The 115343-nt window shown below is 56.4% G+C and carries 93 protein-coding genes, 2 pseudogenes and 1 riboswitch (1 of these 96 running past the window's edge); of the genes and pseudogenes, 46 read left to right on the top strand and 49 right to left on the bottom strand.

What is annotated here, in order from left to right:
* Positions 1-22: 22 nt before the first annotated feature.
* From wzc to ADJ24_RS01380, 3 genes are read right to left on the bottom strand one after another with little or no spacing between them, the layout of a single operon-like run.
* Positions 23-2185, bottom strand: coding sequence for a tyrosine-protein kinase Wzc (gene wzc, locus ADJ24_RS01370; protein ID WP_023312404.1), 2163 nt, complete (start codon positions 2183-2185; stop codon positions 23-25).
* 2 nt (positions 2186-2187) lie between these two features.
* A complete protein-coding gene (gene wzb / locus ADJ24_RS01375; RefSeq protein WP_023312405.1) occupies positions 2188-2631 on the bottom strand; it encodes a low molecular weight protein-tyrosine-phosphatase Wzb in 444 nt (147 codons plus the stop codon).
* Between the two features lie 6 nt (positions 2632-2637).
* Entirely contained in the window at positions 2638-3777 is a 1140-nt protein-coding gene (locus ADJ24_RS01380) for a polysaccharide export protein (RefSeq protein ID WP_014170829.1), read from the bottom strand.
* Positions 3778-4469: 692 nt separating this feature from the next.
* Between ADJ24_RS01380 and ADJ24_RS01385 the strand changes: the two genes are divergently transcribed.
* Positions 4470-6053 (top strand): TerC family protein, encoded by a 1584-nt coding sequence (locus tag ADJ24_RS01385; RefSeq protein WP_023312406.1) that lies wholly within the window; start codon positions 4470-4472, stop codon positions 6051-6053.
* 109 nt (positions 6054-6162) lie between these two features.
* Here the strand turns inward: ADJ24_RS01385 and asmA are convergent, their stop codons facing one another.
* The 3 genes from asmA to udk form a co-directional block, all read right to left on the bottom strand.
* The gene (asmA, locus tag ADJ24_RS01390; RefSeq protein WP_023312407.1) at positions 6163-8013 is read right to left on the bottom strand and encodes an outer membrane assembly protein AsmA; all 1851 of its coding nucleotides are present in this window, start codon (positions 8011-8013) and stop codon (positions 6163-6165) included.
* 22 nt (positions 8014-8035) lie between these two features.
* The gene (gene dcd, locus ADJ24_RS01395; RefSeq protein ID WP_023312408.1) at positions 8036-8617 is read right to left on the bottom strand and encodes a dCTP deaminase; all 582 of its coding nucleotides are present in this window, start codon (positions 8615-8617) and stop codon (positions 8036-8038) included.
* A 91-nt stretch (positions 8618-8708) separates the two neighbouring features.
* The gene (udk, locus tag ADJ24_RS01400) at positions 8709-9350 is read right to left on the bottom strand and encodes a uridine kinase (protein WP_008500855.1); all 642 of its coding nucleotides are present in this window, start codon (positions 9348-9350) and stop codon (positions 8709-8711) included.
* Positions 9351-9693: 343 nt separating this feature from the next.
* Here udk and ADJ24_RS01405 point away from each other — a divergent pair, with 343 nt between their 5' ends.
* Positions 9694-13023: a diguanylate cyclase gene (locus ADJ24_RS01405; protein ID WP_023312410.1), complete on the top strand. Its 3330-nt coding sequence runs from the start codon at positions 9694-9696 to the stop codon at positions 13021-13023.
* Here ADJ24_RS01405 and alkA read toward each other — a convergent pair.
* Complete coding sequence (gene alkA, locus ADJ24_RS01410; protein ID WP_048701908.1) at positions 12988-13860, bottom strand: DNA-3-methyladenine glycosylase 2; 873 nt, start codon at positions 13858-13860, stop codon at positions 12988-12990. The genes ADJ24_RS01405 and alkA overlap by 36 nt on opposite strands.
* Positions 13861-13990: 130 nt before the next feature.
* Between alkA and yegD the strand changes: the two genes are divergently transcribed.
* The 10 genes from yegD to yegQ all read left to right on the top strand — a co-directional run bounded on the left by yegD (position 13991) and on the right by yegQ (position 29303).
* Positions 13991-15343, top strand: a complete 1353-nt coding sequence (gene yegD / locus ADJ24_RS01415) for a molecular chaperone (RefSeq protein WP_023312412.1) — start codon at positions 13991-13993, stop codon at positions 15341-15343.
* A 212-nt stretch (positions 15344-15555) separates the two neighbouring features.
* A complete protein-coding gene (locus tag ADJ24_RS01420; RefSeq protein ID WP_023312413.1) occupies positions 15556-16758 on the top strand; it encodes an MdtA/MuxA family multidrug efflux RND transporter periplasmic adaptor subunit in 1203 nt (400 codons plus the stop codon).
* Entirely contained in the window at positions 16758-19880 is a 3123-nt protein-coding gene (locus ADJ24_RS01425; RefSeq protein WP_023312414.1) for an MdtB/MuxB family multidrug efflux RND transporter permease subunit, read from the top strand. The genes ADJ24_RS01420 and ADJ24_RS01425 overlap by 1 nt, the downstream gene beginning before the upstream one ends.
* On the top strand, positions 19881-22958 hold the full coding sequence (mdtC, locus tag ADJ24_RS01430; protein WP_023312415.1) for a multidrug efflux RND transporter permease subunit MdtC: 3078 nt from the start codon (positions 19881-19883) through the stop codon (positions 22956-22958).
* On the top strand, positions 22959-24374 hold the full coding sequence (locus ADJ24_RS01435; RefSeq protein WP_023312416.1) for an MFS transporter: 1416 nt from the start codon (positions 22959-22961) through the stop codon (positions 24372-24374).
* The gene (gene baeS, locus ADJ24_RS01440) at positions 24371-25774 is read left to right on the top strand and encodes a two-component system sensor histidine kinase BaeS (protein WP_023312417.1); all 1404 of its coding nucleotides are present in this window, start codon (positions 24371-24373) and stop codon (positions 25772-25774) included. The genes ADJ24_RS01435 and baeS overlap by 4 nt, the downstream gene beginning before the upstream one ends.
* On the top strand, positions 25771-26493 hold the full coding sequence (baeR, locus tag ADJ24_RS01445) for a two-component system response regulator BaeR (protein ID WP_023312418.1): 723 nt from the start codon (positions 25771-25773) through the stop codon (positions 26491-26493). The genes baeS and baeR overlap by 4 nt, the downstream gene beginning before the upstream one ends.
* A 94-nt stretch (positions 26494-26587) precedes the next feature.
* Complete coding sequence (locus tag ADJ24_RS01450) at positions 26588-27028, top strand: RusA family crossover junction endodeoxyribonuclease (RefSeq protein WP_023312419.1); 441 nt, start codon at positions 26588-26590, stop codon at positions 27026-27028.
* A complete protein-coding gene (locus tag ADJ24_RS01455; protein ID WP_023312420.1) occupies positions 27022-27774 on the top strand; it encodes a hypothetical protein in 753 nt (250 codons plus the stop codon). The genes ADJ24_RS01450 and ADJ24_RS01455 overlap by 7 nt, the downstream gene beginning before the upstream one ends.
* A 167-nt stretch (positions 27775-27941) precedes the next feature.
* Positions 27942-29303: a tRNA 5-hydroxyuridine modification protein YegQ gene (gene yegQ, locus ADJ24_RS01460; RefSeq protein ID WP_023312421.1), complete on the top strand. Its 1362-nt coding sequence runs from the start codon at positions 27942-27944 to the stop codon at positions 29301-29303.
* Positions 29304-29464: 161 nt separating this feature from the next.
* Here the strand turns inward: yegQ and ADJ24_RS01465 are convergent, their stop codons facing one another.
* Positions 29465-29965: a DUF523 domain-containing protein gene (locus ADJ24_RS01465; protein ID WP_023312422.1), complete on the bottom strand. Its 501-nt coding sequence runs from the start codon at positions 29963-29965 to the stop codon at positions 29465-29467.
* 141 nt (positions 29966-30106) lie between these two features.
* Here ADJ24_RS01465 and yegS point away from each other — a divergent pair, with 141 nt between their 5' ends.
* Positions 30107-31006, top strand: a complete 900-nt coding sequence (gene yegS / locus ADJ24_RS01470) for a lipid kinase YegS (protein ID WP_023312423.1) — start codon at positions 30107-30109, stop codon at positions 31004-31006.
* A 56-nt stretch (positions 31007-31062) separates the two neighbouring features.
* Here the strand turns inward: yegS and fbaB are convergent, their stop codons facing one another.
* On the bottom strand, positions 31063-32115 hold the full coding sequence (fbaB, locus tag ADJ24_RS01475; RefSeq protein WP_023312424.1) for a class I fructose-bisphosphate aldolase: 1053 nt from the start codon (positions 32113-32115) through the stop codon (positions 31063-31065).
* 250 nt (positions 32116-32365) lie between these two features.
* Here fbaB and ADJ24_RS01480 point away from each other — a divergent pair, with 250 nt between their 5' ends.
* Genes ADJ24_RS01480 through ADJ24_RS01490 form a run of 3 tightly spaced genes read left to right on the top strand, consistent with a single transcriptional unit; the run spans position 32366 to position 35594 of the window.
* Positions 32366-33643 carry a nucleoside permease gene (locus ADJ24_RS01480; RefSeq protein WP_023312425.1) on the top strand — a complete coding sequence of 426 codons (1278 nt, stop codon included), beginning with the start codon at positions 32366-32368 and terminating at the stop codon, positions 33641-33643.
* Positions 33640-34644 carry an ADP-ribosylglycohydrolase family protein gene (locus tag ADJ24_RS01485; RefSeq protein ID WP_023312426.1) on the top strand — a complete coding sequence of 335 codons (1005 nt, stop codon included), beginning with the start codon at positions 33640-33642 and terminating at the stop codon, positions 34642-34644. Before ADJ24_RS01480 ends, ADJ24_RS01485 begins: the two co-directional genes overlap by 4 nt.
* Positions 34641-35594, top strand: coding sequence for a PfkB family carbohydrate kinase (locus ADJ24_RS01490; protein WP_023312427.1), 954 nt, complete (start codon positions 34641-34643; stop codon positions 35592-35594). The genes ADJ24_RS01485 and ADJ24_RS01490 overlap by 4 nt, the downstream gene beginning before the upstream one ends.
* Here ADJ24_RS01490 and ADJ24_RS01495 read toward each other — a convergent pair.
* The 3 genes from ADJ24_RS01495 to thiM are packed head-to-tail and all read right to left on the bottom strand — an operon-like array spanning position 35568 to position 37924.
* Positions 35568-36314 (bottom strand): GntR family transcriptional regulator, encoded by a 747-nt coding sequence (locus ADJ24_RS01495; RefSeq protein WP_023312428.1) that lies wholly within the window; start codon positions 36312-36314, stop codon positions 35568-35570. The two genes, ADJ24_RS01490 and ADJ24_RS01495, sit on opposite strands and share 27 nt — an antisense overlap.
* Positions 36315-36356: 42 nt before the next feature.
* A complete protein-coding gene (gene thiD, locus ADJ24_RS01500; RefSeq protein ID WP_023312429.1) occupies positions 36357-37157 on the bottom strand; it encodes a bifunctional hydroxymethylpyrimidine kinase/phosphomethylpyrimidine kinase in 801 nt (266 codons plus the stop codon).
* On the bottom strand, positions 37154-37924 hold the full coding sequence (gene thiM, locus ADJ24_RS01505; RefSeq protein ID WP_023312430.1) for a hydroxyethylthiazole kinase: 771 nt from the start codon (positions 37922-37924) through the stop codon (positions 37154-37156). Before thiM ends, thiD begins: the two co-directional genes overlap by 4 nt.
* Positions 37925-37959: 35 nt before the next feature.
* Positions 37960-38056: riboswitch (TPP riboswitch) on the bottom strand.
* Between the two features lie 626 nt (positions 38057-38682).
* On the opposite strand from thiM, the gene ADJ24_RS25440 reads away from it, so the two are divergent.
* The 4 genes from ADJ24_RS25440 to ADJ24_RS01530 all read left to right on the top strand — a co-directional run bounded on the left by ADJ24_RS25440 (position 38683) and on the right by ADJ24_RS01530 (position 43387).
* Positions 38683-39567 (top strand): YadA C-terminal domain-containing protein, encoded by an 885-nt coding sequence (locus tag ADJ24_RS25440; protein ID WP_023312431.1) that lies wholly within the window; start codon positions 38683-38685, stop codon positions 39565-39567.
* A 210-nt stretch (positions 39568-39777) separates the two neighbouring features.
* Positions 39778-40212 carry a hypothetical protein gene (locus tag ADJ24_RS01520; RefSeq protein WP_048701914.1) on the top strand — a complete coding sequence of 145 codons (435 nt, stop codon included), beginning with the start codon at positions 39778-39780 and terminating at the stop codon, positions 40210-40212.
* Between the two features lie 313 nt (positions 40213-40525).
* Complete coding sequence (locus ADJ24_RS01525; RefSeq protein WP_014884533.1) at positions 40526-41902, top strand: diaminobutyrate--2-oxoglutarate transaminase; 1377 nt, start codon at positions 40526-40528, stop codon at positions 41900-41902.
* 18 nt (positions 41903-41920) lie between these two features.
* Positions 41921-43387 (top strand): pyridoxal phosphate-dependent decarboxylase family protein, encoded by a 1467-nt coding sequence (locus ADJ24_RS01530; protein WP_023312433.1) that lies wholly within the window; start codon positions 41921-41923, stop codon positions 43385-43387.
* Positions 43388-43423: 36 nt separating this feature from the next.
* On the opposite strand, the gene ADJ24_RS01535 is transcribed toward ADJ24_RS01530, so the two are convergent.
* The 4 genes from ADJ24_RS01535 to ADJ24_RS01550 all read right to left on the bottom strand — a co-directional run bounded on the left by ADJ24_RS01535 (position 43424) and on the right by ADJ24_RS01550 (position 47784).
* Positions 43424-43939: a protein disulfide oxidoreductase gene (locus ADJ24_RS01535; RefSeq protein ID WP_023312434.1), complete on the bottom strand. Its 516-nt coding sequence runs from the start codon at positions 43937-43939 to the stop codon at positions 43424-43426.
* 76 nt (positions 43940-44015) lie between these two features.
* The gene (locus ADJ24_RS01540; protein ID WP_023312435.1) at positions 44016-46196 is read right to left on the bottom strand and encodes a polysaccharide biosynthesis tyrosine autokinase; all 2181 of its coding nucleotides are present in this window, start codon (positions 46194-46196) and stop codon (positions 44016-44018) included.
* Positions 46196-46645, bottom strand: coding sequence for a phosphotyrosine protein phosphatase (locus ADJ24_RS01545; protein WP_023312436.1), 450 nt, complete (start codon positions 46643-46645; stop codon positions 46196-46198). The genes ADJ24_RS01540 and ADJ24_RS01545 overlap by 1 nt, the downstream gene beginning before the upstream one ends.
* Positions 46645-47784 (bottom strand): polysaccharide export protein, encoded by a 1140-nt coding sequence (locus ADJ24_RS01550; protein WP_023312437.1) that lies wholly within the window; start codon positions 47782-47784, stop codon positions 46645-46647. Before ADJ24_RS01550 ends, ADJ24_RS01545 begins: the two co-directional genes overlap by 1 nt.
* Positions 47785-48271: 487 nt before the next feature.
* Here ADJ24_RS01550 and ADJ24_RS01555 point away from each other — a divergent pair, with 487 nt between their 5' ends.
* Entirely contained in the window at positions 48272-48604 is a 333-nt protein-coding gene (locus ADJ24_RS01555; RefSeq protein WP_023336316.1) for an RcnB family protein, read from the top strand.
* Positions 48579-49034: a GNAT family N-acetyltransferase gene (locus tag ADJ24_RS01560; protein ID WP_023312439.1), complete on the top strand. Its 456-nt coding sequence runs from the start codon at positions 48579-48581 to the stop codon at positions 49032-49034. Before ADJ24_RS01555 ends, ADJ24_RS01560 begins: the two co-directional genes overlap by 26 nt.
* A gap of 95 nt (positions 49035-49129) precedes the next feature.
* On the opposite strand, the gene apbC is transcribed toward ADJ24_RS01560, so the two are convergent.
* On the bottom strand, positions 49130-50239 hold the full coding sequence (apbC, locus tag ADJ24_RS01565) for an iron-sulfur cluster carrier protein ApbC (protein ID WP_023312440.1): 1110 nt from the start codon (positions 50237-50239) through the stop codon (positions 49130-49132).
* Between the two features lie 166 nt (positions 50240-50405).
* Between apbC and metG the strand changes: the two genes are divergently transcribed.
* A complete protein-coding gene (metG, locus tag ADJ24_RS01570; protein WP_023312441.1) occupies positions 50406-52439 on the top strand; it encodes a methionine--tRNA ligase in 2034 nt (677 codons plus the stop codon).
* A gap of 107 nt (positions 52440-52546) precedes the next feature.
* Here the strand turns inward: metG and ADJ24_RS01575 are convergent, their stop codons facing one another.
* From ADJ24_RS01575 to ADJ24_RS01585, 3 genes are read right to left on the bottom strand one after another with little or no spacing between them, the layout of a single operon-like run.
* Positions 52547-53017, bottom strand: a complete 471-nt coding sequence (locus ADJ24_RS01575; protein ID WP_023312442.1) for a DUF1456 family protein — start codon at positions 53015-53017, stop codon at positions 52547-52549.
* A 46-nt stretch (positions 53018-53063) separates the two neighbouring features.
* A complete protein-coding gene (gene btsR / locus ADJ24_RS01580) occupies positions 53064-53783 on the bottom strand; it encodes a two-component system response regulator BtsR (protein ID WP_023312443.1) in 720 nt (239 codons plus the stop codon).
* Positions 53777-55462 (bottom strand): sensor histidine kinase, encoded by a 1686-nt coding sequence (locus tag ADJ24_RS01585; protein WP_023312444.1) that lies wholly within the window; start codon positions 55460-55462, stop codon positions 53777-53779. Before ADJ24_RS01585 ends, btsR begins: the two co-directional genes overlap by 7 nt.
* A 217-nt stretch (positions 55463-55679) precedes the next feature.
* On the opposite strand from ADJ24_RS01585, the gene mlrA reads away from it, so the two are divergent.
* The gene (gene mlrA, locus ADJ24_RS01590; protein ID WP_023312445.1) at positions 55680-56420 is read left to right on the top strand and encodes an HTH-type transcriptional regulator MlrA; all 741 of its coding nucleotides are present in this window, start codon (positions 55680-55682) and stop codon (positions 56418-56420) included.
* A 69-nt stretch (positions 56421-56489) separates the two neighbouring features.
* Complete coding sequence (locus ADJ24_RS23800; RefSeq protein ID WP_008500895.1) at positions 56490-56603, top strand: protein YohO; 114 nt, start codon at positions 56490-56492, stop codon at positions 56601-56603.
* Here ADJ24_RS23800 and ADJ24_RS01595 read toward each other — a convergent pair.
* The 5 genes from ADJ24_RS01595 to bglX all read right to left on the bottom strand — a co-directional run bounded on the left by ADJ24_RS01595 (position 56578) and on the right by bglX (position 62772).
* Positions 56578-57315 (bottom strand): ABC transporter permease, encoded by a 738-nt coding sequence (locus ADJ24_RS01595; protein WP_023312446.1) that lies wholly within the window; start codon positions 57313-57315, stop codon positions 56578-56580. The genes ADJ24_RS23800 and ADJ24_RS01595 overlap by 26 nt on opposite strands.
* On the bottom strand, positions 57299-58249 hold the full coding sequence (locus tag ADJ24_RS01600; RefSeq protein WP_048701923.1) for an ABC transporter ATP-binding protein: 951 nt from the start codon (positions 58247-58249) through the stop codon (positions 57299-57301). The genes ADJ24_RS01595 and ADJ24_RS01600 overlap by 17 nt, the downstream gene beginning before the upstream one ends.
* Positions 58242-59399 (bottom strand): ABC transporter permease, encoded by a 1158-nt coding sequence (locus ADJ24_RS01605; protein WP_023312448.1) that lies wholly within the window; start codon positions 59397-59399, stop codon positions 58242-58244. Before ADJ24_RS01605 ends, ADJ24_RS01600 begins: the two co-directional genes overlap by 8 nt.
* Before the next feature lie 12 nt (positions 59400-59411).
* On the bottom strand, positions 59412-60329 hold the full coding sequence (gene osmF / locus ADJ24_RS01610) for a glycine betaine ABC transporter substrate-binding protein OsmF (protein ID WP_023312449.1): 918 nt from the start codon (positions 60327-60329) through the stop codon (positions 59412-59414).
* Between the two features lie 145 nt (positions 60330-60474).
* The gene (bglX, locus tag ADJ24_RS01615) at positions 60475-62772 is read right to left on the bottom strand and encodes a beta-glucosidase BglX (RefSeq protein WP_023312450.1); all 2298 of its coding nucleotides are present in this window, start codon (positions 62770-62772) and stop codon (positions 60475-60477) included.
* Between the two features lie 189 nt (positions 62773-62961).
* On the opposite strand from bglX, the gene dld reads away from it, so the two are divergent.
* Positions 62962-64710, top strand: coding sequence for a D-lactate dehydrogenase (gene dld, locus ADJ24_RS01620; protein ID WP_023312451.1), 1749 nt, complete (start codon positions 62962-62964; stop codon positions 64708-64710).
* A 112-nt stretch (positions 64711-64822) separates the two neighbouring features.
* Positions 64823-65377 (top strand): GNAT family N-acetyltransferase, encoded by a 555-nt coding sequence (locus tag ADJ24_RS01625; protein ID WP_023312452.1) that lies wholly within the window; start codon positions 64823-64825, stop codon positions 65375-65377.
* Positions 65378-65518: 141 nt separating this feature from the next.
* Here the strand turns inward: ADJ24_RS01625 and pbpG are convergent, their stop codons facing one another.
* The gene (gene pbpG, locus ADJ24_RS01630) at positions 65519-66442 is read right to left on the bottom strand and encodes a D-alanyl-D-alanine endopeptidase (RefSeq protein WP_023312453.1); all 924 of its coding nucleotides are present in this window, start codon (positions 66440-66442) and stop codon (positions 65519-65521) included.
* Positions 66443-66612: 170 nt separating this feature from the next.
* Positions 66613-67197: pseudogene (locus ADJ24_RS01635) on the bottom strand (Yip1 family protein); the annotation flags it as partial.
* A gap of 157 nt (positions 67198-67354) precedes the next feature.
* On the opposite strand from ADJ24_RS01635, the gene ADJ24_RS01640 reads away from it, so the two are divergent.
* Entirely contained in the window at positions 67355-67927 is a 573-nt protein-coding gene (locus tag ADJ24_RS01640) for a DedA family protein (RefSeq protein WP_023312455.1), read from the top strand.
* A 74-nt stretch (positions 67928-68001) separates the two neighbouring features.
* Here the strand turns inward: ADJ24_RS01640 and ADJ24_RS01645 are convergent, their stop codons facing one another.
* The 7 genes and pseudogenes from ADJ24_RS01645 to dusC form a co-directional block, all read right to left on the bottom strand.
* Positions 68002-68766 carry an SDR family oxidoreductase gene (locus ADJ24_RS01645; protein WP_023312456.1) on the bottom strand — a complete coding sequence of 255 codons (765 nt, stop codon included), beginning with the start codon at positions 68764-68766 and terminating at the stop codon, positions 68002-68004.
* A gap of 50 nt (positions 68767-68816) precedes the next feature.
* Positions 68817-70235 (bottom strand): multidrug resistance outer membrane protein MdtQ, encoded by a 1419-nt coding sequence (gene mdtQ, locus ADJ24_RS01650; RefSeq protein WP_023312457.1) that lies wholly within the window; start codon positions 70233-70235, stop codon positions 68817-68819.
* A gap of 326 nt (positions 70236-70561) precedes the next feature.
* Positions 70562-71956 (bottom strand): glycoside hydrolase family 1 protein, encoded by a 1395-nt coding sequence (locus ADJ24_RS01655; protein ID WP_023312458.1) that lies wholly within the window; start codon positions 71954-71956, stop codon positions 70562-70564.
* A gap of 12 nt (positions 71957-71968) precedes the next feature.
* Positions 71969-73935 (bottom strand): annotated as a pseudogene (bglF, locus tag ADJ24_RS01660) (PTS beta-glucoside transporter subunit IIABC).
* 24 nt (positions 73936-73959) lie between these two features.
* The gene (licT, locus tag ADJ24_RS01665) at positions 73960-74793 is read right to left on the bottom strand and encodes a BglG family transcription antiterminator LicT (RefSeq protein WP_023312460.1); all 834 of its coding nucleotides are present in this window, start codon (positions 74791-74793) and stop codon (positions 73960-73962) included.
* A 155-nt stretch (positions 74794-74948) separates the two neighbouring features.
* Positions 74949-76295 (bottom strand): carbohydrate porin, encoded by a 1347-nt coding sequence (locus ADJ24_RS01670; RefSeq protein ID WP_023312461.1) that lies wholly within the window; start codon positions 76293-76295, stop codon positions 74949-74951.
* Between the two features lie 300 nt (positions 76296-76595).
* Positions 76596-77528, bottom strand: a complete 933-nt coding sequence (gene dusC, locus ADJ24_RS01675; protein WP_023312462.1) for a tRNA dihydrouridine(16) synthase DusC — start codon at positions 77526-77528, stop codon at positions 76596-76598.
* Between the two features lie 167 nt (positions 77529-77695).
* On the opposite strand from dusC, the gene ADJ24_RS01680 reads away from it, so the two are divergent.
* The 5 genes from ADJ24_RS01680 (at position 77696) to ADJ24_RS01700 (ending at position 82153) form a co-directional block, all read left to right on the top strand.
* The gene (locus ADJ24_RS01680; protein WP_023312463.1) at positions 77696-78091 is read left to right on the top strand and encodes a CidA/LrgA family protein; all 396 of its coding nucleotides are present in this window, start codon (positions 77696-77698) and stop codon (positions 78089-78091) included.
* The gene (locus ADJ24_RS01685) at positions 78088-78783 is read left to right on the top strand and encodes a CidB/LrgB family autolysis modulator (RefSeq protein ID WP_023312464.1); all 696 of its coding nucleotides are present in this window, start codon (positions 78088-78090) and stop codon (positions 78781-78783) included. The genes ADJ24_RS01680 and ADJ24_RS01685 overlap by 4 nt, the downstream gene beginning before the upstream one ends.
* Before the next feature lie 129 nt (positions 78784-78912).
* On the top strand, positions 78913-79797 hold the full coding sequence (cdd, locus tag ADJ24_RS01690) for a cytidine deaminase (RefSeq protein WP_023312465.1): 885 nt from the start codon (positions 78913-78915) through the stop codon (positions 79795-79797).
* Between the two features lie 126 nt (positions 79798-79923).
* Positions 79924-80640: an outer membrane permeability protein SanA gene (gene sanA, locus ADJ24_RS01695; RefSeq protein ID WP_008500918.1), complete on the top strand. Its 717-nt coding sequence runs from the start codon at positions 79924-79926 to the stop codon at positions 80638-80640.
* 124 nt (positions 80641-80764) lie between these two features.
* Positions 80765-82153, top strand: coding sequence for a glutamine synthetase family protein (locus ADJ24_RS01700; RefSeq protein WP_023312466.1), 1389 nt, complete (start codon positions 80765-80767; stop codon positions 82151-82153).
* Between the two features lie 49 nt (positions 82154-82202).
* Here the strand turns inward: ADJ24_RS01700 and mglC are convergent, their stop codons facing one another.
* The 7 genes from mglC to ADJ24_RS01735 all read right to left on the bottom strand — a co-directional run bounded on the left by mglC (position 82203) and on the right by ADJ24_RS01735 (position 90396).
* Positions 82203-83213, bottom strand: coding sequence for a galactose/methyl galactoside ABC transporter permease MglC (gene mglC, locus ADJ24_RS01705; RefSeq protein WP_008500921.1), 1011 nt, complete (start codon positions 83211-83213; stop codon positions 82203-82205).
* Positions 83214-83228: 15 nt separating this feature from the next.
* Entirely contained in the window at positions 83229-84749 is a 1521-nt protein-coding gene (gene mglA, locus ADJ24_RS01710) for a galactose/methyl galactoside ABC transporter ATP-binding protein MglA (protein ID WP_023312467.1), read from the bottom strand.
* 79 nt (positions 84750-84828) lie between these two features.
* Positions 84829-85827, bottom strand: a complete 999-nt coding sequence (gene mglB / locus ADJ24_RS01715) for a galactose/glucose ABC transporter substrate-binding protein MglB (protein WP_023312468.1) — start codon at positions 85825-85827, stop codon at positions 84829-84831.
* 294 nt (positions 85828-86121) lie between these two features.
* Positions 86122-87144, bottom strand: a complete 1023-nt coding sequence (gene galS / locus ADJ24_RS01720; RefSeq protein WP_023312469.1) for an HTH-type transcriptional regulator GalS — start codon at positions 87142-87144, stop codon at positions 86122-86124.
* A gap of 155 nt (positions 87145-87299) precedes the next feature.
* On the bottom strand, positions 87300-88457 hold the full coding sequence (gene yeiB, locus ADJ24_RS01725; RefSeq protein WP_023312470.1) for a DUF418 domain-containing protein YeiB: 1158 nt from the start codon (positions 88455-88457) through the stop codon (positions 87300-87302).
* Between the two features lie 19 nt (positions 88458-88476).
* The gene (gene folE, locus ADJ24_RS01730; RefSeq protein WP_023312471.1) at positions 88477-89145 is read right to left on the bottom strand and encodes a GTP cyclohydrolase I FolE; all 669 of its coding nucleotides are present in this window, start codon (positions 89143-89145) and stop codon (positions 88477-88479) included.
* A 102-nt stretch (positions 89146-89247) separates the two neighbouring features.
* Positions 89248-90396 (bottom strand): YbfB/YjiJ family MFS transporter, encoded by a 1149-nt coding sequence (locus ADJ24_RS01735; protein WP_023312472.1) that lies wholly within the window; start codon positions 90394-90396, stop codon positions 89248-89250.
* A gap of 138 nt (positions 90397-90534) precedes the next feature.
* Here ADJ24_RS01735 and fghA point away from each other — a divergent pair, with 138 nt between their 5' ends.
* The gene (gene fghA / locus ADJ24_RS01740) at positions 90535-91362 is read left to right on the top strand and encodes an S-formylglutathione hydrolase (protein WP_023312473.1); all 828 of its coding nucleotides are present in this window, start codon (positions 90535-90537) and stop codon (positions 91360-91362) included.
* A 111-nt stretch (positions 91363-91473) separates the two neighbouring features.
* Here fghA and cirA read toward each other — a convergent pair whose 3' ends face one another.
* The 3 genes from cirA to yieE form a co-directional block, all read right to left on the bottom strand.
* Positions 91474-93444 carry a catecholate siderophore receptor CirA gene (gene cirA / locus ADJ24_RS01745; RefSeq protein ID WP_023312474.1) on the bottom strand — a complete coding sequence of 657 codons (1971 nt, stop codon included), beginning with the start codon at positions 93442-93444 and terminating at the stop codon, positions 91474-91476.
* Positions 93445-93668: 224 nt separating this feature from the next.
* The gene (locus ADJ24_RS01750) at positions 93669-95138 is read right to left on the bottom strand and encodes an amino acid permease (RefSeq protein ID WP_023312475.1); all 1470 of its coding nucleotides are present in this window, start codon (positions 95136-95138) and stop codon (positions 93669-93671) included.
* Positions 95139-95318: 180 nt separating this feature from the next.
* A complete protein-coding gene (gene yieE, locus ADJ24_RS01755; RefSeq protein WP_023312476.1) occupies positions 95319-96185 on the bottom strand; it encodes a DNA-binding transcriptional regulator YeiE in 867 nt (288 codons plus the stop codon).
* 97 nt (positions 96186-96282) lie between these two features.
* Between yieE and ADJ24_RS01760 the strand changes: the two genes are divergently transcribed.
* Both ADJ24_RS01760 and nfo read left to right on the top strand, forming a co-directional pair.
* On the top strand, positions 96283-97329 hold the full coding sequence (locus ADJ24_RS01760; protein ID WP_023312477.1) for a YeiH family protein: 1047 nt from the start codon (positions 96283-96285) through the stop codon (positions 97327-97329).
* Positions 97330-97393: 64 nt separating this feature from the next.
* Positions 97394-98251: a deoxyribonuclease IV gene (nfo, locus tag ADJ24_RS01765; protein WP_023312478.1), complete on the top strand. Its 858-nt coding sequence runs from the start codon at positions 97394-97396 to the stop codon at positions 98249-98251.
* A 74-nt stretch (positions 98252-98325) separates the two neighbouring features.
* Here nfo and fruA read toward each other — a convergent pair whose 3' ends face one another.
* The 3 genes from fruA to fruB are packed head-to-tail and all read right to left on the bottom strand — an operon-like array spanning position 98326 to position 102096.
* Positions 98326-100011, bottom strand: coding sequence for a PTS fructose transporter subunit IIBC (fruA, locus tag ADJ24_RS01770; RefSeq protein WP_023312479.1), 1686 nt, complete (start codon positions 100009-100011; stop codon positions 98326-98328).
* A gap of 16 nt (positions 100012-100027) precedes the next feature.
* Positions 100028-100966 carry a 1-phosphofructokinase gene (fruK, locus tag ADJ24_RS01775; protein WP_023312480.1) on the bottom strand — a complete coding sequence of 313 codons (939 nt, stop codon included), beginning with the start codon at positions 100964-100966 and terminating at the stop codon, positions 100028-100030.
* The gene (fruB, locus tag ADJ24_RS01780; protein ID WP_023312481.1) at positions 100966-102096 is read right to left on the bottom strand and encodes a fused PTS fructose transporter subunit IIA/HPr protein; all 1131 of its coding nucleotides are present in this window, start codon (positions 102094-102096) and stop codon (positions 100966-100968) included. Before fruB ends, fruK begins: the two co-directional genes overlap by 1 nt.
* A gap of 361 nt (positions 102097-102457) precedes the next feature.
* Between fruB and setB the strand changes: the two genes are divergently transcribed.
* Positions 102458-103639, top strand: coding sequence for a sugar efflux transporter SetB (setB, locus tag ADJ24_RS01785; protein ID WP_023312482.1), 1182 nt, complete (start codon positions 102458-102460; stop codon positions 103637-103639).
* Here the strand turns inward: setB and ADJ24_RS01790 are convergent.
* Complete coding sequence (locus ADJ24_RS01790) at positions 103636-103890, bottom strand: YkgJ family cysteine cluster protein (RefSeq protein WP_023312483.1); 255 nt, start codon at positions 103888-103890, stop codon at positions 103636-103638. The genes setB and ADJ24_RS01790 overlap by 4 nt on opposite strands.
* Positions 103891-104054: 164 nt before the next feature.
* On the opposite strand from ADJ24_RS01790, the gene yeiP reads away from it, so the two are divergent.
* Complete coding sequence (gene yeiP / locus ADJ24_RS01795; RefSeq protein ID WP_008500940.1) at positions 104055-104627, top strand: elongation factor P-like protein YeiP; 573 nt, start codon at positions 104055-104057, stop codon at positions 104625-104627.
* A 118-nt stretch (positions 104628-104745) separates the two neighbouring features.
* On the opposite strand, the gene uxuA is transcribed toward yeiP, so the two are convergent.
* The gene (uxuA, locus tag ADJ24_RS01800) at positions 104746-105936 is read right to left on the bottom strand and encodes a mannonate dehydratase (RefSeq protein ID WP_023312484.1); all 1191 of its coding nucleotides are present in this window, start codon (positions 105934-105936) and stop codon (positions 104746-104748) included.
* A gap of 205 nt (positions 105937-106141) precedes the next feature.
* On the opposite strand from uxuA, the gene ADJ24_RS01805 reads away from it, so the two are divergent.
* The 8 genes from ADJ24_RS01805 to ADJ24_RS01840 all read left to right on the top strand — a co-directional run.
* The gene (locus ADJ24_RS01805; protein WP_023312485.1) at positions 106142-107608 is read left to right on the top strand and encodes a mannitol dehydrogenase family protein; all 1467 of its coding nucleotides are present in this window, start codon (positions 106142-106144) and stop codon (positions 107606-107608) included.
* A gap of 124 nt (positions 107609-107732) precedes the next feature.
* On the top strand, positions 107733-108719 hold the full coding sequence (locus ADJ24_RS01810; protein ID WP_023312486.1) for a CobW family GTP-binding protein: 987 nt from the start codon (positions 107733-107735) through the stop codon (positions 108717-108719).
* A 33-nt stretch (positions 108720-108752) separates the two neighbouring features.
* Positions 108753-109454, top strand: coding sequence for a phosphatase PAP2 family protein (locus ADJ24_RS01815; RefSeq protein WP_169815238.1), 702 nt, complete (start codon positions 108753-108755; stop codon positions 109452-109454).
* 427 nt (positions 109455-109881) lie between these two features.
* Complete coding sequence (gene mepS / locus ADJ24_RS01820; RefSeq protein ID WP_008500946.1) at positions 109882-110451, top strand: bifunctional murein DD-endopeptidase/murein LD-carboxypeptidase; 570 nt, start codon at positions 109882-109884, stop codon at positions 110449-110451.
* 127 nt (positions 110452-110578) lie between these two features.
* Positions 110579-112135, top strand: coding sequence for a cyclic di-GMP phosphodiesterase (locus ADJ24_RS01825; RefSeq protein WP_023312489.1), 1557 nt, complete (start codon positions 110579-110581; stop codon positions 112133-112135).
* Positions 112136-112209: 74 nt separating this feature from the next.
* Positions 112210-114015 carry an extracellular solute-binding protein gene (locus tag ADJ24_RS01830; RefSeq protein WP_023312490.1) on the top strand — a complete coding sequence of 602 codons (1806 nt, stop codon included), beginning with the start codon at positions 112210-112212 and terminating at the stop codon, positions 114013-114015.
* Between the two features lie 9 nt (positions 114016-114024).
* The gene (locus ADJ24_RS01835) at positions 114025-115119 is read left to right on the top strand and encodes a microcin C ABC transporter permease YejB (RefSeq protein WP_023312491.1); all 1095 of its coding nucleotides are present in this window, start codon (positions 114025-114027) and stop codon (positions 115117-115119) included.
* Positions 115119-115343, top strand: the start of a protein-coding gene (locus ADJ24_RS01840) for an ABC transporter permease (protein WP_023312492.1). Its footprint extends 801 nt past the window's final position; only the first 225 of its 1026 coding nucleotides appear in the window; its start codon is at positions 115119-115121; the stop codon falls past the right edge of the window. The genes ADJ24_RS01835 and ADJ24_RS01840 overlap by 1 nt, the downstream gene beginning before the upstream one ends.

The raw sequence follows: 115343 nt of genomic DNA on the forward strand, positions 1-115343 counted from the left end.
GAGGGGGGTGGGGTGTGTTTTGTTATTTACTGTCAGATTTATATTCGTACTCGTAATAGCCGTAATCCTGGTACCCGGTCGCGCGGCGGAAGATGGAGTTCAGGATCACCCCTTTCACCTCAATCCCGTTCTGCTCGAAGCGGCTCAGGCTGGTTTCCACCTCTTTCAGGGTGTTCACCGCGTAACGCGCTACCATCAGCGTGGTGCCCGCGTGGCGGCCAACGACGGCCGCGTCGGTCACCGCCAGAATTGGCGGCGTATCGATCAGCACCAGGTCGTAATTTTTGCTCGCCCACTCAATCAACTGGGTGAAACGTTCGCTCATCAGCAGCTCGGACGGGTTAGGCGGCACCTGACCGCGAGGGATCAGGTCAAATTTCGGCACCGTTGTAGGTTTCGCGCTCTGGCTGATTTCACCTTTACCGAGCAGAATTTCCGACAGACCGTTAACGTTGTTGGTGCCCAGCAGCTCGTGGGTGTAGCCCTTACGCATATCGCAGTCGATCAGCAGCACGCGCTTGTTGGTCTGGCTGACCACCGCCGCCAGGTTGGCGCAGACGAAGGTTTTACCAATCGACGGGCTGACGCCGGTTAACATCAGGACGTTGTTTTTGGCCTGCATCATGGCGAAGTGCAGGCTGGTACGCAGGCTACGGATCGCTTCGATGGCGAGGTCGGTCGGGTTACCCACCGCCAGAAGCTGGCTCTGTTTGTAACGCTTGACGCCCTTGATGGTTTTGACGCTGTCGCGGGATTTTTGCCACTCGGACAGCGGAATGCTGGCATAGACGTTGATACCGCTCTCTTCCAGCACCTGCGGGCTTTCGATACCGCGGTTGAACAGCGAACGCAGCAGCACGCCCACGATGGAGAGCATCAGGCCGAGAATAATGCTGCCGAGAATAATCAGCGCTTTCTTCGGCTTCAGCACGCCAGGCTGGGTAATGGCCGGGTCGACGATGCGCACGTCACCGACGGTACTGGCTTCGGTGATTTTCAGCTCCTGCTGCTTGTTCAGCAGCTGCATGTAAACCTGCTGTCCGGACTCAACGTCGCGGGTCAGACGCACGATCTCCTGCTGCGTTTTCGGCATCGCGGTCACGCGGTCATTGAGCTTCGCCTTCTCCTCTTCCAGCGTGCGGCGTTTCTCCAGCAGCGTGCGGTAGGCCGGGTGACGTTTGGTATAAAGCTTGGAAATCTCCGCCTCTTTGAAGGTCAGCTCGTTGAGCTGCGCATCAATGTTGACCATCGAATCAAGAACCGATTTCGCCTCCAGCGGCAGGTCAACGGAGTCTTTATCCTGACGATAGGCGTTCAGCTTGTTCTCGGCATCATCCAGATGGGCGCGCACTTCCGGGAGCTGTTTCGCGAGGAAGGCCAGGCTTTTCGCCGCTTCCGCTGACTTACGCTCAACGTTCTGCTCAAGATAGTTGCGGGTAATGCTGTTCAGGATGTCGCGGATTTGATCCTTATCTTCACCGGTAAAGGTCATGCTCAGCACGCCCGTGTCCTTACCGTTTTCGGTGACGGTCAGGTTGTTTTGCAGATTGTTGATCATCCCCAGGGTGGAGAATTTGGTGACGGTGAATTCGCCGCCCTCCTGGGCGTTGATGGCGCTAACCATCATGCTGACGCCGTCTTTGGTCAGCATCTGCCCCACTTCGCCGCGCGCGCTAAAACCTGCGTCGCTGGTTAGCTGGTACTGTTTCGGGCCAAGCACCTTCAGGGTAAACGTCTGATCGCCTGCCCCTTTCGGCAGCACGAAGTCAGTGACTTTCACCGTGTCGTTGTTTCGCCCCATCAGACGATCCCAGCCGGCACCAAAGACCGGGAAGGTATTTTTGGTGACGGAGATATCGAGCCCGAGGTCGTGAACCGTTTTACCCAGCACCAGGCGTGACTGGATGAGCTGAATTTCGGCGTCGGATGCCGGCGGCTTGTTCGCCAGCGCGGAACCAATGTCCTGCACCAGCGAGTTGCCGGTATTCTGCTCGATCTGTACCAGCGCGTCGGCGCTGTAGATAGGGGTGGCGAACAGCGTATAGACGACGGCCGCCGCGGCGAACACGGCGGTAATGCCCAGCACCCACCACTTTGCCTCTACAACAGTGCCGACCAGGCGCCCAATATCAATTTCATCACTGCCCGAAGTCGGGGCGGCAGAAGGTCTCGTTTTTTCTGTCATTGTTATCCCTGCTGAACTTTCAGTGCCTGCGCCCACTGTTGGGCAGACTGGTCAAGTAAGGTGTAAACCGCCTCAAAGGCCTCATGGCTTTTGCGATACGGATCGGGGATTTCACGTTCATTGTCCCAGTGACCAAACAGCATCACCTTGCCGCGCATCTCCGGAGCGATATCGCAAAGCGCATGAATATGGCGTTTTTCCATCGTCAGGATCAGGTCATACTCCCGGCACATGCGGCCAGTGACCTGGCGTGCCACGTGGCCGTCGAGAGAGAGGTGATGATCCCGCGCCACGCTCGTTGCGCGCTCATCGGCACCTTTACCGACCAGTGCACCCAGCCCTGCCGAATCAACGGTCAGTTCGGGCTGGTAGTGTTTCAACAACCGTTCAGCCGTAGGGGAACGGCAAATGTTCCCCACGCATACCACCAGAATTTTGTTAAACATCGCGGATTACCAGGTATGAATGTCGCGCGCCGTATCCGTCATGTAGCGAACGCCACTGATGGTTGGCAGCAACTGGTTGATCAGACGGTTCCAGCGGGCAACCGGCGCGGTGGTGACATACACCACATCGTATGGCTGGAGACGGAACTCCGTTGCCATCACCAGAGAGGTCGCATCGGACATATCCAGCTGGTAGATGTTGGCAATCTTGCCTTTCGCACTGCCCTCACCTTTCAGCGGACGGATAACGAAGATACCGGTCGCGTTAGAGGTCGTCAGATCGATACCCTCAGCATTGCCCAGCGCTTCGGTCAGCGTCATACCGCTGAAGTCCATTTTGAGGGTGCTCTGTTTCTTCACTTCACCCATCACGAAGACTTTCAGATCGTCATTGCGCGGCACGTAGAGAATGTCGCCCGGATAGAGCAGGCGGTTCTGGGTCAGATCGCCGTTTTGCATCAGCGCCTGCAGCGAAATGCGCTGCTCCTTCCCGTTGTGGGTGAGCACGACGTTGCGCCAGTCGGCGCCGTCGGTTAACCCGCCCGCGGCGTTGATGGCATCCAGTACGGTCAGAGGAACGTTGGTGATGGCCTGCTGGCCGGATTTGTTCACCTGGCCGGAGATATAGGCTTTTTGCGAGCGGAATGCGGCGATATTAACGTCCACCTGCGGATCGGCGATGTACTGCGCTAAGCGGCCGGTAATATCACTACGTATCTCGGCAAGCGTTTTCCCTGCAACATGGACTTTACCAATGTAGGGATAGAACATGGTGCCATCTGACTGCACCCAGTTACCGGTGTCGCTTGAGCTACGGTACTGGCCCGCTGGCGTGGTCAGTTCAGGGTGGTCCCAGACGGTCACGTTGATCACGTCACCCGGCCCCACGCGGTACTGGTAGGACGCAATTTCCTGGTCCAGCGACATATTCGGCTGGGCAACATTCGGACGTGGACGTAATTGTTCCACCAGACGAGGCGTAAGTGGATAAACATTCACCATTTTGTCGAGATCAAAATCGGCATCCTGTTGCTTGATCACATCCTTACCCATTGTTGACATATTGCTGCCGGGAAAGACCGTGCAACCACTCATCAAGGTCACAGACACCAATAATGGCATCAATTTCATTTTGGATTTCATCATTGATTATTTATCACTTTGGCAGAGTAATTATCCTGTGCAATTTAAATAAGCTCGAGTCGTATTGGGTTTCAGCATGCAGTTAATCAAATAGAAATATAACTGGCATCAGTCCTAAAAAAAGCTTATTCATCCATTGGCTATTGACAGAATAATCGAGGCTGATTCACACGCTTTCAGGCACGCTACCGCCCTTGGCTTTCAGTTACCAATCCACTGACTAAACAATGCGTTATGGATAGACACCCTCTTGAGCAAGGTCTTCTGGAAATATATCAGTCGCTTGAGAAATCCGACGGATAATGAATAACCACCCCTGAAGACCGAACATTAATAGCAACACCGAGATTTAACATTTGATGCTGGGAGAATTGTTGCAGCTAACCTAATAGCAGGCAAGGAGACAACTGTCCTAATATTGGTTTTTAAGATTAATATTAAGAGCAAATTTTTGAACTTTTAGGATTTTCTTTATATTGACAAAATAAGAGTAAAAAACATTCCCTGCGATATATCCTAAAATGCATTCTTTGTAATTAAATATACGTATTTCGCTTATTTACACCCTATTGAGAATGCTCTCTTTTTTACCCGTCGTATTAAGAGAAATCTCAGCCCGGCATTGCAATTTCCCCCAGCTTTATCCATGATCGAAGTGTGACATTCGTCATATAACAGAAGGTATTGCTATTACTATGGAATGGATTGCCGATCCCTCAATCTGGGCCGGGCTGGTTACGCTGGTCGTCATCGAGCTCGTGCTCGGGATTGATAATCTGGTCTTTATCGCCATCCTCGCTGAAAAACTGCCCCCTTCCCAGCGAGACCGCGCGCGCGTGACGGGCCTGCTGCTGGCGATGGTGATGCGGTTACTGCTGCTGGCCTCTATCTCCTGGCTGGTAACGCTCACACAGCCTCTGTTCTCCATCCACGGTCTGAGTTTTAGCGCCCGCGATCTGATCATGCTCTTCGGCGGGTTGTTCCTGCTGTTCAAAGCCACGGTGGAGCTCAACGAGCGGCTGGAGGGCAAAGACAGCGAGAATCCAACCCAGCGCCGCGGGGCGAAATTCTGGCCGGTAGTGGCGCAAATCGTGGTGCTGGATGCGGTCTTTTCTCTCGACTCGGTGATCACCGCCGTCGGGATGGTGGACCACCTTGCGGTGATGATGGCGGCGGTGATTATTGCCATCACGCTGATGGTCATGGCCAGCAAGGCGCTGACCCGCTTTGTGAACAGTCACCCGACCATCGTGATCCTCTGCCTGAGCTTCCTGCTGATGATTGGCTTTAGCCTGGTGGCCGACGGTTTTGGCTTCCATATTCCGAAAGGCTACCTGTACGCCGCCATCGGCTTCTCCGTCATGATTGAAGCGCTCAACCAGCTGGCGATATTTAACCGCCGCCGCTTCCTGTCCGCGAATCAGACCCTGCGTCAGCGTACTGCCGACACGGTTATGCGCCTGCTAAGCGGTAAGAAAGAGGATGCGGAGCTGGATGCCGAATCCTCCGCCATGCTGGCCGATCACAGCGACGGGCTGATCTTCGACCCGCAGGAACGACGGATGATTGAGCGGGTGCTTAATCTGAATCAGCGGACGGTCAGCAGCATCATGACCTCGCGGCATGATATTGAGCATATCGACCTGACGGCACCGGAAGAGCACATTCGCGCCCTGCTGGATAAAAACCAACACACCCGCGTGGTGGTGACCGGCGGTGAAGAGGAAGAGGAGCTGCTGGGCGTGGTGCACGTGATTGACCTGCTCCAGCAGCAGCTTCACGGCGAGGCGCTCAACCTGCGCGTACTGGTACGCCAGCCGCTGGTCTTCCCTGAGGGGCTACCGCTGCTTTCCGCCCTTGAGCAATTCCGTAACGCGCGCACGCACTTTGCCTTTGTGGTGGATGAGTTTGGTTCGGTGGAAGGGCTGGTCACGCTCAGCGACGTAATGGAAACCATCGCCGGTAATTTGCCTAACGAGGTGGATGAGATTGACGCCCGCCATGATATTCAGAAAAACGCAGACGGTTCGTGGACGGCAAACGGCCATATGCCGCTGGAAGACCTGGTGCAATACGTGCCGCTGCCGCTGGATGAAAAACGGGAGTATCACACTATTGCCGGCCTGCTGATGGAATATTTGCAGCGTATCCCGCAGCCGGGGGAAGAAGTTCAGGTGGGCGACTATCTGCTCAAAACGCTGCAGATTGAAAACCATCGCGTGCAAAAGGTTCAGCTCATTCCGCTGCGGGATGAGGAAGAACTGGATTTTGAGGTTTAGGTAAAACAAAACGGCAACCCGGTTGCCGTTTTTAGTGTTTGCTCCCTCTCCCGTGGGAGAGGGCCGGGGTGAGGGCATCAGGCCGCAACGCCACCCGGCGCAACGGACATCAAAGCTTATCCAGCAGCTTCTTAACGTCCTTACCGTCCTGTGAATCTTTATTGCGTTCCGCCCAGCCGCTAAGCCGACGTTTCGCTTCATCCTGCAGATGCTTACGCAGGATCTGATCCACCTCCAGACGGTAATTCAGGGCCTGCCATTTGCCGTATACGGTCAGCGGGACCGGCGTCTCTTTCAGGAAGTCGATGAGCTTGCTTTCACCCTGCCAGCCGGAAAGTACGCGCACGTTAAAGCGCGTGTCCGCGGTTTCTTTCACCAGATCCAGCTTACCTTCACCGGTCATTGATAAGAGTGAAGAAGTACCCTGCATTCCGTCGAGAGTAAGTTGTCCGTTGTCCAGCGTCAGGTCCGTGGTGAAGCTGTCGAGGCGCGTGGCGCTGTCGTAGTTATCCTGGGCCTTCACATCGCTGCTGCGCTCGACCGCCTGCTGCACCAGCTGCTGGAAGTTAAGCCCTTCCATACGGGAATTTTTCAGATCAAGATGCGCCTGCCCCTGCCACTCGCGGCGGAAAGCATCGGCATCAATTTTCGTGCCTGAGAAGTCACCCGCGAGCGTCAACTGCCCCGTCAGGGATATCGGATAGTTAAACGCGTTCAGGATGGTGCCTATCTCAACGTTGTCGAGACGCGGCTGGAATTCGGCGCTGGCTTCGTCTTTACGGACGTCCAGCGTGCCGGGCAGCGAGAGGCTCCCTGCGCCCATCTTTCCGCTCAGCTCGGAGATCACCAGCAAACCGTTATGGTTAAACATCTGGCTGCTCACGTCGCTAAAATCAATGCCGCGCCAGCGCAGGCTATTGGCTTTCAGCAGAATATCCGCCGTGAACCCGCGCAGGGCGTTATAGTCAGGCTGATCGAGATTAGACGAGATTACCGGACGTGATACCGGTGCCTGGCTTTGCCCCGTCTGCGTGGCATCGCTGTCCGTGGCGCTGGCGGGCAGTGGCGGCAGCAGATTTTCCAGGTTGAGCTTGTCAAACTGCAGATTCAGCACCCACTTCGGCTTCTCTTCGAGCGTGACGCTCGCCTGCCCCTTCAGGCTACTGTCATTTGCCTGCAGGTTGAGATTATCCAGCTCCAGCTGCTTTTGCTCTTCGCGCCACACGGCCTGCAGCGTTCCCTGCCCGGTGACCCCCTGGGTGGGAAGATCGGCACCCGTCAGCTGCCAGTTCAGCTGCTGGATGTCTGCCGTAAGCTGGTGCGGATAGTCTGAGGCGTTCACATTAGCATTCAGCGACAGGGTCAAATCACGCTGATCGCGGTTTACGCGCCCGCTAAATTCCAGCGACGCAAGATGATGAGCATCCTGTTCCATCTGCAGATTAATGTTGCGAATGGTCACCTGCTCCTGGTGCTCATGCTGGAAAACCAACACGCTATCGGCAACTTTCAGCTTGCCGATATCAAAGGACCAGCCGGTATCGGACGGATCATCAGGCAGAGTATTTTCGCGCGGCGCAACAGGCGCACTGGCATCACGCACGGCTTCGGTTTGCGGAGTGAGCTGGATCACCGCGCCTTTCAGCATCACCTGCTTAACCTGCAGCTGATGGGAAATGAGCGGGAACAGCGCCACATCAAGGCGCATGTTGTCTGCGGACACCAGCGGCTGGGCCGCCCCCGGCGCCGTGAGCGACATGCGGCCAGAGAGAATGCTGAGCTGCGGCCAGACGTGCCAGCGCAGCGGCCCGTCAAGCTTCAGTTGATAACCACTGCGTGCCTCGACCTGCCGCACCATATAAGCGCGGAAATCGTTGGGGTTAACCAGCAGAACCAACGCCGAAAGGCCAGCCACCAGCACCACCAGCAAAATCATCAGCGTTGTCAGAACTCTTCTCATGGCATCCTCAATGGGCTAACGATCAGTCTTTATCAATACGGCTGGCAACCGCGCCCTGCTGGTCGCGATATTTTGCGTCCTGCCGACGGTTGTAAGGACGATCTGCCGGGCCTGACAGAGGTTCAAAGCTCAACGCGCCGATCATCATGCCCGGGCGCAGCGCCAGCGGCAATTTACCGGCATTGAAGAATTCCAGCACGATACGCCCCGACCAGCCAGGATCGATACGGTGCGCGGTCACGTGAACCATCAGCCCCAGTCGCGCCAGCGAAGAACGGCCATCAAGCCAGCCAACCAGATCCGGAGGCAGGGTGACGGATTCAAACGTCACCGCCAGGGCCAGTTCACCTGGATGCAGATAAAAAGCTTCGCCTTCATCGATTACGATTTCGTCACTCATCACGCGATCGAGCGCGGCGCTGACTTCGTCCTTCGGCCCGCTAAGGTCAATGAACGGTGCGGTATGGCCGCTAAAGGTGCGGAATTTATTGCCTAACCGCACATCAACGGTCACGCCATTGATACGCTCAACGGGTGGACGTGGTGTAATAGACAAACGGCCTTCATCCAGCCAGGCTTCTATATCGCGATCACAAAGACGCATGGCACTTTCTCCTTTCATGCATCGTACCCTGAGGCGTTAAGCGCTCAGGGTAAAACCAGGTTATCTCTGAACGGTACACAATTCGCGCGGCTTATTCAAAAAACTGGCTGATTTTCGCTTTTAAGATATCAATAGCAATGCGGTTTTTACCCCCGCGCGGCACGATGATATCGGCGTATTGTTTGGATGGCTCAATAAACTGCAGGAACATCGGGCGGACCGTTTTCTGGTATTGCGCCATGACGGAGTCCATCGAACGGCCGCGTTCATTCACGTCACGCTTGATGCGGCGCATCAGGCAGATATCCAGCGGGGTATCAACGAAAATCGAGAAGTTCATGGATTCGCGCAGGCGGGCGTCGGTCAGCAGCAGAATGCCTTCAAGGATAATGACCTTTTTCGGCTCGATGCGGATGGTTTCCTGGGTGCGGGTGTGTTCTACGTAACTGTAAACGGGCAGCTCAATCGCCTGGCCGCTCTTGAGCGCTTCTAAATGCTGGAACAGCAAGCTGTGATCCATTGCATTTGGGTGGTCATAGTTGGTTTTGACGCGCTCTTCCATCGACAGATGGGATTGATCTTTGTAATAGCTGTCTTCGGGAATGACGCCGATATGCTCATCACCTACTTGTTCACGCAGTTCGCGATAAAGCGTACTGGCAATTAGACTTTTACCTGAAGCCGATGCGCCGGCGATGCCTATAATGACGCACTGATGAGACTTATCAGTCATAAATTTAGCGACCTGATTAACCTGGATGTTAAGGAAGGACGACGCCGGAGCGTCAAACGCGGCAATTATAGGGATTTCGCGGGCGTGATACCAGTCGAAAGCACAGGTTCTGCGAGACTGGCCGAAAAGTGGCGCTTTATTCCCTGAGTGAAATTTAAATGAACGTTTTTTCAGCGTTTAACCGTTTTTTTTCACGGAGCCTCTATTTAATAAGTCTGTGGTGTCAAATTCTGAGCGGTCACCATATGAATTGTAAATTGTTTGTACTAGCATAAACCAAATTATCTAATTCACGCGTTCGGACATCTTCCCTGACGGCATGGCGTCTCTGGATAAAGCGGTAATGAATAAACAATACCAGCGGGTTTTGGTTACCACCCCACATCCTTTAATACGACTTGTCTGTCTGGGCCTGGTCACCTTTATCTTTACCTTATTTTCCCTGGAGCTAACCCGGTTCGGCACCCTGCTGGCCCCGCTCTGGTTCCCCACCGCCATTATGATGGTGGCGTTTTACCGCCATGCAGGAAAAATGTGGCCGGGAATCGCCCTGGCCTGTTCGTTTGGCAATATTCTGGCCACCTGGATGCTGTTTTCGTGGGGATCGATAAGCCTCACCTACACCTCAATTAACGTGGTTGAAGCCTTTACCGGTGCGCTATTACTTCGCAAATTGCTCCCGTGGTACAACCCGCTGCAGAATCTGAATGACTGGATCCGCGTGGCCATCGGCAGCGCCGTGATACCGCCGCTGGTGGGCGGCGTCCTGGTGTCTCTGCTGGCGCCCGGCCCTGAACCCCTGCGTAATTTCTTCGTCTGGGTGTTGTCCGAAGCGATTGGTGCACTGGCGCTGGTACCGTTGGGGCTGTTATTTAAACCGCATTATCTGCTGCGCCACCGTGACCCGAGACTGCTGCTGGAAACCCTGACCACGCTGGCCGTAACGCTGGCCCTCAGCTGGGCAGCCATCACCTGGCTGCCGTGGCCTTTCACCTGCGTTATCGTTTTGCTTATGTGGAGCGCCGTGCGCCTGCCGCGAATGGAAGCGTTCCTGGTGTTTCTGGTCACCGTGATGGTTGTGTCGCTGATGATTGCCCAAAACCCGGTGGCGCTGACAACCCAGCACGTCGGGGCGATGCTGAACGCCCCCTGGCTGCCGTTCCTGATGCTGCTCCTGCCTGCCAACGTGATGACCATGGTGATGTACGCCTTCCGCGCAGAGCGCAAGCACATCACCGAAAGTGAGGAGCGCTTCCGCAATGCGATGGAGTATTCCGCCATCGGTATGGCGCTGGTCAGCATTGAGGGCAAATGGCTGCAGGCTAACAAGGCGCTGTGCAATTTCCTCGGTTACAGCCAGACGGAGCTCCAGTCGCTGACCTTCCAGCAGCTCACATGGCCGGAAGATCTGCACACCGACCTTGAACAGCTCGAACAGCTGGTCAACGGGGATATCAATACCTATACCCTCGAGAAGCGCTATTACACCCGCAACGGGGAAGTAGTCTGGGCGCTTCTTGCCGTCTCCGTCGTGCGCCATGCCGACGGCTCGCCGCTCTATTTTATCGCCCAGATTGAAGACATTAACGACCTGAAGCAGACCGAGTGGGTCAACAAACGCCTGATGGAGCGCATTACGCTAGCTAACGAAGCGGGCGGCATCGGCATCTGGGAGTGGGATCTGGAGCCAGACATTATCAGCTGGGACAAGCGGATGTTTGAGCTATATGAAATCCCGCCGCACATCAAGCCTACCTGGCAGCTCTGGCACGACACGATGCTGCCGGAAGATCGTGCCCACGCCGAGCAGGTGCTGCGGGACTCGCTGATTTCCCGCCTGCCGTTTAAGCTGGAATTCCGCATCCGCGTGAAGGAAGGCGTGCGCCATATTCGCTCCCTGGCAAACCGGGTGCTCAATAAGCAGGGTGAAGTCGAACGGCTGCTCGGGATCAACATGGATATGACCGAGGTGAAGCAGCTCAACGAGGCCCTCTTCCAGGAAAAAGAGCGTCTGCACATCACCCTCGACTCCATCGGTGAAGCGGTACTGTGTACCGATATCAACATGAACGTCACCTTTATGAACCCGGTGGCCGAGAAAATGAGCGGCTGGCTGCAGACCGAGGCTATCGGCCAGCCGATCCTGAAGGTGTTGCACATCACCTTTGGTGAAAAAGGGCCGCTGATGGAGAATATTCACAGCGGCGATATGTCCCGCTCCGATATCGATCAGGACGTGGTGCTGAACTGCCGTACCGGCGGTAATTTTGATATTCACTACAGCATTACGCCGCTCAGCACGCTGGACGGGCAGAATATTGGCTCGGTTATCGTGATTCAGGATGTGACCGAGTCGCGCAAAATGCTGCGTCAGCTGAGCTACAGCGCCTCCCACGACGCCCTGACCCATCTGGCAAACCGGGTCAGCTTCGAAAATCATCTCAAACGCCTCCTGCAGACCGTTCGCGAAACGCGCCAGCGTCATGCCCTGGTCTTTATCGATCTCGATCGCTTCAAAGCCGTCAACGATACGGCAGGCCATGCTGCGGGCGATGCCCTGCTGCGGGAACTCTCTTCCGTGATGTTGACCATGCTTCGCTCCAGCGACGTGCTGGCGCGTCTGGGTGGCGATGAGTTCGGATTACTGCTGCCGGACTGCAATATTGAAAGCGCGCGCTATATCGCCGGGCGCCTGATCCACACGATCAATGACTATCACTTTATGTGGGAAGGCCGCCTGCATCGGATCGGCGCCAGCGCAGGCATCACGCTGATTGATGAAAATAACCATCAGGCGTCGGAGGTGATGTCGCAGGCGGATATAGCCTGTTATGCCTCGAAAAACAGCGGGCGCGGCATGGTGACGGTTTACGAACCCCAGCAGGAGCGGGATCACAACACGCGCAGCATGATGTCGCTTGATGAACAGTGGCACATGATTAAAGACAATCACCTGATGATGATTGCCCGCAGCGTCGCCTCCCCGCGCATCCCGGAAAGCAGTAATTTCTGGCTGCTGTCGTTACGCCTGTGGACCAGCCAGGGCGAAGTCCAGGAGGAGCATGCCTTCCGCTCGGGCCTGGCAGAGCCTGAGCTTTTACATGCCCTCGACAGACGGATCTTTAGCGAGTTTTTCCGCACCTCTGCCGCCCAGATCGCCAGTAAAGGCATGGGGGTAGCGCTGCCGCTCTCTGAGGCCGGTTTAGCCAGCGTAACGCTGGTCGATGAACTTCTCGACCTGCTGGATAAAAGCCCGATGCCGGGCCGTCTCCTGCATCTGGTTATCTCTGCCGACGTGGTGTGCAGCCCGGATAAAAACCTGCAGCGGAGTCTGCAAAAGCTTCGCCAGGCGGGCTGCCGCGTGATCTTCAGTCAGGTGGGTCGCGACATGAACGTCTTCACCCACCTGACCGCCAATATGGCCGACTATCTGATGCTGGACGCGGAGGTGGTAAGCAACGTGTATGGCAACCTGATGGACGAGATGATGGTGACCATTGTGCAGGGCCACGCCCAGCGTCTGGGGATGAAAACCATCGCGGGCCCGTGCAACCAGCCCATCATGATGGATACGCTCTCCGGCATCGGCATTGATTTTATCTATGGCGATACCATCGCCGAGCCGCAGCCGCTGGATCTACTGCTCAACACCAGCTATTTCGCCATCAACTGACGGTGCCCAGCCGTCGGTGTACCAGATGTGCAGCAGCGCGTAAGAGCGCCACGGCTGCCAGCGTTCGGCATAACGACGAATTTGCGCGGGCGTCATCCCGGCAAAGCGTTGCTTAATCAGATAATCATCAGGCAGAAAGACATCTTTCGCCTGCCAGCCGCGCAGGGCCAGGTAGTTTGCCGTCCAGCGCCCTATCCCCGGCCGCTGCTGTAGCGCCTTCATCCCGGCCTCAATATTCTCGGGCGGGAAAAGCGGAAACGTCCCGTCGATGACCGACTGCGCCAGATGAATTAACGACTCCGCGCGTTTTACCGGCATGCCCAACGCCTTCAGCGCCAGCGGGTCCTCTGCCGCCAGCGCGTCCGGCGTGGGGAAACAGAGATACCCCGGACAATCCGCGATCGGCTCACCGCACAGCGCCACCACGCGCGACGTCAGTTTCGCCGCCATCGCCACGCTCACCAGCTGCCCGAGGATCGCCCGTACGCCCTGCTCGTACGCGTCCATCGCCCCCGGCAAACGCAAGCCCGGCCGGGCAGCACCGAGATCGCCCAGCGTATCCGCGATGTGCTGCGGGTTGCAGGCGAGATCGAACAGGCACTCGATGCGTTCAAGGCACGTCTGCGCAACCGGAACTAACCCCGGACTGAGCGTCACGGTCAGCGTATGGGTGGCGATATCCGGCGTTACGCGAAATATCCCCTGATGCCCTTCACAGGCAAAACTGCGCTCGTAGTAGTCGCGTGTGACGGTTTCAATGCCCGTCACAGCACGCGCGCCGAGAAAGCCAAACATCCACTGCCAGTCGTAAGGGGGTTGCCAGTTCAGGGTGTACATCGTCTCTCCTTTTGGGTTCTCCACAGCATAAACGGAAAGGTCCTGTTTCGCCTTGCTTTCATATTCCTGTTGTCGCCATGAAGACATTTCGTTAAAGTCTCGCCCCTTCTCACTGGCATGGGGATTCATCGTGTTTATTGGATTCGACTACGGTACGGCAAACTGCTCGGTTGCGATTATGCAAAACGGACAGCCACAGCTTCTGAAAATGGAAAAAGAGAGCACGCTGCTGCCGTCAATGCTCTGCGCGCCGACGCGTGAAGCGGTAAGCGAATGGCTGTTCCGCCACCATCAGGTTCCGGCCACGGCGGCGGAGACCCAGGAGCTGCTGCGCCGGGCGGTCAGCTTTAACCGTGAGGAAGACATCGACGTTTCACCGTCCAGCGTGCAGTTCGGCCTCTCTTCGCTCGGGCACTACATTGAAGATCCTGAAGAGGTTTACTTCGTTAAGTCGCCAAAATCCTTCCTCGGTGCCAGCGGACTGAAGCCGCAGCAGGTGGCGATGTTCGAAGACCTGGTGTGCGCGATGATGCTGCATATTCGCAATCAGGCGCAGACGCAGGTTTCCGATGCGATTACCCAGGCGGTCATTGGCCGCCCGATCAACTTCCAGGGGCTGGGCGGCGACGAGGCCAACCAGCAGGCGCAGGGGATCCTTGAACGCGCGGCGCACCGGGCAGGCTTTCGCGACGTGGTGTTCCAGTACGAGCCGGTTGCCGCGGGGCTGGATTTTGAAGCCACGCTGACGGAAGAGAAGCGCGTATTAGTCGTGGATATCGGCGGGGGCACAACGGACTGCTCGCTGCTGCTGATGGGACCGCAGTGGCATAACCGACGCGATCGCGAAAATAGCCTGCTCGGGCACAGCGGCTGTCGCGTAGGCGGTAACGATCTCGATATCGCGCTGGCATTCAAGAGCCTGATGCCGCTGCTCGGCATGGGCGGGCAAACCGAAAAAGGCATCGCCCTGCCGATCCTGCCGTGGTGGAACGCGATTGCCATTAACGACGTGCCTGCGCAGAGTGATTTTTACAGCACCGCCAACGGCCGCTTCCTTAACGATCTGGTGCGCGACGCGCAGGACGCCGAAAAAGTCGCCCTGCTGTATAAAGTGTGGCGTCAGCGCCTGAGCTACCGCGTGGTGCGCACTGCCGAAGAGAGCAAAATAGCCCTTTCCGACCGTGCTGAGCATGCGGTCTCCTTGCCGTTTATCAGCGACGATCTGGCCACCGCGATTTCGCAGGACGGGCTGGAGACGGCGCTCGCGCAGCCGCTACAGCGTATTCTTGAGCAGGTACAGCTGGCGCTGGAGAACGGCAAAGAGAAGCCGGACGTGATTTACCTGACCGGGGGAAGCGCCCGCTCGCCGCTGATCAAGAAAGCGCTGGCGGAACAGCTGCCTGGCATTCCGATTGCCGGTGGGGATGACTTTGGCTCCGTCACCGCAGGTCTGGCACGCTGGGCGCAGGTGATGTTTAGCTAGCATTGTTGCGGTGCGGTCTGGTGCCCTCACCCCGGCCCTCTCCCACAGGGAGAGGGAGTAAACACCAAAAACGGCAACGGATGTTGCCGTTTTGCGTTTACCTCCATTCAGACCATTCCTGACAGTCTTCCATATTTCCTCCATTTTTCCGCTGTGTTAGCTGACTAAACTAGTATCATTCCCCGAAGTCTTCAGGATGAGAACGTATAACGATGAAAGGCAGTAACAAATCCCGCTGGGCAATCGCCGCTGGCATCATTGTGGTGGTCCTTGCCGCCGCCTGGTACTGGCACAGTCAATCCGCGAACTCCGCAGCCCCCGCGGGTGCAAATAGTCAGGCACAGCGCCCGGCAGGCGGAGGGCGTCACGGCATGCGCGGCGGCGCGCTGGCGCCGGTACAGGCGGCGACGGCAGTGAATAAAGCCGTTCCTCGCTATCTTACTGGCCTTGGGACCATTACCGCCGCCAACACCGTGACGGTGCGCAGCCGCGTCGACGGCCAGCTGATGGCCATTCACTTCCAGGAAGGTCAGCAGGTTAAAGCGGGCGATCTGCTGGCCGAAATAGACCCGAGCCAGTTTAAGGTCGCCCTCGCCCAGGCGCAGGGGCAGCTCGCGAAAGACAAAGCCACTCTCGCCAACGCCCGCCGCGATCTGGCCCGCTACCAGCAGCTTGTGAAAACCAACCTCGTATCTCGTCAGGAGCTGGACACCCAGCAGTCGCTGGTCAGCGAAACGCAGGGCACCATCAAAGCCGACGAGGCCGCCGTGGCCAGCGCCCAGCTGCAGCTGGACTGGAGCCGCATCACCGCCCCGATTGATGGACGCGTGGGTCTGAAGCAGGTCGATATCGGCAACCAGATCTCCAGCGGCGACACCACGGGCATCGTGGTCATCACCCAGACCCACCCGATTGATTTAGTCTTTACCCTACCGGAAAGCGACATTGCGACCGTGGTGCAGGCGCAAAAATCCGGGAAGGGGCTGGTGGTGGAAGCCTGGGACCGCAGCAACAAGCAGAAGCTGAGCGAAGGTTCCCTGCTCAGCCTGGATAACCAGATCGACACCACCACCGGCACCATCAAGCTGAAGGCGCGCTTTAACAATCAGGACGATGCCCTCTTCCCGAACCAGTTCGTCAACGCGCGTATGCTGGTCGCGACCGAAGAGAACGCGGTAGTGATCCCCACCGCTGCGCTGCAGATGGGTAACGAAGGTAATTTCGTCTGGGTACTTAACAGCGACAATAAGGTCAGCAAGCACCTGGTGAAAACCGGTATCCAGGACAGCCAGACGGTGGTCATCGCCGCCGGCCTTTCCGCAGGCGACCGCGTGGTCACCGACGGCATTGACCGTCTGACCGAAGGGGCCAAAGTGGAAGTGGTTGAACCTGCGAAACAGGGAGAGAAATCCTGATGCAGGTGATGCCCCCAGGCTCTACAGGCGGGCCGTCACGCCTGTTTATCCTTCGTCCTGTCGCCACCACGCTGCTGATGGTGGCGATCCTGCTCGCCGGGATTATCGGCTATCGCTTCCTGCCCGTGTCGGCGCTGCCGGAGGTGGATTACCCAACGATTCAGGTTGTCACTCTCTATCCCGGAGCCAGCCCGGACGTGGTGACGTCCGCCATTACCGCTCCGCTGGAGCGCCAGTTCGGCCAGATGTCCGGGCTAAAACAGATGTCCTCCCAGAGTTCCGGCGGGGCATCCGTCGTGACGCTGCAGTTCCAGCTGACGCTGTCGCTGGACGTCGCCGAGCAGGAGGTGCAGGCCGCCATCAACGCCGCCACCAACCTGCTGCCGTCAGACCTGCCCAACCCGCCGGTCTACAGCAAGGTGAACCCGGCCGATCCGCCAATCATGACGCTTGCCGTCACCTCCTCCGCCATGCCGATGACCCAGGTCGAAGACATGGTCGAAACGCGCGTGGCGCAGAAAATTTCACAGGTCTCCGGCGTCGGCCTCGTCACCCTGGCGGGCGGCCAGCGCCCGGCGGTGCGCGTCAAGCTGAACGCGCAGGCCATCGCCGCGCTGGGCCTCACCAGCGAAACCATCCGCACCGCCATCAGCAGCGCCAACGTTAACTCGGCAAAAGGCTCGCTGGACGGTCCAACCCGCGCCGTGACGCTCTCTGCCAACGATCAGATGCAGTCCGCCGATGAATACCGTCAGCTGATTATTGCTTACCAGAACGGTGCGCCGGTGCGTCTGGGCGACGTGGCGACCGTCGAACAAGGGGCGGAAAACAGCTGGCTCGGCGCCTGGGCCAACAAACAGCAGGCGATCGTGATGAACGTCCAGCGCCAGCCGGGCGCAAACATCATTGAAACCGCCGACAGTATTCGCACCATGCTGCCACAGCTGATCGAAAGCCTGCCGAAATCGGTCAACGTAAAAGTGCTTTCCGACCGCACCACGAATATTCGCGCGTCGGTCACAGACACCCAGTTCGAGCTGATGCTGGCGATTGCGCTGGTGGTGATGATCATTTATCTGTTCCTGCGCAACGTTCCGGCAACCATTATTCCCGCCGTCGCCGTACCGCTCTCGCTGGTCGGCACCTTTGCGGTGATGGTGTTCCTCGATTTTTCGATTAACAACCTGACGCTGATGGCGCTCACCATCGCCACCGGGTTCGTGGTGGATGACGCTATAGTCGTCATCGAGAACATCTCGCGCTATATCGAGAAAGGCGAAAAACCGCTGGCCGCCGCGCTGAAGGGCGCAGGGGAAATCGGCTTTACCATTATCTCGCTGACCTTCTCATTGATTGCGGTGCTGATCCCGCTGCTGTTTATGGGCGATATTGTCGGGCGGCTGTTCCGCGAGTTTGCCGTGACGCTGGCGGTCGCCATTTTGATCTCCGCCGTGGTGTCGCTGACTCTGACGCCGATGATGTGCGCCCGCATGCTGAGCCACGAGTCCCTGCGCAAGCAAAACCGCTTTTCGCGCGCCTCCGAGCGCATGTTCGAGCGCATTATTGCCGCCTACGGACGCGTGCTGGCGAAAGTCCTTAACCATCCGTGGGCCACGCTCGGCGTGGCGCTGGGAACCCTGGCGCTCAGCGTGATGCTGTGGATTTTCATTCCGAAAGGCTTCTTCCCGATCCAGGACAACGGCATTATTCAGGGCACGCTTCAGGCCCCGCAGTCGGTCTCCTTCGCCAGTATGGCCCAACGCCAGCAGCAGGTGTCCGAAATCATCATGAAGGATCCGGCGGTCGAGAGTCTGACCTCCTACGTGGGCGTCGACGGCACCAACCCGTCGCTCAACAGCGCGCGTCTGCAGATCAACCTTAAGCCACTGGATGAACGCGACGATCGCGTCAACGCCGTCATTGAGCGTCTGCAAAACGCCGTCGCGCGAGTGCCGGGCGTTGAGCTTTACCTGCAGCCGATTCAGGATTTGACCATTGATACTCAGGTCAGCCGCACGCAGTACCAGTTCACGCTGCAGGCCACCTCGCTGGACGCGCTCAGCACCTGGGTGCCGCAGCTGGTGAACAAGCTTAACACCCTGCCGCAGCTCGCCGACGTCAGCAGCGACTGGCAGGACAAAGGGCTGGCGGCGTACGTGAACGTCAACCGCGATACCGCCAGCCGTCTGGGCATTACCATGTCAGACGTGGACAACGCCCTGTACAACGCCTTCGGTCAGCGCCTGATCTCCACCATCTACACCCAGGCCAACCAGTATCGCGTGGTGCTGGAGCACAACACGGACAACACGCCCGGCCTGGCGGGGCTGGACTCGGTGCGCCTGACCAGCAAAGACGGCGGCATTGTGCCGCTGAGCGCTATCGCCACGGTGGAAGAACGCTACACCCCGCTGTCGATCAACCATCTGGATCAGTTCCCGTCCACCACCATTTCCTTCAACGTGCCGGACAATTATTCTCTCGGCGAAGCGGTGGAGGCCATTCAGGCTGCTGAAAAAGAGCTCAGCTTCCCGTCCGATATTCAGACCCAGTTCCAGGGCAGCACGCTGGCGTTTCAGGCCGCGCTGGGTAACACCATCTGGCTTATCGTCGCGGCGGTCGTGGCGATGTACATCGTGCTCGGGGTGCTGTACGAAAGCTTTATCCACCCGATCACCATCCTCTCTACCCTGCCGACGGCGGGCGTGGGGGCGCTGCTGGCACTGATGCTGGCGGGCAGCGAGCTGGACGTCATTGCCATCATCGGCATTATCCTGCTTATCGGGATCGTGAAGAAAAACGCCATCATGATGATCGACTTCGCCCTGGCCGCCGAGCGCGAGCAGGGCATGTCGCCGCGCGACGCCATCTTCCAGGCCTGTCTGCTGCGTTTCCGTCCGATCCTGATGACCACGCTGGCCGCCCTGCTGGGCGCGCTGCCGCTGATGCTCAGCACCGGCGTCGGCGCGGAGCTGCGCCGTCCGCTGGGTATCGGCATGGTCGGCGGTCTACTGGTGAGCCAGGTGCTGACCCTCTTCACTACGCCGGTGATATACCTGCTGTTTGACCGTCTGGCGCTGTGGACCAAAAGCCGTTTCCCGAAACGTGAAGAGGAGGCATAAGTGAAGTTTTTCGCCCTCTTCATTTATCGCCCGGTGGCGACGATATTAATCTCGCTCGCCATTACCCTCTGCGGCGTGCTGGGCTTCCGGCTGCTGCCGGTAGCGCCCCTGCCGCAGGTGGATTTCCCGGTGATCATGGTCAGCGCCTCGCTGCCGGGCGCGTCACCGGAGACCATGGCCTCGTCGGTTGCCACGCCGCTGGAGCGTTCGCTCGGGCGGATTGCGGGGGTCAACGAGATGACCTCCAGCAGCTCGCTGGGCAGCACGCGCATCATTCTGGAGTTCAGCTTCGACCGGGATATTAACGGTGCGGCGCGCGACGTGCAGGCGGCCATCAACGCCGCACAAAGCCTGCTGCCGAGCGGGATGCCGAGCCGCCCAACCTACCGCAAGGCCAACCCGTCCGATGCGCCGATCATGATCCTGACGCTGACCTCGGATACGTACTCGCAGGGGCAGCTTTACGACTTTGCGTCTACCCAGCTGGCGCAGACCATCTCACAAATTAACGGCGTCGGTGACGTGAGCGTCGGCGGGAGCTCCCTGCCCGCCGTGCGCGTCGGCCTAAACCCGCAGGCGCTGTTCAACCAGGGCGTGTCGCTGGATGACGTGCGCTCCGCCATCAGCACGGCCAACGTCCGCAAGCCGCAGGGGGCGATTGAGGACGGCAGCCACCGCTGGCAGATCCACACTAACGACGAGCTGAAAACCGCCGCGGAATATCAGCCGCTCATTATTCACTACAAAAACGGCGCGGCGGTGCGCTTGAGCGACGTTGCCAGCGTTACCGACTCGGTGCAGGACGTGCGCAACGCCGGGATGACCAACGCGAAACCGGCCATTCTGCTGATGATCCGCAAGCTGCCGGAAGCGAATATTATTGAGACGGTGAACAGCATTCGCGCCCGTCTTCCGGACCTGCAGGAGACCATCCCGGCAGCAATCGATCTGCAAATTGCCCAGGATCGCTCCCCGACCATTCGCGCTTCGCTTGAAGAGGTGGAGCAAACGCTGATTATCTCCGTCGCGCTGGTGATCCTGGTGGTCTTCCTGTTCCTGCGATCCGGCCGCGCGACGCTTATTCCGGCGGTGGCCGTGCCGGTCTCGCTGATCGGTACCTTTGCCGCCATGTACCTGTGCGGGTTTAGCCTCAACAACCTGTCGCTGATGGCCCTGACGATAGCGACGGGCTTCGTGGTGGATGACGCCATCGTGGTGCTGGAAAACATTTCCCGCCACCTGGAAGCGGGCGTGAAGCCGCTTCAGGCCGCGCTGCAGGGCACGCGCGAGGTGGGCTTTACGGTGCTCTCCATGAGCCTGTCGCTGGTGGCGGTATTCCTGCCGCTGCTGCTGATGGGCGGGCTGCCGGGCAGGCTGCTGCGCGAGTTTGCCGTCACCCTCTCCGTCGCCATCGGGATTTCGCTGGCGATCTCCCTAACGCTGACGCCGATGATGTGCGGCTGGATGCTCAAGCGCAGCAAGCCCCATTCGCAGCCGCGCCGCAAAGGCTTTGGTCGCTTCCTGATGGCCATGCAGGAAGGCTACGGCAAATCGCTGAAGTGGGTGCTGAACCATACCCGGCTGGTCGGCCTGGTGCTGATCGGTACCATCGTGCTCAACGTCTGGATGTACATCACCATCCCGAAAACGTTCTTCCCGGAGCAGGACACCGGCGTGCTGATGGGGGGGATTCAGGCGGACCAGAGCATTTCGTTCCAGGCGATGCGCGGCAAGCTGCAGGACTTCATGAAGATCATTCGTGAAGACAAAGCCGTGGATAACGTCACCGGCTTTACCGGCGGGTCACGCGTCAACAGCGGGATGATGTTTATTACCCTGAAACCGCGCGGCGAGCGCAACGAAACCGCCCAGCAGGTGATTGACCGCCTGCGGGTGAAGCTCGCCAAAGAGCCGGGGGCAAACCTGTTTTTGATGGCCGTTCAGGATATCCGCGTCGGCGGCCGTCAGGCGAACGCCAGCTATCAGTACACGTTGCTCTCGGACGATTTAGCCGCCCTGCGCGAGTGGGAGCCGAAGATCCGCAAGGTGCTGGCCGCCCTGCCGCAGCTGGCGGACGTCAACTCCGATCAGCAGGATAACGGCGCCGAGATGGCCCTGACCTACGACCGCGAAACCATGTCGCGGCTGGGCATTAACGTTGAAGCCGCCAACAGCCTGCTGAACAACGCCTTCGGCCAGCGCGAGATCTCCACCATCTACCAGCCGATGAACCAGTATAAGGTGGTGATGGAGGTCGATCCGCGCTACACCCAGGACATCAGCGCCCTGGACAAAATGTTTGTGATTAACAACGACGGCAAGGCGATTCCGCTCTCCTACTTTGCCAGCTGGCAGCCGGCCAACGCGCCGCTGTCGGTGAACCACCAGGGGCTATCGGCGGCGTCGACTATCTCCTTTAACCTGCCCGCCGGTTCGTCGCTTTCTGAAGCCAGCGACGCAATTAACCGCGCGATGACGCAGCTTGGCGTGCCGTCCACCGTGCGCGGCAGCTTTGCCGGCACCGCGCAGGTGTTCCAGGAGACGATGAATTCGCAGGTGATTTTGATTCTGGCCGCCATCGCCACGGTTTATATTGTGCTGGGCGTGCTGTACGAGAGCTACGTTCACCCGCTGACCATTCTCTCGACGCTGCCGTCGGCGGGCGTTGGGGCGCTGCTGGCGCTGGAGCTGTTCGGCGCGCCGTTCAGCCTGATCGCGCTCATCGGAATCATGCTATTAATTGGTATTGTGAAGAAAAACGCGATCATGATGGTCGACTTCGCGCTGGACGCCCAGCGCAACGGCAATCTATCGCCGGAAGAGGCCATCTTCCAGGCCTGCCTGCTGCGTTTTCGTCCGATCATGATGACCACCCTGGCGGCACTGTTTGGCGCGCTGCCGCTGGTTATCTCGGGCGGCGACGGCTCCGAGCTGCGCCAGCCGCTGGGGATCACCATTGTCGGCGGCCTGGTGATGAGCCAGCTGCTGACGCTGTACACCACGCCGGTGGTCTATCTGTTCTTCGACCGCCTGCGGCTGCGCTTCTCGCGTAAAAACAGAACCACGGTGACCGAGTAAATGACCGATCTCCCCGCTAACGTTCGCTGGCAGCTATGGATAGTCGCTTTCGGCTTCTTTATGCAGTCGCTGGATACGACCATCGTCAACACCGCCCTCCCCTCCATGGCGAAAAGCCTGGGGGAGAGCCCGCTGCATATGCATATGGTGATTGTCTCCTACGTGCTGACGGTGGCCGTGATGCTGCCCGCCAGCGGCTGGCTGGCGGATAAAGTGGGCGTGCGGAATATCTTCTTTACCGCCATCGTGCTGTTTACCACCGGCTCGCTGTTTTGCGCCCAGGCCAACACCCTCGACCAGCTGGTGATGGCGCGCGTGCTGCAGGGCGTCGGCGGGGCGATGATGGTCCCTGTCGGGCGGCTAACGGTGATGAAGATCGTGCCGCGCGAGCAGTACATGGCGGCGATGACCTTTGTGACCCTACCCGGTCAGGTGGGGCCGCTGCTGGGCCCGGCGCTCGGCGGCATTCTGGTGGAGTACGCCTCCTGGCACTGGATCTTCTTAATCAATCTTCCTGTTGGCATCATCGGCGCCATCGCCACCCTGACGCTGATGCCGAACTACAAAATGCAGACGCGGCGCTTTGATTTCTTTGGCTTTATCCTGCTGGCGGCGGGCATGGCCACGCTTACCCTGGCGCTCGACGGGCAAAAAGGGCTGGGGATTTCGCCCCTGACGCTGGGGATGCTGGTCGTTATCGGCATCACCGCCATTCTGTGGTATCTGCGGCATGCCAGAGGTAACGATAAGGCGCTGTTCAGCCTGAGCTTGTTTAAAAACCCTACCTATCGCCTTGGCCTGTTCGGCAGCTTCGCCGGGCGCGTCGGCAGCGGCATGCTGCCGTTTATGACGCCCGTTTTCCTGCAAATCGGAATGGGATTTTCGCCGTTCCACGCGGGCCTGATGATGATCCCGATGGTGCTCGGCAGCATGGGAATGAAGCGCATCGTGGTACAGGTGGTGAACCGCTTTGGCTATCGTCGCGTGCTGGTGACCGCCACGCTGGGGCTGTCGCTGGTGAGTCTGCTGTTTATGGCCGTGGCGCTGATGGGCTGGTACTACGTTCTGCCGCTGGTGCTGTTCTGCCAGGGGATCGTCAACTCCATGCGCTTCTCGTCGATGAATACCCTGACGCTGAAGGACCTGCCGGACGATCTGGCGAGCAGCGGCAACAGCCTGCTGTCGATGATCATGCAGCTCTCGATGAGCGTCGGGGTGACCATCGCGGGTTTACTGCTCGGCATGTACGGCCAGCACCACCTCAGCGTCGACACGCCGGTGGCGCATCAGGTCTTTTTGTATACCTATCTCAGCATGGCGGTCATCATCGCCCTGCCCGCTTTCATCTTCGCCAGAGTGCCGGATGATACCAGCAAGAACGTCGTGATTAGGCGCGGCAAAAGGAGTGGTTCATGAAATTCTGGCGTCCGGGCATTACCGGCAAGCTCTTCGTGGCGATATTTGCCACCTGTATCGTCCTGCTGATCACCATGCACTGGGCGGTGCGGATCAGCTTTGAGCGCGGTTTTATTGATTACATCAAGCATGGCAATGAACAGCGTTTACAGGGCTTAAGCGATGCGCTGAGTGAACAGTACGCCCAGCACGGCAACTGGCGTTTTCTGCGCAATAACGATCGCTTTATTTTCCAGATCCTGCGCTCGCTGGAGCACGATACCGGTGACGATCGCCCGGGGCCGGGCATGCCGCCGCACGGCTGGCGCACCCAGTTCTGGGTGATTGATCAGGACATGCGCACTCTGGTGGGTCCGCGTGCGCCGATACCGCCGGACGGCACCCGTCGTGCGATTAAAGTCAACAATGCGACAGTCGGCTGGGTTATCGCCTCTCCGGTGGAGCGCCTGACGCGCAACACCGACATCAACTTTGACCGCCAGCAGCGCCGGACAAGCTGGCTGATTGTCGCCCTCTCCACCCTGCTCGCCGCGCTCGCTACCTTCCCGCTGGCGCGCGGCCTGCTCGCCCCGGTGAAACGGCTGGTGGAAGGCACGCACAAGCTGGCCGCCGGGGATTTTACCACCCGCGTCGATACCCGCAGCCAGGACGAACTGGGCAAGCTGGCGCAGGATTTTAACCAGCTCGCCAGCACGCTGGAGAAGAACCAGCAGATGCGCCGCGACTTTATGGCCGATATCTCCCACGAGCTGCGCACGCCGCTGGCGGTGCTGCGCGGCGAGCTGGAGGCCATACAGGACGGCGTGCGCCAGTTTACGCCCGAATCGGTGGCCTCTCTGCAGGCGGAGGTGGGCACGCTCACCAAGCTGGTGGACGATCTCCACCAGCTCTCCATGTCCGACGAAGGCGCGCTGGCCTACCAGAAGGCGCCGGTAGACGTGATTAACATTCTGGAAGTGATCAGCGGCGCGTTCCGCGAGCGGTTTGCCAGCCGCAACCTGAAAATCGACCTCTCCCTGCCGGACAGCGCGGTGGTGTTTGGCGACAAGGACCGGCTGATGCAGCTATTCAATAACCTGCTGGAAAACAGCCTGCGCTACACCGACAGCGGCGGCGGGCTACATATCTCCGGCAGGCAGGAAAACGGGCGCTTTGCCCTTACCTTCGCGGATTCCGCCCCCGGCGTGCAGGACGCGCAGCTGGAAAAATTGTTTGAACGTTTTTACCGTACCGAAGGCTCCCGCAACCGCGCCAGCGGCGGTTCCGGCCTGGGGCTGGCGATTTGCGTTAACATCGTTGAGGCGCATAATGGCACGATCCGCGCCGCCCATTCGCCTTTTGGCGGGGTTAGCATTACAGTAGAGTTACCTCTGGAACGGGATTTATCGAGAGAAGTATGACCGAGTTACCGATTGACGAAAACACGCCGCGCATTTTGATTGTCGAAGACGAGCCCAAGCTGGGACAGCTGCTGATAGACTATTTACGTGCGGCCAGCTACGCTCCATCGCTAATCAGCCACGGCGACCAGGTGCTGCCATACGTGCGCCAGACCCCGCCGGATCTGATCCTGCTTGATTTAATGCTGCCGGGTGTTGACGGGCTGACCCTGTGCCGGGAAATTCGTCGCTTCTCCGACGTGCCGATCGTCATGGTCACCGCCAAAATTGAAGAGATTGACCGCCTGCTGGGCCTCGAAATTGGCGCGGACGATTACATCTGCAAACCCTACAGCCCGCGTGAAGTGGTCGCCCGCGTGAAAACCATTCTCCGCCGCTGCAGGCCGCAGCGCGAGCTTCAGGTGCTGGATGCCGAAAGCCCGCTGATTGTCGACGAAAGCCGCTTCCAGGCGAGCTGGCGCAGCAAGCTGCTGGACCTGACGCCTGCGGAGTTCCGCCTGCTGAAAACCCTCTCCCACGAGCCGGGGAAAGTCTTCTCCCGCGAGCAGCTGCTGAACCACCTGTATGACGATTACCGCGTCGTGACCGACCGCACCATCGACAGCCATATCAAAAACCTGCGCCGCAAGCTGGAGGCGCTGGACGCCGAGCAGTCGTTTATCCGCGCGGTGTATGGCGTGGGGTATCGCTGGGAAGCGGATGCATGCAGGATAATGTGATTAACGATGATTTACAGCTATGTATAGTACAGTCACACATTTTTAAACAATATAGAAAAGAAGTCTGGTTCTATTTTTTCTTTAAGGAAATATCATGGCAGATAATCTTTTGGAAATGATCGTAATTGGCCGACCAGCCACGGTTAACAGGAAAGGTCCTAAATCTTTGAAGGCAATCTGGCAATCGAAAGTTTTTAATTCTGCAAAAGCAGAATATACTGGCATGCAGGTTAAGTATAAGACAACTTTTAAAATATTTTATTTCCCACATAACAACTCTTATTCAGATGTAGACAACGGACTTAAATTTACCATTGATGCACTGGCTCCGGTAGTCATGGAGAATGACAGGCAAATAACGCGCATTATTGCTGAGCGATTCGTGAAGGAGCCTGGAAAATCCCTTGTCGTTCCATTATCCCTAGCTCCCTCAATTGCTAAAATATTAGAAATGAGAGAAAACAACTCGCCTGCAGAATATATGACCTTAATTAAAATTGAAAAATATAAATGCAACGGAGGCAAACTATGGTAAACTATTACGATTATTACCATTACCAAGTTGAATTAATTAAAACAGAATATACTTTAAAAGAGTATGCTGTTTATGAAGACTCACCAAGAACACCTTCATATAAAAATTTTCTATTTGATTTAGTTGCAATTAGCAAAGACAAAAAAGAGATTATAATCATAGAAATAGTTAATAAACGTCACGGTAACCATTACCGTAAGCGTATAAGCATGATGGAAGAATTAACCACCCATCCTTTTTTACATCACTATTTTAATGTTGATAAAGATGCTCAAATATTGGTTGATTTTAGATATATTGATAATCGAGAGAGCGAGCAATCGGAAATAAATGCTAAGATCCAAGAAAAATTTTCTGATGATAATATAGCTATTATTCTTTCCGAAAGAATACCACCACTTTATCTTAATAACGAAATCACTGCAACCAATTCATTTATTAGAGACTGGATTTATATAGCAAGAATGATTCGTTCCATGATCTCTTTTCACAGAACACAAAATAATCATCATCGAAACAAGAATTCAACCCTTGATTATTTCAACCTGATACTTTACGAATTTGACATACATCCTCTGGAACAAATTAATGCAGAAGTGAGAGACCTTTACACACTATATTCAATTGTGCTAAGTGTTATCGAAGGAAATAAAGTATCAGAACTTGAAGCCAGAGAAATGAGATGGCATCTAAAATACCTACAGCAGCAATTCAAAATAAAAACCACATCAGAAAGAAATAAATAACAATGCAAATTTAGCCGTAATTAACTTTACGGCTAAAATAAGTAATAATTCAATCTTTACCTCCCTGCCCCATAGCGCTACAATGCCCGCCCTTAAAGTGGGGGATCTCCCCTTACCGCTGCACCTGGTGCACGCGGATCTGACCTGTCATCAGAACGAGAACAAACATGTTTAAACCGGAACTCCTTTCCCCGGCGGGAACGCTGCAAAATATGCGTTACGCTTTCGCCTATGGTGCCGACGCCGTTTATGCGGGCCAGCCGCGCTACTCGCTGCGCGTGCGTAACAACGAATTCAACCACGAGAACCTGCAGCTCGGCATCAACGAAGCGCATGCCCTGGGCAAGAAATTCTACGTGGTCGTGAACATCGCGCCGCACAACGCTAAGCTGAAAACGTTCATCCGCGACCTGAAGCCGGTGGTGGATATGGGGCCGGACGCGCTGATCATGTCGGACCCGGGTTTAATCATGCTGGTTCGGGAGAACTTCCCGGAGATGGATATTCACCTCTCCGTCCAGGCTAACGCCGTTAACTGGGCGACGGTGAAGTTCTGGAAGCAGATGGGACTGACCCGCGTCATTCTGTCCCGAGAGCTTTCGCTGGAAGAGATCGAAGAAATCCGCACCCAGGTGCCGGATATGGAAATCGAAATCTTCGTTCACGGCGCGCTGTGCATGGCCTACTCTGGCCGCTGCCTGCTCTCCGGCTATATCAACAAGCGCGACCCGAACCAGGGCACCTGCACCAACGCCTGCCGCTGGGAATATAACGTCCAGGAAGGCAAAGAGGATGACGTCGGCAACATCGTCCACAAGCACGAGCCGATCCCGGTGACCAACGTCGAGCCGACGCTGGGCATCGGCGCGCCAACCGACAGCGTGTTTATGATTGAAGAAGCCAAACGTCCGGGCGAGTACATGACCGCCTTTGAAGACGAGCACGGCACCTACATCATGAACTCGAAAGATCTGCGCGCCATCGCCCACGTTGAGCGTCTGACCCAGATGGGCGTGCACTCTCTGAAGATCGAAGGCCGCACCAAATCCTATTACTACTGCGCGCGCACCGCGCAGGTGTACCGCAAAGCCATCGACGATGCGGCGGCCGGTAAACCGTTCGATACCAGCCTGCTGGAAACTCTGGAAGGCCTGGCGCACCGCGGCTATACCGAAGGCTTCCTGCGTCGTCATACCCATGACGACTACCAGAACTACGAGCACGGCTACTCCGTTTCCGAGCGCCAGCAGTTTGTCGGCGACTTCACCGGCGAGCGCAAAGGCGCGCTGGCGGCCGTGGCGGTGAAAAACAAATTCACCAAAGGCGACAGCCTGGAGCTGATGACCCCACAGGGCAACATGAACTTTACGCTGGAGCATCTGGAAAACGGCAAAGGCGAAGCGATTGACGTGGCGCCGGGTGACGGTCATACCGTCTGGCTGCCGGTTCCGGAAGAGGTGGAGCTGAAGTTCGCGCTGCTGATGCGTAACTTTAACGGTGAAAGCACCCGAAACCCACACGGCAAATAGTTAATCAGGGAAATTTTTTCGCGCTGGGATAATTCTTAGAATCGGATCACATACCGCTTCGTTCAATACGGGTATTATCCCCCCGCTGAAAAACATAACCCATAAATGCTAGCTGTACCAGGAACCACCTCCTTAGCCTGCGTAATCTCCCTTACGCGGGCTTATTTTTTGCCTTCTCTCTCCTCAACCCAGGCAATCAGTTCGTCGATTTGCCCCTCCGAGAACACGGCTATCCCATGCTCTGCGAGCAACGATGCAGCAACACCCCTCCCCGCTTTATGTATCCCGCGAAAAGATCCGTCATAAATAAACTGACTGCCGCACGTTGGGCTGCCATCGGTTAATAGTGCTGCGCTACACCCCGACTCCTGAGCAGCGCGTAGCGCGAGCCAGGCTGCAAGCTGATACTGCTCAGTCACATCCTGCCCTGTATTTTCACTAATTCTGGCTTGCCCGCGCATTACGTCTTTGCCATCAGCGGACATAATCTCTGCCGGAGGACGAGGTACAGTCAGCCCGGCCGCAAGTTCAGGGCAGTGGATAACCAGACGCTGTTCCTGCTGCCAGCGAGCGAGCAGCTCGTTCATTCGCGCTTTTTCACTTCCGTTGTAACGAACCTTTAAGCCCATCAGGCACGCGCTTACCAAAATTTTATTCATCATCACTTTCCTGTGATTACGTTACTACCATCGCTGGAGTGTAACGCGCTTTCGGGCATATTTTGTTCCTTTCATCCTGTTCTTACCCGCTTTTTTCCTCTCTGCTATACACTCTTACTAACGCTAAAAAAGGGAGCAGCGCGGATGGCAACCTATCCAGACAGTTTATTGATTCTCAATGGCAAAAGTGCGGGCAACGATCTGCTGCGTCAGGCAATTCAGGGTTTGCGTGACGACGGCGCGCGCATTCACGTCAGGGTGACGTGGGAAAAAGGCGACGCGGCACGCTATATCAATGAAGCCCTCGGGCTTGGCGTCAGCACCATCATTTCCGGCGGCGGCGATGGCACCATCAATGAGATTGCGTCAGCGCTTATCGACCTGCCCCCGGCAAGCCGGCCGGTGATGGGCATTTTACCGCTCGGCACCGCCAATGATTTTGCCACCAGCGCAGGGATCCCGGAAGAGCTGGAGAAGGCGCTTCAGCTGGCGATCCTCGGCAAAGCCACCGCTGTGGATATTGCGCAGGTGAATGATAAAACCTGCTTTATCAATATGGCGACGGGCGGGTTTGGCACGCGTATCACCAGCGAAACGCCGGAAAAGCTGAAGGCGGCGCTGGGCGGCGTGTCGTACCTGATCCACGGCCTGATGCGCATGGACACCCTCAAGCCTGACCGCTGCGAAATTCGCGGCGAGGATTTTCAGTGGCAGGGTGACGCGCTGGTAATTGGGATTGGCAACGGACGTCAGGCGGGCGGCGGACAGCAGCTGTGCCCGGAGGCGCTGATTAATGACGGACAGCTTCAGCTGCGTATTTTCACGGGCGACGGCCTGCTGCCCGCGCTGTTTACCACGCTGACGCAGCCGGAAGAGAGTCCAAATATCATCGCCGGGAAATCAGCGTGGTTTGAAGTGAATGCTCCCCACGGGATGACCTTTAACCTCGACGGAGAGCCGCTGAGCGGGACGCAGTTCCGCATTGAGGTGTTGCCCGGCGCGCTACAGTGTCGGCTGCCGCCGGACTGCGTGCTTTTGCGCTGATGTTTCGCACGGTGCGCGATGATGCCCTCTCCCACCGGGAGAGGGAGATGGAGCCGTCAGGCAATCGTGACTTTGCTGTCGAGATAGACGTCCTGAACCGCATTGATCAGCTTCACGCCGTCGGCCATCGATTTCTTAAACGCCTTGCGGCCAAGGATCAACCCCATGCCGCCCGCACGTTTGTTGATCACCGCCGTACGCACCGCGTCTGACAGGTCGGTATCACCACCCGCCGCGCCGCCTGAGTTAATCAGCCCCGCGCGGCCCATGTAGCAGTTCGCCAGCTGGTAGCGCACCAGGTCGATCGGGTTATCGCTGGTCAGCTTGCTGTAAACGCGATCGTCGGTGTAGCCAAAGTTCACCGCTTTATAGCCGCCGTTATTCTCGGCCATTTTCTGCTTCACAATATCCGCGCCGATGGTCGCCGCCAGGTGGTTCGCCTGCCCGGTCAGGTCGGCGGATACATGGTAATCCACGCCGTCTTTCTTGAACGCGTTGTTGCGCAGATATGCCCACAGTACGGTGACCATGCCCAGCTCGTGCGCACGCTCAAACGCCGCGGAGATCTCTTCAATCTGACGACGGGACTGTTCGGAGCCGAAGTAAATCGTCGCCCCTACCGCCACCGCGCCCATGTTGAACGCCTGCTCGACGCTGGCGTAAAGGGTCTGGTCATATTCGGTTGGGTAGCTAAGGGTTTCGTTGTGGTTCAGCTTCACGAGGAATGGAATGCGGTGGGCATAGCGACGCGAAACCGAGGCCAGCACGCCGTAGGTCGACGCCACGCAGTTACAGCCCGCCTCAATCGCCAGCTCAACAATGTTCTTCGGATCGAAGTAGAGAGGATTCGCCGCAAAAGAGGCGCCCGCAGAGTGCTCAACGCCCTGGTCCACCGGCAGGATTGAGAGATACCCGGTGCCGCCGAGCCGCCCGGTGTTGTAGAGCGTCTGCATATTTCGCAGGACCGCAGGCGGACGGTTGTTATCGATCATCACGCGGTCAACGTAGTCGTGACCAGGCAGATACAGCTGGTCGGCTGGAATGGTCATACAACGATGCTGTAAAAGGCTGTCGGCGTCTTTGCCAAGCAACTGCGCAATATCAGTCATGTGATACTCCCGTAAGTCCGACGTCGTGTCGGTGTGTGTTTATCCAGTCCCATCTTTTATGGGCAGACTAAGCCTGGTACCGACTTAACAGATTTTCCACCTTTTGCATTTTTTTTCAGCACAATCTGCTGGCTCGATTCGTGTACAACAAAACTGTTACATTGATCAAACAATCGCCACAAAGGTATTTAAAAGGTATTATTGAGTGGTATGTTAAAGGCGTACCCTCTCTGACATGCAGGATTAAAAAATGAAAACGAAAGTCCAACTGTCATTCATGATGTTTGTTGAATGGTTTATCTGGGGCGCGTGGTTTGTGCCGCTGTGGCTGTGGCTGAGCAAAAGCGGTTTTACCGCCGGGGAAATCGGCTGGTCTTACGCCTGTACCGCCATTGCCGCGATCCTCTCCCCGATTCTGGTCGGCTCGCTGACGGACCGCTTCTTCGCCGCGCAGAAAGTGCTGTCAGCGCTGATGTTCGCCGGTGCGATTCTGATGTACTTCGCTGCACAGCAAACCCAGTTCAGCACCTTCTTCCCGCTGCTGCTGGTTTACTCCCTGACCTATATGCCAACCATCGCGCTGACCAACAGTATCGCCTTTGCCAACGTGGACGACGTCGAGGCCGATTTCCCGCGCATCCGCGTGATGGGCACCATCGGCTGGATCGCCTCCGGTCTGGCGTGCGGGTTCCTGCCGCAGATGCTGGGCTACAGCGATATTTCCGACACCAACATCCCGCTGCTGATGACGGCAGCCAGCTCCGCCCTGCTCGGCGTCTTTGCCCTGTTCCTGCCGAATACGCCGCCGAAAAGTACCGGCAAGCTGGATTTCAAAGTGATGCTCGGGCTGGACGCGCTGATCCTGCTGCGCGACAGAAACTTCCTGGTGTTCTTCTTCTGCTCGTTCCTGTTCGCCATGCCGCTGGCCTTCTATTACATCTTCGCCAACGGCTATCTCACCGAAGTGGGGATGAAAAACGCCACCGGCTGGATGACGCTCGGCCAGTTCTCCGAAATCTTCTTTATGCTCGCCCTGCCGTTCTTTACCAAACGCTTTGGTATTAAGAAGGTCTTACTGCTGGGTCTGATTACCGCCGCCATCCGCTACGGGTTCTTCATTTACGGCGGAGCGGAACAGTACTTCACCTACGCCCTGCTGTTCCTCGGCATTCTGCTGCACGGCGTAAGCTACGACTTTTATTACGTCACCGCGTACATCTACGTGGACAAAAAAGCGCCGGTGCACATGCGCACCGCCGCGCAGGGCCTGATTACGCTGTGCTGTCAGGGCTTTGGTAGCCTGCTGGGTTACCGCCTGGGCGGCGTGATGATGGAAAAAATGTTCGCATACAAAGAGCCGGTGAATGGGCTGACCTTCAACTGGGCCGGAATGTGGACGTTTGGTGCAATCATGATTGCCGTGATTGCCGTGCTGTTTATGCTGTTTTTCCGCGAATCGGATAAAGAGATCGCCGCAATTGAGGTGGTTGATAGCGATGCCGCGCTGACACAAGGGGAAGTTAAATGAAACAAGAACGTGTTCTCGGTGCCCTTTACGGGCAGGCGTTAGGCGATGCGATGGGCATGCCGTCGGAGCTGTGGCCGAGAAAGCGCGTCAAGGCGCACTTCGGCTGGATCGACCGCTTTTTACCCGGCCCGGCAGAGAATAATGCGGCCTGCTATTTCAAACAGGCAGAGTTCACCGACGATACCTCAATGGCGCTGTGCCTGGCGGACGCGCTCATCGAGTGCGACGGGGAGATTAACGCGGACGTTATCGGCAAGCATATTCTGCGCTGGGCGCTCGATTTCGACGCGTTTAATAAGAACGTGCTCGGCCCGACCTCCAAAATCGCGCTTAATGCGATTCGCGACGGCAAGCCGGTTAGCGAACTGGACAACAACGGCGTAACCAACGGGGCGGCGATGCGCGCCTCCCCGCTGGGCTGCCTGCTCCCGGCCACGCGTCTGGAACACTTTGTTGAGCAGGTGGCGCTGGCCTCCAGCCCGACCCATAAATCCGACCTCGCTATTGCCGGCGCGGTGGTGATTGCCTGGGCGATTTCCCGCGCCGTCGACGGCGAAAGCTGGCAGAACATCGTCGATGCGCTGCCGGGTATCGCCCGCTACGCGCAGGAGGCGAAAACCACCACCTTCAGCGCGTCGCTGGCGGCACGTATTGAGCTGGCGCTTAAGACCGTACGGGAAGCCAACGGGGTTGAGTCCGCCAGCGAGCAGGTTTACCAGCTTGTGGGGGCCGGAACCAGCACCATTGAGTCCGTTCCGGCGGCCATTGCGATGGTCGAACTGGCGGGAACCGACCCAAACCGCTGCGCCATTTTATGCGCCAACCTGGGCGGCGATACCGACACTATTGGCGCGATGGCGACGGCCATCTGCGGCGCGCTCCATGGCGTACAGGCGATTGACCCGGCGCTCAAAGCCGAACTCGACGCCGTCAACCGGCTCGATTTCGGCCACTATAGCGAGAAACTGCTGCACTACCGGGAGCAAAGGGAGGGCGTATGAGTTCATTTGCCCAACGTCTCGACACCCTGCACGCCACGCGCCCGGTGACGGTGCTGGGCGCGGCGGTGATAGACGTCATCGCCGACGCCTACGCCCTGCCCTGGCGCGGGTGCGATATCGAGCTCAAACAGCAGGGCGTGAATATTGGCGGCTGCGCGCTGAATATCGCCATCGCCCTGAAGCGGCTCGGCATTACAGCGCAAAACGCCCTGCCTGTTGGTCACGGGGTATGGGCGGACATCATCCGCAACGCCATGGCGAAGCAGGATCTGCACAGCGCCATCCAGGCCGAAACCGGCGATAACGGCTGGTGCCTGGCGCTGGTGGAGCCAGACGGCGAGCGCACCTTTATGTCCTTTAGCGGCGTGGAGAACCAGTGGCAGCAGCGCTGGCTTGATGTGCTTAACATCCCGTCGAAGAGCCTGGTCTACTTATCCGGCTACCAGCTGGCCTCGCCGTGCGGCGAGCTGCTGACACGCTGGCTGGAGGGGTTGCGGGACGTGACGGCGTTTATCGATTTCGGCCCTCGCATCGCGGATATCCCCGACGCGCTGATGGCGCGGATTATGGCCTGCAGGCCGATCGTGTCGCTCAATCGTCAGGAAGCGGAGATCGCAGCCGAACGACTGGGCGTAGCGGCTGAAAACCTGGGTGCGGAGTGGCAGCAGCGCTTCGGCGCCGCGCTGATTGTGCGTCATGATAAAGACGGCGCCACATGGTATGACGGTGACGTCTCGGGCGTTGTTCCGGCGTTTCCGGCGACGGTTGTGGACACCATTGGCGCTGGCGACAGCCACGCGGGCGGCACGCTTGCCGGGCTGGCGGCGGGATGGTCACTGGCAGACGCCGTTCTGCTGGGGAACGCTGTGGCGTCCTGGGTAGTCAGCCACCGCGGCGGGGACTGCGCCCCGACTCGCGACGAATTATTCCTCGCACACAAAGACGTATAGATCGCTGCGACAGTAGCTGATGCTGTACTCAATCGGCCGGTGCTGTTGGTCAAGCGCAACCTGCTTGATCACCAGCACCGGTATTTTTTCGTCCATCTTAATGTGCGCCTGAAACTCGCTGTCCGGCATGCGGGCGCTAACCCGTGAACGGGTGCGCTGCGGGAAGATATTCTGGCTGCGGAAGTAGTCGTACAGCGAAATGCCAATCGCATCCGGATCGGGAATGAGGCCAACCGGCACCCAGGACTCTTCAATCGACACCGCATCGTCATCCACATAGCGAATGCGCTTGAGCAAAAAGACCTCGCTGTCCGGAGGAATCGACAGGTGGTTTGCGACCTCTTCCGGGCACTTCACCACCCGCTTGTTGACCCACAGCGTATTAGGCTTTTGGCCGCGCAGCACTACCTGCTGGGAAAAACCGCGCGCCTCTTTCAGCGAATATTCAAAGATATTGTTGATTTGCGTGCCATAGCCACGGGAGCGCGTCACCACGCCCTCTTCCTCCAGCGCCTGCATCGCCTTTCGCACAGTGATGCGCGACACCCCGGTTAACTGGCTCAGATCGCGCTCGCCGGGCAAAATATTCCCGTGCTCCAGCACCCCGCTGCGCACCGCGTTTTTTACCGTTTCGGCAAATTTCAGGTACAGCGGCGTGTTGTCAGGCGCGGCGATCCGTTCATTCAGTTGAGCGATTAACCGGGTATGCGCTTGTTCCATCTCTGTTTTCTCAGGCGTGGTGTTTCCTGCCAGTATACTGGGTTACCACCATGCATGAAAATGATGAACCGGCCCAATACCGTGACCCACTTCCAGAGTATCGGCTTTTGCCAGCGCCGCCGAGAGCCAGGTTTTCGCTTCGCGCACCGTATCGGCCCAGCCGTCATGCCGCGGGCGCAGCGCCGCCAGCGCGGCGGAGAGCGTGCAGCCCGTGCCGTGGGTGTTTTTGGTCTGCACGCGCGGCGCGGTAAAGCGTACTTCGCCGTCGCGGGTAAACAGCCAGTCCGGGCTTTCGGCATCATCCAGGTGCCCGCCTTTCATCAGCACCGCGCCGCAGCCCATCGCCAACAGCGCGTTTCCCTGCGCTTTCATCTCGCGTTCAGTTTGCGCATGCGATGTGCCTAACAGCGCGGCGGCTTCCGGCAGATTGGGCGTGATAAGCGCCACCTGCGGCAGCAGCTTTGTACGCAGCGTCTCCACGGCGGAGGCGGAGAGCAGCGGGTCGCCGCTTTTCGCCAGCATGACGGTATCCAGCACCACGTTTTGCACCTGATAGCGTTTAAGCCGCTCGGCCACCGCTTCCACAATATCCGTCTCGGCCAGCATGCCGATCTTGGTGGTATCGATGCGCACGTCGCTGAACACAGAATCCAGCTGCGCGGCAACAAAATCCGGCTCGATACGATAGACCGACTGCACGCCGCGCGTGTTTTGCGCCACCAGCGCGGTAATGACCGAGCAGCCGTACGCGCCAAGGGCCGAGAAGGTTTTGAGATCGGCCTGGATACCCGCGCCGCCGCTGGGATCGGTGCCGGCAATGGTCAGGGCGTTAATCCGTTTCATGCCTGCTCCTCCAGCGTATAGAGCGCATCCAGAAACGCGCTGGCAAAACTGCCAGGCCCACGTGACTGCGCAACGGCCACCGTTCCGGCTCGCTTCATCCATCCGCAGGCGGCAGCGACGTTATCCATCCGGTCGCCAGGCAGCGAGCAGCTCGCCGCCACAACGGCAGAAAGCGCGCATCCGGTTCCCACTACGCGCGTCATCAACGGATCGCCGCCCGTTATCGTGCGGGTGCGTTGCCCGTCAGTGATGTAATCCACCTCGCCGGTGACGACCACAACGGCACTGGTCTGGCGAGCCAGCGCCTGTGCGGCGGGCACCGCGCTGGCTGCGGTATCGGTTGTATCAACGCCGCGCCCGCCCGCGCTCATTCCGGCAAGGGCCAGAATTTCGGAGGCATTGCCGCGAATGGCAGCCGGTTTCAGGGCAAGGATTTGATGGCAAAAACGGGTGCGGAACGTCAGGGCGCCCGCGGCAACCGGGTCCAGCGTCCAGGGCTTGCCTGCAGCCACCGCGCTTTCTATTGCCCGACGCATCGCCTGGGCACGCGGCGAGGTCAGCGTACCAACGTTAATCAGCAGCGCATCGGCGATGCCGGCAAACTGTTCAGCCTCTTCGGCCTCAATCACCATCGCGGGTGATGCGCCAAGCGCCAGCAAAACGTTGGCCGTGAAGGTCTGTACGACATCGTTGGTCATACAGTGGGTCAGCGGAGAACGGGTTCGGAAGTGGTGTAAAACGCGTAAATTGAGCAGGTCAGGCTGCATGGGTTCGCTCCTGCCTTGCGTGAAGAAGCGATGACCGGGAAGGCATCTGACTTCCCTACGCTGGCATTATCCAGATCAGGTAATACGGGTATTTCTCAGCCTTCACAAAGAAGGGCACCCCGAGTCAAAATACTTTTAAAACAGTGAGTTATAAAACTCATTAACGTTATGTAGTGTAACCGCGGCCCCAGGCCAGGCGCAAGGAGTTTCGATTTATCACGCCGTTTGTCACAGCGGAAATCTCCAGACGCTCTTTCCCGTCATTTGCCAACATTTATTACGCTTTAGTTAATTCTGGTTCAGTTATTGTTAATACGTTATTGAAAAACTTTATTACGTACTTTTGCTGAGACTATTATTTTTTATTACGTGCTCATTCCGCTTTTATAAGATAGATAAACTTCTTTCGCATGAAAGAATAAGAAAGTACTAATTTATTTAACTCTATTAAACATTTGTACTTTCATCAATAGCTTAACGCTTCCCTTGATTTATCGCACAATCCATAAGTTAATATATACATTAAATAAACCTCCTCGATACAGCACCCTGCCCTTTCATTTATTCATATCATTTATGATTTAGATCAAAATCATCAATTTGGGTTTAATCGATAGTTTATTCACGCTACTAAAAAAGGTCCGGGCATCGAATATCCAGTATTTACATACGGAAATACAGATATCCACATGCCACTAAAGCCAAAACTGTTCTGCTTAATTTTGTTTTTTTATACATTAATGATGTGAGTCCTTCGAATGAAACTTTTCAATAAATCTGTTATTCCTGTTTTTGTATTTGGGGTGGTCGCCGGTAGCGCCATGAATATTACCAACGCTGCTGCTGCCGTTTGGGATGACGCATCAATCACAGATATTGTGAATGACCATCAAGACCAAATTACGCAAAACAGGGTCGATAGTATTGCTCGCGATCTCTCAACTGAAAATCGCTTAACGCAGGTGGATAGCGACCTTCAATCCACTAAATTAGGTGTTTTGGTTATTGAGCAAGCCACAAATGACGCTTACCAAAAAGCCTTGCTTGCTGGCGCGCTTGCAGATACTGCCAATCAAAAAAGCGATGCGGCTTTACAGGGCGTTATGACGAACGGCACAGAAATTATCAATATGGAAAACGTTAACAAAGTGCAAGATAACCGTCTTGACAGCCTGGAAAATGCCCCTAAACCCACTAACGGCGTAGATGGTAAAGATGGTAAAGATGGCGTGACGACCACCGTGACGCACATGCAGGTAGACGCAGCAACGCAAACTAAAGTGGCTAATAATACCCAGGCTGTTACCGCCACCGCTCAGGAACTTCAGGCAACAAAGCAGACGTTACAGGCAATGAATAACAACACCAATCAGCAATTCAAATCATTGCATGACGAAGTGGATAATAATAAGAAGCAGGCCAACGCCGGTATCTCGGGCGCCATGGCGATGGCAGGTTTACCGCAGGTACAAACGAATCAGCATGTTATGTTCTCTGCTGGCGGTGCAACGTACAATAATGAAAGCGCCCTTGCCGTCGGGGCATCCGTTAACTTTAGTTCACATGTCATCGCGAAAGTGAGCTTCTCTGATGATACCGCCAATAATATGGGGGCGTCAGTTGGCGTCGGAATGGGCTTTTAACTAAATACAACTTAAGCATTATTAACTGACGCCGTTAAGTTAATAACCCGCTTGCCTCCGGCAAGAATAGCGATGACAGAAAAAACATGCTCAGACATATCATTATTTCAGCGACCCTGTATCTGATACTCATTGGTGTCGGTATTTGGATCGGCATGATGTACGTCTCTTATTATCTGTGCGTTTTATAAGGTGGACAAAAGTTTAGCCATGAAAACTCAATTAATATGGATTGCACTGATATTGACGGTAGCGACAACACCGGCTCATGCGATTAACGCGCACTATCGTGCTCAATTAGAACGTTCAGGATGTACTGAGATGAACGCGAATGACGGCTCTTGTGATATTCACAAAACAAAAGCCCAAAATGCGGCACAGCACACAACAGCTGCGGTCCACGACCCTTTGCGTGAAGCCACTTTCACATCGGATGCGTTTAACGCCACGATTTCAAATGGCTTTTTTAACGCCACCATTAACGGCAAAAAGGCCACCGTGAAACGTCTGAATGCTCATTTCTATGAGATTCACGGTAATGGTTTTGTTATATCGCTAAGCCTTGATGAGAACGGCATTACGGCGGCGTCCTGGAATAAGACGACGGGGCGTAACCACGGCATTTTGCAAGTGTCGCAGAAATAAAGCTAACAAGGAGGCTGTCTGCCTCCTTTTTGGTCAGCGAATGGCACGATTTGTCACACTCTTTTTTATGAATTTACAGTCGGGACAGAACATACGTAACTGTCTGTTTTTCTTTATCATAAAGCGCAATTTTCTTTCTTAAAAAGGGGATATCTCTTCCCCTGAGCGCCATGTCACAAAACAGTAAACAAATTAACCATTGAGCCCCGTGGCAAAAGGCTCTATATTGGCGGCGTTTTTTTCAGGCCCCCATCTGTTTTTTAACTTTTTATTCAATCGTGGCTCATAACGAAGCGGCGGTTGTAGGAGTGATATGATGACGGATAAAGTCCGTATTGACACCGTAGATGCCCACAAAAGCAACGAAACCTATCTGGCCCGTCAGGCCGAGTTTGAATCTAACGTCAGGAGTTATCCGCGCAAACTGCCTTTAGCCATCACTAAAGCAGAAGGCGTGTGGATCACCGATGCAGATAATAAAGAATACCTTGACTGTTTAGCAGGCGCGGGGACCCTTGCGCTTGGCCATAACCATCCTGATGTGCTGAAAAGCATCCAAAATGTCATTACCAGCGGCTTGCCGTTACATACCCTGGATCTGACTACGCCTCTGAAAGACGCGTTTTCTGAATACCTGCTCTCTCTGCTGCCTGGTCAGGGCAAAGAGTACTGCCTGCAGTTCACCGGTCCATCCGGTGCTGACGCCGTTGAAGCGGCGCTGAAGCTGGCGAAAAAAGTGACCGGTCGTAGCGGTATCATCAGCTTCTCTGGTGGTTACCACGGTATGACCCACGGCGCGCTGTCCGTGACCGGCAACCTTTCTCCGAAAGAAGCGGTTGACGGTATGATGCCAGAAGTGCAGTTCATGCCTTACCCGCACGAATACCGCTGCCCGCTGGGTATCGGTGGTGAAGCGGGCGTGAAAGCGCTGACTTACTACTTCGATAACCTGATCAACGACGTTGAAAGCGGCGTGCGTAAACCTGCTGCGGTGATTCTGGAAGCCGTTCAGGGCGAAGGCGGCGTGAACCCGGCTCCGGCTGAGTGGCTGCAGCGCATCCGTAAAGTGACTCAGGAACACGGCATTCTGCTGATCCTCGACGAAGTTCAGGCTGGCTTTGCCCGTACCGGTAAATTCTTCGCCTTCGAACACGCGGGCATTGAGCCAGACATTATCGTGATGTCTAAAGCCGTAGGTGGCGGTCTGCCGCTGGCCGTGCTCGGTATCAAAAAGCAGTTCGACGCATGGGCGCCAGGTCACCACACCGGTACCTTCCGCGGCAACCAGCTGGCGATGGCAACCGGTCTGACGACGCTGAAAATCCTGAAAGACCAGAACATCGCAGGCAAAGTGGCTGCACAGGGCGAATGGCTGAAAGGCCAGCTGAAAGAGATGGCGAAACGCTATCCTGTTATCGGCCACGTGCGCGGCCTGGGCATGATGATCGGTATTGAGATCGTTAAGCCACATGAAGCCGCTGACCACATGGGCTGCTTCCCGGGCGACGGCGAGCTGTCTGCACTGATTCAGAAGAAGTGCTTCGAAGCCGGTCTGATTCTGGAGCGCGGTGGCCGTAACGGTATCGTTCTGCGTCTGCTGCCGTCTCTGCTGATCAGCGACGAAGAGCTGAAAATCTTCCTGGATAAATTTGAGCAGGCACTGCTTGCTGCGGGCGTTCGCCCGGCGTAACCGGAGTTATTGATTACGATGTCTGATTCAAACCCAATTTTGTTCTCCTCTGCGCAGAGCATTGAAGCTTATCAGCAGGCGATCGAACAAAGCACTCAGGCTGTGATGCAGTGGCTGAAACAGCCTGAGATGTACCAGGGCAAAACGGTCGCAGAACTGCGCGACCGTATTAAGCTGGATTTCAACCCGAAAGGGCTGGGCAACGAAGCGGCGATTGAACGCGCCGTGGAGTTCTTCCTGAAAGACAGCCTGTCCGTTCATCACCCGCAGTGTGTGGCGCACCTGCACTGCCCAAGCCTGGTGGTAAGCCAGGCGGCGGAAGTGCTGATCAACGCCACTAACCAGAGTATGGACTCCTGGGATCAAAGCCCGTCCGCAACCATTATTGAGATCAAGCTGATCGAGTGGCTGCGTACCCGCGTGGGTTATCAGGCCGGCGACGCAGGTGTCTTCACCAGCGGCGGTACCCAGAGCAACCTGATGGGCCTGATGCTGGCTCGCGATGCGTTCTTCGCGCGTCAGGGTCACTCCGTTCAGCAGGACGGTCTGGTGGGAGATCTGCGCAAAATTCGCGTGCTGTGCTCCGAAAACGCACACTTCTCCGTGCAGAAAAACATGGCGCTGATGGGTCTGGGCTACCAGTCCGTGGTGCAGGTGAAAACGGACGAATTTTCCCGCATGGATCTGACCGATCTGGCGGCGAAAATTGAGCAGTGCAACGCGAACGGCGAGCAGATTCTGGCGATCGTCGCAACGGCAGGTACAACCGATGCCGGTGCTATTGACCCGCTGCGTGCAATTGCAGAGCTGGCCGCTAAGCAGAACATCTGGGTACACGTTGATGCGGCCTGGGGCGGCGCGCTGCTGATGTCTGAGCAGTATCGTCACTACCTGGACGGCATCGAGCTGGTGGATTCCGTCACCCTGGACTTCCACAAGCAGTTCTTCCAGACCATCAGCTGCGGCGCGTTCCTGCTGAAAGAAGCGCGTCACTACGAGCTGATGCGCTATCAGGCGGCCTACCTGAACTCTGAGTTCGACGAAGAAGCGGGTGTGCCTAACCTGGTGTCCAAATCTCTGCAGACCACCCGTCGTTTTGACGCGCTGAAGCTGTGGATGAGCCTGGAAGCGCTGGGTCAGGAGCAATACGCGGCGATCATCGATCACGGCGTGACCCTGGCGCAGCAGGTTGCGGCCTACGTGAAAGAGCAGCCTGCTCTGGAACTGGTTATGCAGCCACAGCTGGCAAGCGTTCTGTTCCGCTTCCGCGGACAGGTTCAGATGGATGACGCGGGCATCGCCCTGCTGAACCAGAAAATTGGTGATGCGCTGCTGGAATCCGGCCGTGCGAACGTTGGTGTGACCGAGCACAACGGCGTCACCTGCCTGAAGCTGACGCTGCTGAACCCAACCGTGACGCTGGAAGATATTAAAATCCTGCTGTCTCTGGTTGAGCGCACCGCGCAGGAAGTTCTGGCTAAGTAATACAACACCCCTCTTCCGCCGGGAGAGGGGTTATTTTTATACGCCTGCCCACCACATCCTTAATTTTAATCCCCAGTAGCTCGTCCAGCCCGTCGTGGTGCTGACCACATTCCCCTTCGACACAATGACCAGCGTCGGCGTTACGCTCACCTGCCACTGCTGCGACAACGCACCGTTTTCATCGTTTATCACCGGCATTTTCAGCTGTTTCTTTTCAACCCAGCGCGCAAGTTTTGTGTTATCACCGGAACGCATGGCAATGCTCACCACGTTCCCCCCCTCTTCTGCCAGCTGATTAACGGAAGGCGTCGTGTAACGGCATATGCTGCACCAGGTGGCCCAGACGTAAATCAGCAGCGGCCGTTCCTGGCTCAGGGCCGAGATATCGTGAATGTTACCGTCGATGCTCTGCATTGGTGTTGCGCTAAAACTGGCGGGGAGTGTCGGTTTTCGATACTGATCAACACCCCACACTACGGCCAGCGTCAGCAGAACGAGTACGATTCCTTCCCGCGCCCAGCGGCGCAGTCGACTGATTTTGCGGTTATCCATTATGACCTCATGTTTTAACGAAGGTCATCTTAACGGGCAATACGCCATCACGCTGTAAAGAAGTGTCGCGTCAGGTTTATTCCTGGGTATAACCGTAGTCGTAATGGCTATATCCCGAGTTGTAATAAAGCACGGCAGATTTCACGATATCATTGAGGATCGCGCCATTCACCTGCACGCCCATTTGCTGCAGACGATTCAGGCAGTTCTCGATCTCCTTGACGTTAGTTTTACCAAAGCGGGCGACCAGCAGCGTGGTCGCCGCTGCTCGGGCTATCAGCAAGGCATCCGTTACGGCAAGCACAGGTGGGGTATCGACAATCACGATGTCATACATTTTATCTATCTGCGACATCACGGCCTGGAAGCGTTCGCCCATGAGCAGCTCAACGGGATGCGAAGGTTGGGGTCCGCATGTCAATACATCAAAACCGCCCTTCTCAACGTGCTGAACCGCCTCCTGCCATTCGACAGCTCCTGCGAGCACGCAGGATAATCCCCGATGATTGCTCAGTTTGAAAACATTGTGGACATACCCCTTGCGCATATCCGCATCAATAAACAGCACTCGCTGTCCGGCCTGAGCGGCAATCGACGCCAGTGAAGTGCTGACCAGCGTCTTTCCGCAGTCCTGCGTGGGGCCAGTCATCACGACGACCCGGTTTGCGGCATCCATCATGGTAAAATGCAGACTGGTGCGCAGCCCGCGCACCGCCTCGACAAACATATCTGCCGGGCGGTCAACGGGCAGAAAAGGAACGTTGGACGTCCTGTGCTTCCAGTGGGACGCAAACAGGGTTCTCCTGCGCAGGTGCGTTTTTTTCCAGAGCCATACCGAGCGCGGAAGCGTCGCCAGAAGCGGTATCCCCTCCACTTCCAGTTGTTCAGACGAGGTAATGCCCCGCTTAAAGGCTGAGCGCACTAAAATCATGCCGGCAGAGAGCATCAATCCCATCAGCATACCCAGTACGATAATGAGCGCTTTGTGCGGTTTGATCGGATCTGGCTTCGCTATGGCCGGGTCAATAATCCGCACGTTCCCGATAGCGCTGGAGCGCGAAATACTCAACTCTTGCTGACGCGTCAGCAACTGCAGGTATATGGCACGCCCGGATTCAACGTCACGACTCAGCCGCAAGATTTCCTGCTGCGTGGAAGGCATGGTTGAGACGCGATTATTCAGGCGCGCACGCTCGCGTTCAAGCGTTTGTTTTTTCTCCAACAGGGCACGGTAGGTGGGATGGTCCTTTTTAAAAAGTTGTGAAACCTCTGCTTCGCGGAAAGTCAGCTCGTTAAGCTGGTTTTCCACGTTAACAACCTGATCAAGGACTGACTTTGCTTCCAGAGATAAGTCGACAGAATCGCGTTGCTCTCTGTAGGCATTCAGACGCGCTTCAGCTTCATCCAGCTCCCGGCTGATCTTAGGTAATTGCTCCTGTAAGAACGTGAGGCTACGGGAATCTTTCGCTTCCTGGCGCGCAATATTCTGGCTGAGAAAATTTTCTGCAATGGTATTTAGTACCGCAGCGATTCTGGCGGGGTCTTCACCCATTAACGTTAATGCGATCATACCGCTCTGTTTCGCCGACTCAACAACCGTAAGCCTGTTCTGAATGGCGTCGATCGCGTCAAGCCTTGTAACTGCTTCGAGGGTAAACTGGGTGCCTGGTTTCGCACGGAGAGATGTCACCAGAAGCGATATTCCGTCTTTAACCAGCGTTTTCCCCACGATGCCGTCTGCTTCAAGCGTTTTTCCCTCAAGACGATACCGCCCTTTCCCCTGTACGGTGAGTAAAAGCGTTTGTGGCTTACCTTCCAGAAGGGGAATAGTCAGCGCGCCGATCGTTATTTCATCGGATTTACGTCCCCGCACGTGTTCCCACAAAGACCCAATGACAGGAAAAACGCGTCGCCTGGCGTTGTACGTCAGCCCTAATTGATCAACGGTCTCTCCCAGAATCATCCGTGATTTAAGGAGTAAAAGTTCCGGCGCGACATCTGGCGAGAGTTCTGACCCGAACGGGGTCAGGTTCTTGAGCAGCGAGTTATTCTGCTTCGCCTCTACCTGTACCAGGGCATCAGCCTGATAAACTGGCGTGGCGCTGAACGCGTAGATACCCGCGCATACCGTGAACAGGAGCGTGACACACGCAATCGTCACCCGGTTGTCAAACATCTCAGCAAGCAACTGAAGAAGATCGATTTCATTATTCTGCGGTGTCGCAGCACTATATTTATCTGATTTAGAAGACGACATTACGGCTTCATTCCTTGTTGACTCAAACGACGAGTCCATTCCTGACTGGCTTTACCCAATTGCTCGAAAACATATTCATAAACTTCGCGACTTTTGTGATACGGGTCGGGAATGTCCCTGGTTTCCAGCCATTGTCCAAAGAGCAGCGATTTTCCCCGGTTCTCCGGAGTCATTGCGGCAATAAAACGGAGGTGTTTCGGCTCCATTACCAGAATCAAATCGGATTGTTGCAGCAGGCTGCGCGTCACCTTTCGGGCAACATGCCCTTCCAGCGAAACGCCATGACGCCAGGCGACAGCCTGCGCAGCCGCATCCGCCGGGCGTCCTTCAAGTCCAAAAATACCTGCTGAGGTCACCTGCTTGCCGGGTAATTGCTGACGCAACAGCCGCTCACCAATCGGTGAACGGCAAATATTGCCGGTGCAGACAACTAAGATTGACTGAAACATTACTGCGGCCACGATCTGATGTAACGAACGGTTTCGGTCAGGTCATGGACGCCGCTGATGGTAGGCACCAGCTGGGTGATCACGCGATTCCAGCGTGATAACGGTGCCGTAGTGACGTAAACAATGTCATACGGCTCCAGCTGGAATTCCGTACCCAGCACCATTGCTGACGCATCTTCCGCATTCAGTTGATAGATATTGGCAATTTTGTCCGTGTCGCCTTTTTTGGATAGCTGCCGAATAACAAAAATGCCGGTTGCATCGGCCATATTTTGGTTAAGTCCACCAGCATTTCCCAGGGCTTCGGCCAGCGTCATGCCGCTACGATCCATCTTAAGCGTACTCTGCTTGACCACTTCGCCCATCACGAACACTTTCAGCGCGTCGTTCCGGGGAATAAACAGGATATCGCCCGGATAAAGCAGCTTATTTTGAGTCAAATCGCCATGCTGCATCAGCGCATAGAGCGAAAGGCGGGCGTCCTTGCCATCATGCGTGAGCACGACGTTACGCCAGTCGGCATCCGCAGAAAGACCGCCAGCGGCGTTAACCGCATCCATCACCGTCAGTGGAATATTCGTTATGGGTTGTTGGCCCGATTTTTCGACCTCTCCGGTGACATAGGCTTTTTGGGAGCGGAAGGCGGCAATGCTGACGTCCACCTGCGGGCTCTCAATGACTTTATCCAGTCGCTCTGTAATCTCTTCACGTACCTGTGAAACCGTTTTTCCCGCCACCCGCAGCTTACCGACGTAGGGATAAAAGAGAGTACCATCGGCGTTGACCCAGTTGCCTGCATCGCTTGCGCTACGATATTGTCCCGCGGGCGTCGTTAATTCAGGGTGATCCCAGACGGTGACCGTCAGGATGTCGCCTGCGCCAATACGGTATTCCCAGTTTTTGATCTGCTCATCCAGATTAGGATTTGCCTGAGATTTCGATACGGTCGGACGCAGCTTTTCAATCAATCCCGGCGTTAATGTGAAAATTTCCACGCGCTTATCAAGATTATAATTAACGTCTTCCGCCGCAATGACCTTTTTCCCGGACACACTTAAGTTCTGGCCGGGGGCAAATACACACCCCGTTAACTGACTAACGGTGAGAAATAACAGCGAAAATGCAGTTGTACTTTTCATTTGTATAAATATTTCTTTTTAACGTTGCGCTTATCGTTAATCTTGCAAAGAGATCAAATCTAACGCCATGAAATTTAATTGATTATTTTCATGAAACATGAAATTCTGACATTATAAAACGTGGCAAAACTGCTCTCTAAAAAACAAAATTGATACTCATCCCTGTAAAAAAAAGAGAAGTAAGATTGTTTCGCCCGAAGGCAATATTAAATCTTCTTCGGCAGGAAAGCATTCATACAACAGTCCAATTTTGACGTTAAAAACCATTTTCAGAATTAATTAGTGAAATAATAAATTTTAAAAATATAAGGAGCAGGCAATATTCACCACAGTGATAAACATCATCCCATTCGACTACACAAAACCGTCCACTTTTGTTACATTTTTTTTCAAACATACCCTGCGTTGATACTTAAAATGGACTGTCTGCTCCGCTTTGCACGACCTGCAGACGAAAAGTATCTGTAACGATATCACTGGAGAAAAAATGGCTAAGCGTAAATTGCTGCTTCTGGGTGTATTACTGTCTCTGGCGGGATCTGCATTCGCTGCCCCGCAAACGGCCGCTGCGCCATCGGGCATCAAGGCCTATGAAGAACAAGAGTTCATCGCTGACTTTACGAAATTCAAGATTGGCGACACGGCGCCGGCGCAGTATCAAACGCCAGAGTACACCATCAAACAGTACCAGTTACGTAACCTGCCGGCTCCGGATGCTGGAACCCACTGGACCTATATGGGTGAGAACTACGTGCTGATCGGCGATGCTGATGGCAAGATCTACAAAGCCTACAATGGAGATATTTTCTATCACCGCTAACGCAATTGTGATTCGCCCCTGGCAGGAAAGTGACCGCCCTTTCCTGCGCACGCTCTACCTCCACGCCCGGCGTGAAGCCTGGCCATGGCTGGACAGTGCAGACTGGCAGCTTGAAGACTTTGACGCGGCAACCCGTGACGAAGTGATTTGGGTTGCCACGCAGAACGGTCATCGCCTGGGTTTTGCCTCCGTCTGGACGAACGATAATTTCCTGCACAACCTGTTTGTCGATCCGCAGTATCAGAGCATGGGCGTCGGGCATGAGTTACTTGAACACGTACAGGAAACGTTTACCAGTACGGGTTCGCTTAAGTGCCTGGTGAAGAATGCGCGGGCTGTCGCGTTTTACCAGCGACACGGCTGGCACATTGAGGCGACGGGTGATTCTCCGGACGGAGAGTATTATTTGATGCACTATCGGTTGGGTTAAAGTCGGGTGGCGGCTTCGCCATACCCGACCTACGTGATAGTGCCAGTTGTAGGCCAGGTAAGCGAAGCGCCACCCGGCAATTCAACGCGAAGGCGTTACACCGCGCGGAACGCGATTTCGCCCGGGATCACTTCGCCCTGCCAGTAAAGCTGCGCCGCAACGCGTCCCGCCAGCTGGCGATACATTTCCGCGAATTCGCTGTCTGGGCGGCTGACCACTGTCGGCTTTCCGCTGTCCAGATCTTCACGGAGGGTAATGTGCAGCGGCATCTGCCCCAGCAGCTGAGTGTGATACTTCGCAGCCAGTTTTTCTGCACCACCCGTACCGAAGATAGGTTCGTGGTGACCGCAGTTGCTGCAGATGTGCACGCTCATGTTCTCGACGATACCGAGCACCGGCACTTCCACCTTCTCGAACATCACGATGCCTTTTTTGGCGTCGATCAGCGCAATATCCTGCGGCGTAGTCACGACGACCGCCCCCGTGACCGGAATGTTCTGCGCCAGCGTCAGCTGAATGTCACCGGTGCCCGGCGGCATGTCCAGCACCAGATAATCCAGATCCGGCCACATCGTCTCCTGCAGCATCTGCAGCAGCGCTTTGCTGGCCATCGGGCCGCGCCAGACCATGGCGTTATCGTCGGTCACCAGGTAACCGATCGAGTTGGTCGCCAGACCGTGAGCCATAATTGGCGCCATGTGGGTTCCGTCCGGCGAGGTTGGGCGCTGGTTTTCCGCGCCCAGCATGTTCGGAATAGACGGACCGTAGATATCCGCATCCAGAATACCGACCTTTGCCCCTTCCGCTGCCAGCGCGAGCGCCAGGTTAACGGCGGTAGAGGATTTCCCTACTCCGCCCTTGCCCGAGCTGACGGCAATGATATTTTTCACGCCGTTTACGCCAGGCTGGTTTTTCACGCGCTTCAGCGTGGCGATGCTGTGGCTCAGCTTCCAGTCGATCGCCTTCGCACCGGTAATGCGCAGCAGCTCAGAGCTGGTCTGCTCTTTCAGCGCGTCAAAGGCGCTGGTCCAGACGAACGGCATCTGCAGCTCAATGTGCAGGGTATCGTCCAGCCAGGCAACGTGGTGTAACGCTTTCAGCGTAGTGAGATTGTGCTTCAGGGTTGGATGCTGAAAGTTAGCCAGCGTCCCGGCGACCATTGCTCGCAAGGCTTCCGGTGATTTGGCCTGGGATAGAGAACTCATCCCGACTCCTTTGTAGTTGTTCTGAAAAAAGACGTGTAATTACCAAGTTTACCCCAGAGGTAACAATTATTCATTTATGGATTAATGCCCTTATCACTTGGCGTAGTTATTACCTTTCGGGTAACATCAAAAACCCTTTTCACAGTTAAAAGAAGTAATGCCTACTATGACTCAAGTCGCGAAGAAAATTCTGGTAACGTGCGCACTGCCGTACGCCAACGGCTCAATCCACCTCGGCCACATGCTGGAGCATATCCAGGCTGATGTCTGGGTCCGTTACCAGCGAATGCGCGGCCACGAGGTTAACTTCATCTGTGCGGACGATGCTCACGGCACGCCGATCATGCTGAAAGCGCAGCAGCTGGGGATCTCCCCGGAGCAGATGATTGCCGAAATGAGTCAGGAGCATCAGACCGATTTTGCTGGCTTTGACATCAGCTATGACAACTATCACTCCACGCACAGCGACGAAAACCGCGAGCTGTCGGAGCTGATCTACACCCGCCTGAAAGAGAACGGTTTTATCAAAAACCGCACCATCTCTCAGCTTTACGATCCGGAAAAAGGCATGTTCCTGCCGGACCGTTTCGTCAAAGGCACCTGTCCGAAATGTAAATCCCCGGACCAGTACGGCGATAACTGCGAAGTGTGCGGCGCGACCTACAGCCCGACCGAGCTTATCGAGCCGAAATCCGTGGTATCCGGCGCCACGCCTGTGATGCGTGACTCCGAGCACTTCTTCTTCGACCTGCCGTCCTTCAGCGAAATGCTGCAGGCGTGGACCCGCAGCGGCGCGCTGCAGGAGCAGGTGGCGAACAAAATGCAGGAGTGGTTCGAATCCGGCCTGCAGCAGTGGGATATCTCCCGCGATGCGCCGTACTTCGGCTTTGAAATCCCGAACGCGCCGGGCAAATACTTCTACGTCTGGCTGGACGCGCCAATCGGCTACATGGGCTCCTTCAAGAACCTGTGCGACAAGCGTGGCGACACCGTCAGCTTCGACCAATACTGGAAGAAAGATTCCACGGCAGAGCTGTATCACTTTATCGGTAAAGACATCGTTTATTTCCACAGCCTGTTCTGGCCGGCGATGCTGGAAGGCAGTAACTTCCGAAAGCCAACTAACCTGTTCGTACACGGCTACGTGACGGTGAACGGCGCGAAGATGTCCAAGTCTCGCGGGACGTTCATTAAGGCCAGCACCTGGCTGAACCACTTCGACGCGGACAGCCTGCGCTACTACTACACCGCGAAGCTCTCTTCCCGCATCGACGACATCGACCTGAACCTGGAAGATTTCGTGCAGCGAGTGAACGCGGACATCGTCAACAAGGTGGTGAACCTGGCCTCCCGTAACGCGGGCTTTATTGCCAAACGTTTTGACGGCGTGATGGCGGCTGAACTGGCCGATCCTGACCTGTACAAAACCTTTACCGACGCGGCAGCCACCATTGGCGACGCGTGGGAAACCCGTGAGTTCGGCAAAGCGGTGCGCGAAATCATGGCCCTGGCTGACCTGGCGAACCGCTATGTGGACGAGCAGGCACCGTGGGTTGTCGCGAAACAGGAAGGCCGCGATGCCGACCTGCAGGCCATCTGCTCCATGGGCATCAACCTGTTCCGCGTGCTGATGACGTACCTGAAGCCGGTTCTGCCGCAGCTGGCAGCCCGCGCCGAAGCGTTCCTGAACACCGAACTGACCTGGGATGCCATGGCGCAGCCGCTGCTCGGCCACAAGGTGAACACCTTTAAAGCGCTGTACAACCGCATCGAGATGAAGCAGGTTGAAGCCCTGGTGGAAGCGTCTAAAGAAGAGGTGAAGGCGGCTTCGGCACCGGTCACCGGCCCGCTGGCAGACGATCCGATTCAGGAGACCATTACCTTTGACGATTTCGCCAAAGTTGACCTGCGCGTGGCGCTGATCGAAAACGCGGAATTCGTGGAAGGATCTGACAAGCTGCTGCGCCTGACGCTGGATCTGGGCGGGGAGAAGCGTAACGTCTTCTCCGGCATCCGTTCAGCCTACCCGGACCCGCAGGTGCTGATCGGTCGTCAAACCGTGATGGTGGCGAACCTTGCGCCGCGCAAAATGCGCTTCGGCATCTCTGAAGGGATGGTAATGGCCGCAGGCCCTGGCGGGAAAGATATCTTCCTGTTAAGCCCTGATGAAGGCGCGAAGCCTGGGCAGCAGGTGAAATAACAAAAAAAGCCGGAGATTGTCTCCGGCTTTTTTTATGGCGTTTTGTTTTCTCCCTCTCCACGTGGGAGAGGGTCGGGGTGAGGGCATCAGGCCGCACCCTACCGCCTTTACGCCTTGGGGTGATGCACCCGGTGGGTCAGCCCGCGCAGGAAATTTCGCAGAAACTGGTCGCCGCACTCGCGGTAATTTTTATGATCCGGCGCGCGCATCATGGCGGTCACTTCCGGCACGGATACGCGGTATTTTTGCTCCGTCATGATCGCCACGATATCGTCCGTTTTCAGCGAGAACGCGATGCGCAGCTTTTTCAGTACCGTGTTGTTGTTCACGCGACGCTCCAGTGCCAGTTCTGGCGCAGCCGGATCTTTGCCACGCTTATCGTAAATCAGGCCGTTCAGGAAACCCGACAGAATAATGTCCGGGCAGCGAACGAAGCCCTCTTCGTCTTCTTTGGTCATCCAGGTATCGAAACCTGCAGACGTGGATTCCATGTCCGACAGCGCAAGAATGCGCACCATGTCGTTATTGTTTGCTTTCAGGGTGTAGCGCAGGCTACGAAGAATGTCGTTACTTAGCATAGAGCCTTCGAATGTCGATGATGCAATGGCGCGCAGTGTACCAGTTTTACAGGCCAATCGCCTCTTTCAAACTCTTGAGATAGCGACGGCTGACGGGAACCGTTTGCCCGGCACGCAGCACCAGCTCGGCCTGGCCGTTATCTTCCAGGCGAATCTCTTTCAGGTGCGCCATGTTCACCAGATACTGGCGGTGGCAGCGGATCAGCGGCGTGCGGCTCTCCAGCGTGCGCAGGGTCAGCTCGGTAAATCCTTCATTCCCTTCCGCGCTGGTGACAAACACCCCGCTCAGGCGGCTGCTGACAAACGCCACATCATCCATCTGCAGAAGATAAATCCGGCTGTGCCCGGTGCAGGGGATAAACTTCAGCGGCTGCTGGTTTTCCGGCAGCAGCGTGACGTCCTGTACGGTTCGCTCCTGGCGTAAACGGGTGAGCGTTTTTTCCAGACGCTTCTCTTCGATCGGCTTGAGTAAATAGTCAAACGCGTGCTCCTCAAAGGCCTTAACGGCATATTCGTCGAACGCCGTCAGAAACACGATGTAGGGGCGATGCGCCGGGTCGAGCATGCCGACCATCTCCAGCCCGCTGATGCGGGGCATCTGAATATCGAGGAACAGCACGTCCGGGCGCAGCTTGTGCACCGCGCCGATGGCCTCAATGGCGTTCGCGCACTCACCCACAATCTCAATATCTGGCTGCTCCTGCAGCAGAACGCGCAGGTTTTCTCGTGCCAGCGGCTCGTCATCCACGATCAGCACTCTTAACATGCGTTTTCCTCCAGCGGCAGTCGTACGGTAATACGGGTAAATCGGTCTGGCTCACAGGCGACGGTAATCCCACAGTCGTCGCCAAAATGGGCGCGCAGGCGTTTATCCACCAGGCTCATCCCCAAACCGCCGGAGGCGGAAGGCTGATAAAGCCCGGCATTATCTTCAATATCCAGCACCAGATGATGGTTGAAACGGCTGGCGGCAATGGTTATCTCCCCCGTTCCCAGAAGCTGTGACGTGCCGTGTTTAATGGCGTTTTCGACTATAGGCTGCAGGGTAAAGGCAGGGAGATGCTGATACGCCAGCTCGTCCGGAACGGAGAGCGACACCTGCAGGCGCGACTGGAAACGCGCCTGCTCGATCTGCAGATACGCATTCACGTGCTCAATCTCATCGGCGAGGGTCACGATCTCGGACGGCCGTTTCAGGTTCTTACGGAAAAAGGTCGACAGAAACTGCACCAGCTGCGCGGCCTGATCGCTGTCGCGGCGGATCACCGCTTTGAGCGTGTTGAGGGCATTAAACAGGAAATGCGGGTTGACCTGGGCATGCAGCAGCTTAATTTCGGACTGCGTCAGCAGGGCTTTCTGCCGTTCATACTGCCCGGCGAGGATTTGCGCGGACAGCAGCTGGGCTATCCCCTCCCCCAGCGTGCGGTTGATGGAGCTGAACAGACGGTTTTTGGCCTCATACAGCTTAATAGTCCCCATCACCCGCTGATTTTCCCCGCGCAGCGGAATTACCAGCGTGGAACCCAGCTTGCACTGCGGATGCAGCGAACAGCGGTAAGGCACTTCGTTACCGTCGGCATACACCACCTCACCGGTTTCGATGGCGCGCAGCGTATAGGCTGAGGAGATCGGTTTACCCGGCAGATGGTGATCGTCCCCGGTGCCGGTAAAGGCCAGCAGCCGCTCGCGGTCGGTTATGGCCACCGCGCCGATATCCAGCTCCTTGTAAAGCACCTGTGCGACCTTCATGCTGTTCTCTTCGTTAAACCCCTGGCGCAGGATCCCTTCGGTCGAGGCGGCGACCTTCAGCGCCGTGGCGGAAAACGCCGAGGTGTACTTCTCAAACATGGCGCGCTTGTCGAGCAGAATGCGCATAAACAGCGCCGCACCCACGGTGTTGGTGACCATCATCGGGGCGGCAATACTGCTGACCAGGTGCAGCGCATCCTCAAACGGACGGGCAATGAGCAGAATGATCGCCATCTGCGCCACTTCGGCCACAAAGGTAATGGCACCGGCGGTAAGCGGGCTAAAGACTTTATCCGGGCGGCCGCGTTTGATCATGTAGCTGTGCACCAGCCCGCCGAGCAGCCCTTCCACGATCGTCGAGATCATACAGCTCAGCGCCGTCATCCCGCCCATGGAATAGCGATGCAGCCCCCCGGTTAAGCCGACAAGTCCACCGACGACGGGACCGCCCAGCAGCCCGCCCATCACCGCGCCGATAGCGCGCGTGTTGGCAATAGAGTCTTCGATATGGAGACCAAAATAGGTCCCCATAATGCAGAAAATAGAGAAGGTAACGTAGCAGAGCAGCTTATGCGGCAGGCGTACGGTAACCTGCATCAGCGGGATAAACAGGCGCGTTTTGCTCATCAGCCAGGCTATGACCAGAAACACGCACATCTGCTGAAGCAACAGCAGCACCAGATTAAACTCGTACATACTCAAAACCGCACACGCTAAAAACGCGTAACATACACTGATGCGGGTTTACTTTCTTTGAAGCATCCCAAAAAAGCGCAAAATCGTGTCCGTTATCACACCTTTTTCTGAATATCGCGCATGCTTCGCATTGTTTGTTCAAAAATCAATCAATTCTTCCTGGTTCGTCAAAGTGGGTCTACAGTTAAGCTGGGAACGCGTAAGCCAGGGGGCGAATATGGCGCTTTACACGATAGGTGAAGTGGCACTCCTTTGTGATATCAATCCCGTTACCCTACGGGCGTGGCAGCGACGGTATGGATTGCTTAAACCGCAGAGGACCGACGGTGGGCATCGCCTTTTCAATGAGGCCGATATCGACCGCATCCGCGAAATTAAAAGCTGGATCGACAACGGAGTGCAGGTCGGCAAAGTGAAGTCCCTGCTGAGCCATGATGACCCGGACACGCAACACCTCTGGCGCGAACAACAGGAAACCCTGCTGCGGCTCCTGCAGGCGGGCAACCTGCAGCGCCTGCGCGGATGGATAAAAGAGCAGGGTCGCGATTATCCGGCGCAGACGCTGATCTCCCATCTTTTCATTCCGCTCCGGCGACGCCTGCAGTGCCAGCAGTCCACCCTGCAGGCGCTGCTCAGCATGCTCGACGGCGTGCTGATCAACTACATTGCCGTCTGCCTTGCCTCAGCGAAGAACAAGGCCGGAAAAGATGCGCTGGTTGTCGGCTGGAACGTGCACGATACCACCCGCCTGTGGCTGGAAGCGTGGATTGCGACCCAGAAGGGCTGGCGCGTGGATGTTCTGGCGCACTCGCTGGCGCAGCTCAAACCTGAGTTTTTCGACGGCCAGACCCTGCTGGTCTGGTGTGGAGAAGTGCCCTCCGCCACGCAGCAGCAGTTGCTGACGGAATGGCGAGAGAATGGGTACCCGGTATATTCCCTTGGCCCGGATGAGCCATAACGGCATTTAATGGTTCATTAACAGCTGCGCTTCACCGTATAATTGTTCCGTTAACAACAGGAGCACATGATGAAGGCAACCAAACTGGCCATTATTACCCTTTTTGTCCTGATGGCCGTGAGCGGTATTGGCGGCGTGATGCTGGCAGGATACTCGTTTATTGTTCGCGGCGGTGTCGGCTGAGGTACAGAGCCAGCCGCTCAAAAAGGCGATCGACGACGATTGCCGCCAGCGCGACCAGCACCGCCCCCTGCACGATATAAGCCGTATTAAACCCGCTCAGGCCGATAATAATCGGCGTTCCCAGCGTATTGGCACCGACCGTAGACGCAATGGTCGCCGTCCCGATGTTAATAATCACCGACGTGCGGATCCCGGCAATGATAACCGGCGCCGCAAGCGGCAGTTCAACCTTGCGCAGCCGCTGACCGCGACTCATCCCCATCCCTTCTGCCACGCTCAGCACTGACGCCGGTACCGCCGCGAGGCCCGCCAGCGTGCCCTGCAGCACCGGCAATACGCCGTATAAAATCAGCGCAATAATAGCGGGCAGCTGACCAAAGCCCATCACCGGAACCGCTATCGCCAGCACCGCCACCGGGGGAAACGTCTGGCCAATCGCCGCTATCGTCTCCACCAGCGGACGAAACTCCTTGCCCGCAGGCCGCGTAACCGCGATACCTGCCCCAACCCCCAACACAACCGCGATGGCGCTTGAGAGCGCCACCAGCCAGAGATGCGCCAGGGCGAGATTAATAAAGCTCTCCTGCTGATAAACCGGCCGCGGCAGCCCCGGAAAAAGGGTGTTAAACAGCGCCGCGCTGTGGGGCATCAGAAACAGTAAGGCGACAAAGAGCGCTACCAGCCAGAGGAGCGGATCACGCAGTGCCTTCACGCGTCACCTCCCCGGCTAGCAGATCGCGAAAATGTAAGGTTCCGCATGGCGTACCGCGCGCGTCCGAGACGGGCAATACCTCGCACTGGCGCGCGACAAACGCCGAGAGGGCATCCCGCAGGCTCATCTGCGCCTGCAGCGGTTCGCCGCTGACCGGCACCTCCTCCCGACGCATATAGTCGCTGACCGTCCGCAGGGAGAGCAGCCTCACGCCCAGCTCGCTGCGTCCAAAAAACTCGCGCACAAAGTCGTTCTTCGGCCATGTTAATAGCTCAAGCGGCGAGCCCTGCTGCACCACTTCGCCATGATCCATCAGCACCAGATGGTCGGCCAGGCGCAGAGCTTCATCAATATCGTGCGTCACGAGAACGATCGTGCGCCCGAGAATGCGGTGAATGCGGGTCATCTCCGCCTGCAGCGCGCCCCGTGTGACCGGATCCAGCGCGCCGAAGGGTTCATCCATCAGCAGCACCTGCGGGTTAGCCGCCAGCGCGCGCGCCACGCCCACGCGCTGCTGCTGGCCTCCGGAAAGCTGGTGCGGATAGCGATCGCGCAGCGCGGGCTCCAGCCCCAGGAGCGACATGAGTTCATCCACCCGGTCGGCGATTTTCGCCCGCGACCATTTCTCCAGCTGCAGCACGGTGGCGATGTTCTGCGCCACCGTCCAGTGGGGAAACAGGCCGATAGACTGAATGGCATAGCCCATCCGGCGACGCAGCTCCAGCACCGGCAGGCTGCGGATCTCTTCTCCGGCAAAGCGGATCACCCCGCTGTCATGCTCAACCAGGCGGTTGATCATCTTCAGGGTGGTGGATTTTCCCGAGCCCGAGGTGCCAATCAGCACGGAAAAAGCCCCCTCGGCAAAGTTCAGGTTCAGATGGCTCGCCGCCGGGCGACCGGCAAAGGTTTTACTGACATCATGAAATTCAATCATTGGCTCTTCTCCTGAGCAGCGCGAGCCATAAGGCAAACAGCGCGTCGACGACAACCGCCAGCGCAATCGTGGGCACCACGCCCAGCAACACCAGATCGAGGGCACTGCTGAGCAGCCCCTGGAACACCAGTGCGCCAAAGCCGCCCGCACCAATCAGCGCCGCTATCACCGCCATGCCGACGGTTTGTACCGCCACCACCCGCAGGCTGCGCAGCAGCAGGGGCAGCGCCAGGGGGAGCTGAATTTTCCAGAAACACTGCCGCGCGCTCATCCCCATCGCATGGGCGCTTTCAAGCACATCCGGCGCGACCTGGCTCAGGCCCGCGACCACGCCGCGCACCAGCGGCAGCAGCGCATACAGCACCAGCGCGATAAGCGCGGGCGTTAACCCCGTTCCGGCTATGCCAAGCGTTCCGAGCACCGGAAATGACTTCACCAGCCCCGCCAGCGGGGCAATCAGCAGGCCAAACAGCGCGACGGAAGGTATGGTCTGGATCACGTTGAGTACGGCAAAGATCCCGTCCTGGCGTGAAGGATGACGATAGCACCACATGCCGAGCGGTATCCCGATCAGCAGAGCCGGGATCAGCGTGCCAAAAAGGATCGTCAGGTGTTGCGCAAGGGCATCATCAAACACCTCCTGACGGTTGGCGTACTCTTTCAGCAGCGAGAGATTGTTCAGCTCACCGCTGAACAGCAGGAACAAGGGAATACACCATATCTGCGCGTTGAGCACCCAGCGCCAGACGGCGCTGGAGATGAGTCGACGAATGGCGTCGCTGCTGGCCAGCAGACACAGCGCCAGCCACAGCCAGAGGCCGCTGCCCACCGTGGTTCTCGCCAGCGGGCTTTCCGCCGAAGCCATATGCGTCGCCGCCTGCCCGGCTCCCCAGAAGAGGAGGATAAACAGCCCTTCAGCAAGGAGCAGCGTCAGCCACTGCGCCGTGCGCCCTTGCCAGAGCGATAGCGCAACCCACGCGCCCAGCGCCGCGGCCAGCCACCACGGCGTGAACGCCCATACTTCCCAGAGATAGCGCCCTTCCCCTGACATCAGACGGTTAGGTGCGACATTCACAAACGGCAGCGCGACCGCCGCGATGGCCACGCAGGCCAGCAGCAGCAGTACGCGGTTATGACATTTTATTGGCACAGCCCTTTCCCGTTACTTCACAAGCCCTTGTTGTTTCAGGAAGTCGGCGGCCACTTTTTTGGCATCCAGCCCCTCGACGGCAATGCTGGCATTCAGCTGCTGCAGCGTTTTTTCATCCAGCTTTTCGAAGACCGGTTTGAGCCAGTCTGCAATCTCCGGATAGGCTTTCAGCACCGACTCACGTACGACCGGGGTCGGAGCGTAAATCGGCTGTACACCTTTTGGATCGGTCAGGGTTTGCAGGCCGAGCGCCGCCACCGGGCCGTCGGTGCCGTAGGCCATTGCCGCGTTAACGCCGGAAGTTTGCTGCGCCGCCGCCTTGATGGTTACCGCCGTATCCCCGCCCGCCAGCGAGAGCAGCTGCGCCTGGTCGAGCTTGAAGTCGTAGGCTTTTTCGAACGCCGGGAGCGCGTCAGGACGCTCGATAAACTCCGCGGACGCAGCCAGCTTAAAGTCGCCCTTCTCTTTCAGATAGCGGCTGAGATCCGCCAGAGACGTCAGCTTACCTTTCTCCGCCACGTCCTTGCGAACGGCGATAGTCCAGGTGTTGTTGGCCGGGGCCGGCGTCAGCCAGACCAGCTTGTTCTGTTCCGCGTCGAGTTTTTTGACTTTCTCATACCCGGCTTTGGCGTTTTTCCATGCCGGATCGTTTTCATCTTTGAAGAAGAATGCCCCGTTGCCGGTGTATTCCGGATAGATATCCAGCTCGCCGGAGGTGATCGCCCCGCGCACGACGGGCGTGGTGCCCAGCTGAACTTTATTGACGGTTTTCACGCCGTGGCTTTCCAGCACCTGCAAAATAATATTGCCGAGCAGCGCGCCTTCGGTATCGATCTTTGAGCCCACTTTTACCGGCTCCGCCGCCTGTAACGGCAGACTCAGTGCCGCCAGCAGCACCGCAGATCCCAACATCCCCTTTGCAATCGTCATTCCGCTATCCTCATTTTTTTATCGCCTTTTTCAGAGGCTTGAGAGAAAAGCGTAGCTTAAAACAGCGGATTTACCCGGCAAAATGCCTTTTTAGCATAACGTAAGACGCATCCCCCGGAAGTCGGGGGATGCAAAGGAGGGAAGGTTACAGCAGCTCGAACTCGCCTTTATTCACGCGGGCGGAATCCACCCCGATAAAGACGTTAAACTTGCCTGGCTCCGCATCGTATTTCATCTGCTGGTTCCAGAACTTCAGCGCCTCCACGTCAATCGGGAAGCTGATGGTTTGGGTTTCGCCAGGCTTCAGATTGACCTTCTCGAAGCCGCGCAGCTGCTTAACAGGACGGCTCATCGAGGCGGTGACATCCTGGACGTACATCTGAATTACCGTTGCCCCTTCGCGCTTGCCGGTGTTGGTCACCTCAACGCTGGCGGTAACTTTGCCGTCACGCTTCAGGGTCGGCGCCGACATTTTCACGTCAGAAACCTTGAAGGTGGTGTAGCTCAGGCCGTAACCAAACGGATACAGCGGGCCGTTAGCTTCGTCGAAGTAACGGGACGTGTACTTGTTCGGCTTATCGGCGTTATACGGGCGACCGGTGTTCAGGTGGCTGTAGTAGACCGGGATCTGCCCGACGGAGCGCGGGAAGGACATCGGCAGCTTGCCCGACGGGTTGTAATCACCAAACAGCACGTCGGCGATGGCGTTACCGCCTTCGGTACCGGCAAACCAGGTTTCCAGAATGGCGTCAGCCTGCTGGTCCTCTTTCACCAGCGCCAGCGGACGACCGTTCATCAGCACCAGCACCAGCGGCTTGCCGGTGGCTTTCAGGGCGGCGATCAGATCGCGCTGGCTCTGCGGGATGGTGATGTCGGTACGGCTGGAGGCCTCGTGCGCCATACCCTGCGCTTCGCCCACAACTGCGACAACGACGTCAGACTGTTTCGCGGTATTCACCGCCTCGTCGATCATCTCCTTCGGCGTGCGCGGATCGACCTTCACCGCTTCCTCGTACTGGTTGAGGAAGGTGACGATGTCTTTGTCGTTGGTGACGTTCGCCCCTTTGGCGTACACCACTTTCGCGTTATCACCCACGGCACTCTTAATCCCGGTCAGCACGGTCACGGACTGATTGGCCACGCCTGCCGCAGACCAGCTGCCCATCACGTCGCGCTTGCTGTCGGCCAGCGGGCCCACTACGGCAATGGTGCCGGATTTTTTCAGCGGCAGCGTGTCGAGGCGGTTTTTCAGCAGCACCAGGCTTTCGCGCGCCACGTCACGCGCTTCTTTGCGGTGCAGGCGGCTTTCGGCGTTGGTATCTGCCGGGTCAGAATCCTTCGGCCCCAGGTGGCTGTACGGATCGTTAAACAGCCCCATGTCGTATTTCACGTTCAGCACGTGGCGCGCGGCATCGTCCAGCTCCGCCATCGTTACCTTGCCGCTCTTCACCAGCCCCGGCAGGTATTTGCTGTAGTACTCGTCGCTCATGCTCATGTTGATGCCGGACTTGAGCGCCACGCGCACCGCGTCTTCCGGATCGGAGGCGGTACCGTGTTTAATCAGCTCTTTAATAGCGCCGTGGTCGGAAACGGTGATGCCCTTAAAGCCCCACTGGTCGCGCAGCACGTCTTTCAGCAGCCAGGAGTCAGAGGTCGCAGGCGTGCCGTTCAGCGAGTTCAGCGCTACCATCACCGCGCCGCTGCCCGCATCCAGCCCCGCCTTGTACGGCGGCATGTAGTCGTTGAACAGGCGCTGCGGGCTCATGTCGACGGTGTTGTACTCTTTCCCGCCTTCAACCGCGCCATAGGCCGCGAAGTGTTTGACGCTGGTCATCACCGAGTAGCGGTCCGCCGGGCTTTTGCCCTGCATCGCTTCCACCATGGTTTTACCCATCGTGGAGGTTAAATACGTATCTTCACCAAAGCCTTCCGAGCCGCGGCCCCAGCGCGGATCGCGCGAAACGTCCACCATTGGCGCCCAGGTCATGTTCAGGCCGTCGTCCGCCGCTTCATAAGCCGACACGCGCCCAACGGTTTTCACCGCGTCGAGGTTAAATGAAGAAGCTAAACCGAGGCTAATCGGGAAAACGGTACGCTGGCCGTGCACCACGTCATAGGCAAAGAACAGAGGAATTTTCAGGCGGCTGAGATCCATCACCTGATCCTGCATCTTGCGGATATCCTGGCGGGTGACGGTATTAAAGATGGCCCCTACCTGCCCGTCTTTGATCATCTCGCGGATGGCCTCTTTCGGGTTATCCGGACCGACGCTGATAAGACGCAGCTGGCCGATTTTCTCATCAACCGTCATTTTCTTGAGCAATTCCGTGACAAACGCGTCCCGTGCTTCAGGCGTGAGCGGGTGATTACCAAACAAATCCTCTGCCAGCGCAGGTTGCAGCGCCAGGCTGACGGCGACACCTACAGAACATAGCCATTTCATGTCGTTTTACTCTCTCATCAATAACCGCCGGACGATCTCGGCCATACCGTGCGAAAAGCGCAGTGTGCCACAAACCCTCGAAACGTTGCAGGGTTATTCTCTGATTTTTCTCGTGAATACTCGACCGCTTAACAGTTAATCGCGCTATGCTTTACAGCGAGAAATTTGCCCCACCACAAGGAGTGGAAGATGACTTCTGTTCGAAGAAACGATAACACGGCTTTTATTACCGAACTGTCGCGCCTGGTTGGCTCCTCTCACCTGCTTACCGACCCGGCCAAAACCGCCCGCTACCGCAAAGGTTTCCGCTCCGGTCAGGGTGAGGCGCTGGCGGTGGTCTTCCCCGGCACGCTGCTGGAGCTGTGGCGCGTGCTGAGCGCCTGCGTCGCCGGCGACAAGATTATTTTAATGCAGGCCGCCAATACCGGCCTGACCGAAGGCTCCACGCCGAACGGCAACGATTACGATCGCGACATCGTGATTATCAGCACCCTGCGCCTCGACAAGCTGCACCTGCTGGATAAAGGCGAGCAGGTGCTCGCATTCCCCGGCACGACGCTCTACTCCCTGGAAAAAGCGCTTAAGCCGCTGGGCCGTGAGCCGCACTCGGTGATTGGCTCCTCCTGTATTGGCGCCTCAGTGGTTGGCGGGATTTGCAACAACTCCGGCGGCTCGCTGGTGCAGCGCGGCCCGGCCTTCACCGAGATGTCGCTGTTTGCCCGTATTGACGAAAACGGCAAGCTGACGCTGGTGAACCATCTGGGAATCGATCTCGGCGTGACGCCAGAGCAGATTCTCAGCAAGCTTGACGACGATCGCGTGAAGGACGAAGACGTGCAGCACGACGGCCGCCACGCGCACGATCACGACTACGTGACCCGCGTGCGGGATATCGACGCCGATACGCCGGCGCGCTACAACGCCGACCCGGACCGCCTGTTTGAATCCTCCGGCTGCGCCGGGAAGCTGGCCGTGTTTGCCGTGCGTCTGGATACCTTCCCGGCGGAGAAAAAGCAGCAGGTGTTCTACATCGGTACCAATCAGCCTGAGGTTCTGACCGAAATTCGTCGTCATATTCTGGGCGAATTTACCCATCTGCCGGTGGCGGGCGAGTACATGCACCGGGACATTTACGACATCGCCGAGCGTTACGGCAAAGATACGTTCCTGATGATCGACAAGCTCGGCACCGACAAAATGCCGTTCTTCTTCACCATGAAGGGACGCACCGACGCGATGCTGGAGAAAGTGTCGCTGTTCAAACCCCACTTCACCGACCGCTTTATGCAGAAGCTGGGCAACGTTTTCCCGGCGCATCTGCCGGAGCGAATGAAAACCTGGCGCGATAAGTACGAGCATCACCTGCTGCTGAAAATGGCCGGGGACGGAATTGCCGAAGCGCAGTCCTGGCTGACCGAATTCTTCAAAACCGCCGAAGGGGATTTCTTTGCCTGTACGCCTGAAGAGGGCAGCAAAGCGTTCCTGCACCGTTTTGCCGCCGCAGGCGCCGCCATTCGTTATCAGGCGGTGCATTCCGAAGAGGTGGAAGATATTCTGGCGCTGGATATCGCCCTGCGACGTAACGACACCGAGTGGTTTGAGCACCTCCCGCCGGAAATCGACAGCAAGCTGGTGCATAAGCTCTATTACGGCCACTTTATGTGTTATGTCTTCCATCAGGATTACATCGTCAAAAAAGGGGTCGATGCGCACGAACTGAAGGAGCAGATGCTCGCCCTGCTGCGTGAACGCGGCGCACAATATCCTGCGGAACATAACGTCGGGCATCTTTATAAAGCCCCTGACGCACTTAAGCAGTTTTATCGCGAGAATGACCCTACAAACAGCATGAACCCCGGCATTGGTAAAACAACGCGGAAGAAATACTGGAAAGAAGAGGCAGATGCGGAGCAGCGCGTAACGCAAGCGTCTGATTAATTCCTACAGCCAAATTTGAGAGATTGTTTAGCGTGCCTTAATCGTAATAGAGTGACGCTCTGACGCCGGAGGAACGTTTCTCCGGCATTCTATAACGAGGAGCAGGCACATCATGTCGGCTATTGATGTTTTATCCGAGACCGAACTGGAAGTGCGCGATGCCCTTCCCGATGATGTGCATGCCATCACCGCCATCTATGCCTGGCATGTGCTGCACGGGCGCGCGTCATTTGAAGAAGTCCCCCCTACCATCGACGAAATGCGTCAGCGTATGAAAAGCGTGGCTGAGAGCGGTTTGCCGTGGCTTATCGCGCTGTATCGCGGCATCGTGGTGGGCTACTGCTACGCCACGCCTTACCGCCCGCGACACGCCTACCGCTATACCCTGGAAGAGTCGATTTACGTGGATGCCAGCATCACCGGGCGCGGTTTTGGTTCGGCATTAATGGATGCGCTAATCGCCCGCTGCGAGCAAGGCCCGTGGCGGCAGATGATTGCCGTTGTGGGAGATGGCAACAATAATTCCGGCTCGCTGCGGCTGCATAAAAAACATGGCTTCGTGATTGTCGGTCAGCTGCGCAGCGTAGGCTATAAGAAAGGTGACTGGCGGGATACGGTGATTATGCAGCGCTCGCTCAACGATGGGGACTGGACGCTGCCGGAATAAAGACCGTGCAGTCTGGTGCCCTCACCCCGACCCTCTCCCACAGGGAGAGGGAGAAAACGAAAAACGGTAACATAAGTTACCGTTTTTCGTTTTCTCGTAGGCCGGGTAAGGCGAAGCCGCCACCCGGCGTTGACGGACGACTCAATCGTTCTGCGCCGTCGCCATCTGTTCCGCTTTCTGCTTTTTATACGTCAATGCTGCGGCCGGAACGGGCTGCACTTTCCCGGTTTCAATCCAGGTACGCAGGCGGCTCGCGTCCGCGAAGTGGGTATATTTGCCGAAGGCATCCATCACCACCAGCGCCACCGGTTTACCGTTAAACACGGTGCGCATCACCAGGCAGTGTCCTGCCGCGTTGGTAAAGCCGGTTTTGGTTAACTGAATATTCCAGTTATCGCGGTATACCAGATGGTTAGTGTTGCGGAACGGCAGCGTATAGGCCGGGTTCGCAAAGGTCGCCATCTCTTCACGGGTGGTGCTGAGCTGACCAATCAGCGGATACTGTTTGCTGGCAATCAGCAGTTTCGTCAGATCGCGGGCCGTGGAGACGTTGTTGATCGACAGTCCCGTCGGTTCAACATAATGCGTATTGGTCATCCCCAGCGCTTTGGCTTTCGCGTTCATCGCGCGGATAAAGGCGTCGTAGCCGCCCGGATAGTGGTGCGCCAGGCTCGCCGCCGCACGGTTTTCAGACGACATCAGCGCCAGCAGCAGCATATTTTTACGGCTGATTTCACTGTTCAGACGCACGCGGGAGTAGATCCCCTTCATCTCCGGCGTGTGGCTGATATCCACTTTCAATTTTTCGTCCAGCGGCAGATGTGCATCAAGCACCACCATCGCGGTCATTAATTTGGTAATCGAGGCGATCGGGCGCACCAGGTCCGGATGGCTGGCGTAGATCACCTTATTGGTGTTGAGATCGACAATCATCGCGCTGCCGGACGCAATTTGCGGCTGAGCAGCAGCGGCGGTCACCGCAGGCGTTTTAGCGACGGCCGGCACGGCAGCGGACGCGCCCAGCAGCAGCGCCAGGCTAAGTAAAGAGACTCGGAATTTCAGCATGGTGAGACTTCTGATAATTATTCACGCACGTCATGACGTACACCGCCTGTATCAACGGATAAACACAGGCTGGCTTCGGCATCATAGCGGTCACCGGGCGTTGTCGCCAGCGGATAATCGTGAACAGATGCTGCATTGCTGGCATTTACGCCAGCAATGCAGTGAACTCGGAAGAGACGGTATCCGTAACCCCAAAGAATAACCGTCAGCGCCAGTAGCGCCTCCAGCACCAGCACCCCAATAGCGAGTGTTGAACTGGAAAAACTCAGGCCTTCTTCTTTATTGATATTCAGGAAGGTTGGAACCCCCAGATACAGCAGATACCCGGTGTAAAAGAGGGCAATAGTACCGATCAGCGCGCACAGCCAGACCAGTGGATAGAGCGCAACAATACCGCTTAAGAACAGCGGGGTCGCGACGTATCCGGCAAAGACCATACAGTGCGCCAGCGATGGACGTTGCGGGTAGTTACGCGCCATCCAGTGAATGACACGCCCCATTACCGCCACACCCGCCAGCATCAGGCCATAAAAAACGATGGCCAGATAGAGCCCGGTAAACCAGGAAAGCTGAACAACGGTGCCGTCACCGAAGTTCCAGCCGATTTGTGTTGTTCCGATAAAGGCGCATATTACCGGCACCGCAGCCATCAGCAGCACGTGGTGCGTGTAATGATGCGAGACCGTTTCGTTCTCACTTTTAATGACATGCATCTCACGATCGGGATGGGAGAAAAGTCCCCAGACATGGTTCATAGCGCCCCCTTGTTGTCGGCCCGTCAGCGATACCTTAAGTATAATGCAGGCTTTAGATTATTTTATGTACAGTGGGAAATTTCCGTTGATTTCCCCGCTGTTGATTCATGAGGTATATGATTAAACGAGGTAAGCAGAGGGAGATAACATTTACGTAATGGATATTAACGCACTCATTGAACAATATGGATATGCCGCGCTGGTCGTCGGTAGCGTGGCAGAAGGTGAAACCATCACGCTGTTAGGCGGCGTCGCCGCGCATCAGGGATTGCTGAAATTCCCGCTGGTCGTCGCAGCGGTCGCGCTCGGTGGAATGATTGGCGATCAGCTGCTCTACTTTCTCGGGCTGCGCTTCGGGCCCACGCTGCTTAAGCGTTTCGCAAAGCACCAGAAGAAAATCCGCCGCGCTCAACGGCTCATTCAACGTCATCCCTATCTGTTCGTCATCGGCACGCGCTTTATGTATGGCTTTCGCATTATCGGGCCGATACTGATTGGCGCCAGCCATCTGCCGCCAAAAATTTTCCTGCCGCTCAATGTTCTTGGTGCGATTGCCTGGGCGATGATCTTTACGACGCTCGGCTACGTAGGGGGCGAAGTGATTGGCCCGTGGCTGCATAATCTCGACCAGCATCTGAAGCACTGGGCGTGGCTGATTCTGGTAGTGGTGGCGGTGATTGGGGTCAGGCTGTGGCTGAAGCATCGGGAAAAGACGCGGGATGAGGAGTAGCCGGGTGCGTCACCCTAACCCTCTCCCACAGGGAGAGGGAACTAAAAACACCCTCTCACAGGGAGAGGGGAAAACTACCCCTCCGGCTTAAACTGCGGGTTCGCCAGCATAAAGCCCCCGTCAACAATAAACGATTGCCCCGTCGTGTAGCTGGCGTCGCTGTCGCAAAGCCATGCCACCAGGCTGGCTATCTCTTTGGTGTGGCCCGGCCGCGCCAGCGGGATTTCCGGCATTGAACCCTCCTTCACTTCGCTGTCGTCCATGTCGTTCATCGGTGTGGCAATGGCGCCCGGCGCGACGGCGTTCACCAGAATGTTGTGCTTAACCAGTTCCATCGCCATGGATTTGGTTAACCCGCCGAGCGCGTGTTTTGCCGCCGTGTAGGCGCTCGCTTCCGGCAGCGGCGTGTGCTCATGCACCGAGGTAATGTTCACAATCCGCCCCCCTTCCCCTTGCTTCACCATCTGTCGGGCGGCAATTTGTGAACAGAGAAACGCGCCGTCCACGTCCACGGTGAAAATGTTCCGCCAGTCGTCAAACGGCATCTCAAGGAACGGCGCTTTGGTCATCGCACCCGCATTGTTGACCAGCACGTCCAGCCGACCAAAACGCGCAATCAGCGTTTCAATACCCTCTGCGCCTTCCGGCAGCGTGCTTAAATCAAGATGGATAGCCTCTGCGCGCTGCCCCTGCGCTTCAACTTCGCGGCAGGTTTCCAGCGCCCCTTTTTCATCCGAGTGCCAGGTGACGCCAATATCAAACCCGCGCTCTGCGAGCATCAGCGCCGTGGTTTTACCAATCCCGGAATCCGATGCGGTCACTATCGCTACTCTGGTCATACTCACCTCCTGAAAAACTGCAAAGAGGTAAGTATAGATAATGACCATTTTTAGCCATGATGATAACCGCCGCCCAGCGCCGAGGTGAGCTGCAGCGTGGCGTCGACATACTGGCCTTTAAGCATCAATCCGGCCAGGTCTTCCCTGAGGGCCGGTATTCTGGCTTCACTGACCCGCGAGCCCGCAACGATCCCCGCGCTGAAACGCGCCTGCGCCAGCGCCACAACCCGCGCCGCATCTTTTTCGACCTGCTGCTGATGGCGGTTCTTTGCCGTCAGCGTTTCGACTTCGCTGGCCGTGCGCGCCACCTGATTGACCGCTTCGACCACCGCTTTGTTGTAGTTTGCCACCGAGAGATTATTTTGCGCCTGGGCGATATCCAGGCTGGCGTTCAGCCTGCCGCTGTCAAAGATTGGCAGCGTCAGCCCGGCGGTCACGCCCATCTGCTGCGCTGAAGCGCGAAACAGATCGCTCAGATGGAGGGCATCCTGCTGTAGGAACCCCATCAGGTTCACGTCAGGATAGAAAGCCGCTCTCGCGGCCTCCACCTCGCTCATAGAGGCTTCGATATACCAGTGTGCCTCCTGAAGATCCGAGCGGCGTGCCAGCAGTTCATAACCGAGCGTCGACGGTAGCGCGGCGTCGACCGTCGGCAGCGCATGCCGCGTAAGCGTTACGGAGGAAGAATTCGTCAGCGCGACCAGACGCGCCTCGACGGCTTTCATCTTCCCGTTGACTTCTGCCAGCTGCTCTTCGGTTTTGTTGGCGTTGATATCGGTTTCCACCCCCTCCACGGAGGAGGTGATCCCATGCTGATACAGTTCGCGATCGGCACCAATGATGTTGTCCTGCTCATGTTTGATCTGCGCGAGAACCTCCCCCGCGGCGGCCTGAGTTTGCCACTCCCAGTAGAGCCGCGCCACGCTGCTGGCCAGCAGCTGGCGGGTTTGCTCCAGCTCCGCTTTTTGCGCATTCACTTTGCCAATCCGGGCCTCGACCCGGGCGCGATTTTTTCCCCACAGATCGAGTTCCCAGCCTGCGGTCAGGCCAAAGGTGCCGTTGGTGTACCACGGCCCGGTGGTGCCTGCAGCCGGGTCGGTAAGGGCAAAAGGCCCCATCAGCCCTTCGGCGGACATTTTCTGGCGTTCCGCATCGGCGGAATAATCAATCTGCGGACCGTCAGCGGCCATTGCGGCTTTGGCCTGGGCTTCGGCAAGCGTAATGCGCTGACGGGCAATCTGCATATCCGGTGCATCGCTCAACGCTTTCGCAATCAGCCCGTTAAGCTGGGGATCGTTATACGCTTTCCACCACTCATTTTTCGGCCAGTCCTGATGATTCAGAACCGTATTCACCGACGCCGCACCGGTTTGCGTTTTAAGTGGAGATACCGTGGCATGTTCAGGCGCACAGGCTGCCAGAATAAAAGCGAAGGGAGCACTCAGAGATAAAATAAGAGAACGTTTCATTACGCCATACACTCAAACAATAAAGGCGCACGTTACGCTCGATATCGTTCATTTTTTTAGTAACGCGTGGCAATCCGCAAATTGTCATACATTTTAATACCCGGAAATTTATTCCCAAAGAGAATGATTAAATCGAATGCATTCACGCCAAATATAAATACGCTGCTACACTTATTCAGGACATACATGAGCGGGAGAAAGGAATGAAAATATTACTGTGGGTTATTTTAATTATATTTCTGATAGGGCTCTTAGTGGTCACCGGCGTATTCAAGATGATTATCTGATCTATTTGCCCGGCTCTGCGCCGGGCAACGTTCCCGATATCAGACTTTCAGCGAAGCCCCTTTCGTAGCAATAACCTCTTTATACCAGTAGAAACTTTTCTTACGGCTGCGCGCCAGCGTGCCCTTTCCGCTATCATCGCGATCGACGTAAATAAACCCGTAGCGCTTGGAGAGTTCAGCTTTAGACGCGCTCACCAGGTCGATTGGCCCCCAGCTGGTATAGCCCATCACCTCAACGCCGTCTTCAATCGCTTCACGCACCTGCACCAGGTGGTCGTTAAGGTAGCTGATGCGATAGTCATCCTGCACCACGCCGTTCGCATCCGGTTTATCCTTCGCCCCCAGGCCATTTTCAACGATAAACAACGGCTTCTGATAGCGATCCCAGAGCACGTTTAGCAGGGTACGCAGGCCGATGGGGTCAATCTGCCAACCCCATTCGGAACTTGCCAGATGCGGGTTAGGCACCATGCTCAGGATGTTGCCGCGCGCCTGCTGGTTGAGGGCCTCATCCGCGGTGACGCAGCCCGTCATGTAGTAGCTGAAGGAGATAAAATCGACGGTCGATTTCAGCGCCTCGCGGTCGGCATCCGTTACCTCAAGCTGAATACCGTTGTCGCGGAAGAAGCGCTGCATATACCCCGGATAGGCGCCACGGCACTGCACGTCGCCAAAGAATTGCCATGCGCGGTTTTCCTGCAGCGTCTCCAGAACATCTTCCGGTTTGCAGGTCAGCGGGTACATCAGGCCGCCCAGCAGCATGTTGCCGATTCTGGCATCCGGGATAATCTCGTGGCAGGCCTTCACGGCCAGCGCGCTGGCCACCAGCTGATGGTGGATCGCCTGATACACCTCTCCTTTGCTGCTGGTTTCCGGCAGGCCCACGCCGGTCATCGGCGCGTGCAGAGACATATTGATCTCGTTGAAGGTCAGCCAGAGCTTCACCTTCTCCTTGTAGCGCGCAAACACGGTGCGGGCGTAGCGCTCGAAGAACCCAATGGTCTGGCGGCTGCCCCACCCGCCGTACTGCTTCACCAGCCCCCACGGCATTTCGTAATGCGAGAGCGTCACCAGCGGGGTAATGTTGTGCGCGGCCAGCTCGTCAAACAGCCGGTCGTAAAACGCCAGCCCCGCTTCGTTAGGCTGCTGCTCGTCGCCGTTCGGAAAAATACGGGTCCAGGCAATGGAGACGCGCAGGCAGCTAAAGCCCATCTCAGCGAACAGTTTGATGTCTTCCGGGTAGCGGTGATAGAAGTCGATGGCGACGTCCTTGATGCCGCTGTCGCCCGCCACGCGCTCAACCACCGGGCCGAAGACCCCCTGCGGCTGAACGTCTGAGGTGGACAGCCCTTTCCCCTCCTCCAGATACGCGCCTTCTACCTGATTCGCGGCAACCGCGCCGCCCCATAAAAAATCGTCCGGGAAAGTTTTCATCACGTTCTCCTGTTATTGATGGCTTACGCTGAGTAACGGCGCACCGGCACTGACGGACGTTGCCGCCACGGTCACCACGTCACGATACTCATCGCTGTTACTGATAATGATCGGGGTCGCCAGGTCGTATCCGGCATCGATAATCGCCTGTCGGTCAAACTCCAGCAGCAGATCGCCGGGCTGCACCCTGTCGCCCACCTTCACGTGGGCGGTAAACGGCTTGCCGTCGAGCTTCACGGTGTCGATCCCCACGTGGATTAACACTTCAATACCGCTGTCGCTGAGCAGGCCGATGGCGTGTTTGGTCTGAAACAGCGAGGCCACCACGCCGGCAAACGGGGCCACCACTTTGTTATCGGAGGGAATAATCGCGGCACCGCTGCCCAGCAGGCCGCTGGCAAACGTGGTATCCGGCACCTGGTCGAGCGCCAGAACGGTGCCGGTCATCGGTGCCAGCACATCGTTTTCACCCGCTGGCAAAACCGCCTCGGGCGCTGCGCGTCCCGGCATGCCCGCCACCAGCGTCAGGCCGCAGCTCAGCACCAGCGCTACCGCGGTGCCGATCACGCCGCCCCACAGCGTGGCGTTTACCCCGCCCGGCGGAATCATCTGGGCGATGGTAAAGATATTGGCGAAGCCGAAGGAGTAAACGTGGGTATCGCTGAAGCCGACAATCGCGCCGCCGATAGCTCCCGCCACGCAGCCAAAGATAAACGGGCGGCGCAGCGGCAGGTTTACCCCATAAACGGCCGGCTCGGTAATACCAAATATCCCTGCCGTTACCGATGAACCCGCCAGCATTTTCTGACGTGCATCGCGGGTACGCAGGAAGATCCCCAGCGCCGCCCCCACCTGACCAAACACCGCGGGCAACAGCATCGGCAGCATGGAGTCATGCCCCAGCACCGCCAGGTTGTTAATCATCAGCGGCACCAGCCCCCAGTGCAGGCCAAAAATAACGCAGACCTGCCACAGCGCGCCCATCGCCGCGCCCGCCAGCCACGGTGCCAGAACGTAAATACTCTGATAGCCGTTCGCCAGCATCTGGCTCAGCCAGGTCGCCAGCGGCCCGATAACGAGGAAAGTCAGCGGCACGGTCACGCCCAGACAGATCAGCGGCGCGAAGAAGTTTTTCATCGAGGAAGGCAGCAGCCTGGTGCTCTGTTTTTCCAGCCAGCAGCTCACCCACGAGGCGAGAATAATCGGGATCACCGACGAGCTGTAGTTAAACCAGGTGACAGGAATGCCCAAAAAGGCGTCCGATACCGCGCCCGGCTGCTGGCTGGCGTTAAACGCCGCAATCATCATCGGATGAGTGAGCGCCCCGCCGATCACCATGGTAATAAACGGGTTGCCGCCGAATTTTTTCCCGGCGGTATAGCCCAGCACCAGCGGGAAGAAGAAGAACAGCGCGTCGCTGGCGGCGAACCAGATTTTATAGGTGCCGCTTTCGGTGGTGAGCCAGCCGCAGACAACCGCCAGCGCCAGCAGCCCTTTCAGAATACCGGAGGCCGCGAGAATGCCGATAAACGGGGTGAAGATCCCGGAGACGATGTCAATCAGGCGGCCCAGCAGATTCCCTTTTTCTCCCTTCTCTTCCACGACGGGCGCGTCATCGGTAAGGCCTGCCTCATTGCGCACCGCCTGCCAGACGTCGTGGACGTGGTTGCCAATCACTACCTGAAACTGGCCGCCGCTTTCCACCACCATGATCACGCCCGGGTTTTTCTTCAGCCCTTCCGCATCCGCCCGTTGATTCTCTTTCAGTTTGAAGCGAAGCCGGGTCGCGCAGTGCACAAGACTGACGATGTTCTCTTTTCCGCCAACGTGGCCGAGAATATCCTTCGCTAAAGCCTGGTATTCCATCTCGATTTCCTTACATCCGATGCCTGCAGGCACCTGTTGACTGAGTACAAAAAATAAAAAAACCCGAGAACGTCCTTCTTACGAAGGCCGCGCTCAGGTTTTGCCTGCGTGATGCAGTAACAATCCTGTTTTGAGGCTTAACGCCCCTCTTTTCTCACCCGCTCGATATGAATGGCGAGGAACATAATTTCTTCGGTCGTCAGCTCACGCTGATAGCTTTTGTTCAGGTGCTGGGCGATTTTCTCAGCGCATTTCCACGCTTTCGCGTAGTTGTCTTTTACCGCCGTATGCAGCGAGACGTCGTCATCTTCCACCACGGTGCGGGTCAGCATCCGCTGGGCAAAAAACTTCAGGTGGGTGACGAAACGCTGATAGCTGAGCGAGTCTTCATCGTACTCAAGCTGCAGCTGATACTTGACCAGCTGCAGGATCTCCTGCATCACCCGTGTAACGTGCATCACTTCCGGCATTTCGCTGTTCAGCTGCGCGGTGACCAGATGCAGCGCGATAAACCCGGCCTCATCCTCCTCCAGCTCGACGTTCAGGCGTCTGGCGATAATGGCCCGCGCCTCCTGCCCTAATTCGAACTCCTTCGGATACAGCCGTTTAATATCCCACAGCAGCACGTTTTTGATGGCCAGCCCGTTCTTCTGCCGCTCAATCGCAAAGTAGCAGTGGTCGGTGAGGGTGATATACAAACTCTCCTGCAGCTTGCCCAGCCGCTGCACCGCCAGCCCGATGATGCGGTCGCAGGTGGTCATTACCTCCAGCGGAATTTGACTCAGCAACTCCCCGAGTCGACGCACCAGTTCATCGCTTTGTAACGCAAACACCTTTTCAACCAACGCGGTATCCAGCGCTTCACCGACGCGCTTCTGAAAGGCCAGCCCACGGCCCATCACCACCTGTTCGCGCCCGCGCTCATCCTGAACAACCACCACGTTATTATTGAGTATCTTGGCGATTTTCATCTGAACCCCAGAAACAAAAAAACCTGACCTCCGGCAGATGCCAGAAAATCAGGTTTTGCCTGCCTAAGCAGTAACAATCCAGTTCTGGCACTCTATCAGTTTCATTCATAGCCTCAATGCATCACGCGTCAGAAACGTGACGCGGATCGACATTGCTAGAACGTCACGACAGTTTTCAGCTCCGTCACCCAGGCATCCTGCGTCCGGGATACCCCGCCGGGATGGTGCCAGTACTGAATGCCCGGCTGCAGCTCCAGCCACGACACCGGACGGAAGCGATAATAAAACTCACCGTTCAGGGAATGGCCCGGCACCGGATGATATGCCGGATTGGTGTAATCGCTAACGCCGCTCAGGCTGTTCAGGTAACGCTGATTGCGGGCGTACTGGCTGCTCATATCAATCCAGGTTAGCCCGAAGCCAATCCAGTCTTCCGGTCGCGCGTCAAACAGCCCGCGGTAGCGCAGCGAGGCGGCGTAAACCTGGTGCATGTAGTTAGTGCTCTGATCCGCAAGGCTCATGCTGAAAGAGGTGCTCAACCCGCGATTCGGATCATCCTGATGCTGCGTAAGCTGCTGGTTCAGCCCGGCGTACATGAACCAGGTCCGGCTGTGGGTATCAAAGCCGTTCGGGTCCGTCGCGCCCGCACCGCCGGATTTGCCGCGATAGAGATCGGTTTGCGGCGCGTTGGTAAACACCACGCCCAGGTTGTACGCGCCCGGCAGGCCGTTAATCAGCGGGCGCGCTTCGATTTCAACCGGCAGTAAAACCCCTTTGCTGCCCTTCGTCGACCAGCTCCAGGCGTGGCTGCGGCTGGAGGCCTCGGGATTTTGCTCCATCACGCCACCTTTTAACGTCAGCGTCGGCGTTAATTTATACGCAAGCGTGGTGCCCCAGGTGTGAACGTTCCAGTTGTTCCACGTCAGCGAGTTGGCTGACTTCCCGCCGCACTGCGACAGGAGCTGGAAATCACAGGGGATGATTTGATCGAAGGTCTGCACCTTGTTCATCATCCCGATGCGCCAGGTCAGACGCCGGTCGTCAAAGCTGCGGGCAAAGGTCAGCCAGCCCAGGCGGGTAATGGACTGTCCGCCCCAGCTCTCCTGGGTCAGATCGTTGAAGTTCACGCGCGGATCCTGCACGCGTTTGGTGGTGAGGTCGTCATTGTGGTTACGGTTGACGATGTTCCCTTCGATACGCGCGTCCGGGATACCGGTCCAGCGCTCAAGATCCTGGTTGAAGGTCAGCGCAAACTGGTCGATATATGCCACGTGGGAGTCGTGGTTATAGCCACCGCCTCCGTTCCAGCCAATTTCATTCAGATATCCGAGATTCCAGGTAAAACCGTTATCGTTGAGGATTTTACGTATGCCGAGCATATCGCCCAGAACAGGCTCCGGAGGAGCTTCAAAGCCTAATACCGTTCCGTTCCAGTCCTGCGCCACCGACAGCGGGGATATCGTCAATAAGGCGAGCGCATAGAGTTTATTTTTATATGCCATGATAACAACCTGTGATTGAGTATTTTGTGCGTAACCGGCCGCAGGAAATTTTTCTATTTCCTGTCGATATTTCATTTTTAAAATCAGTAAAAAGCGCTAAGCCAAATTTCTCTCCTGAGTAAACGAGAGGCAAAAAAAAACCTAAGCGCTCCACAGCGAAAATGCTGTGAAACGCTTAGGTTTTGCCTGTTAGCCAGTAACAATCCTGCGTTGAAAACAGTGGCACCTTAACACCGTCGCGCCACGTTGAAAACCTGAACTGTTTTCTGATTTAAAAAAGTGTGAGCAATTTAACGCTTATTATTTTGACTGAATCACCCGGGCAATATCAGTCGAAGTCTGTAATGTCCGAATTTCCTGAAATAATCCCAGCGCTTCATCGTACTCTTTGCGTAAATAACTCAGCCACTGTTTAATTCGCGCGACGTGATACAAACCGGTATCGCCCTGCTTTTCCAGTCGGCTGTATTTTTGCAGCAGCGTAACGACGTCTGCCCACGGCATTCGCGGCTCGTTATATTTCACCACCCGGCTGAGGTTCGGCACATTCAGGGCGCCGCGACCGATCATCACCGCATCGCAGCCGGTGGCCTGCAGACAGGCCTGCGCGCTCGCGTAGTCCCAGATTTCGCCGTTAGCGATCACCGGAATGGTGAGGCGTTTGCGGATCTCGCCAATCGCCTGCCAGTTAATGCGCTCAGCTTTGTAGCCATCTTCTTTGGTGCGGCCATGCACCACCAGCTCGGTGGCCCCGGCCTGCTGCACCGCATCGGCGATTTCAAACTGCCGCGCGTCGCTGTCCCACCCCAGGCGCACCTTCACCGTCACCGGCAAATGCGAAGGCACGGCCTCACGCATGGCCTTCGCGCCGCGGTAAATCAGCTCAGGATCTTTCAGCAAGGTCGCCCCGCCGCCGCTGCCGTTAACCAGCTTCGACGGACAGCCGCAGTTGAGATCCACCCCGTAAGAGCCCAGCTCAACCGCGCGGGCGGCGTTCTCGGCCAGCCATTCGGGATACTGGCCGAGCAGCTGGATACGCACCAGCGTACCGGAAGAGGTCCGGCTCTGGTTGTGCAGCTCGGGGCACAGGCGGAAGAAGGATTTTACCGGCAACAACATATCGACCACGCGCAGAAATTCCGTCACGCAGAGATCGTAATCGTTCACCTCGGTCAGAAGCTCGCGCACGAGGGAGTCGAGCACGCCTTCCATTGGGGCCAGTAAAACACGCATAGCAGTACCTGTGAAAAAAGACGCGCTATAGTATCTGCTCTGTATGTATGTGGAAAGCGCGACTTTCCATTCTGGAATGTCTGGTATGCTCAAATTTCATGATGTGATCCGTGGCACATTTTTGAGTTTAATTGTATGATGAATGCGTTTCAGCAAGGACTATCACCATGAGCAAATCATTGAACATTATCTGGCAATATCTGCGCGCATTCGTCCTGATTTACGCCTGCCTGTATGCCGGGATTTTCATCGCGTCGCTGCTGCCGATCGTCATTCCCGGCAGCATTATCGGCATGCTGATCCTCTTTGTTTTGCTGGCGCTGCAAATCCTGCCCGCAAAATGGGTCAATCCCGGCTGCTTCGTCCTTATTCGCTATATGGCGCTGCTTTTCGTGCCTATCGGCGTCGGGGTCATGCAGTATTTTGATTTGCTCAAGGCCCAGTTCGGCCCGATTGTGGTCTCCTGCGCGGTCAGTACGCTGGTGGTTTTCCTGGTTGTGAGCTGGAGTTCGCATCTGGTGCATGGCGAACGTAACGTGGTCGGGGAGAAAACAAAAAAATGATGGCCAATATCTGGTGGTCGCTGCCGTTAACCCTGGCGGTGTTCTTCGCCGCGCGCAGGCTTGCCGCACGTTTTAAAATGCCATTGCTGAACCCGCTGCTGGTGGCAATGGTGGTGATTATTCCGTTCCTGCTGCTCACCGGCATTCCCTACGAACGCTACTTTGCCGGCAGCAAAATTTTAAACGACCTGCTGCAGCCTGCCGTTGTGGCGCTCGCCTTTCCTTTATATGAACAGCTCCACCAGATCCGCGCCCGCTGGAAATCCATCATTACCATCTGTTTTGTGGGCAGCCTGGTGGCGATGATCACCGGCACGTCGGTAGCGCTGTTGATGGGGGCCTCTCCGCAGATTGCGGCGTCGATCCTGCCTAAATCGGTAACCACGCCTATCGCGATGGCGGTCGGTGGCAGCCTCGGCGGGATCCCGGCCATCAGCGCGATGTGCGTCATTTTCGTCGGTATTCTCGGGGCGGTGTTTGGTCACACCCTGCTGAACGGGATGCGTATTCACACTAAAGCGGCACGGGGGCTGTCGATGGGGACCGCCTCCCACGCCCTGGGCACCGCCCGCTGTGCGGAGCTGGATTATCAGGAAGGGGCGTTTAGCTCCCTGGCGCTGGTGATCTGCGGGATTATCACCTCCCTGCTGGCCCCGTTCATTTTCCCGCTGATTCTGGCAGTGATGGGCTAAAATTTGCGATGCGTCGCGCAAATTTCATTTTGATTTCATAAGTTGCATACATAATGAGAAGTGGATCACATATAAAGCCCTGGCGGCTCCGTAAACTACCGATCCATTAACCTTTATGAGGCATACGCCATGCACCCACGTTTTCAAGCTGCTTTCGCCCAGCTTGCAGAGAATTTGCAGTCAGCCCTGGCTCCCGTTCTGGCAGATGCACACTTCCCCGCCCTGCTGACCGCGGAGCAGGTCACGATGCTGAAACAAGCAACGGGACTGGACGAAGACGCGCTGGCTTTCGCACTGCTTCCCCTGGCTGCCGCCTGTGCGCGGGCCGATCTCTCCCACTTTAACGTCGGGGCCATTGCGCGCGGCGTCAGCGGAACCTGGTACTTCGGTGGCAATATGGAGTTCCTGGGTGCGACCATGCAGCAAACGGTTCACGCCGAGCAGAGCGCCATCAGCCACGCCTGGCTGCGCGGTGAAAAAGCCCTGAGCGCCATTACCGTTAACTACACCCCCTGCGGACACTGCCGTCAGTTTATGAACGAGCTGAACAGCGGGCTGCAGCTGCGCATCAATCTGCCAGGCCGCGCGCCGCATACGCTGGGGGATTATCTGCCTGACGCGTTTGGCCCGAAAGATCTGGAGATCAAAACGCTGCTGATGGACGATCAGGACCACGGTTACGCCCTGTCCGGCGATGACCTGAGCCAGGCGGCCATTCGCGCGGCGAACAAAAGCCACACGCCGTACAGCAAGTCCCCAAGCGGCGTGGCGCTGCAGTGCCGCGATGGCCGGATCTTTAGCGGCAGCTACGCGGAAAACGCCGCGTTTAACCCAACCCTGCCACCGCTGCAGGGCGCGCTTAACCTGCTGAGCCTGAACGGCTATGACTATCCGGACATTCAGCGCGCTATTCTGGCAGAAATTGCCGATGCGCCGCTGATTCAGTGGGATGCGACCGCCGCGACGCTTAAAGCGCTGGGCTGCACGACGATTGACCGCGTACTGCTTGCGTAATCCTTCCGGCGGGCAGAAATGCCCGCCAGTTTGCTGAAAAACCCCTCAGTTGAGTCGCTGTTTCTTGCGCTAACCAGGCGGGTAAAGTAGCCTGAGTTAAATTTCATCCACGAACGAGCCATCTCCATGTTAAAGCGCGTTTTTTACAGCCTGTCTGTCCTGGTCGGCATACTGCTGTTGATCGTGCTGGGTCTCGACCGCTGGATGAGCTGGAAAACCGCCCCCTACATCTTTGATGACCTGCAGGACCTGCCCTATCGTCAGGTTGGCGTGGTGCTCGGCACCGCCAAGTATTACCGCACCGGCGTGATCAACCAGTATTACCGTTACCGCATTCAGGGCGCGCTGAACGCCTACAACAGCGGCAAGGTGAACTACCTGCTGCTGAGCGGCGATAACGCTCTGCAAAGCTACAATGAACCGGTGACGATGCGGAAGGACCTGATTGCCGCGGGCGTGGACCCTGCCGATATCGTGCTCGACTACGCCGGATTCCGCACCCTGGACTCCATCGTGCGCACGCGTAAAGTCTTCGACACCAACGACTTCATCATCATCACCCAGCGCTTCCACTGCGAGCGCGCGCTGTTTATCGCGCTGCATATGGGCATTCAGGCGCAGTGTTACGCGGTGCCGTCGCCAAAGGACATGCTGAGCGTGCGCGTCCGTGAGTTCGGCGCGCGCTTTGGCGCCCTGGCCGATCTGTATATCTTCAAACGCGAACCGCGCTTTTTAGGCCCGCTGGTGCCGATTCCGGCGATGCACGAAGTGCCGGAAGACGCGCAGGGTTACCCGGCCGTCACGCCCGAGCAGCTGCTTGATATGCAGAAAAAAGAGAAATAACAGGACCGCCTTTATACTTTCTTTACGCCGGGCCTGACGCTTTTTACCTCCCCTTTACGTCGGCTCTTTTAAGCTGAGTTCACTGCCGCTACGGCTTCATTGAAGAATGACTATGAACTCAATAATGAATGCGTTTTTCCTCAAAAGTCTCCGCCCGTATTTTAACTTTCCCGGTTTATCACTTCCTGGCGCACTCAATTCCGGTCTCTGGCTTGATGAAAAAATTGATGCCCTGCAGCACAACCTTTCAGTGGAAGTGGCAGATTATCTGGAACGTTACCCGCAGACGAAACATGTAGACGTTTACCTGAACGATATCAACGGCACGATGCGCGGCAAGCGTCTGTCGGTGGAGAGCATGCTGAGCCTGGAAAAAGGCTGTTATTTTCCCCTTTCGGTCTACTCGATGGATCAGAAAGGAAAAATCGCCGCCCCGCTTCATGATGAGCCGGACCGACTCTGCGTTCCTGTCGCCGGCTCCCTGCGCCCCTGCCCGCAGGATCCGCAGCACAACGCGCAGATCCTGCTGACGATGAAAGACAGCGACGATACCCCCTGCCCGCTTGAGCCGCGCGTGATACTGCAGAACGTTCTGGCCCGCTTCCACCAGCACGGCCTCTTCCCGGTGATTGCCCCGGAAATCGAGTTCTATCTGACGGGGCATGACGATCGGGATCCGCAAAATCAGGGCTGTTTTCATATGGATACTACGACGGCCCATGCGGCACTGTTTGACGAGCTGGAACAGCTGGCGCACCTGCAGCGCATCCCGCTGTCCGGGATCGTGGCAGAAGCCGAGTCCGGTCAGTACGAATTAAACCTGAAGCACAGCCATCGCGTGGTTGAGGTCTGCGATAACGTGCTGGCGCTTCGTCGCCTGACCCGTTACGTTGCCGAAAAGCACGGCCTGCAGGCCAACTTTATGGCTAAACCTTTCAGCCAGCTGTCCGGCAGCGGTTTGCACTTCCATTTCAGCCTGAACAATCGTCACGGCGAAAACGTCTTTGCTTCCCCGGTGAACGCGCTTAACAGCATGATGCGTTTGTGCATCGCGGGGCAGCTGGCGCTGATGCCCGCCTCTGTCGCCATTCTTGCGCCGGGCGTTAACGCGTTTCGTCGCCTGCGTAAAAACCTGACGGAGCCCGTATTTAACTCCTGGGGCTATAACACCCGCTCCGCCGCCCTGCGTATTCCCTGCTCGGATGACCACAACCGTCGTATCGAGTACCGGCTGGCCGGGGCCGATGCCAATCCGTATCTGGTGGCAGCCACTATCCTGACCGGTATGCTGTACGGGCTGGAAAACACCGACGACGAGGATTTGCCCGAACCGCAGCACGATCGTCCCGAGCTGCCGCTGTTTCAGCAGGAGGCGATTGAGACCTTTGCCCGCTGTCAGTACCTCACCGACAGCCTGGGCGACGCCTTTTCTGAACAGTGGGTCGCCTGCAAACTCTCTGAACTCGACTGGTTTGAGCGCATTGTGACCCGAGAGGAGTCACAGCTGGCATAAGGCATAAAAAAGCCCGCTCGGTGAGCGGGCTGGATAACGCGAGGAGCAATTACTTCTTACGCGCGTACTTCAGTGAATCCAGCGCAACCGCGAAGATAATGATGGCGCCTTTGATGATGTACTGCCAGTACGGGTTCACGCCGATATAGGTCAAGCCGTAGTTGATGACGGTGAAGATGATCACACCGGTCACCACGCCCAGTACCGTACCCACGCCGCCGCTGAAGGAGACGCCGCCCACCACGCAGGCTGCGATCGCATCCAGCTCGTACATGAAGCCAAGGTTGTTGGTTGCAGAGCCGATACGACCCGCTTCCAGCATCCCGCCGAAGGCGTAGAACACGCCGGACAGGGCATAAATGATGAGCAGGTTCAGGGCAACGTTCACGCCGGAGACTTTCGCCGCTTCCGGGTTACCGCCGATTGCGAAGATGTTTTTACCAAAGCGCGTTTTGTTCCACAGGATCCAGACGAAGGCCACCGCAATCAGCGCATAGAAGGTGATATACGACAGGCGGAAGCTGCCCAGCGCGATGAACCCTTGCGTAAAGGTCGAGAAGCCGCTGTCAAAACCCGAGATTGGGGAAGCACCGACAAAGTCGTAGTACAGGGAGTTGATACCGTAAACGATGATCATCGTACCCAGCGTGGTGATAAACGGCGTCACGTTCAGGTAGGCGATGATAATACCGTTGATCAGACCAATCACCGCACCGATGGCGCAGACAATCAGGATCACCACGAAAATCGGCATGGTGGCCATTTCCGGGAAGACCTTGTTGGCGTTTTCCATCGACTGCAGCAGGGTTGCCGCGATAACCGCCGCCAGCCCCACCTGACGACCGGCAGAAAGGTCCGTCCCCTGGGTTACGATCAGGCCCGCCACGCCCAGCGCAATGATAATACGCACGGAGGACTGGGTCAGAATGTTACTCAGATTCAGCAGGCTTAAGAACGTAGGGTCCTGGAAAATGATGATAGCCAGCAGCACTAAAAGAACAACGTAAATACCGCCTTCTTTCAGGTAAGTGAGAAAACTTTTTTTATTTAACGCACTCATGAGGAGCCCCTGATCTTAAAGGTGCAAAGACGCAAGACGCAAAATTTCGTTTTGCGTTGTCGTTTTGGTGTCAACAATACCGGCAACGAGACCATTGCTCATAACCAGAATACGATCCGTGATCCCTAACAATTCCGGCATTTCGGAAGAAATAATAATGATCCCTTTATTCTTTTTCGCCAGCTCGGCAATCAGCTGATAAATTTCAAACTTCGCGCCGACGTCAATACCGCGGGTCGGTTCATCCAGCATCAGAATTTCTGGCTGGGTTAATAACCAGCGGCCGATAATGACTTTCTGCTGGTTACCGCCTGACAGCGAACCAATTTGGGTGCGGTGCCCTGGCGTTTTCACGCGCATGGAGTCAATAACCCATTGGGTATCGCTCTTCATGCGGGAGTTATCCAGCAGTCCGACTTTGTTTTTGTAATTGCGAATGTTAGAAATTAACGAGTTAAAGTTAATATCCAGATAGGCATAAATACCGGTCGAACGACGCTCTTCCGTCACCAGCGCAAAACCATTATTAATGGCTTCGTTGGCGTTGTGGTTGTTAATTTTCTTACCGTGCAACGTAATAGTGCCTTCGGCTTTCTCACGGATACCGAACAGGGTTTCCACGATGTCGGTACGTTTTGCCCCGACCAGACCGGCAATCCCCAGGATTTCGCCCTTATGCAGGTCGAAGGAGACATCGCGAATAGACGGCTGACGTAACGAGGTCAGATTACGCACTTCCAGGATCACTTCGCCCGGCTTGTTTTCTTTGTCCGGGAAGCGCTGGTTCAGGGAACGTCCGACCATCATGGCGATGATCTTGTCCATGTCCAGCCCTTCCAGCGGCTGCGTGGCAATCCACTGACCGTCGCGCAGGATGGTAATCTCATCGCACAGCTGGAAGATCTCTTCCATTTTGTGGGAGATATACACAATGCCGCAGCCGCGATCTTTTAGCTTACGAATAATGGTAAAAAGGTGATTAACTTCTTTTTCCGTTAATGACGATGTCGGTTCGTCCATAATGACGATTTTCGCATCATAGGAGAACGCTTTGGCGATTTCGATCATCTGCATCTGGGAGACGGATAATGTTCCCACGCGGGCGCGCGGATCGATATCAATATCCAGCTCATCAAAAATCGCTTTGGTGTCGCGATACATTTTGTCCTGATCGACAAAGACACCCTTGGTTGGATAACGCCCCAACCACATGTTATCCATGACTGAACGCTGCAGCACCAGGTTTAATTCCTGGTGAACCATCGAGATACCGTTTTCCAGTGCTTCTTTCGCTGAATGGAAATCGATCTCTTTCCCCTGAAAAAGAATGCTGCCAGAATCTTTTTGATAGATCCCAAAAAGACATTTTAATAATGTTGATTTACCCGCACCGTTCTCCCCCATCAGGGCATGAATAGAGTGAGGACGAACTTTTAAATTAACATTATCGAGTGCCTTAACGCCGGGAAATGACTTGTTGATACCGCTCATTTCCAACAGGTATTCACCGGATGACTGAGTATTTGTGCTGACCATAATTATACCTTGTTGGCCTCGCATATCGCGTTATAAAAGGGCGCAACGAATTGCGCCCAGTGGAGACAGTACCGCTAACTTATTTACCGATAAACTCAGCCAGGTTGGACTGGTCTACGCCCACGTAAGGTACGCGAACGATTTTGTTTTCAATTTTCCAGCTGGTGCCATCTGCCGCGCCTTTGCCATCGGCCAGGTTTTTCGCCAGATCGAAGGTCGCTTTCGCCTGGTTGTTGGCATCGTTCAGAACGGTACCGGCCATCGCACCGGATTTAACCAGCGCCAGCGCTTCTGGCAGTGCATCTACGCCGAATACCGGGATGGAGGATTTGTTGTGTGCTTTCAGCGCTTCTACCGCACCCATTGCCATCGCATCGTTGTTGGCGATAACCACTTCGATTTTGTTCGCGTTAGGGCCGGACAGCCACGCGTCCATCTTATCTTTCGCCTGAGCGGTATCCCACATCGCGGTATCTAACGCCAGCTGCTGGGTTTTCAGACCCTTGTCGTTCAGCTCTTTGATAACGTAAGTGGTACGGGCTTCAGCATCCGGGTGGCCTGGTTCGCCTTTCAGCAGCACGAACTGAATCTGACCGTCTTTGTTCAGGTCCCAGTTCGGGTTTGCCGCCCAGTGTTTCGCGATCAGATCGCCCTGAATAATACCGGACTCTTTGGAGTCGGTACCGACGTAATACGCTTTGTCGTAGCTATCCAGCGCCTTACGGGAAGGTTCTTTGTTGAAGAAGACGATTGGCACGTTCTGGCCGCGCGCTTTTTCAATAACCGTGCCTGCTGCAGCCGGGTCAACCAGGTTGATGGCCAGGGCTTTCACGCCTTTCGCCAGCAGAACGTCGATCTGGTCGTTCTGTTTGGACTGGTCGTTCTGGGAGTCGTTCATCAGCAGCTGAACGTCTGGCGCTGCTTTCGCATCTTTCTCAATCGCTTTACGTACAACAGACATGAAGTTGTCGTCGTATTTATAGATGGTCACACCAATACGGGTATCCGCAGCGTGCGCTGCTGCACCAAAAAGCATGCTTGCCATTACGGCAGACAGGGTCAACACCTTCTTATTCATGGTATCTCCGGTTTTTTTATGCAGGGTAGTTCTTGTGAATAACGATCGGCGGGCAGGTGTTAATAAAACGTTACTGACAGCCGAAGTTCACTTATAAAATTTCTATCTTCCGTGTTCGGTAACGCTCCAGAAATGCGTTTTATTCGTTGTTTGCGGCACATTGGCTATAGTGAAAGTGAATAATCACCGTTACATAGCGTTTCAGCCCCTAAAACGCTGACATCATAGTCAGCGCCTTGTTAAGATACTGTGAATTTACTCACAGATTGAAAACGGTTACATCACCTGATGTAATCAGTTAGTGATCGGAACCACAATTTGCCGGGCCGCGACGGAGTGTCGGCGCACTAAAGTCGGCATGAAACAGTGCGTTGCGCCCGGATCCAGCAGCCCTGCCGCCCCCTGTAACGCCAGCTCAGTCGCCAGTTTCGCCATAGAGGCAATGGGGTAACGCACCGTTGTCAGCTGCGGGTCGGTGTAACGGGCAATCGGAATATCATCAAAACCAATGAGTGATAAATGCTGTGGCACCGCAATGCCGTTATCTTTCAGCGCCGTCAGGGCTCCTGCCGCCATGCTGTCGTTATAGGCAAACACCGCAGTAAGCTGCAGATTGCGGCCCAGCAGCTCCACCATTGCCGCCTCGCCGCCCTGCATGTCCGGCGTACCGGTGCCCGTCCAGCTTTCTGACGGCGTAATGCCGTGCTCTTTCAGGGCGTTTTGCCATCCCTCGCGCCGCAGGTCGTCATCTTCAATATGATGGCTGGAGGCCAGATAACCGATCCGCTGATGCCCGTTGTTGATGAGCATTTTCGTCGCCATCATGGCGCCGCTGACGTTATCCAGCCCGACGCAGCGGTGGGCATAGCCGGGGACGATGCGGTTGATCAGCACCATGCCCGGGATCTGATCCATAAAGCCGGTTAGCTCTTCATCGCTCAAAGCTTTTGAGTGGACAATCAAGGCGTTACAGCGCTGGCGGATCAGCACTTCAATGGCATGACGCTCCTTTTCCGCCTCATGATAGCTATTGCCGATCAGGACATATTTCTGATGCTGCTGGGCGACCACGTCGACCGCTTTGACCAGCGCGCCGAAAAAGGCATCCGAGACGTCCATCACCACCACGCCGATGGTGTCGCTGACCTGCGTCGCAAGCGCCTGGGCATTGGCATTTGGCCGGTACCCGAGCTGGGTCACGGCTTTCATTACGATTTCACGGGTTTCAGGGCTGACCAGCGCGCTATTGTTCAGCACGCGTGAGACGGTAGCCACAGAAACGCCCGCCTGACGGGCGACGTCACGAATGGTGATCATATTCACCATCCTTCAAAGGATTGCAGCAACTCACAGACACCCCCTGTGTTTAGCAAGGTGGCTATTTTGGCAGCGAGAGAGAGGGGACTACGTGAAGAAGCTCACACTCATGAAAACGCTTACATCCGTTTTGTTAATGATTGTGATCCAGATCGTTATCTGGATGTGTTCCTCAATGATACCCCTGAAGCATGTGCGGTTAACTGACGCCACACCCACTCCAGCGGTCCCTGGCGGAAATAGCGTAGCCAGAGAACAGAAAACGCCAGGTTAATCACCCAGACCGGAATAACAAACGCCAGCAGCGTGAAGCGGTCGAATTTCATAAACAGGCCAAATCGATAGAAAAGCGTGGTGCAGAGAAGCGTTTGCAGGAGGTAATTGCTCAACGCCATGCGGCCCACGCAGGCGATAGCGCTGACGATCCACAGGCGGGAAAGCGTTGGCCAGAAGCCATAGATCAGCGCCGCGTAGCCGATGGTCTGGAACGGCGCGCTCAGTTCGCGCGGCACCTGGAGCAGGAACGCGCACCAGCGGTAATCCCAGTGGATGTGCCACTGCGTGATTATCGCCGGGAGGTTAATCAGCACGCCGATCAGCACCAGCCCGACACCCGTTCGCCGATAGTGACGCAGGCTGAACTCCCCTTTCAGCCAGCCGGTGCGCATCAGTGACGCGCCCATCAGCATCATGCCCGCCAGCTGCCAGCCGTATTGCGCCCCCAGCGCAAGGAGGTTATCCCCCAGCATATCCGCGCGGTTGCTTATCGCTTCCGTACCGCCCTTCAGCTTCCAGTACTGTTCGTACTGCAGGTTAGCGGCATCCGGGATCCAGGAACGGTTCGTCGCTTCGCCGGAGATCGTCCCCAGCAGCAGCAGGACCCCAAGCCCCATGACGTAGAGCATCACGCCGGTGTTAAACAGGCTTTTTACGCTGTGCGCATCGCGAATCAGACGCCAGCAGATGAGCCCGACTAACCCATACGCGAGAAGAATATCGCCGTCCCAAAAGAACAGGCCGTGGATAAAGCCGAGGAGAACCAGCAGCGTCAGGCGCGACTGGATCCAGCGCGTACCGCGTCTGAGGAGGAGTTGCAGACCTGCACCAAACAGCAGGGCAAACAGCGTGAGGAATTTAACCTGCGCGAAGAGATCGAGGACAGCCCAGGTCCAGGCATCGCTGCGCGTGATGTCGCCATACCAGGCAGGATTGAGGTAAGCCGCCTTCGGCAGGCCGAAGGCGCTGATATTAAGCAGCAGGATACCGAGAATGGCGACGCCGCGAACAAAATCGAGCGTGACGTTTCGCTCCATGGTTCCTGCCCTGTAAGACTTAGTTGTGGTGACGTACGGCGCGCAGGAACTCCTGGCGGGTATTCTGGCTAGATTTAAACAGGCCGCCCAGCGACGTCGTGGTCGTTGCACTGGTCGCATCACGCACGCCGCGCGCCTTCACGCAGTAGTGAACCGCATCGATAGAAACGGCCACGTTATTGGTGCCCAGCAGCGTTTGCAGCGCGGTCAGGATCTGCTGCGTCAGACGCTCCTGCACCTGCGGACGCTGGGCAAAGAACTGCACGATGCGGTTGATCTTCGACAGGCCAATCACCGTATCTTTTGGGATATACGCCACGGTCGCTTTACCGTCGATGGTCACGAAGTGGTGTTCGCAGGTGCTGGTCAGCGTGATATCGCGTACCGTCACCATCTCGTCCACTTTCATCTTGTTTTCAATGACGGTGATTTTCGGGAAGTTGGCGTAATCCAGCCCGGAGAAAATTTCGTCGACGTACATTTTCGCGATGCGGTGCGGCGTCTCCATCAGACTGTCGTCACTCAGATCGAGATTCAGCAGCTCCATGATCTCGGTCATATGACCGGCAATCAGACGCTTGCGGGTTTCATTGTCCAAATCCTGTACGGGCGGACGCAGTGGCGTTTCAAGACCGCGCGCAACCAGGGCTTCGTGGACCAGGGCAGCTTCTTTACTGAGTGATGACATTTTGTTCTCCTGCAGGTGTGGCGTCTTTTGCCCTCGTTGTGGCAAAAGTATGCGCTCATTGTGCGTGAGGCGGCGCACATAATCCAGTATTCACGACGATAATTATTGCAATTGCTGTTGCCTTTCAGCGTGACGATTCCAGACCAGCGCTCCGCCGACGAACAGCGCAACACCCGCCAGCCCCAGCGCGGGCTCCAGCCGGTGGGTAAGCCAGGTTGATAACGCCGAGGTCATCGGGCCAATCAATTGACCAATCGCATACCCGGTGGTGAGCAGGCCTGCCATATAGCGCGTATGGTTTGGCGCCAGCTCGCGGCCGTATAAAAGAGAGAGCTGCACGGCACACAAAAAACCGCCGCCCACCAGCAGCCCGCCCGTCAGCAAACCGCCAATCCCCGGCAGCAGCCAGGCCGCCAGCACGCCAGCCCCCTGTAACCACAGCACGATAGCCAGCCTGCGGTTAGCCGTTGAGGTGTGGCGTAAAAGAATACTGAGCGCAATGCCCACCACGGCGGCGATACCAAAAATCGGCCAGACAAACTGGGCAAACAGGCTGCCGGGAAAACGCACCGCCGCCATTTGTGACAGGAATGTCGCCGGGAGGATATAGCCAAACCCGGCCAGGCTGTAGCTCCAGACCAGGCGCTTTAAATCCGCCGTCAGCACCAGCGGCTCCGGCGCGGTGCCGGGGCGATGGAGCTGCCCGGATCGCGGCAGGTAGCGCGCCACCAGCGCAATCAGCACCAGCGCCAGCACGCCGTAGATTTGCCATGCCGCCCCGGCCGAAAGGGATTTCGCCTGGATATAGACGGCGAGAAGCCCGCTCAGAGCAATGCCCGCTCCCGGTCCGGCAAACACGGCGGCGCTCAGGCCCGGTTTACCCAGCTGCCCCAGCCGCTCGTTGGTCCAGGCGGCAATGAGTACCATCGACCAGCCGCTCATGCAGCCAATCACGAAGCGCAGCAGGCCGTGCATAACGGCGTTATCCGCCGCCGCGGAGAGCAGCGTCAGCGCAACCGCGCCGGTGATGCCAAGCCAGAGGCGCGTTTCCACAAAGCGGTGCGCGCGCATTGCATCCCATGCGCCCACCAGATAGCCCAGATAGTTCATCGCCGCCACCAGACCCGCGCTGGTCAGCGTAAGCTGTCCGGCAGCAATCATGAGCGGTACCTGAGGCGTAAAGGCAAAGCGCCCTATCCCCATCGCCACCACCAGAACGACAAACCCACTGAGCGCAATACGCAGCGCCATGACCGCTCCAATTGTTAAAGAAAAGTAAATTTATGATGCAGCATCTGGGCGTCAGGCGAAAGTGAAAGTTGCTCACAGGTCAATGAAAAGGCTGTATTATGGTTTTTATGAATACGCATTCTCATAAAGGAGCCCTGCATGGAACTGCTCGAGGAGCACCGTTGTTTTGAAGGTCGACAGCAGCGCTGGCGGCATGACTCCACCGTTCTGAACTGTGCGATGACGTTCAGCATTTTCCTGCCGCCGACGGAAAATCCGCCGGTTCTGTTCTGGCTTTCAGGCCTGACCTGCAACGACGAGAACTTCACCACCAAAGCGGGCGCGCAGCGTATTGCCGCCGGGCTGGGCATTGCGCTGGTGATGCCTGACACCAGCCCGCGTGGCGATGATGTGGCCGACGATGCCGGATACGACCTGGGCAAAGGCGCCGGGTTTTATCTCAATGCGACCGAGCAGCCCTGGGCGCACCATTACCGCATGTATGACTACATTCGCGACGAGCTGCCCGCGCTGATTCAGTCCGGGTTTGCGGTAAGCGACCGCTGTGCCATCAGCGGACATTCTATGGGCGGTCACGGGGCGCTGATCATGGCGTTAAAAAATCCGGGAAAATACGCCAGCGTGTCGGCATTTGCGCCAATTGTGAATCCAACGCAGGTACCGTGGGGGCAAAAAGCCTTCACGAACTATCTGGGTGAAGATGAAGCAAAATGGCAGGAATGGGACAGCTGTGCGCTGATGTTGGCCAGCAGTTCGGCAAATGCGATCCCGATGCTTATCGATCAGGGCGATGCGGACCAGTTCCTCGCCGGACAGCTGCAGCCTGCGGTGCTGGCAGAAGCGGCACGCCAGAAGGACTGGCCGCTGACGCTGCGCATTCAGCCGGGGTATGACCACAGCTATTACTTCATCGCATCCTTTATTGAGGATCATCTCCGCTTTCATGCGGAGCATTTGTTTGGGTAAGTGCGGCTGCGTGCGATCTGATGCCCTCACCCTGGCCCTCTCCCAAAGGGAGAGGGAACAAACACTAAAAACGGCAACTTACGTTGCCGTTTTGCTTTTACCCTGGCCGCATCAGAACTTATAATCCACGCCCACAAAGTAGCGACGGCCGTCTTCCGTATAGCTGTAATCGTCGCGGCTCAGATCTTTATCCAGCAGGTTCTGCACGCCAGCACGCAGCTTCACGCTTTTCGTCGCCTGCCACGCGGCGCCGGTATTCCAGATGACATAGCCACCCGGCGTTGGTGCACTGCTGGTCAGCGCGCGTTTCTCACCGGTGTAGTTGCCCTGAACGTAGAACGACCAGTCCTGCGTTGCCTTCCAGTCAACGGTACCGTTGGCGGTGTGGAACGGCAGATCCGACAACGGCTTGTTGCCGCCGTTGCTGATATCACGACCGTCGTTATAGGTATAGTTAAGGGTCAGTTTCCAGTCGTCCGCCAGCGGGAATTTCAGCTCGGTTTCCACCCCGCGGATGCGCGCCTTATTAACGTTGTAGTAGCGGAAAATTGGTTCTCCGTCCGCATTCAGTCCAACGTAGTTAGGGTAGCCCTGGGCCTGTTTTGCATTGGCCGTACGGCTGATGCTGATGCGGTCATCCACGTTATTCTGGAAGGTGGTGACGCTGGCCTGCACGCCCTCTAACCAGCCCTCTTCCCCGCTGTAGTACAGTCCGAATTCGAAGCTCTCGCTGGTTTCCGGTTTCAGATCCGGATTACCGACTATCTCACAGGCACCGCGACACGAGCCGGTGACCCAGTCCGGGCTAAGCTGGAGCAGCGACGGCGCTTTAAACGCGGTGGCCCAGCCCCCTTTCACCGTTACGGTATCGGTCGCGTTGTAAACCAGATAGGCTCGCGGGCTCCAGTGATCGCCGTAGGTATCATGGTCATCCATACGGATGCCGGTGGTCAGCGCCAGAGGTTCAAAGATACGCCACTCATCTTCAAGGAACAGGGCATACTGGCTTGTCGACGTACTGCTGCTGGAACCGCCCGTCAGGTTGACAGGATCCTTCAGCTTATCGTGACGCCATTCGCCGCCGAAGGTCATCAGCTGGTTGATTTCGCCCAGCGGCAGCACGTATTTTCCGTCCACCGCGTTGCTCTCGGAGGTTATAGGATTGCTGTTGCCGGGGTTTTTGTTATCCACCTTTTCGCCGTAAACCTTCAGCTCGCTGTTGCCGACGCCCCAACGACCGTTGTGGCTGAGAGAGTAGTTCTGACGCTCAAGGCGGTTTTTGTCGAGGGAATCCGAGTCGCGATCCTGACGGTCGAAACCGTAGCCCGCCGTAAAGTCGTGATTTTCAGACGGCGTCCAGGCGAATTCCACATTCGCATCGCGGCTGGTGAAGCCTTCAATGCGCGGCGTTTCACCGCTCGCCGTGGTGGAGGACTTCTGCTGACCGTCTTTCTCACGCTTCGCGAGGCTACCGTAGGCTTTCAGCCCCAGCAGGCCGTCAACCAGCGGACCGCTGGTATAGAACTGGCCGTTGTACGTGTCTCCACGGTCGCGGTGTTCCTGAATCGTGGAATCGGCGCTCAGGGTGCCCGTCCATTTCTGGCCGATTTTTTTGGTGATAATGTTCACCACCCCGCCCAGCGCATCGGAACCGTACAGAGAAGACATAGGTCCGCGCACCACTTCGATGCGTTCGATGGCGTCAACCGGCACCCAGTTGAGGTCGAAATCATTATGGCGGAATACCGCGTTACGCGAGTTAACGCGCTTGCCGTCGATCAGGATCAGCGTATAGCTGCTGTCCAGTCCACGAATACTTACCCCTTTACGGTTGTCCCCTTCGCTCGTGAGCTGAACGCCCGGCACCTCCCGTAACACATCTTTCAGATTCTGAACGGGTTTGCGCTGCAAATCTTCCTGGGTAATTACGCTGATGCTTGCCGGTGCGTCTTTCAGGTTTTGCTCGGTCGCGGAGGCCGTTACAACCATTGTGTCGCCGGATTCCGCTGCGATAACAGGCAGGGTCAGGGACATTGCGGACGCACAAAGTCCTCCCCTGACGAAGGGATTCAACCTAAACATTCCATATCTCCATGAGGTAAATACAACTAAATCAAATCATCATTGCTCACAGCGTCTTCCTTTCCGCCCACATCTGCGGTGGGTCGGTGACACGCTTATTTTTGATAACGATAAAGCAAACGATAATTATTATCAATTAAATTGTTAAGAAATATATCTTTGTTTCAGGATGCGGGCATAAAAAAACCCGCTCGAATGAGCGGGTTAAAAGAGAGGAAGTGCGATTATTGTTTAAACCGTTCCGGGAATTCCATTTCACTGTAGCGAACGAATTTTGTTCCTTTCGTCAGCTTGTAGCCAAACCAGATGACGAGGAAAAGCGGAATACCAATGTAGGTCGCCGTCACGGCGCCCCAGTCAATGGTGTCCGCCAGGAACGCTTCATAGTTCTGTCCCAGCGTAATGATCAGGCACAGAATGAAGGCGAAAATAGGACCCAGCGGGAAGAAGCCGGAGCGATACGGCAGCGAGTTAACATCGTGACCCTGCTTGACGAAGCCGCGGCGGAAACGGTAGTGGCTAATAGCAATCCCCAGCCAGGCAATAAAGCCCGTCATCCCGGACGTGTTAAGCAGCCACAGGTACACCGTCTGGTTGCCAAACATAGAGGTCAGGAAGCACAGACCGGCAATCACCGTTGTGGCATACAGCGCGTTACGCGGTACGCCGCCACGGGACAGCTTCGCGAAGATACGCGGGGCTTTACCGTCGCATGCCAGCGTGTAGAGCATACGGGTGGACGCGTACATCCCGGAGTTACCGGCTGAAAGCACAGCGGTCAGGATAACGGCGTTCATCACTGCCGCAGCTGAAAGCAGACCGGCGTGCTGGAAGACCAGCGTGAACGGGCTGACGCTAATGTCTTTTACGTCATTACGCAGCAGGCTTGGATCGGTGTACGGGATGATCAGGCTGATAATGAGGATCGCGAACACATAGAACAGCAGGATACGCCAGAATACCTGACGGACCGCACGCGGAATATTTTTCTCCGGGTTCTCTGACTCACCGGCGGCGATACCAATCAGCTCAGTCCCCTGGAAGGAGAAGCCGACAATCATCGCCACGCCAATCATCGCCGAAAGGCCACCGGCAAACGGCGCATCGCCTATCGCCCAGTTACTCCAGCCCGCAGGTTCTGCGCCTTTGAAAATACCAACGATCATCGCCACACCGACGACGATAAAGATGATGACGGTTGCCACTTTGATCAAAGAGAACCAGTATTCCGCCTCGCCGAAACCGCGCACGGAGATGTAGTTCAGCAGGAAGATGACGGCCAGGAACAGGGCGCTCCAGATCCAGCCCGGCGTATCCGGGAACCACCAGTTCATCACCAGCTGTGCGGCGACAAGGTCAACGGCGATGGTGACCGCCCAGTTGTACCAGTAGTTCCAGCCCAGCGCGAAGCCGAAGCCTTCTTCAACGTATTTTTGACCGTAGGTCGAGAACGAACCGGATACCGGCATGTACGCGGCCAGTTCGCCGAGACTGGTCATCAGGAAGTACACCATCAGGCCAATCAGGATATAAGAGAAGAGCGCCCCACCCGGGCCTGCTGCCGAAATCGTTGCGCCAGAGGCAACGAAAAGACCTGTACCGATTGAGCCGCCAATGGCGATCATCGTCAGGTGACGCGCCTTGAGTTCACGACGTAGCGTGGGCGCTTCTGTGGTTTTAATTTCTGAAACCATATGAAAATGCTGTCCATTTAATAAATGAGGCGCGATTGTAGCAGACGATCCGCGTTCCTTCCGGCAGAAATACTCAGTTATAAGAGAGCTTCATGACTCGGCCAGGATTATAAGTAAAGCATAAAAATGTGGGGTGACAGGCGCGCGTAGCCCCGGTAAGCGAAGCGCCACCGGGGAACGTTAAATGGCGCAGTAGCGCAGAAAACGCTGCAGAGAGCTGGAAAGGTGTTTCTGACGATGATGGATGCACCATAGCGTGCGCACTAGCTTCGGCAATGGAACCGGAATTTCAACCAGCGACCCCGTTTCAAGCTGTTCGGCAATGACGCGCCGGGAAAGACAGCTGATTCCCAGGCCGTGACGCACCGCGTGCTTGATGGCCTCAGAGTTCCCCAGCTCCATCCCTAGCTGGAAATGCGGCAGATGGGAAAGCAGCAGATAATCGACAATTTCACGCGTGCCGGAGCCCTGCTCGCGCAGGATCCACTGCGCCTGCGCCAGGCGCTCCAGCGTCACCTCGCCCTGCAATAACGATGAGGCCGGGGATGCAAACACCACCAGCTCATCCTCCAGCCAGGGCTCGGCAATGATATCGACGTTATGGCAGGGCCCTTCGATGAGGCCGATATCCACGCGGAAATCGATCACCGCGTTGATAACGTCCTGACTATTGCCCACGCTCATCTCCAGCGGCAGGGTCGGGAAATCCCGGCGGTAGCGGGCAATCACTTCCGGCAGGATGTAGTTCCCAATGGTGCTGCTGGCATAGACGCGGATCGCACCGTTGTCTTCGCGGAAAAGCTGTTCGATTTCGATAGCCTGCTCCAACAGCGCCAGCGCGCGTGGATAAAGAAGACGACCGTGCTCGTTGACCACCAGACGCTTCCCTACCCTGTCGAACAGCTGCACGCCCAGCTGTCCTTCAAGATCGGTCAACGCCGCGCTGACCGCAGACTGCGAGAGCGCCAGCATTTGTGACGCCTGGGTCGTCGAGCCGCTTTTCAGCACCTCGGCAAACACTTCCAGCTGACGCAATGTAATGTGCATGGTTGCTTACCACTTATATAGATTGATTATAAGTATATAATCAATTTTATTTTTAAGCCAGAGCGCCGTAACCTTTAGCCAGACAAAGGAGAAGGTTATGTCAGAAATCACCCTACAACATCATCGTACAGTGTGGCACTTCGTGCCGGGCCTCGCGCTTAGCGCAGCAGTGACCGCCGTAGCATTATGGGGCGGCAGCATCCCGGCTATCGCAGGCGCAGGTTTTAGCGCGTTGACGCTGGCTATTTTGCTGGGCATGGTCGTGGGAAATACCGTTTACCCACACATCTGGAAATCCTGCGACGGCGGCGTGATCTTTGCCAAACAGCACCTGCTGCGTCTCGGGATCATCCTTTACGGCTTCCGTCTCACCTTTTCGCAGATTGCGGACGTGGGCGTGAGCGGAATCGCTATCGACGTCCTGACGCTGACCAGCACCTTTTTGCTGGCCTGCTTTATCGGCCAGAAAGTCTTTGGCCTGGATAAGCAAACCAGCTGGCTGATCGGTGCCGGGAGCAGTATCTGTGGGGCCGCGGCGGTGCTGGCAACAGAGCCCGTCGTTAAAGCCGAAGCCAGCAAGGTAACCGTGGCGGTGGCAACGGTGGTGATCTTCGGTACTCTGGCGATCTTCCTCTACCCGGCCATGTATCCGCTGGTTGCCCACTGGTTTAGCCCGGAAACCTACGGCATCTATATCGGTTCGACCATGCACGAAGTGGCCCAGGTGGTGGCGGCAGGACATGCTATTAACCCTGAAGCCGAAAACGCGGCGGTGATTGCCAAAATGCTGCGCGTGATGATGCTGGCGCCGTTCCTGATTTTCCTTGCTGCGCGGGTTAAACAGCTTGCACCGGCGGACAGTAATCAGAAAAGTAAAATCACCATTCCATGGTTTGCGATCCTGTTCATCGTGGTCGCTATCTTTAACTCCTTCCACCTGCTGCCGAAAGCGGTGGTGGATATGCTGGTGACGCTGGATACCGTACTGCTGGCGATGGCCATGGCGGCCCTGGGGGTGACTACACACGTCAGCGCGCTGAAAAAAGCCGGTGCGAAGCCGCTGCTGATGGCGCTGGTACTCTTCATCTGGCTGATTGTCGGCGGCGGCGCGATTAACCTCGCGGTCCATAGCCTGATGGCATAAACCATCTCGTCCTTCTCCTGCTAACCCGCTATCATAAGCGTTTCGGGTTAGCAGGAGTTTTTTTATGAAATATGTTGGAGCGCACGTCAGCGCTGCAGGCGGCCTTGCGAATGCCGCCATTCGCGCCGCCGAAATCGAGGCGACCGCTTTCGCCCTGTTCACCAAAAACCAGCGCCAGTGGCGCGCCGCGCCGCTCACCGCTGACGTGATTGATGATTTTAAAGCCGCCTGTGAGAAGTATCACTATGGGCCAGGCCAGATCCTTCCCCACGACAGCTACCTGATCAACCTCGGTCACCCGGTTGAAGAGGCGCTGGAAAAATCCCGCGAGGCGTTTCTTGATGAAGTACAGCGCTGCGAACAGCTGGGGCTGACGCTGCTGAACTTCCATCCGGGCAGCCATCTGATGCAAATCGATGAAGATGCCTGCCTGGCTCGCATTGCCGAGTCCATCAACATCACGCTGGACAAGACCAAAGGTGTCACCGCGGTGATTGAGAATACCGCAGGTCAGGGCAGCAACCTCGGCTTTAGGTTCGAACATCTGGCGGCGATTATCGACGGCGTGGAGGATAAATCCCGCGTTGGCGTATGCATTGATACCTGCCACGCGTTTGCCGCCGGATATGACCTGCGCACCACCGAAGCAACGAAAAACACGTTCGATGAGTTCGAGCGCATAGTGGGCTTTAAGTACCTGCGCGGAATGCACCTGAACGATGCGAAAAGCGCGTTCGGCAGCCGCGTTGACCGCCACCACAGCCTGGGCGAAGGTAACATCGGCCACGATGCGTTTCGGTTTATTATGCAGGACGCCCGCTTCGAGGGTATTCCGATGGTGCTGGAAACCATCAATCCGGATATCTGGGCAGAAGAGATAGCCTGGCTGAAGGCACAGCAAACCGCTGAACAGGCGGCATAAAAAAAGCCGGGTGCATAATGCAACCCGGCTTTTTTATAGGTCGGGTAAGGCGAAGCCGCCACCCGACACCTTGTTTACGCTGCTTTCGCCACAACTTCCGCTTCAGGACGTTTCAGCACTGCGTATGACAGACCCGCCACCAGCGTACCGGCAACGATGGCCAGCAGGTAGCCCAGGACCGGGGTGATGGCGCCTGGGATCAGCAGGACAAACAGACCGCCGTGTGGTGCCATCAGCTTCGCGCCAATCGCCATGGAGATCGCACCCGTCACTGCACCACCCGCGATACAGCACGGCAGTACACGCATTGGGTCACGAGCCGCGAACGGAATCGCCCCTTCGGTAATGAAGCACAAGCCCAGAACCAGCGCCGCTTTGCCGCCTTCCTGCTGCGCTTTATCGAACTTACGACGGGCAATAATCGTCGCCAGGCCGAGCGCCAGAGGAGGCACCATACCTGCCGCCATGATGGCTGCCATTGGCGCGTAGGTCTGGGTACTCAGCAGGCCAACGCCAAAGGCGTACGCCGCTTTGTTCACCGGACCACCCATGTCGGTACACATCATGCCGCCGAGGATTGCACCCAGCAGAACCGCGTTCGCGGTACCCATGGTTTGCAGCCAGTGGGTCAGACCCGCCAGAATGCCCGCAACCGGCTTACCAATCAGGTAAATCATCGCCAGACCGACCACCAGGCTGGAAATCAGCGGGATGATCAGAATAGGTTTCAGCGCTTCCATACTCTGAGGCAGCTTGAGCTTCGAGCTGATGAGCTTCGCGACGTAACCGGCCAGGAAGCCCGCGATAATACCGCCGATAAAGCCAGAACCGGTGCTCACGGCCAGCATGCCGCCGATAAGGCCCGGCGTCAGGCCAGGACGGTCAGCAATGGAGAAGGCAATAAAGCCTGCCAGAACGGGGACCATCAGCGCGAACGCGGAACCGCCGCCAATCTGCATTAACGCAGCGGCCAGCGTGCCTTGCTCTTTAAACGCAGTAATACCAAATGCGAACGAGAGGGCGATACACAGACCACCCGCAACCACCATCGGCAGCATGTAAGACACGCCGGTCAACAGATGGCGATAGGCGCCTGCAGACTCTTTCTTACCTTCCGTCGCGGTTTGACGCGCGCCGGTTGCCTGATACGGCTTCGCTTCCACCAGCGCTTTATCAAACTCCTGCGCGGTCTTTTTCAGCGCCAGGCCGGTAGACGTGCGGTACATTGGCTTACCGGCAAATTTTGCCAGGTCCACTTCGATATCCGCCGCCACGATAACCAGATCGGCTTCAGCCACTTCTTCAGGGGTGATCGCGTTGCCGGCACCGACGGAGCCGCGCGTTTCAACTTTTACCCACCAGCCGCGTTTTTTCGCTTCGGTTTCAATGGCTTCAGCCGCCATAAAGGTGTGAGCCACGCCCGTCGGGCAGGCCGTCACCGCAACAATGCGTTTCGGCCCCGTGGCCGCAGCCGGTGCCGTCGCGACAGGCGCGCTGTAGACAGACGCGTGCCCTTTCGCTTCGCTCAGGAACAGTTCCGGGTGTGCCACCGCGCGATTAATATCGCCCAGCCACACTTTCTTGCCGTTCAGCGCACTGTCAGCCGGGATTTTGTCGCCCAGTACAATGGCCAGTTCTGCATCGCCTGGATTATCGATAATGTCCAGATGTGCTTTTTGTGCCGCCGCGCCCAGCAAGGTCTTCGCCATATAGGCGCGGGCCTGTCCGAGACCGGAGTCAATGATCAGCAGCGTTTTCATTATTCCTCTCCTGCTGTTAGTTAAAAGGTTTTAAGTCAACGCGCGCCATCATCGCGGCTAACTGGGTACGATCGGTAATGCCGACATTGCTCTGGCTTACGGCCAGGGCAGCAACGGCGGTGGCAAGACGTAAAGTATGTTCACTGGATTCACGCATCAGCAGACCATAAATCAGGCCGCCAACCATGGAATCCCCTGCGCCAACGGTGCTGACAACTTCCATTGACGGCGGTTTGGCGATCCATTCGCCAGACGCGTTAACCCACAGCGCGCCTTCTGCACCAAGAGAGATCACCACGTGAGCGATACCCTGCTCGCGCAGCGCATGGGCAGCGTCAATCACATCTTTTAATTCTGGCAGCTTACGACCCGCCCAGATCTCCAGCTCGCGGCGATTCGGCTTCACCAGCCACGGAGAGGCTTTCAGACCCGCAACCAGCGCGTCGCGGCTGCTGTCAAAAATGATGCACGGGCACTGGCTGCGCAGGCGCGTCATCCAGTCGGTAAACGCTTCCGGGCTGACGCCGGACGGCAGGCTGCCGCTGACGCAAACCATGTCAAACTGACCGAGCCAGGTCAGAGAGTCGTTAACAAAACGCTCCCAGTCAGACGGCGTCACTTCGAAGCCAGAGAAGTTCAGATCGGTCACTTCACCGTCTTTCTCCGTCAGCTTGACGTTGATACGGGTACGGCCCTGAACAATCTGAAAACGGTTGGCAATGCCCAGCTCGCTGAACAGCTGCTGAAAACCATCCTGGTTATCTTTACCGAGGAATCCACCCACGGTGACGTCGATACCGAGATCCTTGAGCACTTTCGCGACGTTAATCCCTTTACCCGCAGCATGCAGGCCAGTGGTACGCACGAGGTTGACTTCGCCGCGCTCAATTTCCGGGCAAAATCCTACCAGGTCATAAGCCGGGTTCAGCGTAATAGTCGCAACACGTCTGCTCATTATGCGCCCTCCCCCAGACCCGCCGCGATGGCGTCGCCAATCGCTTTCAGCGCCTGTTCAGCATCGGCACCCTGTGCGGTGAAACGCAGACGATGTCCTTTCTTCACGCCCAGCGCGACAACTTTCATCAGACTACGGCCGTTGGCCGGTTTGCCCGTGCCATCAAGATTCGCCACGGTGATCTCACTCTCGAATTGTTTAATGGTATTCACCAGCATGGTGCCCGGACGTGCATGCAGGCCGTGCTCGTTGCGTACCACGAACTCTGCGGTCTGCACGTCTTCAGTCGGCGCATCATCACTGGTCAGCAGTGCCAGCACGGTGGAGGCATCAGCGTTCAGCAGTTTTTCAGCTTTGTTGTTCAGCAGTAGGTCGCCCAGACGCTTCAGCACGGAAACCGGCTGATCGTCGTTCATCGCCACGGTCACCAGCATGGCCGCACGCTCGCCTTCCACGTCAAACGCATTGGCCGCGCGGCTCACGGCGATAGCGCTGCGCAGGTTGCCTTCAGCACTGTCGTTCAGCCAGATACCCTGACCCAGATTCAACGGCTTATCGTTAATCGCGCGCGTCACAAAGGTGGCATCCGCCGCGCCGGCTTCTTTCAGACGACCCGCGTTCAGCGCCTGCAGCGTCACCAGATCGGAGGCAATCACGTCCAGCGTCAGCGTTTCATTATCCAGTTTCAGCGCTTCGCTCTGTTTTTCGCCCATCAGCAGGGCGCGCAGCTCTTCAGCTGTGGTAGCGGACTTGAGCTGCTCAGCCACGTCGTCATCGCTCAGGACATGCGTCAGCTGACGCAGCAGGCCTAAGTGTTCGTCGCTGCTGGCCGCGATACCGATAGCCACATACGCCACCTGACCGTCGCCCCAGAGCACGCCCTGCGGGAATTGATAAACCTGAACGCCGGTTTTCAGCACCTGATCGCGGGTGTCGGTTGTACCGTGCGGAATGGCAATGCCATTGCCGAGGAAGGTTGAGGTCTGCTGCTCGCGGGCCAGCATGCCGTTTACATAGCCGTCCGCGACGTTACCCGCCTGCACAAGCGCAGCGGCAACCTGGCGAATAGCCTCTTCTTTATCCCCGGCCTGAGCGCCCGGGTGGATATCCTGAACAGATAACTGGAACATGGTTCTCCACTCCTGCTGAACTTGAATCGTTTCAGCTTTAATGAGAAAAAATGCGCTAGCCTGCTCCGTTTGTTAAAACAAGATAGCGCTGAAACGTTTCAAAAAGTCTTGCGCTTTCTGCAATGCCTTGCAAGTAAACTCGTATTTCTGATATCAGAATTTAGAGATACAGCACATTTCTTCTTCATTGAGCTGAATTTTGCTGAAGTTCAGCAAGTCAGTTTCAGCTAAGGTCAGCCGACGAGGATGCAAGATGAAATGCCATTTTGATTTTTCGTGGCATCATTGACCGCACCCACTGTTTATTTTTTAGCTGACGGCGTACACTCCGCCCCTCTCTGCTACTCGCTAATTATAAAACATGCATAACACCCCTGCGGCCGTCTCGCCGAAGCCCTTTGACTTGACCTCAGCGGCCTTCCTGATTGTTGCCTTTTTCACGGGCATTGCCGGCGCGTTACAGACGCCGACGCTGAGCTTATTTCTGACCAATGAGGTTCATGTTCGTCCGGCAATGGTCGGCTTCTTTTTTACCGGAAGCGCCATCATCGGCATCCTGGTCAGCCAGTTTCTGGCGGGACGATCCGACAGAAAAGGCGATCGTAAAAGCCTGATCGTTTTCTGCTGTCTGCTGGGGGTCATGGCCTGCGTTCTGTTCGCCTGGAACCGCAACTATTTCATTCTGCTCTTCGTCGGGGTATTCCTGAGCAGCTTTGGCTCAACAGCGAACCCTCAGCTGTTCGCCCTTGCCCGCGAACACGCCGACCATACTGGGCGTGAAGCGGTGATGTTCAGCTCTGTCCTGCGTGCTCAGGTGTCGCTGGCGTGGGTGATTGGTCCGCCGCTGGCCTACGCGCTGGCGATGGGTTTTGGCTTTACGGTGATGTACCTGAGCGCGGCAGTCGCGTTTGTGGCGTGCGGCGCGCTGGTGTGGTTCTTCCTGCCGTCCATGCGCAAAGAGCCGAAGGTGGCAACGGGCGTGCTGGAAGCGCCGCGCCGTAACCGCCGCGATGCCCTGCTCCTGTTTGTTATCTGTACGCTGATGTGGGGCACCAACAGCCTGTATATCATCAATATGCCGCTGTTTATTATTGATGAACTGCACCTGTCGGAGAAGCTGGCGGGCATCATGATGGGCACCGCGGCCGGGCTTGAGATCCCGACGATGCTCATTGCGGGCTATTACGCAAAGCGCTTCGGAAAGCGTTTTTTAATGCGCATCGCCGCCGTCGCCGGTCTGCTGTTCTATATCGGTATGCTGACGGTAAATACGCCGGGGCTGTTGCTGGCTTTACAGCTGCTGAACGCCATCTATATTGGCATTCTCGCCGGGATAGGTATGCTCTATTTTCAGGATCTGATGCCGGGCCAGGCAGGCTCTGCCACCACGCTTTATACTAATACCACCCGCGTGGGCTGGATTATCGCGGGCTCAATGGCCGGTGTCGTTGCAGAAATCTGGAACTATCACACGGTGTTCTGGATTGCGCTGTTGATGTGTACCCTGACGATCGGCTGTCTGGCGAGAATTAAAGACGTTTAGGGCGCGGTGAGCGCTTCCAGCTCAAGAAGGTACGTCATCGCCTGCCCTCGCGTGCTGCCACACATTTCGGCAGTGGGCTGAAGCCCGGAGCACACTTTCGGGCGCAGCGGTGAGCCAAAGATCATGCACAGGTTCGTTTCCGAGAGCTGAACGCAGCGGGTATTGGCAGGCTTGCCCTCCGGCATTCCTGGAATGGGGCTTGAAATGGACGGTGCAGTACAGCACGCGCCACAATCGGGACGGCAATCCATAAATGCTCTCTTTCGCTGACGATCGCCCGCGCAGTCGGGCATCGCGCGCACAGTAACACCTTTTGCGTATTGATAGCAAAAGCCACGAATTCCTCTTGCCTGAAAGGCCGCGCGCGAGTAATTTGGCGCGATATTTTTTACCTCCCGTAAACAGGATTACTGCAATGCCAAGAGCGAACGAAATAAAGAAAGGTATGGTGCTGAATTACAACGGCAAACTGCTGATTGTGAAAGATATCGACATTCAGGCACCCAGCGCCCGTGGTGCAGCAACGCTGTACAAAATGCGTTTCGCCGATGTGCGTACCGGCCTGAAGGTGGAAGAGCGCTTTAAAGGTGACGATATCGTCGATACCGTGACCCTGACCCGTCGCTACGTTGATTTCTCCTACATCGACGGCAACGAATACGTGTTCATGGATAAAGAAGACTACACCCCGTACATCTTCACCAAAGATCAGATTGAAGAAGAGCTGCTGTTCATCCCTGAAGGCGGCATGCCTGACATGCAGGTCCTGACCTGGGACGGCGTGCTGCTGGCGCTGGAGCTGCCCCAGACCGTCGATCTGGAAATCGTTGAAACCGCACCAGGCATCAAAGGCGCATCCGCAAGTGCGCGCAACAAACCGGCTACCCTGACCACCGGCCTGGTTGTGCAGGTGCCGGAATACCTCTCCGCTGGCGAGAAGATCCGCATCCATATCGAAGAAAAACGCTATATGGGTCGCGCTGACTGATTGCGGCGTTTTTCGGGTGGCGGCTTCGCCTTGCCCGACCAACAAAAACACAAAAACCGGCTTTCAGGCCGGTTTTTTTTGTAGGCCCGGTAAGCTTAGCGCCACCGGGCAACAGAGCTTACAGAAGCTCCGGATACTTCGTCATCTTCAGCGCCAGCTCAACGCCGCGCACTTCCGCCATCCCTTTAAGACGGCCAATCGCCGAATAGCCTGGGTTGGTTTTCTTACGCAGATCGTCCAGCATCTGGTGGCCGTGATCCGGACGGAACGGGATAGGACGCACATCGCCCGCCTGCTTGCGACGCGCCTCTTCCGCCAGAATGGCGTCTACCACCGCCACCATATTCACATCGCCGCCCAGGTGCGCCGCCTCGTGGAAGGTTTTTGGGTTCTCCTCGCGGCAGGTCGCACGCAAGTGCGTGAAATGAATGCGATCGCCAAAGGTTTCAATCATCCGCACCAGATCGTTATCCGCCCGCACGCCGTAGGAGCCGGTACACATGGTGAAGCCGTTATAGATGCTGTTTACCGTCTCTTTCAGCCACTGCATATCTTCAAGGGTGGAAACAATGCGCGGCAGGCCGAGGATAGGACGCGGCGGATCGTCCGGGTGCACGGCGAGGCGTACACCTGCCTCTTCAGCAACCGGCACGATAGCGCGCAGGAAATACGCCATGTTTTCACGCAGCTGCTGCTTATCAATATCGCCGTATTCCGCCAGGCGCGCGCGGAACTGATCCAGGGTATACCCCTCTTCAGCTCCCGGCAGGCCCGCAATGATATTACGGGTCAGCTTTTCGATGTCTGCGTCACTGGCGGCGTTAAACCACGCAAGCGCCTGCTGCTGCTCTTCCGCGGTGTAATCCGCTTCGGCACCGGGACGTTTCAGAATGTGCAGCTCAAACGCCGCGAAGGCGATCTGGTCGAAACGCAGCGCTTTCGAGCCGTCCGGCATCTGATATTCAAGATCGGTACGCGTCCAGTCGAGGATGGGCATGAAGTTATAGCAAACCGTATCAATGCCGCAGGCCGCCAGGTTGCGAATGCTTTGCTGATAGTTAGCAATCCAGGTCTGGTACTCCCCGGAATGGGTTTTGATGTCTTCGTGAACCGGGATGCTCTCTACCACAGACCAGGTTAACCCCTTCTCCGCCAGCAGCGCCTGACGCTGTTGAATTTCTTCAACCGGCCATACCTGACCGTTAGGAATATGATGCAGCGCCGTGACGACACCCGTTGCGCCAGCCTGGCGCACATCATCAAGAGAAACCGGATCGTTCGGCCCGTACCAACGCCAGGTTTGTTCCATTGCCTCACCCTCTAAAGTTGTTATACCAATATGCGTTACTGCAATGACGACTACCATACATGTTTGCCGCCAGGGGTCAATATACCGTCTCACATTGATTGATCAAACTCACAGAACGGGGATATTTACGGCTCACCAATTTTATTTGCTGTCATATAACTTTACACTGGCATTGTTAATTAATGGTTAATCAGGTGTGTATCTCATGAAGACAATTGCCTCCACCGCCCTTCCTGCCCGGGTTCAGCAACCTCGCTACGATCGCGCGCAATTACGCTCACGCATCGTCCATTTTGGCTTTGGCGCGTTCCACCGTGCGCACCAGGCATTGTTAACAAATCGGGTGCTGAATGAAAAAGGCGGCGACTGGGGTATTTGTGAGATTAGCCTCTTCAGCGGCGACGTGCTGATGAGCCAGCTGCGCGCGCAGGATCACCTGTTCACTGTGCTGGAGAAAGGGGCAGAAGGCAATGAGGCGATTATCGTCGGTGCCGTCCATGAATGCCTGAACGCAAAGCTGGACTCTCTGCCCGCCATTATTGAGAAATTTTGCGAGCCTCAGGTCGCTATTGTGTCGCTCACCATCACGGAGAAAGGCTACTGCATCGATCCCGCGACCGGGAAACTCGATCTGCACAACGCCCGGATAATCCATGACCTAGAAAACCCTTCAGAGCCACATTCCGCACCCGGGATCCTGGTCGAAGCGCTCCACCGCCGCCGCGAGCGCGGCTTGCCTGCGTTTACCGTGCTCTCCTGCGACAATATCCCTGATAACGGGCACGTGGTGAAAAACGCGGTGCTGAGCATGGCGCAAAAGCGTTCCGCAGCGCTTTCTGAATGGATTGACAGCCACGTGAGCTTTCCGGGGACGATGGTCGACAGAATTGTGCCCGCCGCGACGGAGGCCTCGCTGGCGGAAATCACCGACGCGCTCGGCGTTGAAGATCCGTGCGCCATCAGCTGTGAACCGTTTATTCAGTGGGTGGTGGAAGATAATTTTGTCGCCGGCCGTCCGGAGTGGGAAGTAGCGGGCGTTCAGATGGTGCTGGATGTTCTGCCCTGGGAGCAGATGAAATTGCGCATGCTAAACGGCAGCCACTCTTTCCTGGCGTATCTGGGATACCTCGCGGGCTACGCCCATATTAATGAATGCATGGAGGACGCGTCGTTCCGCGAAGCCGCCCGTCGGCTGATGCTGGACGAACAGGCGCCCACGTTACGCATTAAGGATGTCGACCTCACCGCCTACGCCGATAGCCTGCTGGAGCGCTTTGCCAACCCGGCACTCCAGCATCGGACCTGGCAAATCGCGATGGACGGTAGCCAGAAGCTGCCCCAGAGAATGCTTGACGGGATCCGCGTTCATCTTGAGCGAAATACACCGTGGTCGCTGCTGGCCCTGAGCGTGGCCGGCTGGATACGCTACGTCAGCGGTACCGACGACCATGGCAATGCGATTGACGTTCGCGATCCCCTCAGCGATAAAATCCGCGCCATCGTTGATGCCAGCAGCGATACCGACCGCGTTAACGCGCTGCTGGGGCTGAGCGAGGTCTTTGGTCACGATCTCGCACAAAACAGCGTCTTTGTGGAGGCTGTCAGCCAGGCATACCAGCGCATCACCCGCCACGGCGCGCGTCAGGCTGTTATCGAAACGTTAAATGTTTAACGATTATTGCGCTTAACGCGAACGGATGAGATCTCCGTTCGCCCTTCCCCTTCTCACCGGTCACGTTTTTCGCCAGGATAGAGAGAATAGTGTTATAGCATCACCATTCTCATCTGGAGCGCATGTGACCAAAACCAACCTCATCACCGGTTTTCTCGGCAGCGGTAAAACCACCTCAATTCTCCACCTGCTGGCGAACAAAGATCCTGCCGAGAAATGGGCCGTGCTGGTCAATGAATTTGGCGAGGTGGGCATTGACGGCGCGTTGCTGTCATCCAGCGGCGCGATGATTAAAGAGATCCCCGGCGGATGCATGTGCTGCGTCAATGGCCTGCCGATGCAGGTCGGGCTTAATACCCTGCTGCGTCAGGGCAAAGCTGACCGCCTGCTGATTGAACCCACCGGGCTGGGTCACCCCAAGCAGATCCTCGATTTACTGACCGCCCCGGTTTACGAGCCGTGGATCGATCTGCGCGCCACCCTGTGCCTGCTCGATCCGCGTCAGCTTCTGGATGACAAGGCGGTGGCCAATGAGAACTTCCGCGATCAGCTCGCCTCGGCTGACGTTATTGTCGCGAATAAAGCAGATCGCGCCACGCCTGAAAGCCAGGCCGCGCTGGACGCATGGTGGCAACATTTCGGCGCCAACCGCACGCGGGTGCAGGCCACACAGGGGAATATTGATAGCGCCCTGCTTGACCTTCCTCGTCTGAACCTCACCGAGCTGCCTGCCAGTGCGGCTCATTCGCACAGTCATCCGGTTAAGCAGGGTTTAGCCGCTCTCAGCCTGCCGGAACATCAGCGCTGGCGTCGTAACCTGAACAGCGGCCAGGGATATCAGGCCTGCGGATGGATATTTGATGCTGAAACCGTTTTTGACACCATTGGGATCCTGGAGTGGGCCCGACTTGCTCCCGTCGATCGCGTGAAAGGGATCATGCGCACCCCAGACGGGCTGGTAAGGATCAACCGTCAGGGTGACGATTTCTTTATTGAAACGCAGAATGTGGCGCCGCCTGACAGCCGAATAGAGTTAATTAGTGCGGTTAACGCCGACTGGAATGCCCTCCAGTCCAGCCTGTTGAGGATTCGTTTAAGTTCGGGCGGCTAACGTTGCCCCAGTTTTCACTCTATGCAGAACGTTATGACAACTCGATTTCCCCTGATATTACTGCTTAATGTCGCCGGTCTGGCGCTTTTCTTCTCCTGGTATATCCCGGCGGATCATGGTTTCTGGTTCCCGCTGGATTCTGCCATTTTTCACTTCTTCAACCAGGAGCTGGTGAAGAGCAACGCGTTCCTGTGGCTGGTGGCAATTACCAACAATCGCGCCTTCGACGGCTTCTCGCTGCTGGCCATGGGCTGCCTGATGCTCTCTTTCTGGCTGAAAGAGGATAAAGCCGGGCGTCGGCGTATTCTCATTATCGGTCTGGTAATGCTGCTGTTTGCCGTCGCCATTAACCAGCTGGCAACCGCGATTATTCCAGTTAAGCGCTCAAGCCCAACGCTATTCTTCACCGATATTTATCGCGTCAGCGAACTGCTGCATATTCCAACAAAAGATGCGTCGAAGGACAGTTTCCCCGGCGATCACGGTATGATGCTGCTTATTTTTTCCGCCATTATGCTTCGCTATTTTGGCAGAAAAGCCTTCGCCATAGCCCTGATTATTTTTGTGGTTTTTGCCTTCCCGCGCGTAATGATTGGCGCTCACTGGTTTACCGATATTGCCGTCGGTTCGCTCTCCGTGGCGCTGATTGCGCTGCCGTGGTGTTTAATGACCCCACTGAGCGACAGGATAATAGCGCTGTTCGATCGCTATCTTCCCGGCAGGGCGCAACAATAATTAAACAAATAACTAACCTAAATTAACGTGAGCTATCAGGGATCGACATGATCCCTGATAGCGTTCTCGCCGCGATCTTTCCCCACTGTCATATTCTCGTCATCATATTCATGATAAAAATGAATCAATTACGCGATTACGCGGCGGATCTGCCGGTATTTTGAGCATTTCCATGTTTTTACTTTCTGTATCACATTTTCTTATAAAAAAAAGGCTTTTTTTACTCGCATTACCCCAGGCAATCGGTTAATCTCGAACTCGTTTTGCCCCATAGAGATAATTATTTCAATGGCGAATAATTTTGTGCGCTGAGCCACAAATGTGACCAGAAAGAATTGTCTCAATGTGAACAGATAATTAGTCTCGTCACGTTTGGCATTTTTATAACGATATTTGTCGTTAAGGACTTCAAGGGATAATAAACAAAATGGTCAAATCTCAACCGTTTCTGAGATATATCTTACGGGGGATCCCGGCGATAGCAGTCGCGGTACTGTTGTCTGCATGTAGTACATCTAACACCGCAAAGAATATGCATCCTGAGACGCGTGTTGTGGGAATGGAAGATTCCTCGTCACTGCAAGCCTCTCAGGATGAATTTGAAAATATGGTACGTAATCTGGACGTGAAGTCCCGCATTATGGACCAGTATGCTGACTGGAAAGGCGTGCGCTATCGTCTTGGCGGCAGCACAAAAACAGGTATTGATTGTTCCGGTTTTGTACAGCGTACGTTCCGTGAGCAATTTGGGTTAGATCTTCCGCGTTCAACCTATGAGCAGCAGGAGATGGGCAAGTCGATTTCACGTACTAAACTGCGCACCGGTGATTTAGTCCTGTTCCGTGCCGGTTCTACAGGTCGACATGTTGGCATCTACATTGGTAATGACCAGTTTGTACATGCCTCCACCAGCAGCGGTGTGACCATTTCCAGCATGAATGAACCGTACTGGAAGAAGCGCTACAACGAAGCACGCCGCGTACTGACCCGCAGTTAATATGACTATCGTATCGTTGGTTATCCCTTGGCTGGCGATATGATGAAAAAAAGCACTGCTTCGGCAGTGTTTTTTTTTGCCCGTTACACTGAATACATCCAGCGGCATTTCAGGAATCACGACGTCTATGTTCACCCGCTATTTCTCCAGCAATCGAAAAATACTGATCCTCAGCATTATCACAGGCCTGATCGCCGCCCTGCTCCTGGGTTCGTTGCAATTTTTCTGGAGCTACCACAAGCGGGAAGTCAAATTCGACACCCTGATCCACGATGTGAGCATCTATATGGAGAGCTATTTCGATGAGTTAAAAAATTCTATCGATGTGCTCCAGCCGCTCACGTTAAACAGCTGCCACGACGTCAATCAGGAACTTACCTCGCGCGCTGCCTTTAGCGTTAACGTTCGCGCATTTCTGCTGGTCAGAGACAAAATGGCGTTCTGCTCTTCTGCCACGGGGCCGATGAATTCCCCGATGGAGGAGCTGATCCCCGAGCTGCACATCGACAAACAGATTGATATGGCGTTACTTCCAGGCACCCCAATGTTGCCCAACAAGCCAGCGATTGCCATCTGGTACCGTAACCCGCTAGTGAAGGACGGCGGCGTCTTTACCTCGGTGAATCTCAATCTGACGCCTTACCTGCTCTACACCGCTCGCCAGGACGAATTTGCCGGTATTGCCATCATTATTGGCGATCACGCGCTGTCAACGCGGTCCAGCACGCTGGTGCTTGCGCATGATCTACATGAAACGCCGGCCCGTACCGCGACGCTGAAAGACGTTCCCCTGACCATCAACCTGTATGCGGACGCATGGACCAGCGATGAAATTCTCTATGCCCTGTTCTTTGGGCTGGTATGCGGCATTTGTGCCGGATCGCTCAACTACTATATCCTCAGCATTCGCCTCAATCCGGGTAAAGAGATTTTAAGCGCGATTAAGCGCGGTCAGTTTTATGTGGTTTATCAGCCCGTCGTCGATGCTAAATCGCTCCAGATGACCGGGCTTGAAGTGCTGATGCGCTGGAAACACCCGACGATGGGGGAAATTCCGCCGGACGCTTTTATCAACTTTGCCGAAGCGCAGAAGCTGATTGTCCCGCTGACGCTGCATCTCTTTGACCTTATCATTCACGATGCGCCCGTGTTACAAACCCTGTTACCTCCGGGAGCAAAGGTGGGCATCAACATTGCGCCGGGGCATCTGCATGCAGAAAGCTTCAAAGACGATATGCGCACCTTCAAAGCGCTACTGCCGCAGGATTACTTCCAGATCGTGCTGGAAATTACCGAACGCGACATGCTCAATCATCGGGAAGCCAACAGCCTCTTCGAATGGCTACACAACGAAGGGTTTGAGATAGCCATTGATGATTTTGGCACCGGCCACAGCGCGCTGATTTATCTTGAGCATTTCACCATGGACTATCTCAAGATCGACCGCGGCTTTGTTAATGCAATTGGCACTGAGACCGTGACGTCGCCGGTGCTGGATGCCGTCCTGACGCTGGCAAGACGACTGAATATGTCGACCGTCGCCGAAGGGGTGGAAACGCCGGAACAGGCCGCCTGGCTACGCGAACACGGCGTTAATTTCCTGCAGGGATACTGGATTAGCCGCCCGATGCCGCTGGCGCAGTTCCGCGAATGGCGGCCTGATATTTCGCCCGGGGGTGATTAATTTCACATTGCCCGTGACGTCACTTATTATTCAGCTTAACCGAGTCGGACTGTAAAAGAGGGAGCCGCCGCGAGATGCTTATGCGCTTCATGTTGCTGATGTTGGCACTAACGAGCCTGTCCAGCCAGGCGCAAGCCATCAAAGAAAATATCGCCTTCGCGGTGATTGGCGAGCCGAAATATGCGGTCAATTTTACGCACTTCGATTACGTTAACCCTGCCGCGCCGAAGGGCGGAAAGGTCACGCTTTCCGCCACGGGAACATTCGACAACTTCAACCGCTTCGCCCTGCGCGGCGTGGCGGCCGCGCGAACGGAATCGCTTTACGATACGCTCTTCGTCACGTCGGATGATGAGCCCGGCAGCTACTATCCGCTGATTGCCGAGAACGTGCGTTATGCCGATAACTTCGCCTGGGCGGAAATCTCGCTGAATCCGCGAGCACGTTTTCACGACGGTACGTCGGTGAAGGCCAGCGACGTGGCGTTCACCTTCCATAAATTCATGACCGAAGGCGTCCCCCAGTTCCGCATCGTGTATAAAGGCGCATCCGTCAGAGCCATCGCGCCGCTCACCGTGCGCATCGAGCTGAGCGAACCGAACAAAGAGAACATGCTTAGCCTGTTCTCGCTGCCGGTGATGCCTGAATCGTTCTGGAAAAATCATAAGCTAAGCGACCCGCTTTCCACGCCGCCGCTTGCAGGCGGCCCATACCGCATCACCGACTGGCGAATGGGGCAATATGTCGTTTACTCTCGCGTGAAAGACTACTGGGCAGCAGACCTGCCGGTAAACCGCGGGCGCTGGAATTTCGACACCCTTCGCTATGATTACTACCTCGACGATAACGTGGCGTTTGAAGCGTTCAAAGCCGGTGCCTTCGATTTACGCGTAGAAAGCAGCGCCAAAAACTGGGCGACCCGCTATATCGGCAAAAATTTCGCAAAAGGCTATATCGTCAAAGACGAGCACAAAAATGAGTCTGCCCAGGACACCCGCTGGCTGGCATTTAATATTCAGCGTCCGGTATTTAATGACCGCCGGGTGCGCGAAGCCATTTCCCTGGCCTTTGATTTTGAGTGGATGAACAAAGCGCTGTTTTACGGGGCTTACAGCCGCGCCAACAGCTATTTCCAGAACACCGAATATGCCGCGCGCGATTACCCGAAAGCCGACGAGCTGGTCCTGCTGGCCCCGCTGAAAGCGGAGCTACCGCCGGAGGTTTTCACCACCGTGTTTCAGCCGCCCGCGTCGAACGGTGACGGTTACGACCGCGACAACCTGCTGAAGGCCAGCAGGCTACTGGATGACGCGGGCTGGCACCTGAAAAATCAAAAGCGTGTGGATGCCAAAACGGGCAAGCCTCTCAGCTTTGAGCTGCTGCTCTCGTCCGGGGGCAACGATCAGTGGGTACTGCCGTTTAAGCACAACCTTGAGCGGCTGGGCGTGACCATGAACATTCGCCAGGTTGATAACGCGCAGATCACCAGCCGCATGCGCAGCCGTGATTACGACATGATGCAGCGCCTGTGGCCCGCCCAGCCGTGGCCCAGCTCGGACCTGCAAATCTCCTGGGCCTCCAGCTACATCGACTCCTCATACAATGCGCCGGGGGTAAAAAGCCCGGCGATTGATGCGCTAATTGCCAAAATAGTGGCGGCACAGGGGGATAAAGAAAAACTCCTGCCGCTCGGACGCGCCCTCGACAGGGTCTTAACCTGGAACTACTACATGCTGCCGATGTGGTATATGGGCGAAGATCGCCTTGCGCGCTGGGACAAGTTCTCCGTGCCTGCCGTGCGCCCTGTCTACTCCCTGGGCTTTGATACCTGGTGGTATGACGTTAACAAAGCCGCCAGACTTCCCGCTGAGCGGCGATAAGGAATCATCATGGGTGCCTACCTTCTCCGTCGTCTCCTGCTGATTATCCCCACCCTGTGGGCCATCATCACGATTAACTTTTTTATCGTGCAAATCGCCCCCGGCGGCCCGGTCGATCAGGCGATTGCCGCCATTGAATTTGGCAACAGCGGCGGCATGCCCGGCGGCGGCAGTGAAGGGATGGGCGCGAGCCATGCGCGAACCGGCGTAGGGAATATCAGCGAAAGCCATTATCGCGGCGGACGCGGGCTGGATCCGGAGGTGATCGCCGAGATCACCCACCGCTACGGCTTTGACAAACCGATTCACGAGCGCTATTTCAAGATGCTCTGGGATTACATCCGCTTTGATTTTGGCGACAGCCTGTTTCGCAGTGCGTCAGTGTTAACGTTGATCAAGCAAAGCCTGCCGGTTTCGATAACGCTGGGGCTGTGGGGAACGCTGATTATCTATCTGGTCTCTATACCGCTCGGGATCCGCAAAGCGGTGTATAACGGCAGCCGGTTTGATATCTGGAGCAGCACGTTCATCATTATCGGCTACGCCATCCCGGCGTTTCTGTTTGCCGTCCTGCTGATTGTCTTTTTTGCCGGGGGAAGTTATTTCGACCTCTTCCCGCTGCGGGGGTTGGTCTCCGCCGATTTCAGCTCCCTGCCGTGGTATCAGAAAATCACTGACTATCTCTGGCATATCACGCTGCCGGTGCTGGCCACGGTCATCGGCGGGTTCGCGGCCCTGACCATGTTGACCAAAAACGCCTTTCTCGATGAAATTCGTAAACAGTACGTCGTCACGGCCCGCGCCAAGGGCGTGAGCGAGAAGCAGATCATGTGGAAGCACGTGTTCCGCAACGCCATGCTGCTGGTGATCGCCGGATTTCCAGCCACGTTCATCGGCATGTTTTTTACCGGCTCGCTGCTGATAGAGGTGATGTTCTCGCTCAACGGCCTGGGGCTGCTGGGCTATGAGGCTACCGTATCTCGCGACTATCCGGTGATGTTTGGCACACTCTATATTTTCACCCTGATTGGCCTGCTGCTGAATATCATCAGTGATATCAGCTATACGCTGGTCGATCCCCGAATCGATTTTGAGGGCCGCTGATGCCGCGTTTAAGCCCCGTCAACCAGGCCCGCTGGGCCCGCTTTCGCCACAACCGCCGCGGCTACTGGTCGCTGTGGATTTTTGCCGTGCTGTTTGCCTTAAGCATGTGTTCGGAGCTGATCGCCAACGACAAGCCGTTGCTGGTGCATTTTAACGACCGCTGGTACGTGCCGGTTATCGCCAACTACAGCGAAAGCGACTTCGGCGGCCCGTTTGCAACACCG

Source organism: Enterobacter sp. 940_PEND (genome assembly GCF_001059415.1).
Classification (GTDB): domain Bacteria; phylum Pseudomonadota; class Gammaproteobacteria; order Enterobacterales; family Enterobacteriaceae; genus Enterobacter; species Enterobacter cloacae_M.

Coding starts and splice junctions, on each gene's coding strand:
- wzc (WP_023312404.1), bottom strand. CDS start 2,185: ATGACAGAAAAAACGAGACCTTCTGCCGCCCCGACTTCGGGCAGTGAT.
- wzb (WP_023312405.1), bottom strand. CDS start 2,631: ATGTTTAACAAAATTCTGGTGGTATGCGTGGGGAACATTTGCCGTTCC.
- ADJ24_RS01380 (WP_014170829.1), bottom strand. CDS start 3,777: ATGATGAAATCCAAAATGAAATTGATGCCATTATTGGTGTCTGTGACC.
- ADJ24_RS01385 (WP_023312406.1), top strand. CDS start 4,470: ATGGAATGGATTGCCGATCCCTCAATCTGGGCCGGGCTGGTTACGCTG.
- asmA (WP_023312407.1), bottom strand. CDS start 8,013: ATGAGAAGAGTTCTGACAACGCTGATGATTTTGCTGGTGGTGCTGGTG.
- dcd (WP_023312408.1), bottom strand. CDS start 8,617: ATGCGTCTTTGTGATCGCGATATAGAAGCCTGGCTGGATGAAGGCCGT.
- udk (WP_008500855.1), bottom strand. CDS start 9,350: ATGACTGATAAGTCTCATCAGTGCGTCATTATAGGCATCGCCGGCGCA.
- ADJ24_RS01405 (WP_023312410.1), top strand. CDS start 9,694: ATGAATAAACAATACCAGCGGGTTTTGGTTACCACCCCACATCCTTTA.
- alkA (WP_048701908.1), bottom strand. CDS start 13,860: ATGTACACCCTGAACTGGCAACCCCCTTACGACTGGCAGTGGATGTTT.
- ADJ24_RS01420 (WP_023312413.1), top strand. CDS start 15,556: ATGAAAGGCAGTAACAAATCCCGCTGGGCAATCGCCGCTGGCATCATT.
- ADJ24_RS01425 (WP_023312414.1), top strand. CDS start 16,758: ATGCAGGTGATGCCCCCAGGCTCTACAGGCGGGCCGTCACGCCTGTTT.
- ADJ24_RS01435 (WP_023312416.1), top strand. CDS start 22,959: ATGACCGATCTCCCCGCTAACGTTCGCTGGCAGCTATGGATAGTCGCT.
- baeS (WP_023312417.1), top strand. CDS start 24,371: ATGAAATTCTGGCGTCCGGGCATTACCGGCAAGCTCTTCGTGGCGATA.
- baeR (WP_023312418.1), top strand. CDS start 25,771: ATGACCGAGTTACCGATTGACGAAAACACGCCGCGCATTTTGATTGTC.
- ADJ24_RS01450 (WP_023312419.1), top strand. CDS start 26,588: ATGGCAGATAATCTTTTGGAAATGATCGTAATTGGCCGACCAGCCACG.
- ADJ24_RS01455 (WP_023312420.1), top strand. CDS start 27,022: ATGGTAAACTATTACGATTATTACCATTACCAAGTTGAATTAATTAAA.
- yegQ (WP_023312421.1), top strand. CDS start 27,942: ATGTTTAAACCGGAACTCCTTTCCCCGGCGGGAACGCTGCAAAATATG.
- ADJ24_RS01465 (WP_023312422.1), bottom strand. CDS start 29,965: ATGATGAATAAAATTTTGGTAAGCGCGTGCCTGATGGGCTTAAAGGTT.
- yegS (WP_023312423.1), top strand. CDS start 30,107: ATGGCAACCTATCCAGACAGTTTATTGATTCTCAATGGCAAAAGTGCG.
- fbaB (WP_023312424.1), bottom strand. CDS start 32,115: ATGACTGATATTGCGCAGTTGCTTGGCAAAGACGCCGACAGCCTTTTA.
- ADJ24_RS01480 (WP_023312425.1), top strand. CDS start 32,366: ATGAAAACGAAAGTCCAACTGTCATTCATGATGTTTGTTGAATGGTTT.
- ADJ24_RS01485 (WP_023312426.1), top strand. CDS start 33,640: ATGAAACAAGAACGTGTTCTCGGTGCCCTTTACGGGCAGGCGTTAGGC.
- ADJ24_RS01490 (WP_023312427.1), top strand. CDS start 34,641: ATGAGTTCATTTGCCCAACGTCTCGACACCCTGCACGCCACGCGCCCG.
- ADJ24_RS01495 (WP_023312428.1), bottom strand. CDS start 36,314: ATGGAACAAGCGCATACCCGGTTAATCGCTCAACTGAATGAACGGATC.
- thiD (WP_023312429.1), bottom strand. CDS start 37,157: ATGAAACGGATTAACGCCCTGACCATTGCCGGCACCGATCCCAGCGGC.
- thiM (WP_023312430.1), bottom strand. CDS start 37,924: ATGCAGCCTGACCTGCTCAATTTACGCGTTTTACACCACTTCCGAACC.
- ADJ24_RS25440 (WP_023312431.1), top strand. CDS start 38,683: ATGAAACTTTTCAATAAATCTGTTATTCCTGTTTTTGTATTTGGGGTG.
- ADJ24_RS01520 (WP_048701914.1), top strand. CDS start 39,778: ATGAAAACTCAATTAATATGGATTGCACTGATATTGACGGTAGCGACA.
- ADJ24_RS01525 (WP_014884533.1), top strand. CDS start 40,526: ATGATGACGGATAAAGTCCGTATTGACACCGTAGATGCCCACAAAAGC.
- ADJ24_RS01530 (WP_023312433.1), top strand. CDS start 41,921: ATGTCTGATTCAAACCCAATTTTGTTCTCCTCTGCGCAGAGCATTGAA.
- ADJ24_RS01535 (WP_023312434.1), bottom strand. CDS start 43,939: ATGGATAACCGCAAAATCAGTCGACTGCGCCGCTGGGCGCGGGAAGGA.
- ADJ24_RS01540 (WP_023312435.1), bottom strand. CDS start 46,196: ATGTCGTCTTCTAAATCAGATAAATATAGTGCTGCGACACCGCAGAAT.
- ADJ24_RS01545 (WP_023312436.1), bottom strand. CDS start 46,645: ATGTTTCAGTCAATCTTAGTTGTCTGCACCGGCAATATTTGCCGTTCA.
- ADJ24_RS01550 (WP_023312437.1), bottom strand. CDS start 47,784: ATGAAAAGTACAACTGCATTTTCGCTGTTATTTCTCACCGTTAGTCAG.
- ADJ24_RS01555 (WP_023336316.1), top strand. CDS start 48,272: ATGGCTAAGCGTAAATTGCTGCTTCTGGGTGTATTACTGTCTCTGGCG.
- ADJ24_RS01560 (WP_023312439.1), top strand. CDS start 48,579: ATGGAGATATTTTCTATCACCGCTAACGCAATTGTGATTCGCCCCTGG.
- apbC (WP_023312440.1), bottom strand. CDS start 50,239: ATGAGTTCTCTATCCCAGGCCAAATCACCGGAAGCCTTGCGAGCAATG.
- metG (WP_023312441.1), top strand. CDS start 50,406: ATGACTCAAGTCGCGAAGAAAATTCTGGTAACGTGCGCACTGCCGTAC.
- ADJ24_RS01575 (WP_023312442.1), bottom strand. CDS start 53,017: ATGCTAAGTAACGACATTCTTCGTAGCCTGCGCTACACCCTGAAAGCA.
- btsR (WP_023312443.1), bottom strand. CDS start 53,783: ATGTTAAGAGTGCTGATCGTGGATGACGAGCCGCTGGCACGAGAAAAC.
- ADJ24_RS01585 (WP_023312444.1), bottom strand. CDS start 55,462: ATGTACGAGTTTAATCTGGTGCTGCTGTTGCTTCAGCAGATGTGCGTG.
- mlrA (WP_023312445.1), top strand. CDS start 55,680: ATGGCGCTTTACACGATAGGTGAAGTGGCACTCCTTTGTGATATCAAT.
- ADJ24_RS23800 (WP_008500895.1), top strand. CDS start 56,490: ATGAAGGCAACCAAACTGGCCATTATTACCCTTTTTGTCCTGATGGCC.
- ADJ24_RS01600 (WP_048701923.1), bottom strand. CDS start 58,249: ATGATTGAATTTCATGATGTCAGTAAAACCTTTGCCGGTCGCCCGGCG.
- osmF (WP_023312449.1), bottom strand. CDS start 60,329: ATGACGATTGCAAAGGGGATGTTGGGATCTGCGGTGCTGCTGGCGGCA.
- bglX (WP_023312450.1), bottom strand. CDS start 62,772: ATGAAATGGCTATGTTCTGTAGGTGTCGCCGTCAGCCTGGCGCTGCAA.
- dld (WP_023312451.1), top strand. CDS start 62,962: ATGACTTCTGTTCGAAGAAACGATAACACGGCTTTTATTACCGAACTG.
- ADJ24_RS01625 (WP_023312452.1), top strand. CDS start 64,823: ATGTCGGCTATTGATGTTTTATCCGAGACCGAACTGGAAGTGCGCGAT.
- pbpG (WP_023312453.1), bottom strand. CDS start 66,442: ATGCTGAAATTCCGAGTCTCTTTACTTAGCCTGGCGCTGCTGCTGGGC.
- ADJ24_RS01640 (WP_023312455.1), top strand. CDS start 67,355: ATGGATATTAACGCACTCATTGAACAATATGGATATGCCGCGCTGGTC.
- ADJ24_RS01645 (WP_023312456.1), bottom strand. CDS start 68,766: ATGACCAGAGTAGCGATAGTGACCGCATCGGATTCCGGGATTGGTAAA.
- mdtQ (WP_023312457.1), bottom strand. CDS start 70,235: ATGAAACGTTCTCTTATTTTATCTCTGAGTGCTCCCTTCGCTTTTATT.
- ADJ24_RS01655 (WP_023312458.1), bottom strand. CDS start 71,956: ATGAAAACTTTCCCGGACGATTTTTTATGGGGCGGCGCGGTTGCCGCG.
- licT (WP_023312460.1), bottom strand. CDS start 74,793: ATGAAAATCGCCAAGATACTCAATAATAACGTGGTGGTTGTTCAGGAT.
- ADJ24_RS01670 (WP_023312461.1), bottom strand. CDS start 76,295: ATGGCATATAAAAATAAACTCTATGCGCTCGCCTTATTGACGATATCC.
- dusC (WP_023312462.1), bottom strand. CDS start 77,528: ATGCGTGTTTTACTGGCCCCAATGGAAGGCGTGCTCGACTCCCTCGTG.
- ADJ24_RS01680 (WP_023312463.1), top strand. CDS start 77,696: ATGAGCAAATCATTGAACATTATCTGGCAATATCTGCGCGCATTCGTC.
- ADJ24_RS01685 (WP_023312464.1), top strand. CDS start 78,088: ATGATGGCCAATATCTGGTGGTCGCTGCCGTTAACCCTGGCGGTGTTC.
- cdd (WP_023312465.1), top strand. CDS start 78,913: ATGCACCCACGTTTTCAAGCTGCTTTCGCCCAGCTTGCAGAGAATTTG.
- sanA (WP_008500918.1), top strand. CDS start 79,924: ATGTTAAAGCGCGTTTTTTACAGCCTGTCTGTCCTGGTCGGCATACTG.
- ADJ24_RS01700 (WP_023312466.1), top strand. CDS start 80,765: ATGAATGCGTTTTTCCTCAAAAGTCTCCGCCCGTATTTTAACTTTCCC.
- mglC (WP_008500921.1), bottom strand. CDS start 83,213: ATGAGTGCGTTAAATAAAAAAAGTTTTCTCACTTACCTGAAAGAAGGC.
- mglA (WP_023312467.1), bottom strand. CDS start 84,749: ATGGTCAGCACAAATACTCAGTCATCCGGTGAATACCTGTTGGAAATG.
- mglB (WP_023312468.1), bottom strand. CDS start 85,827: ATGAATAAGAAGGTGTTGACCCTGTCTGCCGTAATGGCAAGCATGCTT.
- galS (WP_023312469.1), bottom strand. CDS start 87,144: ATGATCACCATTCGTGACGTCGCCCGTCAGGCGGGCGTTTCTGTGGCT.
- yeiB (WP_023312470.1), bottom strand. CDS start 88,457: ATGGAGCGAAACGTCACGCTCGATTTTGTTCGCGGCGTCGCCATTCTC.
- folE (WP_023312471.1), bottom strand. CDS start 89,145: ATGTCATCACTCAGTAAAGAAGCTGCCCTGGTCCACGAAGCCCTGGTT.
- ADJ24_RS01735 (WP_023312472.1), bottom strand. CDS start 90,396: ATGGCGCTGCGTATTGCGCTCAGTGGGTTTGTCGTTCTGGTGGTGGCG.
- fghA (WP_023312473.1), top strand. CDS start 90,535: ATGGAACTGCTCGAGGAGCACCGTTGTTTTGAAGGTCGACAGCAGCGC.
- cirA (WP_023312474.1), bottom strand. CDS start 93,444: ATGTTTAGGTTGAATCCCTTCGTCAGGGGAGGACTTTGTGCGTCCGCA.
- ADJ24_RS01750 (WP_023312475.1), bottom strand. CDS start 95,138: ATGGTTTCAGAAATTAAAACCACAGAAGCGCCCACGCTACGTCGTGAA.
- yieE (WP_023312476.1), bottom strand. CDS start 96,185: ATGCACATTACATTGCGTCAGCTGGAAGTGTTTGCCGAGGTGCTGAAA.
- ADJ24_RS01760 (WP_023312477.1), top strand. CDS start 96,283: ATGTCAGAAATCACCCTACAACATCATCGTACAGTGTGGCACTTCGTG.
- nfo (WP_023312478.1), top strand. CDS start 97,394: ATGAAATATGTTGGAGCGCACGTCAGCGCTGCAGGCGGCCTTGCGAAT.
- fruA (WP_023312479.1), bottom strand. CDS start 100,011: ATGAAAACGCTGCTGATCATTGACTCCGGTCTCGGACAGGCCCGCGCC.
- fruK (WP_023312480.1), bottom strand. CDS start 100,966: ATGAGCAGACGTGTTGCGACTATTACGCTGAACCCGGCTTATGACCTG.
- fruB (WP_023312481.1), bottom strand. CDS start 102,096: ATGTTCCAGTTATCTGTTCAGGATATCCACCCGGGCGCTCAGGCCGGG.
- setB (WP_023312482.1), top strand. CDS start 102,458: ATGCATAACACCCCTGCGGCCGTCTCGCCGAAGCCCTTTGACTTGACC.
- ADJ24_RS01790 (WP_023312483.1), bottom strand. CDS start 103,890: ATGGATTGCCGTCCCGATTGTGGCGCGTGCTGTACTGCACCGTCCATT.
- yeiP (WP_008500940.1), top strand. CDS start 104,055: ATGCCAAGAGCGAACGAAATAAAGAAAGGTATGGTGCTGAATTACAAC.
- uxuA (WP_023312484.1), bottom strand. CDS start 105,936: ATGGAACAAACCTGGCGTTGGTACGGGCCGAACGATCCGGTTTCTCTT.
- ADJ24_RS01805 (WP_023312485.1), top strand. CDS start 106,142: ATGAAGACAATTGCCTCCACCGCCCTTCCTGCCCGGGTTCAGCAACCT.
- ADJ24_RS01815 (WP_169815238.1), top strand. CDS start 108,753: ATGACAACTCGATTTCCCCTGATATTACTGCTTAATGTCGCCGGTCTG.
- mepS (WP_008500946.1), top strand. CDS start 109,882: ATGGTCAAATCTCAACCGTTTCTGAGATATATCTTACGGGGGATCCCG.
- ADJ24_RS01825 (WP_023312489.1), top strand. CDS start 110,579: ATGTTCACCCGCTATTTCTCCAGCAATCGAAAAATACTGATCCTCAGC.
- ADJ24_RS01830 (WP_023312490.1), top strand. CDS start 112,210: ATGCTTATGCGCTTCATGTTGCTGATGTTGGCACTAACGAGCCTGTCC.
- ADJ24_RS01835 (WP_023312491.1), top strand. CDS start 114,025: ATGGGTGCCTACCTTCTCCGTCGTCTCCTGCTGATTATCCCCACCCTG.